Genomic DNA, 115,343 nt, shown 5'->3' on the forward strand with positions numbered 1-115,343 from the left:
CCGTCGCGGTGCAGTCGTTGATGACCTGCAAGGCTTCCCTGGCGGTGACCTATGACCCGAACTGGCTGGCGCTGTGGACTGAGCGATTTGGTGATCCTTTGCTCGATGCCGAAACCTTTCGCCTGACGGATGCCGGCACCCTGGCGGAAATCGGCAATAAACCCACATCAGTCGATGATATCCAGGGCCAATACATGGGGCTCTTGCGGTTCACGCCTGAAGGCTGGGCAGACGTCGTTCGGTTGCGCTCGGCGTTGACCCCCGAACAGTGCGACAAAGTGCACATGACCCACACGCTGCAGCAAGTGATTGAGGCGGGGCGGGTGGCAATACAAGGCGTTGCATACTCGGGCGAGTGGGGCGAGGTGGACTCCGCTGAAGATCTGTTTGTGTATCAATAATCGAGATGACCGGGGCAGGCGAATGGCGGTTCGCCTGTTATAACAGCCGAACCTTCGAACGGAATCGACGTTCAGGGCTTCCCCCCGCATCGTCTCGGCAATTCCCGCGCCCAGCGACTGAATGGGCTTTTTTTAGCCCTCCATTTACCTGACGCCCACGTGTGTCTCGATGAAGAAGAAACCCCATGATCACCACCACTACCCACACCATCGAAGGCCGGCAAATCACCGCCTACCTGGACATCGTCAGCGCCGAGTCGGTGCAGGGCGTCAACGTGATCCGCGACATGTTCGCCGGGATGCGCGATTTTTTCGGTGGGCGTTCGCAGACGTTGGAGCGGGCTTTGAAGGAAGCGCGCATTCAAGCGACTGACGAGATCAAGGAGCGCGCGCAGGCGTTGCAGGCGGATGCGGTGGTGGGGCTCGATTTCGAGATCAGCATGCCGGCCGGCAAGGGCGGGATGGTGGTGGTGTTTGTGACGGGCACGGCGGTGAAGCTGAGGTAAGCGTTTTGACGGGCCCGTGCGCTTGATGAACGGGCCGGTTTCTGCTGTCGCTTGGTTTTTTACGTAGAACTTTTTACGTAGGAATAAGGGCATCGGCCTGCGGTGGGACAAGTGGGTATTTCTGTTTATAGCTGGACGTGTTTTGTAGGACGTCGGCACCGTCCATTCGTCGGGCACAGGGCAATCTGAATCACAAGTCCAGTAATGACCGGCTAGTCTCAGAAGCCTTGGTGGTCGATATTTTTCAGGCAAATAGGGCTTGCCGGTATCGACCCTGTTTTGAAAGGGGCGAAGAGATGGCGGATCCGTATATCGAAGACGACGGGGCTGAGTTTCCAATCAACAACTGTGTGCAGTGTGGCCAGACGGAATATGTGGCTGGTTTTGGCGAGGATCAGGTCAAGACAGGCAAGATCAAATCGACGGCGCCTCGAGCGACGAGGTCGAAGTTTCTGCCCAAGGTGGCAGCGCCTTCCAGGAAGTAAGCGTGACTCACAGAGCAGACCCCGCCATTGAGCGGGGTTTTTCATTTCTCGCGGGTGGAGTTTCGAAATTTCCTACAGACGTCGTGGATTTTTCTTTCACAAAGTTTTCACAAGAACCTACGTAGTCTCAACTCATCCGTTAGAAAGCAATATTCCAGCCCGTTACCCCAGCGGGCTTTTTTTTGCCCGTCATAAAACCTTTTCCATAAATGCTGTCCAACCGTCGCCCATAGCGCGGTTGCGCCGGATTGTGTCTGGACTTTGCCTTCGCTAAAGCATTCAATCTCCGCCTTTTCGTTTCCCCCTATTTTTGAGGTTTTCGTCATGCGTTTAACACTGCCCGCTCTGGTTCTGGGGCTTTTGGTTGCTCAAGGTGCGATGGCTGCCGGTCAAGGTACTGCCGCGCTCGGCGGTGGTCTGGGTGGCGCGCTGGGTAATGTGATCGGCCAAAACATGGGCGGCAGCACTGGCGCGGCGATTGGTGCTGGCGTAGCGGGCGCGGCAGGCAGTGCCATTGCCGCTCCGAAGGGTAGCCGTACCAAAGCAGCCATCGGCGGTGGCGTCGGCGCGGCAGGTGGTTCGGTCATCGGCCACAGCCTGGGCGGCAAGACCGGTGCAACTATCGGCGCCGGCCTGGGTGGCGCCGCGGGTGGCGCGGTAGGTACCAATCTATCGAAAGGCCACAAGCGCCACTGATCCCGAGGATCAGTAAACGAAGCCCGGTGTGATGCCGGGCTTTTTCGTTTCTGAACGTTTTTTTTGGATACGCCTCCAATCTCCTACAAGCCCCATCCGTTAACAGGGTACTGTGGGAGCAAGTTGAGACCATTGTGCTCTCCAATACGGAAATTCTGAGGTTCATATCATGCGTTTGACATTGTCCACGTTGGTTTTGGGTCTTCTTGTCGCTCAGGGCGCCATGGCGGCCGGTGATGGCACCTCGGCAGTCGGTGGTGGCCTCGGTGGCGCGCTGGGTAACGTCGTAGGCCAGCAAATGGGCGGCAGCACCGGAGCTGCCATTGGCGCCGGTGTCGGCGGCGCCGCAGGCAGCGCGGTCGGCGCACCCAAGGGTAGCCGCACGGCAGCAGCGGTTGGCGGCGGCGTTGGCGCGGCGGGCGGTTCGGTGGTCGGCCATAGCCTGGGCGGCTCCACTGGCTCGACCATTGGCGCAGGCCTTGGCGGTGCGGCGGGTGGTGCGGTAGGCAACAACCTGGGCAGCGACAGCGGCAGCTCCCATTCCGGTGGCGGGCATAAACACAAGAATAAACACAGAAACAAACATCGCTAAGTCAGTCTCGACTGACAGCAGAAACCCGGCCCCGCGCCGGGTTTTTCGTTGCTGTGGGTAGGACTCTGGAACGTTTGGTTGCAGGACGCCTCGAACTTCATACACTCCCGACACTTTGTGAGGCGCGCCATGACGCTTGAAGCCGAAGATGATGCTGACGAACTCAACGATCCTGGCAACGAAGACCCGGGTTCTTTGATGGACGATGCGACAGTGCCGCTCAACGACTCCGATGATGCGGGGGATGTGGGCAACACCGAGTATGAAGAGGAAGACTCAGACGAAGACTCAGACGAAGACTGACCGATCGTCCCTTGGGTCGAACGCTTGCATAGCCCCTGCCTCGAACGAACGAGGGCCTGCTTTTCAGGCCCTTCGAGAGGTGTTTTATGAATACTGATCCGAAAGTCGCTGATGTTGATGAAACGCCGGAATATCCGCTGCCTTCTCCTACTGATTCCCTGAGCCGCGATCAGCGTCCGCCTGATGATGAGGATGAGGCGGGGGTTGAGCAGGTTGTGGACAATGATGTGGAGGCGAGCCCTGATGATCCGGATATTGCGGGGGAGGATGGGTCGGGGGAGCCGAGTTGAGGTATACATACTTGGCGAAAAAAAGCTCAAAGCCCAGCAGTTTTGCTGGGTTTTTCAGTTTGCATAGGTTTTTAATTTGTTAAAAAATAAGTTATATGGGCGTTTCGGTAAGATATACAGACGGATCGCAAAGAGTTGGAAATTTCGTCGAGAATTTTATTAGAGAGTTCTCTGATTTTGCACATATTTCAAATACATCGCCATCTCTATCTATTGAGATTTTCAGTAATTCATTGGTTGGGATGTTTTTTATAATCAGATCGCTTATTTCGCTGCAATTGAGGCCAATGCGGCACGCATTAAATCCCATGTTTACCCATTTTTTTGGTGGCTGGTCCGGAATTTGTTTTATATCAAAGCCTATGATTATTGATGGTCGGTTATTGTCGATATGTATTGTGAATAGTTTAATGTCTTCAATCTCAATCGGGTGTCTGAATACCATGTTAAAGAAGGTGCTGCCATCAAGTTCGTTCCAGTATTTCATATTTTATCTCTTGAAAGAGTAGTGTTCTTTAGTGTTGTTGATCTTGCCGTTTCTAGGGTCATCAAACGGCCTGACATTGAAGTGCTGTCCTTGGTCACCCTTGTTATCTGCTGATCCGAATTTATGGCCAGCAGTGTGATCTTGAAGGAGAAGTATAAACCCGTCCTCTCGTGTGAACTGGTATTGCCTGGTTCTGATTGGCATTCCATGGTCGTTTAGAATGTTTTTTCCATTCATGTCAGTCATGTTGACGTAGGTGAATTGGCTCGCCCGTCCGCTCACTTTGTCAGTCTGCATATCAGGTTGTTGGTTTTTGGGGATTCCTGCATCGTTTTTCGCTTGTCGGAAAGCCCCTCGTCGTGAAACATCTGGAACTTCCGGTTCACCAAGGTTTGAACAACCATTTGCCTGCTGAACTTTCGGCGGGCAGTTGGCGTTTAGTCCCAACGGATCAACCCACCCCGTCGGATTCGGCGTGTACTGATACTGGTTCAGTCCGCCCGCCAGCTTGATTGGATCTGGCGTCAGATACCGCCCCACATCCGGGTTGTAGTACCGATGCCGGTTGTAGTGCAGCCCGGTCTCCGCATCGAAATACTGCCCTTGAAATCGCAGCGGCTGGTCCAGCACCTGGTGGGTATCGCGATTCAAACGAGTCAGGCGGCCATAGGCGGTGTATTGCGCGGCCCAGACGATTTCGCCGCTGTAGTCGGTCAGTTCATGTGGGGTGCCGAGGTGGTCGAGTTGGTAGTAGAACGGGCAAGCCTGGCGCGGGCCTTTGCCGTCGAGCATGGCCAAGGGGCGGAAGGTGCCGGGTTCGTAAACGTAGCTGCGGTAATGCTCGCGACTGCTTTCGGCGACGACCCGGTCGCCTTGCCAGAAGAACTCGGTGGTTTTGCCGTCGACGGTTTTGCTGATACGGCGCCCGAAGGCGTCGTAGCGATAACGCGAGCAACGTCCGTCCGGGGTCGTTACGCCCACCAACCGATGCTGGCAGTCATAGCGATAGTCGGTGACGAGTTTTTGCGCGGTGCCACGCCGTTCACGGATCAGATTGCCGAAAGCGTCATAGTCGTAATGCCGATCGCCCTGCATCAGCAGGCGATTGCCCTTGACGGTCGCCGCGCCGGGACGGTCCTGCATCAGCAGGTTGCCCGCCGGGTCGTGGGCGAAGCTTTCTGGCAGATGGTCGCGGGAGTGGCGAACGCGAATCAGACGGTCGAGCGGGTCGTAGTGGTAGCTGCGTTGGCCATGACGGGTGTCGGCGATGTGGTCGAGAGTGCCGTTGGCGCTGTAGGCAAATTCGCGGCGATACAGCGTTTGCCGCTGTTGGCTGACAGCGTGGGCCTTCAGGCGACCCTGCTCGTCATATTGGTAATCGCTGAGCAGCAGACCCTGTTGGCGGTGCTGTTCGCGACCGGCCGCGAAGGTATGCGACGTCAGCCGTGCGCCATTGAGGTCGATGGCTGTCAGCGCGCCGCCCTTGGCGTGGTGGTACTTGAGTTTGCTGCTGTCGGGCAGACGCAGGTAGTTGAGCTGGCCGCAGGCGTCATAGCCATAACGCAACGTGCCCCAGCCCTGGTGCTCGGTAATCAGCCGGTCTTGCCGGTCGTATTCGAACTCCAGCGGATGGTCATGGCTGTCATCAACGCTGACCAGTCGGCCGAGACTGTCGTAGCGATACTCGATCGTCGTCCCATCAGGCAGCGCTTTGACCAGTAACCGGCCTGTCGCATCCCTTAGGTAACCGGTGAACAGCTGTGAGCCGTCATCGCCGAACTCGGTTTTCTCCAGCAGATGGCCATTGAGGTCATAGGCGTAAGCCGTGCGGCGGCCATCAAACCCGGTTTCTTGTCGGATCAATCCGCTGGGCGTGTAGTCCAGCTGATATTTTTCGCCGGATTCGTTCTCGATTTCCGTCAGCAGCAGTCGCACGTTGTCGTAGCGATACTTCAGTTGGGTGCCGTCTGGATTGATCCGGCGGCTGACCAGGTGCAGGTCGTCGGCGTATTCGTAATGGGTGATGCGGCCGAGTTCGTCCCGTTCGGCGGTGATTTTTCCGTAGGCGTTGTAGCTGAACGCGCGGGTGGCACCTGTAGGAAGTGTCGCCTGGATCAGCCGGCCGACGGCGTCCCACTGGTAGCGGGTCACGGCATCATGTTCGTCCTGGCGGGTAATCTGTCGGCCCAGTGCATCGTAGGAAAACTGTCGCCGGCCACCCTGCGGCAACGTTTCTTCGACCAATTGGCCCAGACCGTTCCAGACAAACACATGCCGACTGGTGTCTGGATAACGGATCGACAGCAACCGCCCCTGAGCATCGTGGTGGTAATGGGTGACCTGTCCGTCCGGGTCGACCGCCTCGGTGACATCGCCCTGGGCATTACGCTGATACCTCCAAACCGCCTTGCCGCGACACCGCGCATGCAGGAAGCCGTTGCGATACTCGTAGGACGTCGGCTCGCCTTCGGGAGGAATCAGCGCCACAAGGCGGCCGACTTCGTCGTAGCGATAGTGGGTAATCGCCCCCAACGGATCCTGTTCGGCAATCAACCGACCCTTATCGTCGTAAGACTTGAGGTGTTCACCGCCGCTCGGTTCGACCCGCCGCACCAGCCGCGCCTTGTCGTCATGGACGTAAGCTTCTTCACTGCCGTCGGCGTTTTTAACCACGACGCCGCTCTGGTCGTCCCAGATGTAAGTGGTGTCCATCTGCGAAAAGCTTGCCCGGTGCCGGACACATCGCGCCGCCTTGCCAGACCGTTCCCACTCCCAGAAAAAACTCGCCCCGCCGGCTAATTGCCGCTGCAGGATCACGTGCTCGTCGTCGTAGTCATACCGTTCGCTTTCGCCAGCGGCATTGGTGGCTTCGATCAGGTGATGACGAGCGTCGTAGCGGTAGGCAATCAGCGTCTGTTCTGTACGCCAGGCATCACCCAGCGCTGCGGCAGGGTGAAACGTCTGATACTCGACGGCAACAAGGTGCCGGCGCTCGTAACGCAACAGCAGTGAGCGCCCGGCACCGTTTTCAAGGCGTTGGATGCGATCCTGGCGATCACGGGTGATGTGCAGCCGGTTGCCATAGGCATCGCTGATCGCGGTCAGCCGCCCGTTATGAAAGTGGTAAAACCTGGGTGTTTCGGCCGCCAGCGCAACGATCAGTTCCTGTGGCTCATCGCCCCGATAAATTGCCGCTCGCGACAGGCTGTTATGAATCGTCGGTCGCTCGTCACTCGGCAACGGAAAGGTCGTACGGCGGTTTTCATGGTCGATCCAGATGACGCAATCGCCATCGATTTCCAGCCGATGGGCGAGGGAATGACTCCAGCCCCAGCCCAGCCCGCAGTCCAGTTCCACTGCACTGGTGCGGTACATCCGGGTGAAATCAAATGCCAGCAACCCATCGAGAGAACCATCGGTCAGGGTCAGCAGTTCTTCGCCGGTGACCATCGATACCGGGCAACCGTTGGTGCAGGTCAATGGCCCGCAATCGGCGCTGTCACCGTTGGGGTTTTTCGCCTGGTCCGGCGCATCGTCATGGGGTTCGTGCCGGACCATTCGGGTTTGTGCGTCGGTTTTGTCGCGAGCGATCGGGGCCGGGTTCTTCACCACCAGAACCGGCGACTCTCCGTTGCGAATCTCCAGCGGCAACGTCGGCGTCGGATTCAACGGCGCCGGGCGTGCATTGACCGCCAACGGTTTGAACACGCCCGCATGGGTGGCAAGCCTGGATTCGGTGGTCAGCTCCGCCAGGCGCAAGGTGGCGCCCGCCAGCCATTGCCGCGCCCGTGGCGATTTGATTTTATCCAGCACTTTGGTGCTCAAACCCAGTGTCACGCCTAAGGTGCCGGTCACTCTGGCCAGTAGGAAAGCGATCAGCAGGTCTGTGCGAATTTCCGCCACCACCTCAGCAACAAATTGCGGCGGCAGCATCCTCAGCCAACTGGTCAATGCCGCAAGGTGAATGAACAGCAGCGGTTCATCGCTCAGCACCAGCAGGCCATTGGCGATGGCGTCCGAGGAGGCTTCAAGCAATGCGTCCAGTTCGGCCTGGGTCAGGTACTCCAGCAGCTTTTCGCTGTTGGCTTGCAGATCGGCGAGCAGGGCGTAAACCTGTTTCACGTCATCCCAGACGCCCTGCAGCGAATTCCCGACGCCCAGCCAGTCCGCCTCTTGCAACAGGCTGTAACGATCGAGGAAGCCAGCGCTGGCGAACTCGATCCATAAAGGTTCGAACTCACGGGTCCACTCGGCACGCAGCCAGCCTTCGAGCTCGTCGATCAAGCCTTGATAAGAGGCGTAGAGCACCTTGATGTGCTCGGCTGAAACATCGGGAAAGAAGGTGATGCGATAACGCTGGCCCCGGGAGCAATCGGAAACTTCGAGAATGCCGCCCGGGCCGATGGTCTTGCGCACCGGCTCGCCAAACGTCAGTTCACCGTTGCGGTCCGCGATCACCGGTTCGAGCATCACCGGCGTATTGCCGATGGGCACGAAACGCGCCGCCTCGAACATATGCACCAGGGTCAATGGGCCTTCGGCGGGGCACTGGGTTACGACGGCGCTGACCGGTTTGCTGGAATCAAGTGGCGCGCGGAGTTGAACGTCGTTGCCGACCTTGAAGACCTGCTCGACATCCAGCGCCCAGCCAGTCCAGAAGTTTTCCGCCCAGCGTTCGTAGTCGTTCAGGCAGAGGCGAAACTCGCCAAGCAACGTTTCGACGTCGGGTCGTTCCGGGTTCATGGCCGCGACCACCAGCAGTCCAATGGTGTTGTTCAGGGCCAGGAGTCCATTGGGGTCGAACATTCGCAGTCACTCGCGCGCTTCAATTTGGAACGGGAGACTTTGCGCAGGATCAGCGAGGAAAGAAGTCAGGAAAGGAGGTGTTTGCTGTAGGGATAATCGCTAAATCACCAGCAACCCCGGGCGTGCAGGTTTTTTCATCCTTCGGGCATTGCCCGTTGCCCTATGCCGGCCGGGCTCGTTATGCTGCTGAACCCTTTAATCGATCCGAGTACTGGCCGTACCTGAGCCGCCTGGGATGTCATTAAAAACGGATCAGATGCGATGAATGCACCACTTAAAGCGTTGGGCCCGATCAAGGCTGTGATTTTCGACATGGATGGCTTGCTGCTGGACACCGAGGGCATCTACACCGAAGTCACGTCGATGATTGCCGAGCGTTATGGCCGGACCTTCGACTGGAGCGTCAAACAGAACATCATCGGGCGTGGCGCGGGCGACCTGGCGCGCTATGTGGTCGAGGCGCTGGACTTGCCGATCACCGCCGAAGAGTTCCTGGTGATCCGTGAGCCCCTGATGCGCGAGCGTTTCCCCAAGGCACTGGCGATGCCGGGGGCCGAGGAGCTGGTTCGGCACTTGAAGGCCAACAACATTCCGATTGCGGTGGGCACCAGTTCTTCCCGTCAATCGTTCGGGCAGAAAACCACGTTGCACCGCGACTGGTTCGCGCTGTTCGACTTCATTGTCACCGCCGATGATCCAGAGGTCGGCGCGGCCAAACCGGCGCCGGATATCTTCCTCACGGCCGCGCGGCGCCTGGGTGTGGCGCCCGAGGACTGCCTGGTGTTCGAGGATTCGCCGTTTGGCGTCACCGCAGCAAAAGCGGCGGGGATGACCGCGATTGCGATCCCGGATGCAGCCATGGCGGACGAAAAGTACGCCCACGCCGATGGCATTCTTCGTACGTTGAAGGCGTTCACGCCGAGTGCTTGTGGCTTGCCGGCGCTTGAATGGGCCTGAAAACCAGGCATGAAAAAACGCCGGCAATGATTTGCCGGCGTTTTTGTTTCAGCGTTTCAGGCTATCAAGCACCGAAACCGCCATCGATGGTCAGGCTGGCCCCGGTGATGTAGCCCGCTTCCGGACCGACCAGGTAGGCGACGAAACTGGCGATCTCTTCCGCTTTGCCATAACGGCCCACGGCCATCAGCGGGATCAGGCTCTCGGCGAAGTCACCGCTGGCCGGGTTCATGTCGGTGTCGACCGGGCCCGGTTGCACGTTGTTGATGGTGATGCCGCGCGGGCCGAGGTCGCGGGACAGGCCTTTGGTCAGGCCGACCAGCGCTGCTTTGCTCATGGCGTACGGGCCGCCACCGGCGAAGGGCATGCGGTCGGCGTTGGTGCTGCCGATGTTGATGATGCGACCGCCGTCGGTCATGTGTTTGGCGGCGGCCTGGCTGGCGATGAACACGCTGCGTACGTTAATGGCCAGGGTCTGGTCGAAGTCTTCGAGGGTGAAGTCTTCCAGCGGTGCGACGGCCAGTACACCGGCGTTATTGACCAGGATGTCCAGGCGTCCGAAGGCTTCGACGGTGGCGGTTACGGCGTTGCGAATGGCTTCGGCGTCGGCGCTGTCGGCCTTGATCGCGAGGGCCTTGCCGCCGTTGCCGGTGATGCTGTTTTGCAGTTCTTCGGCCTTGGCGGTGGAGCTGACGTAGGTGAAGGCCACCGCGGCGCCTTCAGCGGCCAGGCGTTTGACGATGGCTGCGCCGATACCGCGGGATCCACCTTGGATTAAAGCCACTTTGCCGCTGAGGTTCTGAGTAGTCATAACGATCTCCAAAGTCCCGAAGCGAGATTGTCTCGGTTGATGGAGGCTAGTATCGATTGCGCATTACGGTCTGTGTAGACGGTAATTGCGATAGTCTGTGTAAACCAAAAGTTTATAGTGGCGATCATGGAAACCTTCAGCAGTATCGAATGCTTCGTGCGTAGCGCCGAGGTCGGCAGCTTCGCCGAAGCCGCACGGCGCCTGAGCCTGACCCCGGCCGCCGTGGGCAAAAGCGTCGCGAAACTGGAAGCCAGGCTGGGTGTTCGGCTGTTCCAGCGCAGTACCCGCAGCCTGACCTTGACCGAGGCTGGTCAATTGTTTCTGGGCGAAGTCAGCGCCAGCCTGCACACCATTCAAAACGCCGTGGCTAACCTCGCCAGCGCCGAAGGGCGCCCGGCCGGTACGCTGAAGGTCAGCATGGGCACGGTGTTCGGGCGTCTGTATGTGGTGCCGTTGCTGGGGGAGTTCTTGCGGCGCTTTCCGGCGATCAGCCCGGACTGGCACTTCGATAATCGCCAGGTCGACTTGATTGCCCAAGGCTTCGATGCGGCGATTGGTGGCGGCTTCGAGCTGCCCCAGGGCGTGGTGGCGCGCAAGTTGACGCCAGCTCACCGGGTGCTGGTGGCGTCAGCCGAGTATCTGGCCGGGCGCGATGCCATCGTCGAACCTGACGACCTCAAGCAGTGCGACGGCATCTTGATCCGCTCCCCGCAAACCGGCCGCGTGCGTTCCTGGCAGTTGACCAGTCGCACCCAGCAACACAGCCCGCTGGTGCTCGAGGCGCGGATGACCATGAGCGACTCGGAAGCGGCCTGCGCCACTGCGGTGCAGGGGCTGGGCATCGCGCTGGTGAGCTTGCCGTTTGCCGTGGGTTATCTGGAGGCGGGGACGTTGCAGCGGGTATTGCCGGACTGGTATGTCGACGATGGCAACATTTCGATCTATTACGCGGAGCACAAATTGTTGCCGGGCAAGACCCGGGCGTTTGTGGATTTCATTATTGAGCAGTTTGCGCAGCGGGGGTTGGGGGAGCGGTTTAGTGCGGTTTGAGCCAGGTTCCAGACCGAGGTGTGGCCTTCGCGGGCAAGCCTCGCTCCTACAGGGTTCACGCAATCCCGTGTAGGAGCGAGGCTTGCCCGCGAACAACGATAACGCGGTCTACCGCCCGAACCGCCCCGGCCACCCAATAATCGCCTTCGGCCGCGGCGTCGCGTACGTCCGCACCTTGGACGTCGACAACCCCAGCCGCACCAACGATTCGGCAATGGTCACCGCCGCCGTCACGCCATCCACCACCGGCACGCCGGTGCGCTGGCGAATCTGCTCGTCCAGCCCGGCCATGCCGCCGCAGCCCAGGCAAATCACCTCGGCCTTGTCCTCCAGCACCGCCAATTCCGCCTGGCGAACAATCGCTTCCAGCGCCCGTTGCGGATCGGATTCCAGCTCCAACACCGCCAGGCCACTGGCCCGCACCGAGGCGCAACGGTCCCACAGCCCGGACAACTTCAGGCGATCCTCGATCAGCGGCACGGTGCGATCCAGCGTCGTGACCACCGAATACGCATGGCCAAGGAACATTGCCGTGCTGGCGCCGGCATCGGTGATGTCCACCACCGGCACATTGAGCAGTTCCTGCAAACCTTCGCGCCCGTGTTCGCCGTAGCCGGCCTGGATGACCGCGTCGAACGGCTGGTCGTAGGACATGACCCGGTCCATCACCGCGATAGCCGCCAGGTAGCTTTCGAAATTGCCTTCGATGGAATCGGCACCGAAATACGGCGTCAAGCCGATGATTTCGGTGCCGGGCGCGGCCACGGACTGGGCCTGGCGAGCGATGGCCTGGGTGATGGATTCGGTGGTGTTGACGTTGACCACGAGAATTCGCATGGGAAGTCCTTATAGCGGGGTAGTTCGGCGGCCCGACATCGCCGGGCCGCGAGGGGGATTAATGGCTGACGTTATCCACAGCAATGCTCTCACCGCTGACATCGGCGTAATGCGGCTGCCGCTTGGCGATGATCAGGTAGAGCATCCCGGCAATCCCGGCACCAATCAGCCAGGAGAACGGCGACACGAGGTGAAAGCCCGGCATCAGCGCCAGGACGATGGCGATCAAGGCTGCAGGAATAAACGCCGCCACCGCGCGGAGATTGACCCCACGGCTGTAGTAATAAGCGCCATCGGGGTCTTCGCTGTACAACTGCGGCACGTTGACCTGACCTTTTCGTACCAGCCAGTAGTCGACCATGATCACCCCGTACAGCGGGCCGAGCAGGGCGCCGAGGCCGGACAGGAAATACACGATCACCAGCGGGCTGTTGTAGAGGTTCCACGGCAGGATCAGCACGGCGATGGTCGCGCTGATCAACCCGGCGCGGCGGAAGGTCAGGTATTTCGGCGCCAGGTTGCTGAGCACGAAAGCCGGGGCGACGAAGTTGGCCATGATGTTCACCGCCACGGTGACGATCAGGAACGCCAGACAGCCGAGGACCAGGAAGAAGGTGTTCGGGATCGAGGCGATGATTTCCGTCGGACTTTCGATGATCCGGCCGTTGATCTGGAATTGCGCGCCACAGAGCAGGACGGTGATGCTGGCGAACACCAGAATATTCACCGGCAGGCCCCAGAAATTTCCCACCTTGATGGTCTTGCGGCACGGCGAGGAACGGGCGAAGTCGCAGAAGTTGAGGATCAGCGTGCCGTAGATCGACAGCCACAGCGCGCCGCCGGCAAAGATGTTGCGCCACATCTCGCCACCGCTCAGGGGTTCGCGGATCGACCAGGCGATGGTCGCGTCGGCCTGGAAGTACATCCACCCGGCGAGGGAGGCGACGGTCAGCAGGATCACCGGCCCGGCAAACGCTTCGTAGCGCCGCACCATCTCCATGCCATACGCCAGGATCGCCAGTTGCACGAACCAGATCGCCACGAAACAGATCCAGCCCAAGGTCGAGAGGCCGAGGATCGAGTTGTGGTCGTAGTCGGCGAAACCGGGGTGAACCGCCGTCAGCAGGACACGAAACACCACCGAGGCCAGGTACGTCTGAATCCCGAACCAGGCGATGGCGATAACGGCGCGGATCAGTGCAGGAATTTGCGCCCCGTGAATGCCGAAACTGATCCGGCTGATCACCGGAAACGGCACCCCGGTTTTCTGCCCCATGTAGCCGGACAGGTTCATGAAGCAATACACCAGTGCCGCGCCGATCCCCAGGGACAACAGGATCTGCCAGCCGCCCAGGCCCAGCGCATACAGGCCGATGGCAAACGAGTAGTTGGCGATGTTGTGAACGTCATTGGTCCACAGGGCGAAGATGCTGTAGCGACCCCAGCGCCGGCCTTCGGCCTTGGTCGGCGCCAGGTCCTTGTTGTGCAGGCGCGGGCTGAGGATCACTGGGGCTTGCAGCGTTTGATCGTGATCGTTGAGGGCAGGTTGAGAGGAGGGCAGATCCAGCGCGATGTTGTTATTGGAGAGGCTAGTACGCATTCCGGCAGGCTCCTGAGGCTTGGCGTCGCGGTGACTGTGCATGAGCGTGGGCTCGACAAATCTTCGTCGCGGGCAATAAGCATCATTGGTTACGGGGCATCTGCAGCCTGTACGGGATAGGGCGCTTCAGGCTTGCGGATCGAAAGTGTGTGTATGTTTTGATTGTGATTGTATACAAAACATGTATGCACTTAAGCCAGATCTGTGCCAGTTCAGGAGCTATGAATTTAAGGGTTAATTTCGTTTTGTTATTAGCTGGCGCTAAGTGGCTGAAATCAAGGCGATATAAATTGACCGATTGAACAGGTATTTATTTTTCAGCAAGGTTTGTGGAAATCGGCGACTGGGGGCGTCAGGAAAGGAGGGTGTAACTTTTTGGGGCGTAGAAATTAAAAGTGCACACATAAATGGCACCTATGGTGACATTCGTGTGTACACATTTGCTCCTGCGGGGGATGGCGCGAGGCCTGGTTCAGGCTTTGGATTTGCTGATGATATTGCCCGCGTGCAGCCCGCATTCTTTCTGCGTCGCTTCTTCCCACCACCAGCGACCTTCACGCTCATGCTGGTTCGGCAGCACAGGTCGGGTGCACGGTTCGCAGCCGATGCTGATGAAGCCGCGCTCATGCAGGCTGTTGTACGGCAGCTCGAGCATGCGGATGTAACCCCAGATCTCTTCGCTGGTCATCTGTGCCAGTGGGTTGAACTTGTACAGGGTGCGCTCGGGCGTGGAGAACGCGGTGTCGATTTCCAGTACGGCAACGGCGCTGCGCGTGCCCGGGCTCTGGTCCCGGCGCTGGCCGGTGGCCCAGGCGGTGACCCCGGACAACTTGCGACGCAGCGGCTCGATCTTGCGGATGCCGCAGCATTCGCCATGGCCGTCCTTGTAGAAACTGAACAGGCCTTTTTCCTTCACGAACGGTTCCAGTTTCGTGTAGTCCGGCGACACCAGTTCGATGTCGATCTTGTAGTGCTCGCGCACCTGATCGATGAAGCGGTAGGTCTCGGGGTGCAAGCGGCCGGTGTCGAGGCTGAACACTTTGACGTTCTTGTTCAGCTTCCAGGCCATGTCCACCAGCACCACATCCTCGGCACCGCTGAAAGATATCCACAGGTCATCGCCAAACTCGGCGAACGCGAGTTTCAGGATGTCCTGGGCGGATTTGTTGGCATAGGTCGTGGCGAGTTCCACGACATCGAACGATGGGCTCATCAGGGCGGCTTCCTACAGGTCGGTGGCGCTGGGCGCTCTATATGGCGTCGATGGTAACAAAATCCCACAGCCCTTGGCGCGCCCTCTGCGTTGCGCGGGCTGGCCCGAGTCGCTAGAGTTCGGCAGTCCTTTTGCTCGCTCGACTCAATAATCAATACAAATGGGAGTGTCTTGTGGAAATTGCCTGTCTGGATCTTGAAGGTGTGCTGGTCCCGGAAATCTGGATCGCCTTCGCCGAAAAAACCGGGATCGAATCCCTTCGGGCCACCACCCGGGACATTCCCGACTACGACGTGCTGATGAAGCAGCGCCTGCGCATTCTCGACGAGCATGGCCTGAAGCTCTCGGACATCCAGGAAGTGATCGCCACGCTGCAACCGCTGGACGGCGCCATTGAGTTCGTCAACTGGCTGCGCGAGCGCTTCCAGGTGGTGATCCTGTCGGACACGTTCTACGAGTTTTCCCAGCCGCTGATGCGCCAACTGGGCTTCCCGACCTTGCTCTGCCATCGCCTGATTACCGACGATGCCGGGCGGGTGACGAGCTATCAGTTACGTCAGAAAGATCCCAAGCGTCAGTCGGTACTGGCCTTCAAGAGCCTTTATTACCGGGTGATTGCGGCGGGGGATTCGTATAACGACACGACGATGCTGGGCGAGGCCGATGCCGGGATTCTGTTCCATGCGCCGGACAATGTGATTCGCGAGTTTCCGCAGTTCCCGGCGGTGCACAGTTTTGCGGATTTGAAGCAGGAATTTATCAAAGCCTCGAACCGGGCCCTGACCTTGTAAACCCAATCCTGTTAGTGATCGTTCCCACGCTCTGCGTGGGAATGCAGCCCGGGACGCTCTGCGTCCCAAAGCGGACGCGGAGTGTCCATTGAGGCATTCCCACGCGGAGCGTGGGAACGATCAAAGGCCCTGAAGGGTATCGAGCAACACCTTCACCTTGGTGATCGATTCCTGATACTCGGCCTGCCACTCTGAATCCGCAACAATCCCGCCCCCACCCCAGCAACACACCTGCCCATCCTTGACCAACAAACTGCGAATGGCGATGGAACTGTCCATCTCACCGCGCACGTCCAGGTACACCAACGATCCGCAGTACAACCCACGACGGGTCGGCTCCAGTTCATCAATGATCTGCATCGCGCGAATTTTCGGCGCGCCGGTAATCGAACCGCCGGGGAAACTGCCGGCGATCAGGTCCAGGGCGTCCTTGTCGTCCGCCAGTTCGCCGGTGACGCTGCTCACCAGGTGATGCACGTTTGGATAGCTTTCCAGGCTGAACAACTCCGGCACCCGCACCGAGCCGATACGGCAGGTGCGACCGAGGTCGTTGCGCAGCAGGTCGACGATCATCAGGTTTTCCGCGCGGTCCTTGGGGCTGGCCAGCAGTTCGGCGGCGTTCGCCGTGTCTTCGGCTGGGGTCAGGCCGCGGGGGCGGGTGCCCTTGATCGGACGGGTTTCCACCTGGCGCTCGCTGACTTTGACGAAGCGCTCCGGCGACAGGCTCAGGACTGCGCCGCCATCGGGCAGGCTCTGGAACCCGGAAAACGGCGTCGGGCAGGCGGCTCGCAGGGCGCAATAGGCGGCCCATGGGTCGCCTTCGCATTGCGCGCGAAAGCGCTGGGCGAAGTTGACCTGATAGCAGTCGCCGGCCTGGATGTACTCCTGAATTCGCTCAAGGGCCTGGCGATACTGGTCGGCGCTGAGATCGGCGCTCATCGGCGCTTTCAGCTTGAACGGCTCGACGGGTGCAGCCGCAGGTTGAGTAAACAGTGCGATCAAGCGTTGCCGCTCACTGTCCGCCAGCGTCGGGTGAAACACCAGCTGACTGGTCAAGCGCTGGTGATCGCTGATCAACGCCCAGTCATACACACCGAAACGCGCATCAGGCAAATGCAGATCGTCTTGGGCCTGGTGCGGCAGGTGCTCCAGATGACGGCCGAAGTCGTAGCTCAGGTAACCGATCAAACCGCCGGCGAAGGGCAGTTCATTCGGGACGGACGCTTCGCCCAGTTGTGTCAGATTGTCCCGCAGACGTTGCAGGAAATCGGCACCGCTTTCCTGTGGCAGCACGGCCAGTTGCTCCAGCGGCCAGGCGCTGAGCACATCAAAGCGCCCGCGATCGGCCGTCGGTCGGCCACTGTCGAGCAGCACGGCACCGGGGGCATGACGGATCGCCGCGAAGTACTCGGCGGGGTTGGCGCGATAGGGGAGCGGGTGTACGGAACAGGTCAACATGGGCGGTGCGGATCAGCCATCGTGGCGGGGTGGCGATTGTAGTCCTCTGCAGGACTTGCTCCTAGAGGGGATGTCGGGGATTGGCAGTTGGGTGGCCGCTGGCAAGAGACCTGTGGCGAGGGGGCTTGCCCCCGTTCGGCTGCGCAGCAGTCGTAAAATCGGCTGATGCGGTCTGCCTGACACTATCGAGATAAATGTTTTTGGGGCCGCTTCGCAGCCCAACGGGGGCAAGCCCCCTCGCCACAGCGGCTAGCCCTCAACTGGCGGAATATGCCCAAACATCTGCTGCACAAACTCCACCCGCTGCTGCACGGTTTCGACAATCCCACGGGCCTTCAATTCTTCCAGCCGCGCCTCGACCGCATGGGTGCGCAACGTCAGCCCACAATCATTGGCAATCTGGATGTTCAACCCCGGCCGGGCGTTGAGCTCAAGAATCAGCGGCCCTTTCTCCTGGTCGAGCACCATGTCCACGCCGATGTAACCCAGCCCGCACAACTCATAGCAGCCGGCGGCGAGTTTCATGAAACCGTCCCAGTAGGGCAGTTGCACGCCATCCACGGCGTTGGTGGTGTCCGGGTGTTTGGTGATGATGTTGTTCAGCCAGGTGCCGCGCAGGGTCAGGCCGGTGGCCAGGTCGACGCCGACCCCGATGGCGCCCTGGTGCAGGTTGGCCTTGCCGCCGGACTGACGGGTCGGCAAGCGCAGCATGGCCATCACCGGGTAGCCCATCAACACGATGATGCGGATGTCCGGCACGCCTTCGTAGCTGATGCTCTTGAAGATCTGGTCCGGGGTCACGCGGTATTCGATCAGCGCCCGGTCGCGGTGGCCGCCGAGGGAATACAGGCCGGTGAGGATGCTGGAGATATGGTGCTCAAGTTCCTCATGGCTGAGGATCTTGCCGGACACCGTGCGATAGCGACCCTCGAAACGGTCGGCCACCACAATAATGCCGTCACCGCCCGCGCCCTGGGCCGGCTTGATTACGAAGTCGCTGCGCCCGCCAATGATCTTGTCGAGGTTGTCGATTTCTTTCTCGGTGGAGATGATCCCGTACAGCTCCGGCACGTTGATGCCGGCGGCCAGCGCGCGCTCCTTGGTGATGATCTTGTCATCGACAATCGGGTACAGGCTGCGCTTGTTGTACTTGAGCACGTAGTCCGCGTTACGCCGATTGATCCCCATGATGCCCCGGGCTTCCAGGGCCTTCCAGGTCTTCCAGAAACCGAACATTACGAGTCAGCCTTGAGGAACGCTTTGAAGCGGATCAGCTCGGTCAAACGGTAGCCGCGATAGCGACCCATGGCCAGCATGAAGCCCACCAGGATCAACAGGATCGCCGGGAAGGTGAACACGAAGTACACCAACTCCGGCACGCTCATGATCAGGTGCGCCAGGGACGCGGCGAACAGCGTGCCGATCGCCACCTTCATGGCATGCCCGGCACCGCGTTCTTCCCAGGTGATCGACAGGCGTTCGATGGTCATGGTCAGAATCACCATCGGGAACAGCGCCACCGACAACCCGCGCTCCAGGCCGAGTTTGTGGCTGAACAGGCTGATCGCCGCGATCAGTACCACGACAAAGGTCAGCACCACCGACAGCCTCGGCAGCATTTGCAGCTTCAAGTGCTCCAGATAGGAACGCAGCGACAGCCCCAGCGCCGTGATGATCGTAAACAGCACAATCCCGAAGCCCAGCTGCGTCTCGCGGAAGGCCAGGGCGATCAGCACTGGCGTGAAGGTGCCGAGGGTCTGCAGGCCGATCAGGTTGCGCAGGATCAGGATCACCAGCACGCCAATCGGGATCATCACCATGATCATGAAGGTCTGCTGGGTTTGCAGCGGCAGGCCGTACAGCGAGTATTCGAGGAAGTTGGCGTCGGTGTTTTCGTCGGTCAGCTTGGCCAGGCGAATGGCGTTCATTTCGCTGTTGTTCAGGCTGAACGTCACGTTGGCTTTCTTGCCGCCATCGACGGTGATCAGGTTTTCATCGCCGGTCCACCACAGCAGGCGGTCGGTCGGCATGCCTTGTTCACCGGTTTCCGGGTTGAAGTACAGCCAGTCGGTGCCGTTGAAACTGCGCAGCCAGAGTTCAGGGACTTGCGGTTGGTCGGCCACCAGACGGACGGTGTGGACCTTCTCCACCGGCACGTGGGCAATGGACAGCACCAGTTCGACGATCCGGGCTTTGTTCGCAGTCGACGGATCGCCGCCGAGCAACAGCTTCACGTTGTCGTCGTTGAGATTGTTGACGCGCTTGATCGCTTCGCCGACGAAGGTTTCGACGTCGGCCGAGTGTTGGCGGATCGGGGCGAGCAGGGCTTCGGCGGCGACTTTCTCCGCGCCTTCGACGGCGATGCTGTCGCGGAAGGTCGGGCCTTTGATCTTGGATTTTTCGCCGCTGTAGCGCTTGGTCAGCACCAGACGGTAATACAGGGTCTGGTTGCCCTTGGCGCGACGGGCCGACCAGGTGACCTTGCGGTTGCCGTCGACGCGGTTCACCGCCACGCCGTAGTTATTGGAAATGAAGCTTTCGTTCAGGCTCACATAGTCGCGGCTCAGGGGCGGCACGAACATCTGGATCTTGACCGGGTCCTTGGCACTGGCGACGAACTCGACCTTGGCGTCGATGTTCCACAAGTCGTCCGTGGCGTCCTCGGTCACGGGGATGCCGAGCACGAAGATCTGGTAGGCCGTAACTGAAATGCCCAGCACCACCAGGATGGCGATGAGGATTTTCAGGTGGAGGTTAAGAGAGCGCATTCGGAATTACTCTGCGGTATGAGCGTCGGTGGCGCAGGCGGGTTTGCCAGCAGCGTATTTAAGACTGGGGTCGACCAGCGCATCGAAGCGTTTGAGCGCCTCGGAGCCGATCAGGAGCGGGTATTGGAAGGCGCTGCGGTCGGTGAGGTTCACTTCGATGCTGCGCAACGCCGTGCCCATGCAGATATCCAGCTCGATCACCGGGCGGGCCGTGTATTTCTTGCCTTCTTCCGGGTCGTAGTCACCGGCCCGGCGCTTGATCTTGCTGACCCGGGCCAGCGGTCGTTCGATCGGGTGCGAATGCGCGGCGTCGATCGCCAGGTAGAAGCGCACCCAGGATTCACCATTGCGTTTGAAGCGCTTGATGTCCCGTGCACTTAAGGAAGCGGTTTTCGCCCCGGTGTCGAGTTTGGCGGCGACTTCCAGGTCAATGCCATTCAGCGAGGCGTACTCGTTGAGGCCGTACACGGTCTTTTCCCCCGCGGCGGCGACGCCGGGCAGGAACAGGAAATAAAGGAATGTGGAAAAGGGCTTGAGTCTCATAAATCCTGGGTGCGCAGCGGTCCGTACTTCGGTTCAAGGCCCTGGCATCACTGCGCAAGCTCCCTCGTATGCCTATCAGCTATTTATGACAAGCCATGCAGATGCAGATGACAAGCAAATGCGGGCGGCATTCTAGCACGGTGGTTTTATGGCGCCACCGCTGGCAGGAGGCTATAAACCATGGGACTGCTTCGTTATGGCGCAAGCGGTTATTAGACGATTGTCGACAATACCTATTTATCCTTTGACTATACGGCCTGTATTCGCTAGTTTTTGCCGCATTGGCTCACAAGGTGTCGACAATATGCTGGATCAACTCGATCCCCCGGTGATCACGCAGGACGATTCGGAAACGCTTTCCGAGAATGTCTTCCGGCGCATCCAGGCGGCCATCGTCAAAGGCGAGATCGCCCCGGGCAGCAAGATTTCCGAGCCGGAGCTGGCACGCACCTACGGCATCAGCCGCGGGCCGTTGCGCGAAGCGATCCATCGCCTGGAAGGCCAGCGCCTGCTGGTGCGCATACCGCACGTCGGTGCGCGGGTGGTTTCCCTGAGCCACGCCGAGTTGCTGGAACTCTACGAAATCCGCGAATCCCTGGAAGGCATGGCCTGTCGCCTGGCCGCCGAGCGCATGACCGTCGAAGAAATCGACGAGCTGCGCCGGGTTCTCGAAACCCACGAACGGGACGCGGCGTTCCAGGCCGGTGTCGGCTACTACCAGCAGGAAGGCGATTTCGACTTTCATTACCGGATCATCCAGGGCAGCGGCAACCGCACCCTGACCCAGATGCTCTGCGGCGAGCTGTATCAATTGGTGCGCATGTACCGCATCCAGTTTTCCACCACACCCAATCGCCCGCGCCAGGCCTTTGCCGAGCACCACCGGATTCTCGACGCCATCGCCGACCGTGACGGTGAACTGGCCGAGTTGTTGATGCGCCGCCACATCGGCGCCTCCAAACGCAATATCGCCCGTCACTACCAGGACGGCGCCAATAAGACAGCCACTGAACGAGGTGAGTCATGAGTTCGAACAAGAGCACTCCAGGCCAGCGTTTCCGCGATGCGGTCGCCAGCGAACATCCGCTGCAAGTGGTCGGCGCGATCAACGCCAACCACGCGCTGCTGGCCAAGCGCGCCGGTTTCAAGGCGATTTACCTGTCGGGTGGCGGGGTGGCTGCCGGCTCCCTCGGTGTGCCGGATCTGGGCATCACCGGTCTGGATGACGTGCTGACCGACGTGCGCCGCATCACTGACGTTTGCGACCTGCCGCTGCTGGTGGACGTGGACACCGGTTTCGGTTCCTCGGCGTTCAACGTGGCGCGCACCGTCAAGTCGATGATCAAGTTCGGCGCGGCGGCGATTCACATCGAAGACCAGGTCGGCGCCAAGCGCTGCGGTCACCGCCCGAATAAAGAAATCGTGTCGCTGCAGGAAATGGTCGACCGCATCAAAGCCGCCGTCGATGCCCGCACCGACGACAGCTTCGTGATCATGGCCCGCACCGACGCCCTGGCCGTGGAAGGCCTGGAGTCCGCGCTGGATCGCGCCGCCGCGTGCATCGAGGCTGGCGCCGACATGATCTTCCCGGAAGCCATCACCGAACTGGACATGTACAAGCTGTTCGCCAGTCGCGTGAAAGCGCCGATCCTGGCCAATATCACCGAATTCGGCGCGACGCCGCTGTACACCACCGAGCAACTCGCCGCTGCCGACGTGTCGCTGGTGCTATACCCATTGTCGGCGTTCCGCGCGATGAACAAGGCAGCGGAAAACGTCTACACCGCGATCCGCCGCGACGGCACGCAACAGAACGTGATCGACACCATGCAAACCCGCATGGAGCTTTACGATCGCATCGACTACCACACCTTCGAGCAGAAGCTCGATGCGTTGTTTGCCGCCAAAAAGTAACGATGACCCCCGCAGGAGCAAAGCTGGCTCGCGAAAACTGACTGACCTTCAACATTGATGTCGTCTGACACACCGCTTTCGCGAGCAAGCTTCGCTCCTACAAGTTTCCCTAAAAATTTCAAGATTGGAGACAGCAATGGCCGAAGCAAAAGTACTCAGTGGCGCCGGGCTCCGTGGCCAGGTTGCCGGGCAAACCGCACTGTCCACCGTGGGCCAGTCGGGCGCCGGCCTGACTTATCGTGGCTACGACGTTCGCGAACTGGCGGCTGACGCACAATTCGAAGAAGTCGCCTACCTGCTGCTGTACGGCGAACTGCCGACCAAAACCCAACTCACCGCTTACATCAGCAAACTGAGCAAGCTGCGCGACCTGCCGCAAGCCCTGAAGGAAGTGCTGGAACGCATCCCCGCCGACGCCCACCCGATGGACGTGATGCGCACCGGTTGCTCGTTCCTGGGCAACATCGAGCCGGAGAGAGACTTCTCCGAGCAACACGACGTGACTGACCGTTTGCTCGCCGCGTTCCCGGCGATCATGTGCTACTGGTATCGCTTCAGCCACGACGGCAAACGCATCCATTGCGTGAGCGACGAACAGACAATTGGCGGCCACTTCCTGCACTTGCTGCACGACAAGAAGCCGAGCGAGCTGCACGTCAAAGTGATGAACGTGTCGCTGATCCTCTATGCGGAACACGAGTTCAATGCTTCGACCTTCACCGCCCGAGTTTGCGCGTCGACCCTGTCGGACATGTTCTCTTGCATCACCGCTGCCATCGGCTCCCTGCGCGGTCCGCTGCACGGCGGCGCCAACGAAGCGGCGATGGAAATGATCGAGCGCTTCAAGTCGCCGCAAGAGGCGATCGAAGGCACCCTCGGTATGCTCGCGCGCAAGGACAAGATCATGGGCTTCGGCCACGCGATCTATAAGGACAACGACCCGCGCAACGAGGTGATCAAGGCCTGGTCGAAAAAGCTTGCGGACGAAGTGGGCGACACCGTGTTGTTCCCGGTCTCCGAAGCCATCGACAAGACCATGTGGGAGCAGAAGAAACTGTTCCCTAACGCCGATTTCTACCACGCGTCGACGTACCACTTCATGGGCATCCCGACCAAATTGTTCACGCCGATTTTCGTCTGCTCGCGCCTGACCGGCTGGGCGGCGCATGTGTTTGAACAACGTGCCAACAACCGCATCATCCGCCCGAGCGCCGAGTACGTCGGCGTCGAACAGCGCAAGTTCGTGCCAATCGAACAACGCTGATGGGGGGAGGGCCGACGTGAACGCCGATACCCCTGTAGGAGCGAAGCTTGCTTGCGAAGACGGACCGACATTCAACATTGATGTCGACAGATAGACCGCTTTCGCGAGCAAGCTTCGCTCCTACAGGGCGCACGGATTCAGATCGGCCCCACCCTTTTGCACTTACCGTGACCGAGTCCCGACCTGATGAACACAGAATTCCGCAAACCGCTGCCCGGCAGCCATCTGGATTACTTCGACGTCCGTGCGGCGGTCGAAGCGATCCAGCCTGGCGCCTATGACACCCTGCCGTACACCTCCCGCGTACTGGCGGAAAACCTGGTGCGTCGCTGTGACCCGGCCACGCTCACCGATTCCCTGAAGCAATTCATCGAACGCAAGCGCGACCTCGACTTCCCGTGGTTCCCGGCGCGTGTCGTGTGCCATGACATTCTCGGCCAGACCGCTTTGGTCGACCTCGCCGGCCTGCGCGATGCGATCGCCCTGCAAGGTGGCGACCCGGCGCAAGTCAACCCGGTGGTGCCGACGCAATTGATCGTTGACCACTCCTTGGCCGTCGAGCGTGGTGGTTTCGATCCGGAGGCGTTCGAGAAGAACCGCGCCATCGAAGACCGTCGCAATGAAGACCGTTTTCACTTCATCAACTGGACCAAGAAGGCGTTCAAAAACGTCGACGTGATCCCGCCAGGCAACGGGATCATGCACCAGATCAACCTGGAGAAAATGTCCCCGGTGATCCAGGTGCGTGACGGCGTGGCCTTCCCGGACACCTGCGTCGGCACCGACAGCCACACCCCGCACGTTGATGCGCTGGGCGTGATCGCCATCGGCGTTGGCGGTCTCGAAGCTGAGAGCGTGATGCTCGGCCGCGCCTCGTGGATGCGCCTGCCGGAAAGCGTCGGTGTCGAACTGACCGGCAAGCTGCAACCGGGCATCACCGCCACCGACATGGTGCTGGCGCTGACCGAGTTCCTGCGTAAACAGAAAGTTGTCGGCGCATGGCTGGAGTTCTTCGGCGAAGGCGCCTCGGCGCTGACCCTCGGCGACCGCGCGACCATTTCCAACATGGCCCCGGAATACGGCGCCACCGCCGCGATGTTCTACATCGACCAGCAGACCATCGACTACCTCAAACTCACCGGTCGCGAAGACGAGCAGGTGCAGTTGGTCGAGAACTACGCCAAGACCACTGGCCTGTGGGCTGACAGCCTGAAAAATGCGCAATACGAGCGTGGCTTGAGCTTCGACCTGTCCACGGTAGTGCGCAACATGGCCGGCCCGAGCAATCCGCACGCGCGCGTTGCGACCTCGGATTTGGCTGCCCAAGGCATCTCCGGCCAATGGACCGAAGTGCCTGGCCAGATGCCGGACGGCGCAGTGATCATCGCCGCCATCACCAGTTGCACCAACACCAGCAACCCGCGCAACGTCATCGCCGCCGGCCTGCTGGCGCGCAATGCCAACAAGCTCGGGCTGACCCGCAAGCCGTGGGTCAAATCGTCCTTGGCCCCGGGTTCGAAAACCGTGGCGCTGTACCTGGACGAAGCCGGGCTGACCACTGAGCTGGAACAACTCGGTTTTGGCATCGTTGCGTTTGCCTGCACCACCTGCAACGGCATGTCCGGCGCGCTCGATCCGGTGATCCAGCAAGAGATCATCGACCGCGACCTGTACGCCACTGCCGTGCTCTCGGGCAACCGCAACTTCGACGGGCGGATTCACCCGTACGCCAAGAATGCGTTCCTGGCTTCGCCGCCCTTGGTGGTGGCTTATGCCATCGCCGGCACCATCCGTTTCGACATCGAAAAAGATGTGCTGGGCGTGGTCGATGGCAAGGAAATTCGCCTCAAAGACATCTGGCCGAGCGACGAAGAAATCGACGCCGTGGTGAAAGCCTCGGTCAAGCCCGAGCAGTTCCGCCAGGTCTACATCCCGATGTTCGCCATCCACGAAGACACCGGCCCGAAAGTCACGCCGCTGTACGACTGGCGCGAGATGAGCACCTACATCCGCCGTCCGCCGTACTGGGAAGGCGCGCTGGCCGGCGCACGACCGCTCAAGGGCATGCGCCCGCTGGCGGTGCTGCCGGACAACATCACCACCGATCACCTGTCGCCGTCGAACGCGATCATGCTCGACAGCGCCGCCGGCGAATACCTGGCGAAAATGGGCTTGCCGGAAGAGGACTTCAACTCCTACGCGACCCACCGTGGCGACCACTTGACCGCCCAGCGCGCGACCTTCGCCAACCCGAAACTGTTCAATGAAATGGTTACGGAAAACGGCAAGGTCAAGCAGGGCTCTTTGGCGCGGGTCGAGCCGGAAGGCCAGGTCATGCGCATGTGGGAAGCCATCGAAACCTACATGGAACGCAAGCAGCCGTTGATCATCATTGCCGGCGCCGACTACGGTCAGGGTTCGTCCCGTGACTGGGCGGCGAAGGGCGTGCGCCTGGCCGGTGTGGAGGCGATTGCCGCTGAAGGTTTCGAGCGCATTCACCGCACCAACCTGGTGGGCATGGGCGTGTTGCCGCTGGAATTCTTGCCGGGCACCGACCGTCACACCTTGGGCATCGACGGCAGCGAAACCTACGACGTGATTGGCGACCGCACGCCGCGTGCGCAGCTGACGTTGGTGATCAATCGTCTGAATGGCGAGCGCGTTGAAGTGCCGGTGACTTGCCGACTCGACACCGCTGAAGAAGTCTCGATTTATGAGGCGGGCGGCGTGTTGCAGCGTTTTGCCCAGGACTTCCTTGAATCGGCGGTCGCCGTTTAAAAATGCAAAGTCACGGGGGACTTCAGGTCCCCCGTTGGCCAATAGAGGAATGACATGGCTCACGTACCTCAGATCAAAATCCCCGCCACCTACATGCGCGGCGGCACCAGCAAAGGCGTGTTCTTCAGCCTCAAGGACCTGCCCGAAGCGGCCCAGATTCCCGGCCCCGCTCGCGACGCCTTGTTGCTGCGGGTAATCGGCAGCCCCGACCCCTACGACAAACAAATCGACGGCATGGGCGGCGCTACGTCCAGCACCAGCAAAACCGTGATCCTGTCGAAAAGCATCAAGGCTGATCACGACGTTGATTACCTGTTCGGCCAGGTCTCCATCGACAAGCCGTTCGTGGACTGGAGCGGCAACTGCGGCAACCTGTCGGCGGCGGTCGGTTCGTTCGCCATCAGCAACGGTCTGGTCGACGCCAGCCGCATCCCGCACAACGGCGTGGCCATCGTTCGGGTGTGGCAGGCCAACATCGGCAAGACCATCATCGCCCACGTGCCGATCACCAACGGCGAAGTGCAGGAAACCGGTGATTTCGAACTCGACGGCGTGACCTTTCCGGCCGCCGAAGTGCAGGTCGAATTCATGGACCCGGCGGCGGAAGAAGAGGGCGGCGGCGGGTCGATGTTTCCCACGGGCAACCTGGTGGACGACCTCGAAGTGCCCGGTATCGGCACCTTCAAGGCGACCATGATCAACGCCGGCATCCCGACGATTTTTATCAACGCCGAAGACCTCGGTTACAAAGGCACCGAGCTGCAAGGCGCGATCAACGGCGACCCCAAAGCCCTGGCGATGTTCGAAACCATCCGTGCCTACGGCGCGCTGCGCATGGGCCTGATCAAGGACCTGGACGAAGCCGCCAAGCGCCAGCACACGCCGAAAGTGGCGTTCGTGGCCAAGCCTGCGGACTATGTTGCATCGAGCGGCAAGGCGATTGCGGCGGGGGATGTCGACCTGCTGGTGCGGGCGCTGTCCATGGGCAAATTGCACCACGCGATGATGGGCACGGCGGCCGTAGCCATCGGCACCGCGGCGGCGATTTCCGGGACGCTGGTGAACCTCGCAGCGGGTGGTGTCGAGCGTAACGCGGTGCGTTTCGGGCATCCGTCCGGGACGTTGCGGGTCGGCGCTGAAGCCAGCCTGGAACACGGCGAATGGGTCGTGAAAAAAGCCATCATGAGCCGCAGTGCGCGGGTGTTGATGGAAGGCTTCGTCCGCGTGCCGGGTGATTCCTTCTGACTGACACCTACCCCCTGTAGGAGCCAGGCTTGCCGGCGAAGGCGATCTTGAGGACGCCTTCGCCGGCAAGCCTGGCTCCTACAGGACGGCATTTCAACAATAAGAATCTTGTAACCGACTGAGATTTGCCCTGAACCGAGGTCCCATCAACGAACCACTGCAAGAGTGAATCGAACATGAGCACCAACGTCGACCAGAACAACCGCCCCGACTACGACACGGTCCTGCAGGACATTGCCGACTACGTCCTCACCTTCAAAATCGAGTCCACCGAAGCACTCGACACCGCCCGCAACTGCCTGATGGACACCCTCGGCTGTGGCCTGCTGGCCCTGCGCTTTCCCGAATGCACCAAACACTTGGGCCCGATCGTCGAAGGCACCGTCGTGCCGTTCGGTGCCCGTGTCCCCGGCACGCCTTTTCGTCTCGATCCGGTCAAAGCCGCATGGGACATCGGCTGCATCGTGCGCTGGCTCGACTACAACGACACCTGGCTCGCCGCCGAGTGGGGTCATCCGTCGGATAACCTCGGCGGGATTCTCGCGGTGGCCGACCACCTCTCGCAAAAACGCCTGGCCAATGGCGACGCGCCGCTGACCATTCGCGCGGTGCTGGAAGCGATGATCATGGCCCACGAGATTCAAGGCGTCATCGCGCTGGAAAACTCCTTCAACCGCGTAGGACTCGATCACGTGTTGCTGGTGAAAGTCGCCTCGACCGCCGTTACCGCCAAACTCATGGGCGCCAATCGTGAGCAGTTGTTGTCGGCGCTGTCCCACGCGTTTGCCGATGGCCAGGCGCTGCGTACCTATCGGCATGCGCCGAACGCCGGCTCGCGCAAATCCTGGGCGGCAGGTGATGCCTCCAGCCGGGGCGTGCGTCTGGCGGACATCGCGATGCGTGGCGAGATGGGCATCCCCGGTGTGCTGACGGCCAAGCAGTGGGGCTTCTACGACGTGTTGTTCAGCCACACCAACAACGATCTGGCGCTCAAACCCGACGACAAACGCGCGTTCAGTTTCTCGCGCACATACGGCAGCTACGTGATGGAAAACGTGCTGTTCAAGATCAGTTTCCCCGCCGAATTCCACGCGCAGACTGCCTGCGAAGCGGCCGTCACCCTGCATCCGCAGGTGCGCAATCGCCTGCACGAAATCGACAAGATCGTCATCACCACCCACGAATCGGCGATCCGCATCATTTCCAAGGTCGGCCCGCTGGCCAATGCCGCCGACCGCGACCATTGCATTCAGTACATGACCGCCGTGCCGCTGGCGTTCGGCAATCTGGTGGCCGAGCAATACGAAGACGACTTCCACGCCGCGCACCCGATCATCGACGTGCTGCGCGAGAAAATGATCATCGTTGAAGAGCCGCGTTTTACCCGTGAATACCTGGAAGCCGACAAGCGCTCCATCGCCAACGCGATCCAGGTGTTTTTCAAGGATGGCTCCAGCACTGAGAACGTGGTGGTCGAATACCCGATCGGCCATCGTCGTCGCCGTGCCGATGGCATTCCGTTGTTGGAGGACAAGTTCAAGGCCAACCTGGCGACGCGGTTCACCGCGCAGCGCAGTAATGAGATCTTTGCGTTGTGCAAGGATCAGGCTGCACTGGAAGCCACCCCGGTCAATCGCTTCGTCGACCAGTTCGTGATCTGACACACCCTCGTTCTGTAGGAGCAAGGCTTGCCCGCGATGGCGTCCTCGAGATCGCCATCGCGGGCAAGCCATGCTCCTACAGAAGAGGGGGTGATGTGCTCAGCGATTGAGCCATTTCTCGACCGGCAATTTGGTAATGGCAAACCCCGCCAGCAGCACCGCCGAATACCCCATCAATTCCCGCGACAGGCTCTGCCCCTCGTACCACGCGCCAATCACCACCGCGAACACCGGAAAAATAATAAACACGAACGACAAAATGATCGGGCTCAGGCGCTTGAGCAGCAAAAAGTAAACGATAAACCCGCCCACCGATGCCACCAGCCCCAGGTAGAGCAGGGCACCCCACGAGCGTGCGGTGATGTCGCCGAACACCGGCGTCTCAACGCCCAGCCCCGCCACAAACAGCATCAGACCCGCGAGGCCGATGGGTAGCGTGTTGTAAGTGATCACGCTGATCGCCGCGCCGTATTTCTTGGTAATCACGTAACACAGCGCATGCATCACCGCTGCCGCCAGAATCGCCAGCACCCCGAAGAACTCGGCATGGTCCAGGTGCAGGCCTTGGCTGCGGATGATCATGAACAAGCTGCCAAAGCCAATCGCGATGCCCACCACCTGCGAAGGGTAGATTTTCTCTCGCAGGAACACCGCGGAAAAAATCAGGATGAACACCGGCATGCAACTGAACAGCAGCGCCGTCAGCCCCGACGAGACATGCAGTTCGCCGTAGTTGAGCAAGTAATACGGCAGGCTGAAATACGACAGCGTGACGAACACGAAAAACCAGCGACTCTGCCGTGGAAACAGCAGCGGCTCGCGACGCAGTAAGGCGAAACTCAAAAACAGCGGGAACGCGATCAGAAAGCGCAGGCCGGCGGCGGTCAGGGGCGGCACGCTTTCGACGGCGATCTTGATCCCCAGCCACGTGGTGCCCCAACTCAAGCACACGATCAGGAACAAAGTGCTGGTGATTAACCCCGCCAACCAGGGTTTTCCCGCGATGGACGGCGTGCTGATGGCAATCGACATGGTCGTGCTCCTCTGGTCGTCGCAATTGACCTGATAACGGAAAAGGTCTATCCCTGATTGAACCTGTTTTAAACACGCTATTCGGGATGGAAATGACTGTCAAAGTAAGTATTGCCACGGTGTCAATCCTGCGGGTCGGCTTGGCTGAAGGGCGCGGCGTGAAGTACAAGCGCCTGGCCGAAGCCCTGGAAAAAAGCATTGGCGAAGGCTTGATCGAGCCCGGCAGCAAACTGCCGCCCCACCGTTTGTTGGCGGACAGTCTGGGCGTGACCATCGGCACCATCAGCCGCGCATATGGCGAGCTGGAACGGGTAGGGCTGGTGGTGGCCCGTGTAGGAGATGGCACTTATGTGCGTCAGAGGGGGATGGAACGGCCGCGGGATGCTGGCTTTCGCAATGTCAGCGAAGAGCCGCAGCCATTCTTCGATATGAGTCGGAATCAGCCGATCCCGGGGCAGGAAGCTGACTTTATGAGTCAGAGCCTGCAGGCCATGGCCAGTGATCCGAACACCTTGCAGTTGCTCAGCGGCTATACGGCCGATTGCGGATTGCCTCGCCACCGTGCGGCGGGTGCTCACTGGTTACGGCACCAGGAATTCGTTCCGAACGCCGAGCAGGTCATTTGCGTCAATGGTGGTCAGCACGGCTTGCTCTGTGTGTTGATGGCGCTGCTCAAGCCTGGCGACACCTTGGTGACCGAGCATTTGACCTACCCCGGACTGATCAGCGTCGCACGCATGCTCGGCATCAAGCTGATCGGGGTCGGCATGGATGACGAAGGACTGTTGCCCGAGGCGCTGTCGGACGTTTGCCAGCATCATCGGATATCGGCGTTGTACTGCACGCCGACGATCCAGAATCCTACGGCGGCGGTCATGTCGGTGCCACGGCGCGAGGCGATTGCCGAGATCTGTCGCCAGCACAACCTGCTGATCATCGAAGACGAAGCCCATGCGGTTCTGGCGCAACAACGACCGTTGCCGCTGAGCCATTTCGCGCCGGAGCGTTCGGTGCTGATCGGCAGTTTGAGCAAGGGGGTTTCGGCGGGTTTGCGGGTCGGTTATCTGCACGCGCCGCTGCCGTTGATCGGAAGATTGAGTGCCGCGCTGCGCGGGACGTGCTGGATGGCCAATCCGCTGTCGATGGAAGTGGCGACGGCGTGGATTGAAAACGGTATCGCCGAACAGTTGCTGGGGCAGCAGATTGCCGAAATCAATCGGCGCAAGCGCTGGGTCAGCGGGGTGTTAAAAGAGGTCAGTTACAAGACCCACCCCGATAGCCCACACTTCTGGCTCGAAGTGCCAGAGCCATGGCGGGCGTCGCAGATTGCGGCGGAGCTCAGGGAGAAGAATTATCTGGTGGCGACTGCCGAGGCGTTTGCGGTGGGGCATGGCGCGGTGCCGCAGTTTATTCGGGCGAGTGTGTGTAATTCGGTGGGGGATGATCGGTTGTTGCTGCAGGGGTTTGAAGCGTTGGCGGGGGCATTAACAGAAACCGTGTAATCGTTCATCGCGGGCAAGCCGTGCTCCTGTAGGAGCGAGGCTTGCCCGCGAAGGCGCCCTCACAGGCGCTGAAGGGCTACTTGAACCGCCGCTCAACCCCTTTCTCCACGAGGATCTTCGCCGAAATCTCTTCCACCGAAAAATGCGTGGAATTGATGTGGGGAATGTTCTCCCGGCGAAACAGATTCTCCACTTCACGCACTTCGAACTCGCACTGGGCATAGCTCGAATAGCGGCTATTGGGCTTGCGCTCGTTGCGGATCGCGGTGAGGCGGTCCGGGTCGATGGTCAAGCCGAACAGCTTGTGCTGGTGGGCGCGCAGGGCGGCGGGCAGGGTCAGGCGTTCCATATCGTCTTCGGTCAGCGGGTAGTTGGCCGCGCGGATGCCGAATTGCATGGCCATGTACAGGCACGTCGGCGTCTTGCCACACCGCGACACGCCCACCAGGATCAGGTCGGCCTTGTCGTAATAATGCGTGCGCGCACCGTCGTCGTTGTCGAGGGCGAAGTTCACCGCCTCGATCCGTTCCATGTAATTGGTGCTGCTGCCAATGGAGTGGGACTTGCCGACGGTGTAGGAAGAATGCTCGGTCAGTTCCTGTTCAAGGGGCGCCAGGAAGGTCGAGAAAATGTCGATCATGAAACCATTGGACGTTGCGAGGATCTCACGGATGTCTTGATTGACGATGGTGTCGAAGATGATCGGCCGAAAACCGTCGGTTTCGGCGGCCTTGTTGATTTGTTGTACCATGGCCCGCGCTTTATCGACGTTGTCGATGTACGGCCGCGTGAATTTGCTGAAGGTAATGTTTTCGAACTGCGCCAAGAGGCTTTGACCCAGGGTTTCGGCTGTAATGCCGGTGCCATCGGAGATGAAGAAAGCAGATCGTTTCATTTGCACCTTGGGCCTTAAGCTAATAACGAATCTTGGATATGATAGGCGCGATTTGTCGGCCGCCAGTGGCCCGCATTCTCACTTATTTTCCAGGTCCAGGCCATATAGCCGGTCAATGCTCCCCCGAGCCGCCGGCTTCTGAGCTTTTCCAACACAGTTAGTGGAGAGATCACCTTGGTAGAGTACGTAGTTTCCCTCGATAAGCTCGGCGTCCATGATGTAGAGCACGTAGGGGGCAAGAACGCATCCCTGGGCGAGATGATCAGTAACCTTGCAGGTGCCGGTGTATCGGTGCCCGGTGGCTTCGCCACGACAGCTCAGGCTTATCGTGATTTTCTGGAACTGAGCGGCCTGAACGATCAGATCCATGCCGCGCTCGACGCCCTGGACGTCGACGATGTCAACGCCCTGGCCAAGACCGGCGCCCAGATCCGCAAATGGATCATGGAAGCCGAATTCCCCGAGAAACTCAACGCCGAGATCCGCACCGCGTTCGCCACGCTGTCGGCCGGCAACCCTGACATGGCCGTGGCCGTGCGTTCTTCCGCTACCGCCGAAGACCTGCCGGACGCTTCCTTCGCCGGTCAGCAGGAAACCTTCCTGAACATCCGTGGTGTCGAAAACGTCATTCGCGCCGCCAAAGAGGTGTTTGCCTCCCTCTTCAACGACCGCGCCATTTCCTACCGCGTCCACCAGGGCTTCGATCACAAGCTGGTGGCCCTGTCGGCCGGTGTGCAGCGCATGGTCCGCTCCGAAACCGGCACCGCCGGCGTTATGTTCACCCTCGATACCGAATCGGGCTTCCGTGACGTGGTGTTCATCACCGGCGCCTACGGCCTGGGCGAAACCGTCGTACAAGGCGCGGTGAACCCGGACGAATTCTACGTCCACAAGCAAACCCTTGAAGCCGGTCGTCCGGCGATCCTGCGCCGCAACCTGGGCAGCAAAGCCATCAAGATGATCTACGGCGAAGTGGCCACGGCCGGCAAGTCGGTCAAGACCATCGACGTGGACAAGGCTGATCGCGCGCGTTTCTGCCTGACCGATGCCGAAGTCAGCGAACTGGCCAAGCAGGCGATGATCATCGAGAAGCACTACAAGTGCCCGATGGACATCGAATGGGCCAAGGACGGCGACGACGGCAAGCTCTACATCGTTCAGGCCCGTCCTGAAACCGTGAAGAGCCGTACCCAGGCCAACGTCATGGAACGTTACCTGTTGAAAGAAACCGGCACCGTGCTGGTGGAAGGTCGCGCCATTGGCCAGCGCATCGGCGCCGGCAAGGTCCGCATCATCAAGGACGTGTCCGAGATGGACAAAGTCCAGCCAGGCGACGTTCTTGTATCCGACATGACCGACCCGGACTGGGAACCGGTCATGAAGCGCGCCAGTGCCATCGTCACCAACCGTGGCGGTCGTACCTGCCACGCGGCGATCATCGCCCGTGAGCTGGGCATTCCGGCCGTGGTCGGTTGCGGCAACGCCACCCAGCTGTTGAAAGACGGCCAGGGCGTGACCGTTTCCTGCGCCGAAGGCGACACCGGTTACATCTTCGAAGGCGAACTGGGCTTCGACATCAAGAAAAACTCCGTGGACGCCATGCCTGATCTGCCGTTCAAGATCATGATGAACGTCGGCAACCCGGATCGTGCATTCGACTTCGCGCAACTGCCGAACGCCGGTGTGGGCCTGGCCCGCCTGGAGTTCATCATCAACCGCATGATCGGTGTTCACCCCAAAGCGCTGTTGAACTACGACGGCCTGCCGCAGGACATCAAGGACAGCGTCGACAAGCGCATCGCCGGTTACGACGATCCGGTTGGCTTCTATGTCGACAAACTGGTCGAAGGCATCAGCACCCTGGCTGCGGCGTTTACCCCGAAAAAGGTCATCGTGCGTCTGTCGGACTTCAAGTCCAACGAATACGCGAACCTGATTGGCGGCAAACTCTACGAGCCGGAAGAAGAAAACCCGATGCTGGGCTTCCGTGGTGCCTCGCGTTACATCAGCGAAGCATTCCGCGATTGCTTCGAACTCGAATGCCGTGCGCTGAAACGCGTGCGCAACGAGATGGGCCTGACCAACGTTGAAATCATGGTGCCGTTCGTCCGTACCCTGGGCGAAGCGAGCCAGGTTATCGACTTGTTGGCAGAGAATGGTCTGAAGCGCGGCGAAAACGGCCTGCGCATCATCATGATGTGCGAACTGCCGTCCAACGCGATCCTGGCTGAAGAGTTCCTCGAATTCTTCGACGGCTTCTCCATCGGCTCCAACGACCTGACCCAGCTGACCTTGGGCCTGGACCGTGACTCCGGGATCATCGCTCACCTGTTCGACGAGCGTAATCCGGCGGTCAAGAAGCTGCTGGCCAATGCTATCCAGGCCTGTAACAAGGCGGGCAAGTACATCGGCATCTGCGGTCAGGGTCCTTCGGATCACCCGGACCTGGCCAAATGGCTGATGGAACAGGGCATCGAAAGCGTTTCGCTGAACCCCGATTCCGTACTGGAAACCTGGTTCTTCCTGGCAGAAGGTCAAGCTTCGGCCTGATGGTGTGTGAACGACCGCTCCCTGTAGGAGCGTGGCTTGCCCGCGATGGCATCTTCAAAATCGCCATCGCCAGCAAGCTGTGCGCCTACAAGGGGTAGCCGTTTTTTGAGATTGAAGTAGGGCGGGCTCCTCTGGATGCCGCCCTTTTTTGTGCAAGAGCATTATGCAAAGCAGCAGCAACCTATTTCCTGTCGCCCTGATCAGCGCCGAGCGGCGCGGCGATCTGAGCGAAGACGTGTATCGATTGAAACCCGGCAACAGCCCCGACGGCACCGTCGAGCTGGCAGTGACACGCCTGGGCATGGCGGACGGCCCGGACACGCGCGGCGTTCCGGTGATTTTGCTGCACGGCAGCTTTTCCAATCGCCGGTTCTGGTTTTCCCCCAAAGGCCTGGGTCTGGGCGCCTATCTGACGCGCCTGGGATTCGATGTGTGGATCCCGGAGATGCGCGGTCACGGCTTGTCCCAGCGCAACCAGAACTACCGCAAGAACCGCGTCTCGGACTACGCCCGTTACGATCTGCCGGCCATTGGTGCATTCGTGCGCGAGCAAAGTGGCCAAGTCCCGCACTGGATCGGTCATTCCCTTGGCGGAATTACCCTGGCCGCCGCGTTGGGCGGTCAGTACATCGGCGAGCCGGTGGTGGCCTCGGCGGCGTTTTTTGGCACGCAGGTCAGCCGTACCTACTGGCCGTTGAAGATTCCGCCGGTGGAGTGGAGCGGGCGCTTTATTCTCAAGCGCTTTGCCCAGTTGTCCGGTTCACGGCTCAAGCGCGGCCCGGAGGACGAGCCGATCGGCCTGGCCCTGGAAAGCATGCGCTGGTATGGCCTGTTCGGACGCTTTGGCGATGCCGACAAGGATTGGTGGGCGGGTCTGGCCGAAGTTGAGCTGCCGGTATTGGCCGTGAGCGCGGCCGGCGACCATCAAGACCCGGCCTGGGCTTGCCGCAAGCTGTTTGATCAGCTCGGTTCCGAGCACAAGCAGTTCCTCAACCTGGGGCGCGAGCAGGGTTTCAGTGACAATTTCGGTCACGTTGAAATGCTGATCAGCAAAGCCGCCCAAGCCGAAGTCTGGCCATTGGTCGCGCGCTGGCTGGCCGATCAACAGACGCCGTTGTTGGGCGAAAAGCCGGATTTGGCCACGGCGGTCTGAGCCCAGTGCTCTAACAAGGGCATTTCGCTCCGGTCGGCTTGCGGCTAAGATATGACGCATTGAGCTTTTTTGGTCACTTTGCGACATCCTCGATTGTCTTCCTCTTTACAGGAGTTTCTCGATGAACCATTACGTTACGCCTGACCTGTGCGACGCCTATCCAGAACTGGTACAGGTGCTGGAACCGATGTTCAGCAATTTCGGCGGCCGTGATTCCTTCGGCGGCGAAATCGTGACCATCAAGTGCTTCGAAGACAACTCGCGGGTTAAAGAGCAAGTCGAACTCCAGGGTGACGGCAAGGTGTTGGTGGTCGACGGTGGCGGTTCCCTGCGTCATGCGTTGCTGGGTGACATGCTGGCCGAGAAAGCCTCGAAAAACGGTTGGGCAGGGCTGGTGATCTACGGGTGCATCCGCGACGTCGATATCCTTGCGCAGACCGATCTGGGTGTGCAGGCCCTCGCGAGTCATCCGAGAAAGTCCGACAGGCGCGGGCTTGGTGACATTAACGTTCCGGTGACCTTCGCCGGCGTGACCTTCCATCCAGGCCATTACATTTATGCGGACAACAACGGCGTGATCATCTCGCCAAGCCCGCTGAAGATGCCTGAATAACGCGTCGATGCACATTTTCGTGGCAAGCATGGAGTGAGGATGTTCGAGGAAGAAAACGCGCAGTGGGGGCTGGTGCATGCCCTGGTGCTGGATGGAAAAGGTGGTGCGCGTTCGATAGCCCGGACTGAACTCGACGAATTGCAGCTGCAGGCCCATGAGAGCCTGTGGCTGCATTGGGATCGCAGTCACCCCCAAACCCAGACCTGGCTGCGTAAATCCAGCGGTCTGAGTGAATTCACCTGCGATCTGCTGCTTGAAGAAAACACCCGTCCGCGTCTTCTACAGCTTTCCGACAGCGAGCTGCTGCTATTTTTGCGCGGTGTGAACCTCAATCCTGACGCCGAGCCTGAGGATATGGTTTCGGTGCGCATCTTCGCTTCGGCCCAGCGGGTGATTTCTCTGCGTTTGCGTCCGTTGCGCGCCACCGATGAGTTGCTGGTGCAGCTCGCGGAAGGAAAGGGGCCGAAAACCGCCTCCGAACTCATCCTTTATATGGCTCAGAACCTCACCAACAAGGTGCAGGATCTGGTCGCTTGCCTCTCGGAAGTGGTCGATGAGGAAGAAGAAAAACTGGATGCCGACGAACGGTATACACCCGAGCATGGTTCCATTTTGCAGATCCGTCGCAGGGCGGCCGGGCTGAAACGTTTTCTGGCCCCGCAGCGGGATATTTTCGGACAACTGACGCGGATAAAACTGCCCTGGTTTGTCGAAGATGACGGCGATTACTGGAACGAATTGAACAACAGTCTGACCCGCTATCTCGAGGAGCTGGAATTGACCCGGGAGCGGGTGGGGCTGGTCCTGGAGGCCGAAGACCGGCGTTTGAGCGTGCGCATGAACCGCACGATGTACCGCTTCGGGATCATCACCGGGATCTTTTTGCCGATGAGTTTTCTGACCGGTCTTTTGGGGATAAACGTCGGTGGCATTCCGTTCTCCGCCAGCCCTTATGGGTTCCTGATTGCGTGCCTGATGATGGTGTCGGTGGCGCTCGGGCAGTGGTGGTTATTCCGACGTTTGCGCTGGGTGTGATGATGAGCCATGTGACCCGGGCAAAATTGATCGCGTCTTTCACAGACATCACGAGAGGTGCGTATGCACGATCCGTTTGAACAGTCTTTGCGTGACATGCTCAAGGCATCTCCGTCCACTCGGGACGACGATGCGTGCCTTGGCCGTGTCCTGAAAACCGCCAACCGGCAGGTCGGCGCCGGCGATCTGTTCAGCCTGCTGGGCCGCTGGCTGCCCGCGCTGATGATTGCCTTGAACAATGGATCGGCCCACGTCGCGCCGGTCTCCCGCCACCGTAAACCTACCGTTCGCACTGCTGATAAGGCTGATTGAATATGGAACTTGATCTCTGGACTCAGAGCCTCGTCACAGCAATGACTGCGTTGTGGACCAAGATTGCGAATTTTATTCCGAACCTCTTCGGGGCACTGGTTGTCCTACTGCTGGGTTTTGTCGTCGCCAAGCTTCTGGACACCTTGCTCTCCAAATTGCTCGCCAAACTGGGCCTTGACCGCCTGATGGGCGGCACCGGTTTGACCAAGTTACTGTCCCGTGCCGGGCTTCAGGTGCCTATTTCAACCCTGATCGGCAAAATCGTTTATTGGTTTGTTTTGCTTATTTTCCTGGTTTCTGCCGCAGAATCCCTTGGGCTTGAGCGAGTTTCAGCTACGCTGGATATGCTTGCGCTGTATTTGCCGAAAGTATTTGGTGCCGCGCTGGTGTTGTTGGTGGGGGTGTTGCTGGCGCAATTGGCCAATGGGCTGGTGCGCGGGGCGGCAGAAGGGGTAGGGCTGGATTACGCGTCGGGCCTGGGGCGGATTGCCCAAGGCCTGGTGATTATCATCAGCCTCTCGGTTGCGATCAGCCAGTTGGAGGTCAAAACTGACCTGCTCAACCATGTGATTGTGATCGTTTTGATTACCGTTGGTCTGGCGGTTGCGCTGGCCATGGGCTTGGGAAGCCGGGAAATTGCCGGTCAGATTCTTGCGGGAATCTATGTGCGTGAGTTGTATCAGGTTGGGCAACAAGTGCGTGTTGGCGAGGTCGAAGGTCAGATCGAAGAGATCGGCACGGTTAAAACCACATTGCTGACCGACGAGGGTGAGCTAGTCTCTCTCTCCAATCGGATCCTCCTGGAGCAGCATGTGAGTAGCCGCTAACCCGGCAAACCCTGCTAATGTATGCCGCCGCAAAGTGCCCTGTAAGGGCTGCGGCGGACATTGACCTGACTGTCGGCCCGACTTGTTTTGAATAAAGCTCAATCGCTCTCCACGCGCTACGACCCCCGCGAGCTCTCTGATGAGGAGTTGGTCGCGCGCTCGCATACCGAGCTGTTTCACGTAACACGCGCCTATGAAGAACTGATGCGGCGTTACCAACGAACATTATTTAACGTCTGTGCGCGGTATCTTGGGAACGATCGCGACGCAGACGATGTCTGTCAGGAAGTGATGTTGAAGGTGTTGTACGGCCTGAAGAACTTCGAGGGTAAATCGAAGTTCAAGACGTGGCTATACAGCATCACGTACAACGAATGCATCACACAGTATCGGAAAGAACGGCGAAAGCGTCGCTTGATGGACGCGTTGAGTCTGGACCCCCTCGAGGAAGCGTCTGAAGAAAAGGCGCCGAAACCCGAGGATAAGGGTGGACTTGATCGCTGGCTGGTGTATGTGAACCCGATTGACCGTGAAATTCTGGTGCTACGATTTGTCGCAGAGCTGGAGTTTCAGGAGATCGCAGACATCATGCATATGGGCTTGAGTGCGACAAAAATGCGTTACAAACGTGCTCTAGATAAATTGCGTGAGAAATTTGCGGGCGTTGCTGAAACTTAGTTCAGCGCAAATATCTCTTACGTGTAGGCAAGTTCTGATAGACTTGCCGCCGAGTTGTCCCCCGGTTTGCGGGACTGCTTCACAATCACCAGATGGGGATTTAACGGATGAAACTGAAAAACACCTTGGGCTTTGCCATTGGTTCTCTTATTGCCGCTACTTCGTTCGGCGCGCTGGCACAAGGCCAAGGCGCAGTTGAAATCGAAGGCTTCGCTAAGAAAGAACAATTCGACAGCGCTCGTAACTTCAAGAACAACGGCAACCTGTTCGGCGGTTCGGTTGGTTACTTCCTGACCGACGACGTTGAACTGCGTCTGGGCTACGACGAAGTGCACAACGTGCGTTCCGACGACGGCCGTAACATCAAGGGCGCCAACACCGCTCTGGACGCTCTGTACCACTTCAACAACCCGGGCGACATGCTGCGTCCGTACGTATCGGCTGGCTTCTCCGATCAGAGCATCGGTCAGAACGGCTCCGGCGGTCGTAACCGTTCCACCTTCGCCAACGTTGGCGGCGGTGCCAAGCTGTACTTCACTGACAACTTCTACGCTCGTGCCGGCGTTGAAGCTCAGTACAACATCGACCAGGGCGACACCGAGTGGGCTCCAAGCGTCGGTATCGGTGTGAACTTCGGTGGCGGCTCCAAGCCTGCTGCTGCTCCAGTTCCAGCACCAGCTGAAGTCTGCTCCGACAGCGACAACGATGGCGTTTGCGACAACGTTGACAAGTGCCCGGACACCCCAGCCAACGTAACTGTTGACGCTGACGGCTGCCCAGCAGTTGCTGAAGTTGTTCGTGTTGAGCTGGACGTGAAATTCGACTTCGACAAGTCGGTAGTCAAGCCTAACAGCTACGGCGACATCAAAAACCTCGCTGATTTCATGAAACAGTACCCATCCACCACCACTACTGTTGAAGGTCACACTGACTCCGTCGGTCCTGACGCTTACAACCAGAAACTGTCCGAGCGTCGTGCAAACGCCGTGAAACAAGTTCTGACCAACCAGTACGGTGTTGAAGCGTCCCGCGTTCAGTCTGTTGGCTACGGCGAATCCCGCCCAGTTGCTGACAACAAAACTGAAGCTGGTCGCGCTGTAAACCGTCGCGTAGAAGCGCAGGTTGAAGCTCAAGCTAAGTAATTAGCCTGCAGCTCTGAAAAGCCCGGCTTAGGCCGGGCTTTTCTTTGCCTGCGATTTGAGTTTCCGCTTGGGTTCGTCGTCGCTTTTAAAAGATCGCAGCCTGCGCCAGCTCCTACAGAGCGGTATGCCGAACCCATGCAGGAGCTGCCAAAGGCTGCGATCTTTTGATCTGATCAGCGGCCGCCACCGCACCAATCACCAGTATCGCTGGGCTCTTGAGCTCGAAGCTGTGGGCATCCTCTTCCATGGCTGTCAGATCGCTCCGACATTCGCGCTGCTGTGGCAGTGAAGCGTTTTCAATCATCGCCACCGGCGTATCCGCTGCCATGCCACCGGCCAGCAGTTGCTCGCGGATCTCACTCAGCTTCGCCACGCCCATGTAAATCACCAGTGTCGTGCCACCCTGGGCCAAGGCTCGCCAGTTCAGGCTGCTGTCGTCCTGAGTGTGGGCGGTGACCAGTGTCACGCCGCGTGCCACGCCGCGCAGGGTCAAGGGGATATCACATTGCGTCGCCCCCGCCAGTCCGGCGGTGATGCCATTGACCAACTCGACCTCCACCCCGCGCTCGCGCAGCCACTGCGCTTCTTCGCCGCCTCGGCCAAAAATACATGGATCACCGCCCTTGAGTCGCACCACGCACTTGCCGTGGCGGGCATAACGCAGCATCAACCGATGAATGAAGGCCTGAGGCGTCGAGCGACAGCCGCCGCGCTTGCCAACCGCAATGATCCGCGCACCCGGGCAGTGCTCCAGCACTGCTTCGTTGACCAGGTCATCGATCAGCACCACATCCGCTTCCCTCAAGGCCCGAACCGCTTTGAGGGTCAGTAATTCAGGGTCGCCGGGACCCGCACCCACCAGCCAGACTTTTGCGCTCATCGTATTTTCCTCACGAGATAACGGCGACTGGCTGCGCAGTGGCAGCCAGCAGACGCTTGATTTCCGGGACGCAGGAACCGCATTGCGTGCCACAGCCCAGTTCTTGTTTCAGGCCCTGCAGATCCAGGCCACGGCTGATGCCGGCGCAGACCGCGCTTTGGCTGACGTTTTTGCAGTTGCACAGGGTTTTGTGGCCGGCGGCCGGCGCGTCGACGTTGCCCGGTGGCGCGCTCAGTGGCGCCAACAGCCAACGCCGCAATTGCTCGTCGGCCCGACCTTCGAGCCACAAGCTTTGCAGCCAGTGCTGGGCGAGGGTTTCACCCGCCAGGCGAATCGCGGTGATCCGGCCGTTCTCGATGCGCACCCGTTTGCCGATGGCGCGCCGAGGATCGTCGTAAGCCAAAACAGGCCCGTCGTTAAGCCCAAGACACTGATCGATATCACGCAGCAATTGCGCATCGGGCGGCGTGGCGCTGGCAGCGCGTATCAGCAGCGCCGGGCGCTCACGGCCGGCCAGACTGAGGCTGACGTAGGAAAACGCCTCACAGAGGGGGCGTAGCGTCTCGAAATGTTGTTGAACATCGCCCTCGATCAAGGCGAAAAGGTGCCAGGGCAGTTGCACCGGTTCCAGGCGCACGCCGCTGTGTTTGAGTTCCGGTTGTTTCGACAAGGGGTCGAACGCCGGCTGAGTGATCCCATTGACGCCACCCTTGAGAAAACGGTCGCCCCAATGCATGGGCAGAAACGCCTGCCCCGGACGCACGCTGTCGTCACTGCCGACGGCCACGATCACCGCGCCACGACGGCTTTTCAGGCTGACCAGATCACCGGGTTGCAGTCGATGCCGGCGCAGTTCATCCGGGTGCAGGCTCAACACGGCTTCGCTGACATGACCGAACAATTGCGCGGCGGTGCCGGTGCGGCTCATGCCGTGCCATTGATCGCGCAGGCGGCCGGTGATCAAGGTCAGCGGGAAACGCGCATCGCGCTGCTCCTTGGCGGCACGGTACGGGTCGGCGATGAACTGCGCACGACCGCTGGCGGTCGGGAAGACCCCGTCCAGGTACAGCCGCGCCGTGCCTTCGCTGGCGCCGGTGGGGAAGGGCCATTGCTGCGGACCGAGCCGATCCAGCAGCGCGTGGCTGATGCCGGACAAGTCCAGATCCCGGCCTTGGGTCAGTTGCTTGTACTCATCGAATACCTGGGCCGCCGTATCAAAGGCAAACAGACCCGGTTGTGCAGGACGCAGACGTTTCTCCAGGCGTTGTGCGAAATCCACTGTGATTGCCCAATCCGACCGCGCTTCACCGGGTGGGCGAATGGCCTGGCGGACGTGGGAAATTCGCCGCTCGGAATTGGTCACCGTGCCGTCCTTCTCCCCCCAGCTCGCGGCGGGCAGTAGCAGGTCGGCGAACGCCGCGGTTTCGGTGGTGCGAAAGGCTTCCTGCAACACCACGAACGGGCAGGCCTCCAACGCTGCGCGTACGGCCGTCTGGTCCGGCAAGGATTGCGCGGGGTTGGTGCAGGCGATCCACAGCGCCTTGATCTGGCCACTGCGCACCTGTTCGAACAACTCGATTGCCGTAAGCCCGGTGTTTTCGGGCAGTTGTTCAACCCCCCAGTACGTCGCCACTTCGGCTCGGTGCTCGGCATTGGCGGCTTCACGATGGCCGGGCAGCAGGTTCGACAAACTGCCGGTTTCCCGCCCGCCCATGGCATTCGGCTGACCGGTCAGGGAGAAAGGTCCTGCGCCGGGACGACCGATTTGCCCGGTGGCCAAGTGCAGATTGATCAGTGCGCTGTTCTTCGCGCTGCCAGCGGTGGATTGATTCAGCCCCATGCACCACAGCGACAGAAAGCTCGGCGAAGTGCCGACCCATTCGGCGCACTGCTGCAGTTGCTCAATGCCAATCCCGCACAGTTGCGAAACCATTTGCGGGGTGTAATCACGTACCAGGTTTTTCAGCTCCGCCAGGCCTTCGGTGTGGGCCTTGATGAAGTCGCGATCGACCCAGTCTTCCCACAACAGCAGGTGCAAAATCCCATGGAACAACGCGACATCGGTGCCCGGCAAAATCGCCAGGTGCAGGTCGGCCAGATCGCAAGTGTCGGTACGACGTGGGTCGATGACGATGACTTTCATCAGCGGGCGACGGGATTTGGCCTCTTCCAGGCGTCGGAACAGGACCGGGTGGGCGTAGGCCATGTTACTGCCGACGATCATCACGCAATCGCTCAGCTCCAGGTCTTCGTAGCTGCACGGCGGCGCATCGGCGCCCAGGCTGCGCTTGTAGCCGACCACTGCCGACGACATGCACAGCCGTGAATTGCTATCGATGTTGTTAGTGCCCACCAGCGCCCGCGCCAGTTTGTTGAAGGCGTAGTAGTCCTCGGTCAGCAACTGCCCGGAGATGTAGAACGCCACGCTGTCCGGGCCGTGTTCGGCGATGGTTTGGGCAAACACATGGGCGGCGTGATCGAGGGCGGTGTCCCAGTCGGTGCGGCCACGGGCCAGGCCTTTGCCCAGGCGCAGTTCCGGGTACAGCGCCCGGGCGGCGAGGTCGCCGGTCAGGTGCAGGGTGGAACCTTTGCTGCACAATTTGCCGAAGTTGGCCGGGTGCGCCGGATCGCCGCTGACGCCAAGGATACGCTCGCCGTCATGCTCGATCAGCACACCGCAACCGACCCCGCAGTAGCAGCAGGTCGAGGCGGTGATTTGGCGGTTCATCAGCCTGCATCCCGCAGCGACAGCAGCACCCGGCCATTTTCCACCCGCGCCGGATGGTGATGGGCGCAGCCAACATCCGGCGCCTGGGCTTCACCGCTTTGCAGGTCGATCTGCCAGTTGTGTAACGGGCAGGCGACGCGTTTGCCGTAGATCAAGCCCTGGGACAACGGCCCGCCCTTGTGCGGGCAGCGGTCATCGAGTGCGAAAACCTCATCGTCGCTGGTACGAAAAATCGCGATGTCACCTTTCGGCCCGGCGATGATCCGCGAGCCGAGGGTATTGATCTCTTCCAGTGCGCAGATATCCAGCCAGTTCATGCCAGCACCTCCAGGTTTTTTACGGGGATGACGTCGAATTCCTTTTTCAGCAGCGGCTGTTCCAGGCGTTCTTTCCACGGGTCCTGTTCGAACGACAGGGAAAATTGCAGGCGATCATTCAGTGCCTTGCGCCGTTCCGGGTCTTCCAGCACGGCTTTCTTGATGTGTTCCATGCCGACCCGTTGCAGGTAGTGCACGGTGCGTTCGAGGTAGAAAGCTTCCTCCCGATACAGCTGTAGGAAAGCGCCGTTGTATTCGCGCACTTCTTCCGCGGTTTTCAGCTTGACGAAGAATTCGGCGACTTCGGTCTTGATCCCGCCGTTACCGCCGATGTACATCTCCCAGCCCGAGTCCACGCCGATAATTCCGACGTCCTTGATCCCCGCTTCCGAACAGTTGCGCGGGCAACCGGAGACGGCCAGTTTCACTTTGTGTGGCGACCACATGTTGAACAGGTCGTGCTCGAGTTCGATGCCCAGTTGCGTCGAATTCTGCGTACCGAAGCGGCAAAACTCACTGCCGACGCAGGTTTTCACGGTGCGGATGGATTTGCCGTAGGCGTGGCCGGACGGCATGTCCAGGTCTTTCCAGACCCCCGGCAGGTCCTGCTTCTTGATCCCCAGCAAGTCGATGCGCTGGCCGCCGGTGACCTTGACCATTGGCACGTTGTACTTGTCGGCGACGTCGGCAATCCGCCGTAACTCCGACGGATTGGTCACACCGCCCCACATCCGCGGGACCACCGAGTAGGTGCCGTCTTTCTGAATGTTGGCGTGGGCCCGTTCGTTGATCAGCCGCGATTGCGGGTCGTCCTTGGCTTCGCCTGGCCAGGTGGAAATCAGGTAATAGTTGAGCGCCGGGCGGCAGGTGGCGCAGCCGTTGGGTGTGCGCCAGTTCAGGTAGCTCATGGTGGTGGCGATGGTCAGCAGATGTTGTTCGCGGATGGCCTGGCGAATCTGCCCGTGATTGAGGTCGCTGCAGCCGCAGATGGCTTTTTCGCTTTTCGGTTTGACGTCCGCTGCGCCGCCGACGGTGTTGATCAGGATCTGCTCGACGAGGCCAGCGCAGGAACCGCAGGAACTGGCAGCCTTGGTGTGTTTTTTTACGTCGTCGACGCTGAACAACCCATGTTCCTGAATCGCCTTGACGATGGTGCCTTTGCACACGCCGTTGCAGCCGCAGACTTCGGCGGTGTCGGCCATGCTCATGGCTTTGTCCTGGCCCTGATGTCCTACGTCGCCGAGTGCGTTTTCGCCAAACATCAGGTGATCGCGGATCTCACCGATGGCGTGATTCTCACGGATTTGTCGGAAATACCAACCGCCATCTGCCGTATCGCCGTACAGACAGGCGCCGACCAGCACGTCATCCTTGATCACCAGTTTTTTGTAGACCCCACCGATCGGGTCGGACAGGGTGATGGTCTCGGTGCCTTCGCCGCCCATGAAGTCGCCGGCGGAGAACAGGTCGATGCCGGTGACTTTCAATTTGGTCGAGGTCACCGAGCCTTTGTAGGTGGCGAAGCCCAGCTGTGCGAGGTGGTTGGCGCAGACCTTGGCCTGTTCGAACAACGGCGCGACCAGGCCGTAGGCGATGCCACGGTGGCTGGCGCATTCACCGATCGCATAGATGCGCGGGTCGTAGGTTTGCAGGGTGTCGTTGACCAGAATGCCGCGGTTGCACGGGATGCCGGATTTTTCCGCGAGTTCGGTGTTGGGGCGAATCCCGGCGGCCATCACCACCAGGTCGGCGGGAATGATGTCGCCGTTCTTGAACTGCACCGAGCCGACCCGGCCATTGCCGGCATCGTGCAGGGCCTGGGTCTGTTCGCAGAGGCGAAAATGCAGGCCACGGGCTTCGAGAGCGGTTTGCAGCAATTGGCCGCTGGTTTTGTCCAGTTGCCGTTCCATCAACCATTCGCCGATGTGCACCACGGTGACGTGCATGCCGCGTAACATCAGGCCATTGGCGGCTTCCAGGCCCAGCAGGCCGCCGCCGATCACCACGGCGTGCTTGTGGGTTTTCGCGGTGTTGATCATTGCCTGGGTGTCGGCGATGTCGCGGTAGCCGATCACGCCGTGCAAGGTGTTGCCGGGGATCGGCAGGATGAACGGGGTCGAACCGGTGGCGATCAGCAGGCGATCGTACTCGGCTTCGGTGCCGTCCTCGGCGATCACCCGGCGCTTGATCCGGTCGATCTCCACCACTTTGCGGTTGAGCAGCAATTTGATGTTGTTGCTCAGGTACCAGTCGAGATCGTTGAGCACGATCTCTTCGAAGGTCTGTTCACCAGCCAGCACCGGCGAGAGCAGGATGCGATTGTAGTTGGTGTGGGGTTCGGCGCCGAAGACTGTGATGTCGTACAGCTCGTTGCTCAGCTTGAGCAGTTCCTCCAGGGTACGAACCCCGGCCATGCCGTTGCCGATCATCACCAGTTTTAGTTTTTTCATCAGGTTCTCCGGGAGCTCAGACTCGCCTCATCAGGGCTTTCAGGTCGTGCTCGACAAATTTCGCGCAAACAAAAAAAGGCGTCCCGCTAGTTGCCTAGCGAGGACGCCTTTGTCCTGGTCCCGTTCTCTCGGGAAGCACAACCTTCGTCGTTGAAGGCTGGGCTATATGTATGGTGGGAAAGGTAATGCAGTGGTTGTGCCAAGTCGTTCAAGGCTTAGTTTGGCCGGGCTCATGATGGGGGGGCAGGATCAAAATCTATATTTGTGCACCGATTCGAGGCGAATCGCCCGGTCCTGGGGCAAATGAAACGTGTGGCGAGGGATCGAGTCAGGATGAGTGCAATGCCAGAACCAGCAACAGCACATTCATCCCCAACGACATCAGCGCCAATGTCCGCCAAACCTTCAACGGCTCACGCTCCAGCAATGGCCGGGGACGCACACTCAAACTCCGCCGCTCCCCCTGTTCCAGCAACAACAACCATTCTTCCGCCGTTTCAAAACGCTGCTGCGGATCAACCGCGACCGACCGCTCCAGACTCAACGCGATCCACTCCGGCAGGTCCGGCCGATAGCGACTGGCACTGACCGGCACACCAAAGCGCGGGCGCTGAAAGGCTTCGATTTCACCATAGGGATAATGCCCGGTCAGCAGGAAATACAGGGTCACGCCGACCGCATACAAATCCTGTTGCGGCGTTGGCGCAACCCCGTGAAACGCTTCCGGCGCGATATGGCTCGGCGTGCCCGGCAGGGCGGAGGGCTGGTCTTCGGAAAGGCCGGGGCAGTAGGCGAGGCCGAAGTCCAGCAAGCGCAGCTCACCGTCGTCCCCCAGCAGCAAGTTCTCCTGCTTGATGTCGCGATGCAGGATCTGTCGTCGATGCAGCATCCCAACCGCCCGCAATAGGCGCTCGGCCACATCCAGCCATTGGGGCAGAGGCAGCGGCCCGGTTCGACCCTGCAAATCAGCCAGGGTCTGCCCCGAATATTCCCGCATCACGTAGTACAAATGCTGACGCTGACTGGCGGCATGGACTTCAGGAAAATGCCGCCCGGCCACCCGTTTGAGAAACCATTCCTCCGACAGCAATGCCTGCCCGGCCAGGTGATCGTCGTGCAAATGCCCGGGCAGGGTTTTCAACAGCCAGGGTTGTTGTTGCCCGTCCCGCACCCGATACAGCAGCGATTGCTGGCTCTGCCCAAGAAGGCATTCCACCTGCCAGCCTTCAAAGGATTGTCCCGGTTTCAGCGCGGGCGGCAGGGGCCATTGCTGCAGATGAATCAACGCATCGCCAATGCTTGTTTCACCGAGGGCATCGACCCGCACCAGCAAGGCGCTGGCGTTGTCCTGGCTGCCGGCCAGGTGCGCGGCGTTGACCAGGGTCTTGGCGGCGCTATCAAGATCGGGTTGGTCGCGCAGAATCGCCGCAATGGCGGTTTCGCCCAGCACCGCCCAGACCCCATCGCTGAGCAGTACGAAACGCTCATCCAGACGAAGTTCGCCATCGAGAAAATCCAGTACCAGATGCTGATCCAGGCCGAGGGCGCGTTTGAGCACATGTTGCATGCCTTGCTGATCCCAGACGTGATCCTCGCTGATCCGCTGCAACTGATCGGCGTGCCAGCGATACACCCGACAATCTCCCACATGAGCCAAGGTAAAACGCCTGCCGCGCATGACCAAAGCACTGACGGTGGTGAGCAGCGGCTGCCCACCGCCGTTAGCCTGTAACCAGCGATTCTGTGCGGATAACAGGCGATCCAGTGCCTGGGCCACGCCCCAGGTTTCCGGGGTGGCGTAGTAGTCCAGCGCCAATGCCTGCAAGGTCGAACGGGCGGCGAGGCCGCCGTCGGGGCATTGGCTGACACCGTCGGCGATGGCAAACAGATAACCCTTGCTCGCCGCCAGCGCCGGGGCCGGAGTGACCAGGCGCAGGGCGTCCTGATTTTCCGCGCGGGGGCCGATGGCGCTGGCTTCGGCGAAGCTCAGTTGCAGGCTCATGGAAGCCTCAGACCCGCGCCGCCGTGACGGCGGCCGAACCCCAGGTGGTTCTCCAGCGGCGTTTCACACCGTACAAACCGAACCAGGCCAGCACGCCAAGGCTGGCGAACAACCACAAGGCCAGTTGATAGCTGCCGGTGCTCTGCTTGATTGCGCCCATGCCCGCCGCGAGGGCGAAGCCGCCGATGCCGCCGGCCATGCCGATCAACCCGGTCATCACGCCGATCTCCCGACGAAAACGCTGTGGCACCAGTTGGAACACCGCGCCGTTACCGGCCCCCAACCCGAGCATGGTGCAGACGAAAAGTGCCAATGCCGCGTAGGAACTCGGCAAATTGAACCCGACGGCCGCAATGCAGATCGCCGCCACCGTGTACATGCCCAGCAAGGTGCGAATGCCGCCAAAACGATCCGCCAAAGCGCCGCCTAATGGCCGCATCAAACTGCCGCCGAACACGCAGGCGGCGGTGTAGTAACCGGCGGTGACCGGGCTCAGGCCATATTGGTCGTTGAAATAGCCGGGCAGGGCGCTGGCCAGGCCAATGAAGCCACCGAAGGTCACGCTGTAGAAAAACATGAACCACCAACTGTCACGGTCGCCAAGGGCCTTGAGGTAGTCGGCCATGGACTTGGCTTTCGGCCGTTCCGGAGCGTTTTTCGCCAGCCAGGCGAACACGATCAGGGTCAGGATCAACGGGATCAGGGCGAAGCCGAACACGTTGCTCCAGCCGAACGCGGCCGCCAGCACCGGGGCGATCAGCGCCGCGAGAACCGTGCCCGAGTTACCGGCCCCGGCGATGCCCATGGCCTTGCCTTGATGCTGCGGCGGATACCATTGCGACGCCAGCGGCAAGGCGACGGCGAAGGACGCCCCGGCCATGCCGAGGAACAGGCCGAGCACCAGCGCCTGTTCGTAGCTGTGGATCCCGAGTTTCCAGGCACCAAACAGTGCACAGATCACGATGACCTGGCCGATGATGCCGGCGGTTTTCGGTGACAGGCGATCCGCCAGCAGGCCCATCACAAAGCGCAACACCGCGCCGGCCAGAATTGGCGTGGCCACCACCATCCCGCGCTGTTGGGTGGTCAGGTGCAGGTCGGCGGCGATCTGCACCGCCAGTGGGCCGAGCAGGTACCAGACCATGAAGCTCAGGTCGAAATAGAGGAAGGCCGCAAACAATGTCGGGGTATGGCCGGATTTCCAGAAGCTTGAATTCATCGCGCACCTCAGCTGTTAAGCGTCTCGAGAAGGAGTCATGAGCTTGCAGGTGGGGCGCCGCCACGGCCGCACCACCGGCCCCAGTCTCTGGGGCCAAAACGAAAAAACGCCGCCACCGGATCCGCCATGGGCGAATGAGGTGAGCGACGTCTTTGTCGTAGGTGGGGCAACCGCCGTTGGTTACCTGTACAGATTACTTAGCGAGATCTGTGCCAACAGCCGGGACCGAGTCGCGGCCATTCGCGGGCAAGCCTCGCTCCTACAGGACTTCGGCGAATTCAAATGCTGTGAACGACACAAACCCTGTAGGAGCGAGGCTTGCCCGCGAAGGCGTCCTTCAGCCGAGCAATTCACTCATGGCAATAATCTGCTCCGCCACCTGAATCAACTTCTGCTGGCGGCTCATGGCCTGGCGCCGCATCAGGGTGTAGGCCTCTTCCTCGCCGCAGTCCTTCATCCTCATCAACAAGCCTTTCGCCAGTTCAATGCGCTTACGCTCGGCCAGTTGCTGATCCCGTGCATGAAGCTGGGCGCGCAGGGCCTGGTCGCTTTCGAAACGGGCCATGGCCACGTCGAGAATCGGCTGCAAGCGTTGTGCGTGAATGCCTTCGACGATGTAGGCACTGACCCCGGACTTGATCGCCTGGCGCATCACACCGGGGTCGTGTTCGTCGGTGAACATCACGATGGGCCGGGGTTGATCACGCGTGACCAATACCACTTGCTCCATCACATCGCGGCTCGGTGACTCGGTATCGATCAGGATCACGTCCGGGCGCACCGTTTCGACGCGCGCGGGCAGGTCGATGGTCAGGCCGGATTCGTCGATCACCTCGAACCCGGCCTCGGTCAGGGCGGCTTTCAGTCGTCCGACTTTCTTGGCCGTGTCGTTGATCAGCAGGATACGCAACATATTCGCAGTCTCCCGTCAGCGGCTGGCGAGCAATGGCGAGCTGTCGCTCATGGCGTGCAGTGTGAAGCCTCGGGCATAGCCGGCCGGGTCTGAGCCGTCCCAGACTTTGCCGTCGATCAACTGACTGCTGCGCATCTCCTGACCCCAGGCCGCAACGCCGACTGCCGTCGCCGCCTCGCGATAGAGATCCAATTGCTGGACCTTGCGCGCGACGCCGAGGTAATCCGGATCTTCACGCAGCAAACCCCAACGGCGGAACTGGGTCATGAACCACATGCCGTCGGACAGGTAAGGCAAATTGACCTCGCCGCCACCATGGAAGCGCAGAGCGTGCGGGTCTTGCCAGCGATGGCCCAGGCCATCGGCGTAATCCCCCAGCAGACGCGGTTCGATGCAATCCAGCGGCGCATCGAGGTACTCGGGCGCGCTCAACAACTGTGCGGTACTGCGGCGGTTTTCGGGGCTTTCCTCAATGAAACGGCTGGCTTCGAGGATCGCCATCACCAGCGCCCGGGCGGTGTTGGGGAATTGCTCGACAAAGGCGCGGGTGCAGCCAAGGACTTTTTCCGGGTGGTCGGGCCAAATGGTCTGGGTCGTCGAAATGGTAAACCCGAGATCCTGTTTAACCGCGCTGGCGCACCACGGCTCGCCGACGCAGAAACCGTCAATCCGCCCGGCTTGCAGGTGCGCGACCATTTGCGGCGGTGGCACCACCACGCTGTCGACATCCTGCAACGGATGAATGCCCTGGCTCGCCAGCCAGTAATACAGCCACATGGCATGGGTGCCGGTCGGGAAGGTCTGGGCGAACGTCAGTTTTGGACGAGTTTGGTGCACGTGCCGGTGCAGTGCTTCAGGACCGGTCACGCCCAGCGCTTGCAAGCCGTGGGACAGGTTGATGCTCTGGCCGTTCTGGTTCAGGCCCATCAGCACGGCCATGTCGGTGGGGGCAACGCCGCCGATGCCCAGGTGCACGGCGTAGATCAGGCCGTAGAGGCTGTGGGCGGCGTCGAGTTCGCCGCTGACCAGTTTGTCCCGCAGGTTGGCCCAGGATGACTGGCGCTTGAGGTTGAGGGTCAGGCCATAGGGTTGGGCGAAACCCTGGGTGGCGGCGACCACCACCGAGGCGCAGTCGCTCAGGGCCATGAATCCTACGTTGATCGCGGATTTTTCCGGGGCATCGCTACCGTTCACCCAGGCCAACGGGCCGACTGTGGTTTCATTCATCGCTAAACACCTTGCAAAAAAAAGCGTCGCCCCAGGCCCCCGCGTGAGCAGAACCGGGTGACGACGCCATCGTCTGTCGACTCATCCCGTCGTTGGCATGAGTGCTGATGCCTTTGTCGGTGCAAGGCATATGCCATCGAGCGTTGATTTGCGTGTGCGCCTCGCTTGCGACCCCGATGCCCGGCTATAATCGCCGCCTCATTTCGCCGCCATTCGAGTCAAACCCGCCCATGTACACCCTGGCCCGTCAGCTGTTGTTCAAACTTTCCCCGGAAACCTCCCACGATCTGTCCCTGGACCTGATCGGCGCGGGCGGGCGTTTGGGCCTCAACGGTTTGCTGTGCAAGGCGCCGGCGAAAGTGCCGGTGAAGGTCATGGGCCTGGAGTTCCCGAACCCGGTGGGTCTGGCGGCCGGTCTGGACAAGAACGGCGCGGCCATCGACGGTTTTGCCCAGTTGGGTTTCGGCTTTGTTGAAATCGGCACCATCACCCCGCGTGCGCAGCCGGGTAACCCGAAACCACGGATTTTCCGCCTGCCGGACGCCGAGGCGATCATCAACCGCATGGGGTTCAACAACCTCGGCGTCGATCACCTGCTGGCCCGTGTTGCCGCCGCCAAATACAAGGGCGTGCTGGGCATCAACATCGGCAAGAACTTCGATACGCCGGTTGAGCGTGCGGTTGACGACTACCTGATCTGCCTGGACAAGGTCTACGTCCACGCCAGCTATGTGACGGTCAACGTCAGCTCGCCGAACACCCCGGGCCTGCGCAGCCTGCAGTTCGGTGATTCGCTCAAGCAATTGCTCGCCGACCTGGCCCAGCGCCGGGCCGAACTGGCCTTGCGCCACGGCAAACATGTACCGCTGGCGATCAAGATCGCCCCGGACATGACCGACGAAGAAACCGCACAGGTGGCGCAAGCGCTGATCGAAACCGGGATGGACGCGGTAATTGCCACCAACACCACCCTGAGCCGGGTTGGCGTCGAAGGCATGGAACATGGCGACGAGGCGGGCGGTTTGTCCGGCGCACCGGTTCGTGACAAGAGCACCAATACCGTTAAGGTCCTGGCGGCAGAGTTGGCCGGCCGTTTGCCGATCATCGCCGTGGGCGGCATCACCGAAGGCAAGCACGCGGCTGAGAAAATCGCGGCGGGTGCGAGCCTGGTGCAGCTGTATTCCGGCTTCATCTATAAAGGCCCGGCGCTGATTCGTGAGTCGGTCGACGCCATTGCCGCTCTGCGCTAAACCCCGGTGGGATCGGGCTTTTGTGGCGAGGGGGCTTGCTTGTGGCGAGGGAGCTTGCTCCCGCTGGGCTGCGCAGCAGCCCCAACCCGGTCAACGCGGTATGTCAGGCAAAACGCGGTGGCAGGGTTTACGACTGCTGCGCAGCCGAGCGGGAGCAAGCTCCCTCGCCACAAAAGCAGTTCGCAGCAATTTTGTGTATCAGGCAGGCATAAAAAAGGGCACCTCGAAGGTGCCCCTGGGCCGAAGCCCGCCGTCCGGATGGGACGTGCGTGGTTAAGGTGTTACGTAATCAGGTGATTGTGTTGCAGTGTCAGGCCCTTTGTTAGCCAACGGCGTGAAGTTCGTTGAGTCTATGGATTCCCGCAGTGCCGGTCATACCGTCCCAGTTGTCGCCGCGTCCTTCGCGCCAGCCGTTAATCCAGGCTTGGCGTACCGACGGTAGAGTAAATGGGCAAAGCTCACGGGATTTGCCACCAACGCCATATTGATATCCGCGCAAAAATGCTCTTTCCAACGGATCACGCTTAAGTCTTCTCATAGGGTGTTGCCCTCACTTGTTGACTGTATTTATCGCGTCGACCTCAATCGAGGTCTGGCAGAAATTCTCTGCCGTTGGCGGCTCGCTGCCGGCGTCGCGAGCCAAGGTGTTGACGCCGTTGCGACGTCAACCTGTGTTGAGTTCTAACCAATAGGTCACATCGAGGGAATGATCGTTTTGTCATAAGAACGTAACCATAAAGATGGTATGGCCATAAGTAACACGATGTTTGTCCCGTGTTTATTGGTCAAACCCCGGTATGATCAGCCCCGCGCTGTATGACGGGGTTAATCCTTTAGTGAGAATGACCCACGTTTGCGCTGGGGTACTATTCGACGAAGGGTCGCTTTATGACATTTTGTTGCTTCAACTATTTTATCTGCCCTGACATCTAAGCTCTTTTAACCCGAGCAGTCTGGGTGGGACGGCACACCTTCGTGCCACGCGGGCGCTCTTTTAGAAAAGCGCCTGATTGAAAACCGGACCGGCAATGCGTTGTCGGTTCACTCAGCCAAAGGCTCTGAAATTCCAATGTCCGATCAATTCGAAATCTTCCTCACTTGCCCCAAAGGCCTTGAAGGCCTGCTCATCGAGGAAGCCGTCGGGCTTGGCCTTGAAGAAGCGCGTGAGCACACCTCGGCCGTGCGCGGCATGGCCACCATGGAAACCGCTTATCGCCTGTGCCTGTGGTCGCGTCTGGCGAACCGGGTGCTGCTGGTGCTCAAGCGGTTCCCGATGAAGGACGCCGAAGACCTGTACCACGGCGTGCTCGACATCGAGTGGCAAGACCACATGCTCAATGACGGCACCCTGGCCGTCGAGTTCAGCGGTCACGGCTCGGGCATCGACAACACCCACTTCGGCGCCTTGAAAGTCAAAGACGCCATCGTCGACAAACTGCGCACCCCGCAGGGCGACCGTCCGTCCATCGACAAGCTCAACCCGGACCTGCGCATTCACCTGCGCCTGGACCGTGGCGAAGCGATCCTGTCCCTCGACCTGTCCGGCCACAGCCTGCACCAGCGCGGCTATCGCTTGCAGCAGGGCGCGGCGCCGCTGAAGGAAAACCTCGCGGCGGCGATCCTGATCCGTTCCGGCTGGCCACGCATTGCGGCCGAAGGCGGCGCGCTGGCTGACCCGATGTGCGGTGTCGGCACGTTCCTGGTAGAAGCCGCCATGATCGCCGCCGATATGGCGCCGAACCTGCGTCGCGAGCAGTGGGGCTTCACCGCCTGGCTGGGCCACGTTCCGGCCTTGTGGAAAAAACTCCACGAAGAAGCCACCGAGCGTTGCGCCGCCGGCCTGGCCAAGCCACCGCTGTGGATTCGCGGCTATGAAGCCGACCCACGCCTGATTCAACCGGGCCGCAACAACGTCGAGCGCGCCGGCCTCAGCGAGTGGATCAAGATCTACCAGGGCGAAGTCGGCACCTTCGAGCCGCGTCCGGACCAGAACCAGAAAGGCCTGGTCATCTGCAACCCGCCGTACGGCGAGCGTCTGGGTGACGAGGCGAGCCTGCTCTACCTCTACCAGAACCTTGGCGAGCGTCTGCGCCAGGCCTGCCTGAACTGGGAAGCCGCCGTGTTCACCGGCGCCCCGGATCTGGGCAAGCGCATGGGCATCCGCAGCCACAAACAGTATTCGTTCTGGAACGGCGCGTTGCCGTGCAAGCTGCTGCTGATCAAGGTCACCCCGGATCAGTTCGTGACTGGCGAACGCCGCACCCCGGAGCAGCGTCAGGTCGAGCGCGAGCAGGCGGAAGTCGAAGTCGCGGACAACGACGTAGCGCCGGGCAAGTACGAGAAGTACAACAAGAACGGCAACCCGATCAAACCGGCCCCGGTGGTGATCGAGCAACCGCGCTTGAGCGAAGGCGGGCAGATGTTTGCCAACCGCCTGCAAAAGAACCTCAAGGCTCTGGGCAAGTGGGTCAAGCGTGAAGGCATCGACTGCTATCGCGTGTATGACGCCGACATGCCGGAATACTCGATGGCCATCGACCTGTACCAGGATTGGGTTCACGTCCAGGAATACGCCGCGCCGAAGTCCATCGACCCGGAAAAAGCCTCGGCCCGGATGTTCGATGCCCTGGCCGCCATTCCTCAGGCCCTGAACATCGACAAGAGCCGCGTGGTGGTCAAGCGACGCGAGCGTCAGAGCGGCACCAAGCAGTACGAACGCCAAGCGGCGCAGGGCAAGTTTGTCGAGGTCAACGAAGGTGGCGTGAAGCTGTTGGTCAACCTCACCGACTACCTCGACACCGGGCTGTTCCTCGACCACCGGCCAATGCGCATGCGTATCCAGAAAGAGGCGGCCGGCAAGCGTTTCCTCAATCTGTACAGCTACACCGCGACCGCCAGTGTGCATGCGGCCAAGGGTGGCGCGCGCAGCACCACCAGCGTCGACCTGTCGAAAACCTATCTGGACTGGGCGCGTCGCAACCTGTCGCTGAACGGTTTCTCCGACAAGAACCGTCTGGAGCAGGGCGACGTGATGGCCTGGCTCGATGCCTGCCGTGACGAGTTCGACCTGATCTTCATCGATCCGCCGACCTTCTCCAACTCCAAGCGCATGGAAGGCATCTTCGACGTGCAGCGTGACCAGGTGCAATTGATCGACCTGGCCATGGCGCGCCTGGCCCCGGGCGGGGTGTTGTACTTCTCCAACAACTTCCGCAAGTTCGTGCTGGAGGAGAACCTCACCACCCGTTATGCGGTCGAGGAAATCACCGACAAGACCATCGATCCGGACTTTGCCCGCAACGGTAAGATCCACCGCGCCTGGAAAATCACGGCCCGCTGACACCTGACCTGATTGGATCCACAGAGCCTTGATTTTTAAAGGCTCTTGGATTCTTTTCAGGGCTGGTCAAATTAGTGGCTAATAGCTATAACTCAACTCATGGCCAATGGGCTTTTCCGGCACCTGGCGTTTTGAGTTGCGTTTTATGTCGTTGCACGCCGTGCGCCCCAAGATCCTGGGCTTTATCAGCGAAGACGTCTCGGCCTGGTTGGTCGCGATGTTGGTATTGCTCGCTGGCGGGATTCTCACGGGGTTGCTGGCCTGGTCCACGTTGAATCTGTTTCATCATCAATTACGGCAACGCTTCCAACTGCTGGCCAGTGAGCGCTACAGCCGTATCGAAGAACGTTTCGAAGATCAGGAGCAGCGCCTCGATGGCCTGCGCCGGTTCTTTGCCAATTCCGAATCGGTGTCTCGCGCCGAATTTGACGGTTACACCCAACCTTTATTGCATCGCACCCAGGCGTACTCGTTTGCAAAACGGGTGTCCGGCGATGAACGTCCGGCGTTCGAGCAAGAGGTGCGCGCCCAGGGGCTGAGCGACTTCTCCATCCGTGAGCTCAATGTGGCGGGCGAACTGCAACTGGCGGCAGAACGCGATGAGTACGTGGTGGTGCTTTACAGCCAGACGCAAAGTCGACTCGGCTCGCCGCTGGGCTACGACTTGCTCGCCCAGCCGTTGCGCCGTGCCACCCTGGAACGGGCGGATGCGAGCGGTGGCATGGCAGTTTCGCAACCGATGCATTTAGTGAATGTTGAACCGGCCTATGCCCGCGGTGTGCTGCTGGTGGCGCCGGTGGTTCCACGTGAAGGCCTGCAAGCGCTGACGACCAAGCCGTTCGGTTACGTCATGGCGGTGATCAGCATGCGCCAGTTGCTGGCCGACGGATTACCGGAGGCCGGTCACGATTACCTGACGGTGCGCATTCTCGACCTGTCCACCAACGATCAACACGAAGTGTTGTACGAATCGGCGAAGCCTCCAGCCGTCAGTGACCTGTCCGCGAGCCGCTTGCTGCGCCTGGCCGACCACGACTATCAAGTGGACATCCAGCCCAGCGAAGCCTTTGTGCAGGCCAACCACTCTTCGGTGAGCAGCCTGGTGGTGCTCGGTGGTTTGCTCAGTCTGTTGCTCAGCGCCTTGCTCTACGTACTGGTCAGCCAGCGCCAACGGGCATTGAAAATGGTCGAGCAGCGCACCGAGGAACTGCGCGCCCGCGAGCAGGAATTGCGCGGCACCCACGGTCAGTTGCGCGGCGTGCTGAATGCCGCGACGCAGGTGGCGATCATTGCTACCGATCTGCGCGGAGTCATCAGCACCTTCAACGCCGGTGCCGAACACATGCTCGGTTACACCGCAACCGAGGTGGTGGGGCACATGACCCTGGAAAACCTGCACTTCCCCCGGGAGCTCGTAGCGCGCTCGGCGGAGCTGAGCGCGCGTTACGGCAAGTTGATCCCGACCTGCCAGGCGATGCTGGTCGAGGGCGGTGAAGAGGGCGGTCACGAAGCCCGGGAATGGACCCTGGTGCGCAAGGATGGCAGCCACCTGACGGTGAACATGCTGGCGACGCCGGTGCTGGATGAGCAAGGGCTGTGGGTTGGGCACCTGGCGATCTGCATCGACATCACCGAACGCAAGCGTGTCCACGAAGCCCTGGCGGCGCGGGACTTGTTGCTGAAGAAACTCAGTGCCCATGTGCCCGGCGGCATCTACCAGTTCAAGATGGAATTCGACGGACGCTTCAGTGTGATCTATGCCAGTGATGGCATCCGCGACATCTATGAGCTGGAACCGGATGTGTTGCTGCTCAACGCCGAAGCGATCTTCACCCGGATTCATCCACAGGATTCGACCCGGGTCCGCGCCTCCATCCGCGCCTCGGCCGATACCCTCAGTCCGTGGCGCGAGGAATACCGCGTGCAACTGCCGGTGGGCGGATTGCGCTGGGTCCGTGGCGAGGCGACCCCGGAGGAACTGCCCGGCGGTGGTGTGCTGTGGCACGGCTACATCTCGGATATCTCCGATCTCAAGCGAGTGGAAGAAGAGCTGCGGGCGCTGTCGGTGACCGACTCTTTGACTGGCATTCACAACCGCCGCTACTTCCAGGAACGCCTGACCATGGAAATGGCCCGGGTCGAACGCGGCGGTGGCGAGTTGTCGGTGATCATGCTCGACATCGACCATTTCAAACGCATCAACGACCAGCACGGCCACGCCGTGGGGGATCGGGTGTTGCAGGCGGTGTGCGAGCGCATTGGCCATCGCCTGCGCCGCACCGACGTGTTCTGTCGCCTGGGCGGCGAGGAGTTCATGGTGCTGTGCCCGGACATCAACGGCGAACACGCCCATGTCCTGGCCTTGCAGTTGTGGCAAGCGTTGCGCAGCTCACCGATCGACGGCGTCGGCACGGTGACCGCCAGTTTCGGGATTGCCAGTTGGCAGGTCGGCGAGGGCGCGGATGCGCTGTTGCTGCGGGCGGACTCGGGGGTGTATGCGGCGAAACAGGCGGGCAGGGATCGGGTTGAGAACCAGCGCTTGTAGGAGCAAGGCTTGCCCGCGATTGCGCACTGCCAGTCACATCAATGCTGGATGTTCCACCGTCATCTCGGGCAAGCCTTGCGCCCCCTGTTGATGATCGTTCCCACGCTCTGCGTGGGAATGCAGCCCGGGACGCTCCGCGTCCCAAAGTGGACGCAGAGCGTCCATTGAGGCATTCCCACGCAGAGCGTGGGAACGATCAGGTAGAGAGTTACAACACCGAAGCGGTCGCCGGGACTTTAGGCTGGCGATACAAATCCAGCAGCACCTGATCCAGCACCGAAGACGCGCCAAACGGTGCCTTGTCGTTGAGAATCGCCACCACCGCCCAGGTGTTGCCATTGATGTCGCGGCTGAAGCCGGAAATCGCCCGTACGGTATTCAGCGTGCCGGTCTTGATGTGGGCTTCGCCGCGCATCGCGGTGGTCTTCAGGCGTTTGCGCATGGTGCCGTCGGTGCCGGCAATCGGCAGCGAACTGATGAACTCGGCGGCGTACGGGCTGCGCCACGCGGCTTGCAGCATACCGGCCATCTCACGGGCACTCACCCGTTCGGCGCGGGACAGGCCGGAGCCGTTCTCCATCACCAGGTGCGGCGCGGTGATGCCTTTCTGGGCCAGCCACTGGCGCACCACCCGTTGGGCGGCTTTGGCATCGTCACCGTCGGCGTCGTTACGAAACCTCTGGCCCAGGCTCAGGAACAGTTGCTGGGCCATGGTGTTGTTGCTGTATTTGTTGATGTCGCGAATGACTTCCGCGAGATCCGGCGAGAAGGCCCGGGCCAGCACCTTGGCATCTTTTGGCGTCGATCCCAGCACATCCTTGCCCTGGATGCTGCCGCCCAGTTCTTTCCAGATGGCCCGCACCGCACCGGCGGTGTAGGTCGCGTGGTCGAGCAGCGACAGGTAAGTCTGCGAGCTGCAACCTTCGCCCAACTGGCCGCCAACGGTCACGGTCACGCTGCCATCGGGCTGGGTCACCGGGTTGTAGCGCACGCCACCGGTGCATTGTTTGGAGTTGATCGCCTTGACCTGATTGTCGATGTTAATCGTCGCAATCGGCGGCTCCACCGACACCAGCACCTTGCCATTGTCGTTGCGCGCCACAAAGCGCAGGGCCTTGAGGTTGACCATCAGCGAGTCAGGCTTGACCAGGAACGGCTTGTTCTCGTCATTGCCATCGTCATTGAACTCGGGCAGTTGCGGTTGCATGAAGAAGCCGCGATCGAGCACCAGATTGCCGGTGACCTGGGTCACGCCATTGGCCCGCAGGTCGCGCATCAGCAGCCAGAGTTTTTCCATGTTCAGCTTCGGATCACCGCCACCCTTGAGGTAGAGGTTGCCGTTGAGGATGCCGCCGCTCAGGGTGCCGTCGGTGTAGAACTCGGTTTTCCACTGGTGGTTGGGGCCGAGCATTTCCAGGGCCGCGTACGTGGTGACCAGTTTCATGGTCGAAGCCGGGTTGACCGAGACGTCGGCGTTGAAAATGGTCGGGGTGCCGGGGCCGTTCAGCGGGAGCATCACCAGGGACAGGGCGTTGTCCTGCAACTTGCTGGCCTTGAGGGCCTTTTCAACGTTGGGTGACAGCGCGGTATTGATCGGAGCGGCAGAAATCGGGAGCGCCAGAGGCAGGAGAAGACCGGCGAGTAGCAGTGGGCGTAAAGATTTGATCATGTGAAATAAAACCCTGCAGTCGAGGGGAAAAAAGGTGAGGGCATGAAGATAAAATCCCCCGGTGGTCATGAAAGTGTCGGCATTATGCCCCAAGGTGTAACGGCTTGTGCCGTGCTCGGACCTTCTAATCCGCTATTTTTTTACCGACGGTAGGTTGGCCACTACCGTGGAACGGGCAATTGGCGCCTTAAACTGCTAAAGTGCCGCCCGTTATTACTTATGAGGATTGTTCCAATGGCGACTAACCGTTCCCAGCGTCTGCGCAAAAAACTGTGCGTCGATGAATTTCAAGAGCTGGGTTTCGAACTGAACCTGGATTTCAAAGAAGATTTGGCTGATGAAGCCATTGATGCTTTCCTCAACGCGTTCCTGAAAGAAGCGATGGAAGCCAACGGTCTGGGTTATGTTGGCGGCGACGACTTCGGTCTGGTTTGCCTGCAGAAGCGCGGCTCGGTGTCCGAAGAGCAGCGCGTTGCAGTTGAAGCCTGGCTCAAAGGCCGCAGCGAACTGACTGAAGTCACCGTCAGCCCGCTGCTGGACGTCTGGTACCCGGAAAAGCCGATCAATCCGGTAGCTTGATGTCATGAAAAACGGCGACCCATGGGTCGCCGTTTTTTTATGCCTGCGATTTGTAGGTGTATGGCTTGGGCTGGGATGTTGATCATGGGAATGCCTTCGCGGGCAAGCCTCGCTCCTACAAGGGATCACGCCGAACCTGTAGGAGCGAGGCTGATCTGGTCAAGTAATCCCGGACACCCATTACGGTGTTTTAGGCCGCCTTTTGCTCCATAGCTACTGGCGATAGGTAGTCGTTGTAGCTGTGGAGCCTTGTGCGGTTGTAGTACAAGAAGAAGCGCCGCATGTCGGTTTTTGCTTCTTCAACTTCACGATAGCCGTCGCGGGGGACCCATTCTGATTTCAGGGTGCTGAAAAACCGCTCGGTTGGAGCATTGTCCCAGCACTGCCCACGATGACTCATGCTTTGCACGATGCCGTGGCGCATCAGTTCTTCTTGAAACTTGCGACTGGTGTACTGACAGCCCTGATCCGAATGAAACATCAGTCCAGGTGCACACTTTCTTATCTCTGTCGCCATGCGCAGCGCCTTGCTGACCAGGTTGGCGTCATTGATCAAAGAAAATGCCCACCCAATCGCTCGGCGCGCAAACAAATCGATCACGATGGCCAGATGAACCCAACGTTTGCCCACCTTCAGGCTGGTAACGTCACCACACCAGACCTGATTGACCGCAGCCGGCTTGAAATTGCGTTTGAGCAGATTGGGCGCGACAAATGCTTCGACTCCTTTGGATCTGAAGGGATGAGGCTGACGTTGTTTGCTGACAATGTTGGCCTCTACCATCAACGCTCTGACGAGGCTTCGTCCTGCCGTTATGTTTTGGATCTTCAGATTCTTGCTGATCATTCTGGACCCCATGGCTTCCCGACTTTCACGGTGCAATTCAACCACTTTCCCTTTGAGCTCTTCGCGTCTGATCCTTGGCTTGGTGCGTCGCTGCATCCACTCATAAAAGCTGCTGCGCTTCACATCGAAAACGCGGCACAGGACTGCGGTCGGAAATGACTCTCTTAGCTCCGCGATCATCGAAAACGATCGGGGTCCGACATCAAGAGAGCGGTAGCCTTTTTTAAGATATCGGCTTCCATTTCCATGCGTTTGATCTTGGCTTTCAGTTCCTGAATCTGGCGCTGCTCTTCCGTAATGGCCTTGGTGCCTTGAACCGGTTGCCCCTTTTGCTCTTTGCGAACCTGATCCACCCAGCGCCGTAACGCCGTGGCACTAATGTCCAGCGAGGCACAGACCTCCTGCACTGAACAGTTGTCATCAATCACCATGCTGGCCGCACGCTGTTTGAACTCGCGGGAAAAGACTCTTCTTTCTTTCATGGAACCTCCAAATTGGGCGAAATCATATCGCCCTTAAGAGGTGTCCGGAATTATTAGACCAGTTCAGGCTTGCCCGCGAAGAGGCCCTCAAGCCTTACGCCAATTCAATATCACCAACGTCAACACCCCCGCGACTATCCCCCAAAATGCTGACCCGATGGAAAACAGCGTCAGCCCCGACGCCGTCACCATAAACGTCACCAACGCCGCTTCCCGCTCCTTCACTTCGCTCATGGCGATGCTCAAGCCATTGATGATCGAGCCGAACAACGCCAGCGCCGCAATCGACAGCACCAGTTCTTTCGGCAACGCGGCAAACAACGCCGCCAGCGTCGCGCCGAACACCCCGGCAATCCCGTAGAAAACCCCGCACCAGACCGCAGCGGTGTAGCGCTTGTTGCGATCTTCATGGGCGTGCGGGCCGGTGCAGATTGCCGCGCTGATCGCCGCCAGGTTGATGCCGTGGGAGCCGAACGGTGCCAGCAGCAACGAAGCGATGCCGGTGGTGGTGATCAGCGGCGAGGCGGGTACGTTATAGCCGTCGGCACGCAACACGGCGATGCCGGGCATGTTCTGCGAGGTCATGGCCACCACGAACAGCGGGATGCCGATGCTGATGGTCGCCGCCAGGGAGAAGTGCGGCGTGGTCCAGACCGGCGTCGCCAATTCCAGATGGAAACCGCTGAAATCCAGCAACCCCATGAACCCGGACAGTGCGGTGCCGATCAACAGCGCGGCAAGCACGGCGTAGCGGGGCGACAGGCGCTTGACCACCAGATACGTGAAGAACATTCCCAGCACGAGGGCAGTGCGGTGCTGGGCCGCGACGAAAATCTCGCTGCCGATCTTGAACAGAATCCCCGCCAACAAGGCTGCCGCCAGCGATGCCGGAATCTTTTTCACCAGCCGTTCGAAGCTGCCGGTCAAACCACAAATCGTCACCAGCACCGCGCAGGTAATGTAGGCACCGATGGCTTCGCCGTAGGTCACACCGCCCAGGCTGGTGATCAGCAACGCCGCGCCGGGGGTCGACCAGGCGATGGTGATCGGCGTGCGGTAGCGCAGGGACAGGCCGATCGAACACACCGCCATGCCGATGGAGATCGCCCAGATCCACGAGGAAATCTGCCCGCTGCTTAGGCCCGCTGCTTGTCCGGCCTGGAACATCAGGACCAGGGAGCTGGTGTAGCCGGTCATCATGGCGATGAAACCGGCGACGATGGCCGAGGGTGACGTGTCGGCCAGGGGGCGCAGTTGCGTTTGCGTGGCGTCGTTCATGACAGCGGTGTTCCTTGTTCTGATAAAAAAGCCCGGAACAACGCGATCCCTGTAGGAGCGAGGCTTGCCCGCGAAGGCGTCGTGTCAGTCGATATCAATGTTGAATGAGACGACGCCTTCGCGGGCAAGCCTCGCTCCTACAAAGGATGGCGTTCAGGCGGATTCTGCGTTCAAGCCTAAACTCAAATGTAACGCACCGTTGCAATACAGCCGAGGCCGCAAACAGCCATACAGTCGTGTTGCCACCATCCATTGTGTACAATCGCGGTGTTTTTTACGCGATACTTGCCAGCGACCCACTGTGCCGTATTACAGTCACGGTCTATTCGCCGCAGTTCTCCCGACTCGAGTGCCCATGAACGAACAGTTGCAGCCCCTAAAGAAACAACCGCGAGCAGGCAAAGCCGGCCGCAGTGGTACCCAGGACGATATTGTCTACGCGCATATCTTCGAGGCCATCCTCGAACAGCGCCTGGCGCCCGGCACCAAGTTGAGCGAAGAAGCGCTGGGGGAGATTTTCGGGGTCAGCCGCACCATCATTCGCCGCGCGCTGTCGCGCCTGGCCCATGAAGGCGTGGTTTTACTGCGACCGAACCGTGGCGCGGTCGTCGCCAGCCCGAGCGTCGAAGAGGCCCGTCAGGTGTTCCTCGCCCGTCGCCTGGTCGAACGAGCGATCACTGAACTGGCCGTGCAGCACGCCACCACCGAGCAAATCGCCGAGTTGCGGCAGATGGTCAACGACGAACGCGACAGCTTCTCCCGTGGCGATCGCGGCGCCGGTATCCGTCTGTCGGGTGAATTCCACCTGAAACTGGCTGAAGCGGCGAAGAATGCGCCGCTGATCAGCTTCCAGCGCAGCCTGGTGTCCCAGACTTCGTTGATCATCGCCCAGTACGAAAGCGGCAACCGCTCGCACTGTTCCTACGATGAACACACCCAGTTGATCGACGCGATCGAAGCGCGCAACGGTGAGTTGGCGGTGGATTTGATGATGCATCACATGGATCACATCGACAGCAAACTCAACCTCGACGAAGAAAGCGCGTCGGATGATTTGCATGCGGTGTTCTCGCATTTGTTGCAGACCAAGAAGCCGGGGCGGTCGACCGCCAAGCTCTGATAGACCGAGGCGCGGCCTTCGCGGGCAAGCCTCGCTCCTACAGATTCAGCGTGATCCGTGTAGGAGCGAGGCTTGCCCGCGAAGGCGTCCTCAAAGACACAAAAAATCCCCCGCAACCATCGATTGCGGGGGATTGATCGTTCCCATGCTCCGCGTGGGAATGCCTCTAGGGACGCTCCGCGTCCAGTGATGCGTAGCGTCACGGGCTGCATTCCCACGCAGAGCGTGGGAACGATCGGTACGAACAAACCTTACCGCTGATGCACCAATTTCCCCGCCGCATACGTCTGCAACACCGTCCGGTCATCCCCCAGCGTCATCAACACAAACAACGTCTCGGCAATGTTATTGGCCTGCTTCAAGCGATAGCTGAGCAACGGCGTGGCGTTGTAGTCCAGCACCAGGAAGTCCGCATCGGTGCCGGCATGCAACGTGCCGATCTTGTCTTCCAGCCGCAGCGCCCGCGCACCGCCCAGGGTCGCCAGGTACAACGACTTGAACGGGCTCAACCGCGCGCCCTGCAACTGCATGACCTTGTACGCTTCGTTCAAGGTTTGCAGCAGCGAGAAACTGGTACCGCCGCCCACATCCGTACCCAAACCGACATTCAACTTGTGCTTCTCAGCCATCGGCAAATTGAACAAACCGCTGCCGAGGAAAAAGTTCGACGTCGGGCAGAAGGCGATCGCCGAGCCGGTTTCCGCCAACCGCGCACACTCGTCGTCGCACAGGTGCACGCCGTGGGCAAACACCGAGCGCTCGCCCAGCAGTTGGTAGTGGTCATAGACATCCAGGTAGCCCTTGCGCTCCGGGAACAGTTCCTTGACCCATTCGACTTCTTTCAGGTTTTCACTGATGTGGGTCTGCATATACAGGTCTGGATATTCGCCGAGCAGCTGGCCGGCGAGGGTCAGTTGTTCCGGAGTGCTGGTCGGGGCGAAGCGTGGGGTGACTGCGTAGTGCAAGCGGCCCTTGCCGTGCCAGCGCTCGATCAACGCCTTGCTTTCGACATAGCTGGATTCGGCGGTGTCGGTCAGGTAGTCCGGCGCGTTGCGGTCCATCATCACCTTGCCGGCAATCATCCGCAGGTCCAGCTGTTCGGCGGCTTCAAAGAACGAGTTCACCGATTGCGGGTGTACGCTGCCAAACACCAGCGCCGTAGTGGTGCCGTTGCGCAGCAGTTCCTTGATGAAAATGTCCGCCACTTCATCGGCGTGGGCCTTGTCGGCGAACTGGCTTTCGCACGGGAAGGTGTAGGTGTTGAGCCAGTCCAGCAGTTGCTCGCCATAAGCGCCGACCATCCCGGTTTGCGGCAAATGGATGTGGGTGTCGATCAGGCCCGGGGTGATCAGCGCGTCCTGGTAATGGGTGATCTCGATGTCCGCCGGCAGGGTCGACAACAATTCGGTGGCATGGCCAATGGCGCTGATCTTGCCGTTTTCGACCACCAGCAAACCGTCTTCGAAATACTCATACGACGCTTCGATCCCCACTTCGGCAGGGTCGGCGATGCTGTGCAGGATGGCGGCGCGGTAGGCTTTGCGAGTCAAAGGCATGTTCGTTCTCAGTTTGTGGCTTGGCTGCGCCGTGAAGCCGGCAGCAGTTTGGCAATCGATGATCCGGCGCTGGCGGTTTGCTGGCCGAAATTCGCGTTATAGGTGGCGATGATTTCGCCGGCGATGGAGATGGCGATTTCCACAGGCAACTTGCCTTTGACTTCGCCGATGCCCATCGGGCAGCGCATGCGTTGCAGCACGCTGCTGTCAAAACCGCGGTCGCGCAGGCGGTGTTCGAACTTCACCCGTTTGGTCTTCGAGCCGATCAGGCCGAAGTAGGCGAAGTCGTTGCGCTTGAGGATCGCGGCGGTGAGTTCGAGGTCGAGCTGGTGGTTGTGGGTCATGACGATGCAGTAGCTGCCGGCGGGCAGGTCATCGATTTCATCCACAGGCTCTTCGGCGACGATTTTACGCACGCCGTGGGGGATCTGTTCCGGGAACTCCGCTTCCCGGGAGTCGATCCAGCGCACCCGACAGGGCAGGCTGGCGAGCAGCGGTACCAGTGCTCGGCCGACATGACCGGCGCCGAACACGGCGATCTGCGCCTGGACCTGGCCCATCGGTTCGAACAGCAACACCGTCGCGCCGCCACAGCACTGGCCGAGGCTGGCGCCGAGGCTGAAGCGCTCCAGGTGCGTGTCCTGCTTGCCGCTGGCGAGCATCTCGCGGCCGATCTGCATGGCCTTGTATTCCAGATGCCCGCCACCGATGGTGTCGAAGGTCTGGGTGGCGCTGATGACCATCTTCGAACCGGCATTGCGCGGTGTCGAGCCGAGCTCTTCGATGATGGTCACCAACACGCAGGGTTCACCCTGGGATTGCAGGTCGGCGAGGGCGTCGATCCAGTTGTACATATTCACCTCGACATCTGTGTTGTCTGTTCGGGCCTCTTCGCGGGCAAGCCTCGCTCCTACGGGAATGGTGATGTTCGCAAGATCACCGTAAACCTGTAGGAGCAAGGCTTGCCCGCGAAGGCCACACCTCGGTCTAGAGCGAAGCCAACTCCGCCGGCTCAGCCTCGACAGCCTTCGCCGCTTTCAACTGTCGCATCTGCTCACACCCCCACAACACCCGCTCCGGGGTCGCCGGCGCATCGATCTTCGGTTGATGCTTGTAGTCGCCCAGACTGGCGACGGCGTCCTTGATCGCACACCACGAGGCGATGCCGAGCATGAACGGCGGCTCGCCCACAGCCTTGGAATGGAACACCGTGTCTTCAGGGTTCTTGCGGTTCTCCACCAGCTTCACCCGCAGGTCCAGCGGCATGTCAGCCACGGCCGGGATCTTGTAGCTCGCCGGGCCGTTGGTCATCAGTTTGCCTTTGTTGTTCCACACCAGTTCTTCCATGGTCAGCCACCCCATGCCCTGGATGAAACCGCCCTCGACCTGGCCGATGTCGATGGCCGGGTTCAGCGAGGCGCCGACGTCGTGCAGGATGTCGGTGCGCAGCATTTTGTATTCGCCGGTCAGGGTGTCGACGATCACCTCGCAGCACGCCGCGCCGAAGGCGTAGTAGTAGAACGGACGCCCCCGGGCCTGGCTGCGGTCGTAGAAGATTTTCGGGGTCTTGTAGAACCCGGTACTCGACAACGACACCTGGGCGAAATACGCCTGCTGGATCAGCGCTTCGAAGGTCAGGATGTGATCGCGAACCCGCACGTGGCCGTTGTGGAATTCCACGTCTTCTTCGCTGACCTTGTACTGGCGGGCAGCGAATTCGACCAGGCGTTTCTTGATGATTTCAGCGGCGTTCTGTGCGGCTTTACCGTTGAGGTCGGCACCGCTGGAGGCGGCGGTCGGCGAGGTGTTCGGCACCTTGTCGGTGTTGGTCGCGGTGATCTGCACGCGGTCCATTTCCACCTGGAACACTTCGGCCACGACCTGCGCGACTTTGGTGTTCAAACCCTGGCCCATTTCGGTGCCACCGTGGTTCAAATGGATGCTGCCGTCGGTGTAGACGTGCACCAGCGCACCGGCCTGGTTGAGGAAACTCGCAGTGAAGGAAATACCGAATTTCACCGGGGTCAGCGCCAGGCCTTTTTTCAGGATCGGGCTGTTGGCGTTGTAGCGACGGATCGCTTCGCGGCGCTCGGCGTACTGGCTGCTTTCTTCCAGTTCGGCGGTCATCTCTTCGAGCATGTTGTGCTCGACGGTCTGGTAGTAATGGGTGACGTTGCGCTCGGTCTTGCCGTAGTAGTTGGCCTTGCGCACCGACAGCGGATCGAGGCCCAGATGCCGGGCAATCGCGTCCATCACTTCTTCGATGGCAACCATGCCTTGCGGGCCGCCGAAGCCACGGTAAGCGGTGTTCGACGCGGTGTTGGTCTTGCAGCGATGACCGTTGATGGTCGCATCGCCCAGGTAATAAGAGTTGTCTGCGTGGAACATCGCACGGTCGACAATCGACGCCGACAAGTCCGGCGAGCAGCCGCAGTTGCCGGCCAGTTCCAGGGCGATGCCGTGCAGGCGACCGGTGCTGTCGAAGCCGACGTCGTACTCGACGTAGAACGGGTGACGCTTGCCGGTCATCAACATGTCTTCGACCCGCGGCAGGCGCATCTTGGTCGGCTGGCCGGTGAGGTGCGCGATCACTGCGCACAGGCACGCCGGGCTCGCGGCCTGGGTTTCCTTGCCGCCAAAACCACCGCCCATGCGGCGCATGTCGACGACGATTTTGTTCATCGACACGTCCAGTACTTCGGCGACCAGTTTCTGCACTTCGGTCGGGTTCTGGGTCGAGCAGTAGACGATCATCCCGCCGTCTTCAGTCGGCATCACCGACGAGATCTGGGTTTCGAGGTAGAAGTGTTCCTGGCCGCCGATGTGCAGCGTGCCCTGGATGCGATGTTCAGCACTGGCCAACGCGCCGGCCGAATCACCGCGTTGGTGAGTGTGGCTGTCGAGCACGAAGTGGCGCTTTCTTAACGCTTCAACCACGTCCAGAACCGGTTCCAGATCTTCGTATTCGATGATCGCGGCCATCGCGGCTTTGCGTGCGGTTTCCAGGTCTTTGGCCGCGACGGCAATCACCGGTTGGCCAACGAATTCCACCGTGTCGATGGCCAGCAATGGATCTCCCGGCAGCAACGGCCCGATGTCTTTCAGGCCCGGCACATCTTCGTGGGTGATGGCGATGCGCACGCCTTCAAAGGCGTAGCAGGGCTTCGTATCAATGCTGATGATTTTCGCGTGGGCGCGGTCCGACAGGCGTGCATACACGTGCAGCTGATTCGGAAATTCCAGGCGGTCATCGATGTACTGCGCTTCACCGGACACATGCTTGGCGGCGCTGTCGTGCTTGACGCTGCGGCCGACACCGGTGGTCAGGTCCTTGGCGAACAGTTCAGCCAGTTCGGTTTGGGTCTTCTCTACAGCGTGATGATTAGACATAAGCGGTCACCCGAGTCTCGATGTGCGGTGTTTGCAGTTCTATGAAGTATTTGCGCAGCAGGTTTTGCGCGCTGAGCAGGCGGTATTCCTTGCTGGCGCGGAAGTCCGAGAGCGGCGTGAAATCTTCGGCCAGGGCGGCGCAGGCACGTTCGACCGTGGCAGGGTTGAACGGCGCACCGAGCAGGACGGTTTCGCAGTTTTTTGCGCGTTTCGGGATGGCCGCCATGCCGCCGAACGCGACGCGGGCGTCGGCGATAACACCGTTGTCGATGCGCAGATTGAACGCGGCGCAGACAGCGGAAATGTCATCGTCCAGGCGCTTGGAGACCTTATAGGCGCGGAACAGTTGTTCGGCACTGGCCCGGGGCACAATGATCTTCTCGATGAACTCGCTTTCCTGACGCGCAGTGACCCGGTAATCAATGAAGTAATCTTCCAGCGCCATCGTGCGGCGGGTCTCGCCTTTGCACAAAACGATCTGCGCGCCCAGGGCAATCAGCAGCGGTGGCGAGTCACCGATCGGCGAGGCGTTGCCGATGTTGCCGCCCAGGGTGCCCTGGTTGCGGATCTGCAACGAGGCGAAGCGTTGCAGCAATTCGCCGAAGTCCGGGTATTCGCTTTTCAGCGCGTCGTAGCAATCGGAGAGGGCAGTCGCGGCGCCGATTTCCAGGCGATCGTCGAAGCGTTCGATGCGCTTCATCTCGGCGACGTTGCCGACGTAGATCATCACCGGCAGGGTGCGGTGGAACTGCGTGACTTCCAGCGCCAGATCCGTACCGCCGGCCAGCAGCCGGGCCTGTGGATAAGCGTCGTAGAGGTCGGCCAGATCGGCGACGGTCAGCGGCACCAGACAGCGTTTGTCGCCACTGTTGAGTTCGCCGATGTCGGTGGGGGCGATGGCTTTGAGGCGGGCGATGGTGTCGGCCTCGCGCGCGTCGAACTGGTCCGGTTGCTTGCCGCAGCAGGATTGTTCGGCGGCTTGCAGGATTGGCCGATAGCCGGTGCAACGGCAAAGGTTGCCGGCCAGCGCTTCGTGGGCTTTATGGGCGTTCGGCTCGTCGCTGTTCTTTTGCAGGGCGAACAACGACATCACGAAGCCGGGGGTGCAGAAGCCGCATTGCGAGCCGTGGCACTCGACCATGGCTTTTTGCACGCTGTGCAATTCGCCCTGGTGCTTGAGGTCTTCGACGCTGATCAGTTGTTTGCCGTGCAGTGACGAAACAAACGTCAGGCATGAGTTGAGGCTGCGATAGCGAATGTGTTCGCGGCCGTCGTCATCCGTCTGCAATTCGCCGACCACCACGGTGCATGCGCCGCAGTCACCGCTGGCGCAGCCTTCTTTGGTGCCGGGTTTGCCCACATGGTCGCGCAAGTAATTGAGCACGGTCAGGTTCGGGTCCAGGGCGTGCTCGCTACGGAGTTCCTGGTTTAGTAAAAACTGGATCACGGAAGGCCTCGCAGACTCATTATTGTTGTTAACCGATTTGAACCGAATTTATCAGGTCTGACTTTTCGGTCAATGATTTTCTGACTTAAAGGTCAGGAAAAACCGTTTTGTCGATCAACAGCGCGTTTCAACAGTATTGACCCTCACGCGCCAGCCTGCTTTTTGCTTAATTCGTGCCAAAAACCGCCGGGTGGGCACTCCGCCATGACGTACCAATTGCGCTACACTGCGCCGCTTGTGCAGATCGAAGAGTTTGAAGGACAACCATGACGTTCAAGGCGCCGGACAGCCTCGCCGAGCAAATTGCTCACCACCTCGCCGAACGCATCATTCGCGGCGAAATGAAGCCGGGAGAGCGCATCCAGGAACAGAAGGTCACGCTGGCCCTCAATGTCAGCCGCGGTTCAGTCCGTGAAGCCTTGCTGATCCTCGAGCGTCGCCACCTGATCGCGATCCTGCCGCGACGGGGCGCCCATGTCACCGAACTCACCGCGCACAAGGTCCAGAGCCTGTGCACGCTGATGAGCGAACTCTATATCTTGCTCGGCAACGCCGTGGCCAACGGCTGGCAAGTCCAGGCCGACCTCGCGCCGTTCGTGCAGATCCAGCAGCGCCTGGCCGCCAGTTACGAGCGCCAGGACATCCGCACCTTTGTCGACGACAGCTTCAGCGTGATGCGCGCTGCATACCCGTTCGCCAACAACCCGTACTTGCAGGAAACCGTCGAGAATCTGCAGCCGGCCATGAGCCGCGCGTATTTCCTCGCCCTGGAACAGCGCAAGGCCGAGATGAGCGAATTCCTGGAGCTGTTCGAGCGCCTGCTCGCCGCCGTGATCGCCCGTGACTATCCGCAGATTCGCGAAGTGCTGACGGCGTATGCCCAGCGTAGCTGCGATCTGGTGGTTTCCGCCCTGACGGTCGCTTAAGCGTGCGGCTCAAGTGCATCAAACTGGCGGGGTTCAAATCCTTCGTCGACCCGACCACGGTGAACTTCCCCAGTAACATGGCGGCGGTGGTCGGGCCCAATGGTTGCGGCAAGTCGAACATCATCGATGCCGTGCGTTGGGTGATGGGCGAGAGCTCGGCCAAGAACTTGCGCGGCGAGTCGATGACCGACGTCATCTTCAACGGCTCCACCAGCCGCAAACCGGTGAGCCAGGCGAGCATCGAACTGGTCTTCGACAACTCCGACGGCACCCTGGTCGGCGAATACGCCGCCTATGCGGAAATCTCGATTCGCCGCAAAGTGACCCGCGACAGCCAGAACAGTTACTTCCTCAACGGCACCAAATGCCGTCGTCGTGACATCACCGACATCTTCCTCGGCACCGGCCTGGGCCCGCGCAGCTACTCGATCATCGAGCAGGGCATGATCTCCAAGCTGATCGAAGCCAAGCCCGAAGACCTGCGTAACTTTATTGAAGAAGCAGCGGGGATCTCCAAGTACAAGGAGCGCCGGCGCGAGACTGAAAACCGCATCCGCCGTACCCACGAAAACCTCGCCCGCCTGACCGACCTGCGCGACGAGCTTGAGCGTCAACTTGAGCGCCTGCATCGCCAGGCCGAGTCGGCGAAGAAGTATCAGGAATATAAAGGCGAAGAACGTCAGCTCAAGGCGCAACTGTCGGCCCTGCGCTGGCAGGCGTTGAACGAGCAGGTGGGTCAGCGCGAAGCGATCATCGGCACCCAGGAAATTACTTTCGAAGCCTTGGTCGCCGAACAGCGCAACGCCGATGCGGCGATTGAACGCCTGCGCGATGGTCACCATGACCTCTCCGAGCGCTTCAATCTGGTGCAGGGGCGCTTCTATTCGGTCGGCGGCGACATCGCCCGGGTCGAGCAGAGCATTCAGCACGGCCAGCAGCGTTTGCGCCAGTTGCAGGATGATCTGAAAGAAGCCGAGCGCGCGCGCCTGGAAACCGAGTCGCACCTGGGCCACGACCGCACCTTGCTGCTGACCCTCGGCGAAGAGCTGGACCAGCTCACGCCGGAACAGGAAGTCACCAGCGCCGCCGCCGAAGAAGCCGCCGCCGCGCTGGAAGAATCCGAAACCACCATGCACGGCTGGCAGGAGCAGTGGGACACCTTCAACCTCACGGCCGCCGAGCCCCGTCGTCAATCCGAAGTGCAGCAGTCGCGGATCCAGCAGCTGGAAACCAGCATGGAGCGTCTGGCCGATCGGCAGAAGCGTCTGGGCGAGGAGCGCGCGTTGCTCTCGGCGGACCCGGAAGATGCGGCGATCATGGAACTCAGCGAGCAGCTCGCTGAATCCGAAGCGACGCTTGAGGATTTGCAGACCAGTGAACAGGCTCAGGTCGAACGGCTTGAACAACTGCGTCAAGAATTGCAGCACGCGCTGACGGCGCAGCAACAGGCCCAGGGTGATTTGCAGCGTCTGAACGGACGTCTGGCGTCCCTTGAAGCCTTGCAGCAAGCCGCGCTCGATCCGGGCACCGGCACCGCCGAATGGCTACGTGAACAGAATCTGGCGGATCGTCCGCGCCTGGCCGAAGGCCTGAAGGTTGAAGCGGGTTGGGAGCTGGCGGTGGAAACCGTGCTCGGCGCCGACCTGCAAGCTGTGCTGGTGGATGACTTCGGCGATTTCGATCTGGCCGGGTTTGCCCAGGGCGATTTGCGTTTGCTCAGCCCCGCCAGTGATGGCGTGCGCGTGGCGGGCAGCTTGCTCGATAAAGTCGAGGCGCAGATTGATCTGTCGCCATGGCTGGGGCAGGTCAAACCGGTCGAAAGTCTCGAACAAGCCTTGGCTTTACGCGGTCAATTGGCGCCCGGCGAAAGCCTGATCAGCCGCGACGGTTACTGGGTCGGCCGGCACTTTCTACGGGTGCGTCGCGCCAGCGAAGCGGAAAGTGGTGTACTCGCCCGTGGCCAGGAAATCCAGCAACTGGGCCTTGAGCGCGAAGAGCGCGAAGCCACGGTCGAAACACTGGAAACCGAACTGCAAAACCTGCGGGCGCAGCAGCGTCAGCAGGAGAACGGTCGCGAACATTTGCGCCGTTTGCTGCAAGACGAAGCCCGTCAGCAAGGCGAATTGAAAGCCCAGTTGTCCGCCGGTAAAGCCAAGGCTGAACAACTGACCCTGCGCCGTACCCGTCTCGATGAAGAACTCACCGAGCTGGGCGAGCAGCGCGCGCTGGAACACGAAAACATCGGCGAAGCGCGCCTGCAATTGCAGGAAGCCCTCGATGCCATGGCGCTGGATACCGAGCAGCGGGAGTTGCTGCTGGCCCAGCGTGACAGCCTGCGCGAACGTCTTGATCGGGTGCGCCAGGAAGCCCGGCAGCATAAGGATCACGCCCATCAATTGGCGGTGCGCCTGGGTTCGCTCAAGGCGCAGCACGATTCCACGCGTCAGGCGTTGGAGCGGTTGGAGATGCAGTCCGAACGCCTGACCGAGAAGCGCGAGCAACTCAGTCTGAATCTGGAGGAGGGCGAGGCACCGCTGGAAGAACTGCGCCTGAAACTCGAAGAGTTGCTCGACAAGCGCATGACCGTCGACGAAGAACTCAAGACCGCGCAAATGGCCATGGAAGATGCCGACCGTGAATTGCGTGACGCCGAGAAGCGTCGTAATCAGGCCGAGCAGCAATCGCAATTGATCCGCGGCCAACTCGAACACCAGCGCATGGAATGGCAAGCCCTGACCGTGCGCCGCAAAACCCTGGAAGATCAGTTGCTGGAGGACGGCTACGACCTCCACGGCGTGATCGCAACCCTGGTGGCCGAGGCCAACGAGAAAGAGGCCGAGGAAGAGCTGGAGCGCATCGCCGCGCGCATTGCGCGTCTGGGCGCGATCAACTTGGCGGCCATCGACGAATACACGCAACAATCCGAGCGTAAACGTTATCTGGATGCGCAGAACGACGATCTGGTGGAGGCGCTGGACACGTTGGAAAACGTGATTCGCAAGATCGACAAGGAAACCCGCAACCGCTTCAAAGATACCTTTGATCAGATCAATGCCGGAATTCAGGCACTTTTCCCAAAAGTTTTCGGTGGAGGCAGCGCGTATTTGGAACTGACGGGCGAAGATCTACTCGATACAGGGGTAACGATCATGGCGCGGCCGCCAGGAAAGAAGAACAGCACCATCCATTTGCTCTCCGGTGGTGAAAAAGCCCTGACCGCATTGGCCCTGGTTTTTGCGATCTTCAAGTTGAACCCGGCGCCGTTCTGCATGCTTGATGAAGTGGACGCGCCACTGGATGACGCTAACGTTGGACGCTACGCACGGCTGGTCAAAGAGATGTCGCAGACGGTGCAGTTCATCTACATCACCCACAACAAGATCGCCATGGAAATGGCCGATCAACTGATGGGGGTGACGATGCACGAACCGGGTTGCTCACGCTTGGTGGCAGTGGATGTCGAGGAGGCGATGGCGATGGTGGAGGCCTAGCGGCCAGCCGCAAGTTGCAAGCTTTAAGCTGCAAGTTGACACGGCTTGCCCCTTGGAGCTTAAAGCTTGTAGCTGCGAAGGCTTTGGTCGTGCTAGTTTAATGTCAATTTTTCGTATACGTGGGCAAAACGCCTGTCAGAACATAGAGTTGGCGCCACGTTTTAAAGCGGTTTGCACAGTGTAAACCCCTTATTTTTCAGCATTTTTTATAGAGGCACGGGATTACATGGAAATCGGTCTGCGCGAGTGGCTGATCGTCATCGGCATTATTGTCATTGCCGGTATTCTTTTCGACGGCTGGCGTCGCATGCGCGGCGGCAAGGGAAAACTTAAATTCCGTCTTGACCGAAGTCTGTCCAACCTGCCGGACGAGGACACCAGCGCCGAGCTGTTGGGCCCGCCTCGGGTGCTGGATACCCATAAAGAGCCGCAACTGGACGAGCACGATCTGCCGTCGGTGAGCATGCCGGCCCGGGAGCCCCGTGAGTCGGGTTCCAAGCGCGGCAAGCGTGGCCATAACGAACCGTCCCAGGGCGACATGAACCTCAGCCTGGACCTGGACGGCGGCCCGAGCTTCAGCAGCCGTGACGACGACTTCCCGGATGACACCAAGTCCTCGCCTTCGGTCAGTGACAAGGAACAACCGCAAGCCGAAGAAGTGCTGGTGATCAGCGTGATCTGCCGCGACGCTGCCGGCTTCAAGGGCCCGGCGCTGTTGCAGAACATCCTGGAAAGCGGCCTGCGTTTCGGCGAGATGGATATTTTCCATCGCCACGAAAGCATGGCCGGCAACGGCGAAGTGCTGTTCTCCATGGCCAATGCGGTCAAGCCGGGCATTTTTGATCTGGACGACATCGACCATTTCAGCACCCCGGCGGTGAGCTTCTTCCTCGGACTGCCAGGCCCACGCCATCCGAAGCAAGCCTTCGACGTGATGGTGGCCGCGGCACGCAAGCTGTCCCAGGAACTGAACGGCGAACTGAAAGATGACCAGCGCAGCGTTTTGACCGCGCAGACCATCGAGCACTACCGTCAGCGCATCGTCGAGTTCGAGCGTCGCGCATTGACCCAAAAACGCTAAACCGGAAGGGTGGAACACATTTTGTGGCGAGGGAGCTTGCTCCCGCTGGGCTGCGAAGCAGCCCCAAAACCATCCGACGCGTTGCAGCGGTGCAGGATTTACGGCTGCTTCGCAGCCGAGCGGGAGCAAGCTCCCTCGCCACAGTGTCCATAGCGTTAAGCTACTGTATTTAGAAGATTGAGCAGCCTCGGCTGCTCTTTTGCTTTATGAGAGAACACCCATGACCGCCGCCAAAAACCGCATTCTAGAGCTGCGCGCTGAGCTGGATCAGCACAACTATCGTTATCACGTGATGGACGAGCCGAGCATTCCGGACGCCGAATACGACCGGTTGTTCCACGAGCTCAAAGCCCTCGAAGCCGCCAATCCCGAGCTGATCACCAGCGACTCGCCGACCCAGCGTGTCGGCAGCGCAGCGCTGTCGGCGTTTACCCAGGTGCGCCACGAGGTGCCGATGCTCAGCCTCGGCAATGCCTTCGAAGAAACCGACATGCGCGAGTTCGATCGCCGGGTGACCGAAGGCCTGGACCTGCCGGCCGGTGACCTGTTCGGTGGCGGCGCGGCGGTGGAATACAGCTGCGAACCCAAGCTCGATGGCCTGGCGGTCAGCCTGTTGTATCAGGACGGCGTGCTGGTGCGCGGCGCCACCCGCGGCGACGGTACTACCGGCGAAGACATCAGCGTCAACGTGCGCACTGTGCGTAACATCCCGCTCAAGCTGCACGGCACTGGCTGGCCGGCGACCCTTGAAGTGCGCGGCGAAGTGTTCATGTCCAAGGCCGGTTTCGAACGGCTTAACGCCACGCAACTGGAGGTCGGCGGCAAGACCTTCGCCAACCCGCGCAACGCCGCCGCCGGCAGCTTGCGTCAGCTGGATTCGAAGATCACCGCCAACCGCCCGCTGGAATTCTGCTGCTACGGCATCGGCCAGATTTCCGCTGATATTGCCGACACCCATATCGGCAATCTCAAGCAGCTGCAGGTCTGGGGCATGCCGATCAGCCATGAAATGAAACTGGCCCATGGCATCGATGAGTGCCTGGATTACTACCGCGATATCGGCGAGCGCCGTAATGCGCTGGGCTATGAAATCGATGGCGTGGTGTTCAAGGTCAACAGCATTGCCTCGCAACGTGAGCTGGGTTTCCGCGCGCGCGAGCCGCGTTGGGCGATTGCTCACAAATTCCCGGCAATGGAAGAACTCACCGAGTTGCTCGACGTGGAATTCCAGGTCGGCCGCACCGGTGCCGTTACGCCAGTGGCGCGCTTGAAACCGGTGAAGGTCGCGGGCGTGACCGTGGCCAATGCCACGTTGCACAACATGGATGAAGTCGCGCGTCTGGGCTTGATGATCGGCGATACGGTGATCATCCGCCGCGCCGGCGATGTGATCCCGCAAGTGGTGCAAGTGGTGCTTGAGCGCCGTCCGGAGAATGCGCGGCCGGTACAGATTCCCGAAAAATGCCCGGTGTGCGGCTCCCATGTCGAGCGCACGCAACTGGTCAAGCGCAGCAAGGGCCGCGAGACCGTCAGCGAAGGCGCGGTATATCGCTGCGTCGGTCGCCTGGCCTGCGGCGCGCAACTCAAGCAAGCGATCATCCACTTCGTGTCCCGTCGCGCCATGGACATCGAAGGCCTGGGCGACAAGAGCGTCGAGCAACTGGTCGACGAAGGCCTGGTGAGTTCACCGGCCGATCTGTATGCCCTGAAGTTCGAAGACATCGTCGACCTGGAAGGCTTCGCCGAGCTGTCGAGCAAGAAACTGCTCGGCGCCATCGAAGACAGCAAGCAGCCGAGCCTGGCCCGCTTCATCTACGCCCTCGGCATCCCTGATGTCGGCGAAGAGACGGCCAAGGTGCTGGCGCGCTCTCTGGGCTCGCTGGAGCGGGTTCAGCAGGCGTTGCCGCAAGTGCTGACGTACTTGCCGGATGTCGGGCTGGAAGTGGCTTATGAGATTCATAGCTTCTTTGAAGATGCGCATAACCAGCAGGTGATCGCCGAACTGCTCAAGCACGGTCTGCAGATTCAGGATCAGGGCGAGTTGGGCGCGGAGTTCTCCGCGAGCACCACCCTCGGCGGGTTCCTCGACAAATTGCACATCCCGTCGGTCGGGCCGGGCGGGGCGCAGAAGCTGGCGGACAAGTTTGGTTCGCTGGAAGGCGTGTTCGAAGCGGATTGGCTGGACATGCGTCAGGCATTACCGGAGAAACAGGCGAATTCGGTTCGCGAGTTTTTCGCAGTCGAAGACAATCGCCAGATCGCTCAAGCCGCCGAGAAGCAGTTGCGTGATTTTGGCATGCATTGGCTGAGCGAGAAGAAAGTCGTCGAAGGCCTGCCGCTGGCCGGACAAACCTGGGTGCTGACCGGATCGCTCGAACTGATGAGCCGCGATGTGGCCAAGGACAAGCTCGAAAGCCTGGGGGCCAAGGTGGCGGGTTCGGTGTCGGCCAAGACCCATTGCGTGGTCGCGGGGCCGGGGGCGGGTTCCAAGTTGGCCAAGGCCAATGAGCTGGGGTTGAAGGTGCTGGATGAAGAGGCGTTTGTCGGGTTCTTGAAGAAGCACGGTATTCCAATCTGACACCGGACCTGTGGCGAGGGAGCTTGCTCCCGCTGGAGCGCGAAGCGGTCCCCTCGATGCTGGCGCCTGCTGCGCAGTCGAACGGGGGCAAGCTCCTTCGCCACAGGTAAGCCTCTGCCCCCACAATTATGGGAACGATCGGCTAGCTGAAATGATCTAGTCTTGGCACCCCTCAGGGAGAGTTCGCCATGTACCGTTTCTTCGAACAGCTCAGTTCCCGCATCGCCGCGCCCTTCATCGGCGAGAGCTCGCGCAACAGCAAGGTCTGGCAGTGTCGCTGCGGGCAGTCGCTGTTCTTTCGCAACAGCCAGTGCCTGGCCTGCTCGGCGGCGCTGGGCTATCAGCCGGAGCAGAGTCGCTTGTCGTCGCTGCAACCCGGCCCGCAAGCGGATACCTGGCTGCTGGACGCCGATCCCGAGGCGGGTGTGTTTCGCCGCTGCGCCAATCTGGATTCCCCGGCCGCCTGCAACTGGCTGCTGTCGGCCAACGATCACGATGCGTTGTGCATCGCGTGCAGCCTGAACCACACCATCCCCGATCTATCGATCCCCGAAAACCCTGAACGCTGGCGAATGGTCGAGACGGCCAAGCGCCGCTTGGTCGCGCAACTGGTCAGCCTCGGTTTGCAGGTGATCCCGAAAACCGTGGACGAAGAAACCGGCCTGGCCTTCGATTTCATCGGCGTCGACCTCGACGGCAAACCGCCAACCACCGGCCACGCCAATGGCCTAATCACTCTGGATATCAAGGAAGCCGACGATGCTCACCGCGAGCAGGTGCGGGTGCAGATGCACGAACCGTATCGCACGCTGCTCGGGCACTTTCGTCACGAAGTCGGGCACTACTATTGGGATCGGTTGATCGCCAACAGTCATTGGCTGGAACCGTTTCGTGGTTTGTTCGGCGATGAACGCGCCAGCTACGCCGATGCGCTTGAGCGCCACTACCAACAAGGTGCGCCGCTGGACTGGCAGCAACATGCCGTCAGCGCCTACGCGACCATGCACCCCTGGGAAGACTGGGCTGAAACCTGGGCGCACTACCTGCACATGATGGACGCCGTGGACACCGCCCTGGGTTTTGGCATGAGCGCCCGGGAGATGGACTTCGATTACCAGCCATTCCCCTCCAGCACCCTCTACGACCCGCAGCATCCCGGTGGCGCGGCGTTCCTGTCGTTCGTCAATGCGTGGATAGAACTGGCCGGCATGCTTAACGAGTTATCGCGCAGCATGGGGCAGCCGGATTTTTATCCGTTCGTCCTGCCGCCAGCGGTGATCGCCAAACTGCACTTTATCCACCTGGTGATCCAGGAGGAGGGCGGCAAGGCGGATGAGGTGTTGGTGCAATAAGATCAAAAGATCGCAGCCTGCGGCAGCGCCTGCATGGATCCGTGTAGGTCCGCAGGCTGCGATCTTTTCGGGCGCACCGCATGTCCTTGAACCGACTCATATTTTTTAATCCATGTGAACGGTTGTAACTTCGTCTCAGATAGGTACAATGGCGCCGTTCGCCGTCAAGGTGAATGTCGTTATGGTGACTCCATCGGTCCCCCCGCAACGATTACCCGTGAACCTGGTCAGATCCGGAAGGAAGCAGCCACAGCGGGAACATTGTGTGCCGGGGTGTGGCTGGTGGGGTTGCCTCCATAACGCCAAGTCCTCCGATTCGAGGCTGGCGCGCGCAATACCCTTCGATACACCTCTTGTTCAAATCCTTTTATTGCTGATCGTCTGCTGCGCTGTCCTGTAGCGGTTTTGTCACGCCTGCCGTTTGTGCATCCCGCGCTGCCGGCGTCACCCGGCAGCCCAGAAGGACAATCGCTTTAAGCTTTGTTGCGGCTGAACAGCTTGCGCACAAAGCCAGCGATCACCACCAAACCTACGATCACAAACTTTTTCGCCGCCAGCAGGAAGATGCCGATCTTGGCAAACAACCCGGCCTTGGCCGCCAGGCCGCCACCCACCAGTGCCGCCAGGCCATAAGAGGCCAGTTTGTCGGTGCCAGGGCTGTAGTCGGTGTAGAGGTTGCCATCGGTGAAGTTGGTGAAAGCGATGACTTTCGGCAATTCCTGCTTGATCATCGGCAGGTCCGCCATGGCAGCGACCGCGTTCAATTCCAGGACGCCTTTGCGGCCCAGCACCCGAATGCTGTAGTTCAGCGTGCTGTCCTCGGCGTCGTCAGCTTTCAGTTCCCGGGCCCAGTACATTTTGTGGCTGGCTTCGTCGTAATGCGGTTGCTCGGCCCAGCCCAACAGGTGCAGACCGGCATAGCCTTGTTTCTGGCGCTCCTTGTTGTCTTCCTCGTCTTCTTCCTGCATTTGCTTGAGCAGGTCGGCGTAGTCGATTTTGGCCGCGTCTTCGTCGGAAATATGCCCGTCGTCCTTGTAGCTGACGATCACGCCCCAGCCGCTGGCGGTCAGTGGGTTAACGGCTTTTGGAATGATCATGCCCAACGTCTTGTGGCCGGGCGGGTTGCCCCAGCCTTCGGTCAGCAAGCGCTCGGTGTCTTTCGGATCGAGGTAGTAAAACTCGTCGTTGAGTTTCATCGTGGCGATGCCGGAGGGCAGGGTGATGGTGCCGTGCTGCTGCTTCAGGGTGGCGAGAAACTGTGCGGGGGTTTGCTCGACCTGTGCCGCTTCGACGGGGGCTGGCTGGGCAGCTTTGGCCGCTTGTGCGGGGTTGTGCAGTGCGCACAGCAGTGCAGCCATCAGGAATGGGCGGAGGTGTTTCATCGTAGTCCCTTACATTTTGAATTAATTTCGCGCAAGGATATCGGATGGCCATTATTGGCGCACGCTATTCGAGACGAATCCTGATGTCTGGATAAGTAAAAGGCAGGTCTGTCGTTATCGACATACCTGCCTTTTCTATTACTGGCACTAAGGCTTGGACAAGGCCTGGTCAACCGCTGCGATCAGCTTTCCCAGATCCTTCGGGGTGGCTTTATGTATGACGCTGAACAGGTACGCCCGCTGTTCGTCTTCATCGCCTAAATCTGCGAAAAACGCTTTCAGCTTCACGCCCAGCACATCGGCAAGCAGGAACAATGCTTCCACGCTGGGGGTATAGGTGCCGGTTTCGAAGCGGCTGATGGTTTTGGGGTCAAAACCGGTTTTTTCGCCGAGTTCAGCCTGAGTAAGCCCCGCGACCTTGCGATAGCGTCGGATGGCTGGACCCAAACTTGAAATTTGCATCGCTCAATTCCCATTTAGAATCAAGAACTTAACGATAGATTTTTGCATTAGACAACTGCATGATCCATCACCTTGCTTTGCAAAATGTGATGTATTTCGTAGAATCGCCGCTCAAAGGGGGCATTTGGTGACCTGCTTTCAGAAGTTGAGGCGATAGGGAACAGCCTGCATTGCGTTCCAATGTCGGCTGTGCGCAGAAGCCAAGCGTGGCTCGGATGCCCTGCAAAACGTTACCTGGGTCGCTGTTTCCAGCTTGTCCGAGGTCTTTTAGCCTAGTTGATCTTCTGCTGTCCCGGGGCCATCAACTGCTGTCCATGGAGTGATTACGTGTCTCTGCGCAGTCCGTCTCAAAACATCTCTTCCGGGCATTGTGCGCTGGTCGAGCGGTACCACCGCTAGCGACAACGAGCACCCCTCATGGACGAGAAATACCGCAGGGCCGTGGATGCCGCCGCCATCTTTTCCGAGACGGATCTGAGCGGCCGTATCACGTACGTCAATGACCAGTTCTGCACCATCTCCGGCTATAGCCGCGAGGAGCTGATCGGGCAGAACCATCGGCTGCTGAATTCCGGCCTGCACTCCGCCGAATTCTTCGCCGGCCTGTGGCGCACCATCGCCCTGGGCAGCGTCTGGAAAGGCGAGATCTGCAATCGGGCCAAGGATGGCAGCCTGTACTGGGTCGAGAGCACCATGGTGCCGGTGCTCAATGACGATACCGGGCGAGTTGACCGCTACTTGTCGATCCGCTTCGACATCAGCGAAAAACGCCAACTGCTGCATTCCCTGCAATGGCGAGTCGGGCATGACGTGCTCACGGGCCTGCCCAATCGCGCATTCCTCTCGGACCTGCTGGATCAGGCGCTGGAGTTCTCGCGCCAGGAAAACATCCCGCTGGCGGTGTGCATGCTCGACCTTGATGGCTTCAAGGCGGTCAACGATGGCTACGGTCACGCCAGCGGCGATCTGCTGTTGGTGGAAGTGGCCAAGCGATTGCGCACGATCGTGCGCGGTGAGGACGTGGTAGCGCGGCTGGCCGGTGATGAGTTCGTGCTGGTGCTGCGTTACGTGCGCGATCTACCGGAGTTGCGCGCGGCGTTGAATCGGGTGCTGGGTGCGATTTCCGCGCCGTACTCGTTGCATGGCAAGGACATCAACGTGTTCGCCAGCATCGGCGTCACCCTGTTTCCTTACGACAACGAAGATGCCGAAACCCTGTTGCGCCATGCCGATCAGGCCATGTACGTGGCCAAGCAGCGCGGGCGCAACCGTTTTCATCTGTTTGATGTCTCCCGCGATCAGGAAGTCAAAGCCACGCACCAGACGGTCGAGCGGGTTCGGCAGGCGCTGGCCGCCGGCGAGTTGCGCCTGCATTTTCAGCCCAAGGTGAACATGCGTCGTGGCGAGGTCGTCGGTTTCGAGGCGCTGTTGCGCTGGGAGCATCCGCAAAACGGCCTGGTGCTGCCGCGGGATTTCCTGCCGCTGGTGGAGGAGACGGACCTGATCATCGACATTGGTGAATGGGTGATGGATCAGGTCCTGGCGCAACTGCACCGTTGGCAGCAAGCGGGGCAGGGCTGGCCGATCAGCATTAATATTGCGGCAAGGCATTTCCAGCGGGCGGATTTCGTCGAGCGGCTCAGGCAGGTGCTCGCCCGGCATGCCCAGGTCGCCCCGCAATTGCTGGATCTGGAAATCGTCGAGTCGGTGGCCGTCGAGAATATCCAGCATGTCAGCGCCTGTTTGCAGGCTTGCCAAGCGCTCGGGGTGCAGTTTTCGCTGGGGGATTTCGGCACCGGTTATTCGTCCCTGAGCTACCTCAAGCGCTTGCGTACGCAAACCATCAAGATTGATAAATCCTTTGTCCGCGACATTCTTCACGACCGTGACGACCTGGCCCTGACCACCGCAGTGATCGGCCTGGCCCGGGCATTTGGCCGACAGGTGATTGCCGAGGGCCTGGAGAGTATCGAGCATGGTCTACTGTTGTTGCAGCTCGGCTGTGAAGTGGCCCAGGGCTATTTCATTGCCCGGCCGATGCCGCCTGCCGAGGTGCCGGATTGGGTCGCGGGGTTTGTTGCGCCGACGCAGTGGCAGACGCTGGATCAGGTGGGCTGACGCTCAAGGCGTTGCGGGCTCGTTGCCGATGTAGAGCCCGATAATGTCATCGATCTCCCCGGACATTTTCATTCGCAGCAGCGTGCGCAAAATCCGCTGCACCGGCACTTTCGGGTCGTTACGCACATAGCAGCCGACATTCTGTTCCTGCAGCACCGCCACGGCTTGCAGTTGCCGACCGGGCATCAGGCGCTGGTTGAACCAGTCCAGGGTCCATTGGTTGCTGACGGCGTAGCGCGAGCGTCCAGCCAGGAGTTTATTCAGCACCTGTTCCTGGTTACGCGCGTCTTCGCGTTGCAACTGGCCGGAGTCGAACAGCGGTTGCAGCGTCGGGTAAATGTAGCCCAGCACGGTGCCGATGGTTTCGTGTCGCAGATCCGCGGGGTTGATCAACGTGGGCGAGCCATTGCGACTGACCAGCAGGTCCCGTTGCAGAAACAGCGGAATGCTCCAGATATAGTCCCCGGACTGGTTCGGCAGCCACGTTTGCGCGGCATAACAGCGCACATCGACCTCGCCGTGCTCCATGGCGTTCTGCACCCGAGCCCGCGGCAACACATGAAACTCCGCCGGCACACCGACCTGGGTCGAGAGGCTGAGCATGACGTCATAAAGGATGCCCTGGGTTGGTCGACCCCGTTCCAGTTGCACCATCGGCATCGCCCAACTGTCGGCCATCACGTAGCGCACAGGCGCGTCAGCGGCTGTGACGTTCAGGCTGATTAACAACAATGCCCCCAAGGCCAACCGCATAAACGCTCCGGTACTGATCAATCCTGAACCGATAAATAGCCCCCCAAAATGCAGCTTAGCCAGATTAGACGAGCGCACCGGATGCAATTTCGGGCCTGCTCCGCTAGCATTAGCCGCTTCTGCTTCCCAGTGGCGATGGTTTTCGATGAGTTATCAGGTTCTTGCACGTAAATGGCGTCCGCGCTCGTTCCGCGAAATGGTCGGCCAGACCCATGTGCTCAAGGCTCTGATCAATGCCTTGGACAGCCAGCGACTGCACCACGCCTACCTGTTTACCGGGACGCGCGGTGTCGGCAAGACCACCATCGCACGAATCATTGCCAAATGCCTGAACTGTGAAACAGGTATCACTTCAACGCCCTGCGGCGAGTGCTCGGTGTGCCGCGAGATCGATGAAGGGCGCTTTGTCGACCTGATCGAGATCGATGCCGCGAGCCGGACCAAGGTCGAGGACACTCGCGAGCTGCTCGACAACGTGCAGTACGCTCCGAGCCGTGGGCGCTTCAAGGTCTACCTGATCGACGAAGTGCACATGCTCTCCAGCCATTCCTTCAATGCGCTGCTCAAAACCCTCGAAGAGCCGCCGCCCTACGTCAAGTTCATCCTGGCGACCACCGATCCGCAGAAACTTCCGGCAACGATTCTTTCGCGGTGCCTGCAATTTTCGCTGAAGAACATGACCCCGGAACGGGTGGTCGAGCATTTGACCCACGTCCTGGGCGTCGAGCAGGTGCCGTTCGAAGACGACGCGCTGTGGCTGCTGGGCCGCGCCGCCGACGGATCGATGCGTGACGCCATGAGCCTGACCGACCAGGCCATCGCCTTCGGTGAAGGCAAGGTCATGGCCGCTGACGTGCGGGCGATGCTGGGCACGCTGGATCACGGTCAGGTATTCGATGTCCTGCATTCGTTGATCGAAGGCGACGCCAAGGCGTTGCTCGAAGCCGTTCGTCACCTGGCCGAACAAGGCCCGGACTGGAACGGCGTGCTCTCGGAAATTCTCAACGTGCTGCACCGTGTCGCCATCGCCCAGGCCTTGCCCGAAGGCGTCGACAACGGCCACGGCGATCGTGATCGGGTGCTGGCGCTGGCCCAGGCGTTGCCGGCCGAAGACGTACAGTTTTACTACCAGATGGGCCTGATCGGCCGTCGCGACTTGCCGCTGGCGCCCGACCCACGCGGTGGCTTCGAAATGGTCCTGCTGCGCATGTTGGCGTTCAGGCCGGCGGATACGGCGGACGCCCCGAGGCAACCGCTAAAGCCAGTGGGGATCAGCCAGGCCACAGTTGATTCCGCCAATTCAGTGGCTGCCGCGCCTAAAGCTGCGCCGGTAGTCCCTGCGGCAGTTGCCCAGGTTGTGCCTGCGCCGGTCGCAGCGGTCGTTGCACCGGTCCCGGCGCCTGAACCGGTTGCGCCAGTTATCGTGCCCGATCCTGTGGTTGAGGCGGTCGCCCCCGTAGTCGATCTGCCATGGAACGACCCGGTCGAGCCCGAAGTGGTCCAGCAACCCGACATCGAGCCGGTACTGGAAACCGCCAGCGAGCAACCCGAATTGCCGCCGATGCCCATGCCCACGCCGGACAGCGTGGTGCCGGACGCACCGGAATGGGCCGCTGCGCCGATCCCGGAACCGTCCGTGGCTGAGGTCGATGCCGCTACTCCGGGCGCCGATCAGGATGACGAGCCGCCGCTGGACGAGGATTACATTGAGCCGGACATCGATTCGGCTTACAGCTATCTCGATGAACTGGCCAGCGAGCACACCGCCGAGCCGGCGCCGGAACCCGAGCCAGAGCCCGCCGCGGCACCGGCCACCGGTCTGGCGCTGCAATGGCTGGAGCTGTTCCCGAAACTGCCGATCTCCGGCATGACCGGCAGCATCGCCGCCAACTGCACGCTGATCGCCGTTGATGGCGACAACTGGCTGTTGCACCTGGACCCGGCCCACAGCGCCTTGTTCAACGCGACCCAGCAACGCCGTCTCAACGATGCGCTGAACCAGTTCCACGGGCGTACGCTGAGCCTGAGCATGGAACTGATCAAGCCCGAGCAGGAAACCCCGGCCCAGGCCGCGTCCCGCCGGCGGGTGAACCGTCAGCGCGAGGCCGAGGAGTCGATTCACGGCGATCCGTTCATCCAGCAAATGATGCAGCAGTTCGGTGCGGTGATCCGTAACGATACTATTGAACCTGTCGAAGCCCTGGTCAGTCAGGGCTAATAACTGAAGGCGTTTGGCCGCATGGGCCGGGCGCTGTTTTTATCCAAGTACTTTGAGGTGATTACCATGATGAAAGGTGGCATGGCCGGCCTGATGAAGCAGGCACAGCAGATGCAGGAAAAAATGGCCAAGATGCAGGAAGAACTGGCCAACGCCGAAGTCACCGGTAAGGCCGGCGGCGATATGGTCACCGTGGTGATGACCGGTCGTCACGACGTCAAGCGCGTGACCATCGACCCAAGCCTGGTGGAAGGCCTGAGCGAAGACGACAAAGAGATGCTGGAGGCCGTGTTCGCCGCCGCCGTCAACGATGCCGTGCGCAAGATCGAAGCCAACAGCCAGGACAAAATGTCCGGCGTGACCGCTGGCATGCAACTGCCACCGGGTATGAAACTGCCATTCTGATTCGCCAACGCGCCTCGGATGAGCTACAAAAAAAATGCCAGGCAATTGCGCCTGGCATTTTTGTTTCCGGCGCACACAGATCGTTCCCACGCTTTTGTGGCGAGGGGGCTTGCCCCCGTTGGACTGCGAAGCAGTCGCTTAACTGACAACTAGGATTTACCTGATACACCGCGTTGGCAGTTTTGGGAGCGCTCCGCACTCCAACGGGGGCAAGCCCCCTCGCCACAGAGGCAAAACATCGAACGCCACACGGCCATAACGGTCTGCACCCTATACCGCAAAATTCATCGATCAAAGGAGACGCTCACATGCCACAAGCATTGACCCTCAACCAACGTATCGTCCTGGTGTCCCGCCCGGTAGGCGCGCCGACCCCGGAGAATTTTCGCCTGGAGCGCGTCGCGCTGCCGGATCTGGCCGACGGTCAGGTGTTGCTCAAGACCCTTTACCTGTCCCTCGATCCCTACATGCGCGGACGCATGAGTGACGCGCCGTCTTACGCCGCGCCGGTAGAAATCGACGAAGTGATGACCGGTGGCGCTGTCAGCCGTGTCGAGCGTTCGCTCAATCCCAAGTTCCACGAAGGTGACCTGGTAGTCGGCTCTACCGGCTGGCAGAGCCACAGCATCAGTGATGGGCGCAACATCATTCCGATCCCGTCCGGGCTGCCGAGCCCGTCGATGGCACTGGGTGTGCTGGGCATGCCGGGCATGACGGCCTATATGGGCCTGATGGACATCGGCCAGCCCAAGGCCGGCGAAACCCTGGTGGTCGCCGCCGCGTCCGGCGCGGTGGGTTCAGTGGTTGGCCAGGTGGCGAAGATCAAAGGCCTGCGCGTGGTCGGTGTGGCCGGCGGTGCGGATAAGTGCCGCTACGTGGTCGAGGAACTGGGCTTCGACGCCTGCATCGACCACAAGAGCCCGGACTTTGCCCAGGAGCTGGCGCTGGCATGTCCCAAAGGCGTCGATATCTATTACGAGAACGTTGGCGGCAAAGTCTTCGATGCGATCGTGCCGTTGCTCAACGCCAAAGCGCGGATTCCGCTGTGTGGCCTGATCGCCGGTTACAACGCCCATGAGGCGCCGAGCGGGCCGGATCGCCTGCCGCAATTGCAGCGCACCTTGCTGACCAAGCGCGTGCGTATCCAGGGCTTTATCGTTTTTGATGACTACGGTGATCGCCAGCCGGAGTTTGTCAGTGCCATGGCGCCGTGGGTGCGCGACGGCAAGGTCAAGTTCCGCGAGGACATCGTCGATGGCCTGGAGCAGGCGCCCGAGGCGTTCATCGGTCTGCTGGAGGGACGCAACTTCGGCAAACTGGTCGTGCGGGTCGCCCAGGACTGAGTATTTGACGCTGGCCGGAGGCGCGGGTATAAACCGCGTCTCGTTGTTTTGTCGGACTTTTCCCCATGAGCTTCAGCCCTCTGATTCGCCAACTGATCGATGCCCTGCGAACGTTGCCGGGCGTGGGCCAGAAAACCGCCCAGCGCATGGCGTTGCAACTGCTCGAGCGTGATCGTAGCGGCGGCTCGCGCCTGGCGCTGGCGTTGAGCCAGGCCATGGAAGGGGTCGGTCACTGCCGCTTGTGCCGCACGCTGACCGAAGACGACTTGTGCCCGCAATGCGCCGACAACCGCCGCGACGACACCTTGCTGTGCGTGGTGGAAGGGCCGATGGATGTCTACGCCGTGGAGCAGACCGGTTTCCGTGGTCGTTACTTCGTGCTCAAGGGCCATTTGTCGCCACTCGACGGTCTCGGGCCGGAAGCCATCGGCATTCCGCAATTGCTGGCGCGGATTGAGGAGGCGGGCACCTTTACCGAAGTCATCCTCGCCACCAACCCGACGGTGGAAGGCGAAGCCACGGCGCATTACATTGCCCAGTTGCTCAGCAACAAAGGCCTGATCGCCTCGCGCATCGCCCATGGGGTGCCGTTGGGTGGCGAGCTGGAATTGGTGGATGGCGGGACGTTGGCGCATTCGTTTGCGGGGCGCAAGCCGATCGCGTTGTAGTGTCTGGGCGGGCCTCATCGCGGGCAAGCCTCGCTCCTACAGGTAGCGCGGCGCCTTTGCTTTTGTAGGAGCAAGGCTTGCCCGCGAAGGACGCACCTCGGTCCCTCTGATTCACACAATCCTGTTGAAAACCAAGCAAGCGCTCGGTTAACTTCGCTGAACCCTTCAGCGGAGCTCGCCGATGCCTGCCTTTCAGGAATACTTCGACCCCAGCCACCAATTGGTCCGCGACAGCGTCAGGCGTTTCGTCGAGCGCGAGATCCTGCCGGACATCGATCAGTGGGAGGAAGCCGAAAGCTTTCCCCGGGAGCTGTACCTCAAGGCCGGTGCCGCGGGGATTCTCGGCATCGGATACCCCGAATCCCTGGGTGGCAGCCATGAAGGTGATCTGTTTGCCAAGGTCGCCGCCAGCGAAGAGCTGATGCGTTGCGGCTCCGGCGGTTTGGTCGCCGGCCTCGGTTCGCTGGACATCGGTCTGCCGCCGATCCTCAAGTGGGCCCGCCCCGAGGTTCGTGATCGAGTGGTGCCGCAAGTGTTGTCCGGCGAGAAAATCAGCGCCTTGGCCATCACCGAACCCAGTGGCGGCTCCGATGTGGCCAACCTGCAAACCCGCGCCGTGCGAGACGGCGACTGCTACCGGGTCAGCGGCAGCAAGACCTTTATTACGAGCGGTGTGCGTGCCGATTTCTACACGGTGGCGGTGCGCACCGGCGCGCCGGGTTTCGGCGGGATCAGCCTGTTGTTGATCGAGAAGGGTACGCCCGGGTTCACCGTCGGTCGGCAGCTGAAGAAAATGGGTTGGTGGGCGTCGGACACGGCCGAATTGTTCTTCGACAATTGCCAGGTGCCTGTAGGAAACCTGATCGGCGCCGAAAATATGGGCTTCGCCTGCATCATGGGTAATTTCCAGAGCGAACGCCTGGCCCTGGCGCTGATGGCCAACATGACCGCGCAACTGGCGCTGGAGGAGAGCCTGAAATGGGCGCGTCAGCGTGAGGCCTTTGGTAAGCCGATCGGCAAGTTCCAGGTGCTCAAGCACCGCCTCGCCGAAATGGCCACGGCCCTGGAAGTGTCACGGGAATTCACCTACCGCCAGGCGGCGAAAATGGCGGCGGGGCAGAGCGTGATCAAGGAAATTTCCATGGCCAAGAATTTCGCCACCGACACGGCGGATCGCATCACCACGGATGCCGTGCAGATTCTGGGAGGGCTGGGGTATATGCGGGACAGTCTGGTGGAACGGCTGTATCGCGACAATCGGATTCTGTCGATTGGCGGTGGGACGCGGGAAGTGATGAACGAGATCATCAGTAAGCAGATGGGGCTTTAACGTCCGATCGTTCCCACGCTCTGCGTGGGAATGCCTCAACGGACGCTCCGCGTTCGGCTTTGGAGGGACGCGGAGCGTCCCGGCTGCATTCCCACGCGAAGCGTGGGAACGATCGAGCGGTGGCCGCTTACTGTTCGCTCAACGCAAACTGCGTCAGGCAAAACGTAGGAATACCCATGTCTTCCAGGCGCTGCGACCCACCCAACTCTGGCAAATCAATAATCGCCGCCGCTTCATGCACCCGCGCACCCATGCGCCGAATCAGGTTCGCCGCCGCGATCAAGGTGCCGCCGGTCGCAATCAGGTCATCGAACATCACCACCGAATCACCCTCGCACAGGCTGTCGGCGTGCACTTCTAGTAAGGCTTCGCCGTATTCGGTCGCGTAACCCTCGGCCAGCACGTCCGCCGGCAATTTGCCTTGCTTGCGGAACAGCACCAGCGGCTTGTTCAACTGATACGCCAGCACCGAGCCGATCAGGAAGCCACGCGCATCCATCGCGCCGATATGGGTGAAGTCGGCCTCGACGTAACGGTGGGCGAAAGTGTCCATCACCAGGCGCAGGGCCGTGGGCGATTGGAACAGCGGGGTGATGTCGCGAAAGATCACGCCCGGCTTGGGAAAGTCGATCACGGGGCGGATCAGGGATTTGATGTCGAAGGAGTCGAAGACCATCGTCGAGTTGTCCTGGCAGGCTGCAAACGACGCAGTATAACGGCGGCTGAACCGTTTCGCTCAGCCGCAATTGCACTAGTCAGTCGAGCGAGCCGCCGGCCAGGGCGCAGAGCTGGATCGGGTCGAGGATATGGATTTCCTTGCCCTCGGCGGCGATCAGTTCGTTTTGCTGGAAGCGGGTGAATACCCGGGACACGGTTTCCACCGCCAGGCCCAGGTAGTTGCCGATTTCGTTGCGCGACATGCTCAGGCGGAACTGGTTGGCCGAGAAGCCGCGAGCGCGGAAGCGCGCGGAGAGGTTGACCAGGAACGTGGCGATGCGCTCGTCGGCGGTTTTCTTCGACAGCAGCAACATCATTTGCTGGTCGTCGCGAATCTCCCGGCTCATTACCCGCATCAACTGACGACGCAGTTGCGGCAGTTGAATGGACAGTTCGTCGAGGCGTTCGAAAGGGATTTCGCAGACTGAGGTGGTTTCCAGTGCCTGGGCCGACACCGGGTGTTTTTCCGTGTCCATGCCCGACAGGCCGACCAGTTCGCTCGGCAAGTGGAAACCGGTGAGCTGTTCTTCGCCGCCATCGCTGAGGCTGAAGGTCTTCAGGGCGCCGGAGCGAACTGCATAAACGGAATCGAACGTGTCGCCCTGGCGGAACAGGAACTCGCCTTTCTTCAGCGGGCGACCACGTTTAACGATTTCGTCCAGCGCATCCATGTCTTCCAGATTCAAAGAAAGTGGCAAGCAGAGGGGAGCCAGGCTGCAATCCTTGCAATGGGCCTGGCTGTGAGCGCGCAGTTTAACTGGCTCAGACATTTCTTTAATCCTTGTGGGAAAACACACATAAGCCGTAAGGGTAACTCACGGGAGGACATTCAGGCCAGCGCACGGCGAATTTGCCGCAGGCGCGTAAAGCCTGCGGACGGACGGCCGATAACCTGTCTACTGATCGCTTTCGAGGAACTGTATTCATGTCCGCCATTGGCACGTTGAATCCCGGTAACGGCGGTGTCTCGTCGTTGCTCGATACCTCGAAAATCCCGTCGGTCAATGAATCGGACGTCACCGTGACGCCCGTCGAAACCCCCGCCAAAGTCGAAGGCATCAAAGTCTCGCTGTCCGGTGCCGGAATTGAAAAAGCCGCCGGGGCCCAAGGTGATGTCAGCGACATCGAAGAAAGCGGCTTGCCGGAAAACATTCAGCAGATCCTGAAGATGATTCGCAAATTGCAGCAGCAGATCGCCGAAAAACTGGCCGAAATGCAGGCGGTCATGAGGGATAAACGTCTGAGTCCGGAAGAAATCAAAGCCAAGCTCGGTGCCTTGCAAGCGTTTATCAACAACCTCAACGGTGGCCTGATCACCGCCAACACCGCGCTCGGTAAAGCCATGAAGCAGGCAGGCCTGACGCCGGAGCAAATCCTCAAGGCGGCGTCGCTGCTCATGAAGTCCTAAATCACTCGGGAAAAACGCTGCCGATTCTGCTGCTCCAGATACGCATCGAAGACCATGCACACCGAGCGCACCAGCAGTCGCCCGGCGGGCAGTACGCTGATTCGTTCGCTGTCCAGCTCGATCAAGCCGTCCCTGGCCATCTCTTCCAGCTGCGGCCAAAGTTCGCTGAAGTAACCACGAAAGTCGATGTTGAAAGTCTTCTCGATAGCGGCGAATTCCAGGCTGAAACTGCAGATCAATTGCTGAATCACCGCTCGTCGCACACGGTCGTCGGCGTTGCACAGCAGGCCGCGATTGGTAGCCAATTGCGCCGAGGCCAGGGTGTTTTGGTACAGATTCAGGTCGCTGGTGTTCTGGCAATACAGGTCGCCGATCTGGCTGATGGCCGAGACGCCGAGGCCGATCAAGTCGCAATGTCCGTGGGTGGTGTAGCCCTGGAAGTTGCGTTGCAGGGTTGATTCTTCCTGGGCAATCGCCAGTTCATCGTCGGGCAGGGCGAAGTGGTCCATGCCGATGTAGCGATAGCCGGCCTTGGTCAGCTGTTCGATGGTGCCCTGGAGCATTTCCAGTTTTTGTGCCGGCGTCGGCAGTTCGTTGCTGTTGATCCGCCGTTGCGGCAAGAAGCGTTCCGGCAGGTGGGCGTAGTTGAACACCGAGAGCCGGTCTGGTTGCAGGGCGATGACTTCATCGACCGTGCGGGCGAAATTTTCGGGAGTCTGGCGCGGCAGGCCGTAGATCAGGTCAATGTTGATCGAGCGAAACTGCAAGGTCCGCGCGGCATCGATCACGGCGCGGGTTTCTTCCAGGCTTTGCAGGCGATTGACCGCGCGTTGCACCGCCGGATCAAGGTCCTGCAAGCCGATGCTTACGCGGTTGAAGCCTAGCTCCCGCAGCAGGCCCATGGTTGACCAGTCGGCTTCCCGGGGATCGATCTCGATGCCGTAGTCGCCGGAGTCATCGTCCAGCAAATTGAAAGACTTGCGCAGCTGCGCCATCAACTGGCGCAGTTCGTCGTGGCTGAGAAAGGTCGGGGTGCCGCCGCCGAAATGCAGTTGCTCGACTTTCTGGGCCGGGTCCAGGTGACAGGCGATCAGCTGGATCTCCTGCTCCAGACGCTGCAAATAGGGCAGTGCGCGGCCGCGGTCCTTGGTGATGACTTTGTTGCAGGCGCAGTAGTAGCAAATGTTCGCGCAGAATGGCACATGCACATACAACGACAGCGGGCGCAGCGCTTTGCGGCTGTCGCGCAGGGCATGGAACAGGTCGAACGTGCCAACCTGGCTGTTGAATTGGACGGCGGTCGGGTACGAGGTGTAGCGCGGCCCCGACAGGTCGTAACGGCGAATCAGATCGGTGTCCCAACGAATGGCGTCGAGCATGCGGGCGTTCCCCCGGATAGGCTTGCAGTGTCAGCGAGTCTATGGGGGGCGGCGTTGGGGCATCTTGATTTGCGTCAACGGCGATGGGTGGCCATGGTCGGCTTTTGTGGCGAGGGGGCAAGCCCCCTCGCCACAGGGTCAGTGGCCCATCAACCAATGCTGATGCGGCCCCGGTAATGTCCAGATCCCGAACAACATCACCAGCACCCCGCCACTCATCCGCACACTGCGTTTGCGCAGCAACGCCGTCACGCGCTCGGCTGCCAGGCCTGTAGCCAATAAAACCGGCCATGTCCCCAGCCCGAACGCCAACATCAACAAAGCACTATCCAGCGCATTGCCCTGACTCGCCGCCCACAACAACGTGCTGTAAACCAGCCCGCACGGCAGCCAGCCCCAGAGCGCGCCCAGCAGCAGGGCGCGGGGCAGGCTCGACACCGGCAGCAATTTGTTGGCAACCGGCTGGATATGCCGCCACAGGCCGCGACCGAGGCTTTCGATGCGGGTCAGGCCGCTCCACCAGCCAGCCAGGTACAGGCCCATGGCAATCAGCAGCAGGCCGGCGATGATGCGCATGAACATCGCCGCCGGGCTGTTGGCCACTGCCCAGCCGGCGAGCCCGATCAACAGGCCCGCCGTGGCGTAGCTGAGAATTCGGCCCAGGTTGTAGGCCAGCAACAATCTGAAGCGGCGGCTGCGTTGTTCCTTGGGAATCGCCAGGGTCAGCGCGCCCATCAAGCCGCCGCACATGCCCAGGCAATGACCGCCGCCGAGCAGGCCGAGGATCACCGCAGACACCAGCAGGGGTGCCAACTCAAGCATGGGGTGGCGCCTTGTCGTGGGGTTTGGCCGGATGACCGCTGGCCTCATCGACCGCAGCGGTGTGGTTCGGGTCCTGGTCGTCGAACAGAATGCTGTGGGCCGGGCCGTCGAGGTCATCGTACTGACCGCTGTCCACCGCCCAGAAGAAGATATAGACGGCGATGGCCACGATCAGCAGCGCGGCCGGGATCATCACGTAAAGAGCTGGCATGGGTCACTCCATGCCCGCGCGGCTCAGGCCGGCAGCGGGCGGGTTTCTGGCGTGGCGCTGGCCTTGGGCGTGCTCGGCATCCGAGTCAGGCGCAGGGCGTTGAGCACCACGGTCAACGAACTGATCGACATGCCGACCGCGGCCCACACTGGAGTGATCCAGCCGAGGGCGGCGAACGGCAACATGAGGCCATTGTACAGCCCGGCCCACAGCAGGTTTTCGATGATTATCCGGCGGGTGCGCCGCGCCAGGCTGAAGGCTTGCACCAGGGCGTCGAGGCGGTTGGACAGCAGCACCGCGTCGGCGCTGGTTTTCGCCAGGTCGGTGGCCGAGCCCATGGCCACGCTGATATCGGCGGCGGCCAGCACCGGCACATCATTGACCCCGTCGCCGAGCATCAATACCTTGCGCCCTTCCTTGTGCAGCTGTTGCAGCACTTGCAACTTGTCATCGGGACGCAGGCCGCCACGGGCCTCGTCGATACCCAATTCGGCTGCGACGCTGGCGACCATCGGCGAACTGTCGCCGGACAGCAACAGTGTGCGCCAGCCGCGAGCCTTGCAGGCCGCGAGCAGGGCGGGCGCATCGGTGCGCAAACGGTCGTCGAGGACAAACCACGCCAGCGGCCCGAAGCTGTCGCCCAGCAGCAGCCATTGGCCCGCTTCTTCCGGCATCAGCGGCACGCTGGCGCCACTGAGTTCGCAGACAAACCCCGCTTGGCCAATGCGCAGGCGCTGTTCGCCGACCAATCCTTCAAGCCCCAGCCCTGGCGTACTGAGGACTTCTTCGGCGGCCAGTGGCGCACGGCCAAAGGCGCGGGCAATCGGGTGTTCGGAGCGGTTTTCCAGGGCGGCTGCGAGCCCCAGGCACTCATCGCTGCCGAGTGAGCCGAGGGGGCGAATCGAGCGCAGGGCCAGGCGACCTTCGGTCAGCGTACCGGTCTTGTCGAAAATCACCGTGTCGATCTGGTTCAGGCCTTCCAGTACATGGCCTCGGGTCAGCAGCAAGCCGAGTTTATGCAGCGTACCGGTGGCGGCGGTCAGCGCGGTCGGCGTCGCGAGGGACAGGGCGCATGGGCAGGTCGCCACGAGCATGGCGAGCACGATCCAGAACGCCCGCGACGAATCCAGTTCCCACCACAGCAAGCCAATAGCGGCGACGGCAATCAGCGACAGCAACAGGAACCACTGGGCGGCGCGGTCGGCGATTTCCGCCAGGCGCGGTTTCTCGGCCTGGGCGCGGTCGAGCAGGCGGACGATGGCGGACAGCCGCGTGTCTTGCCCCAGCGCCAGCACTTCAACGGTCAATGCGCCTTCAACGTTCAACGTGCCGGCGGTGACCGCATCGCCGAGTGTGCGCGGTTGTGGCAGGTACTCGCCGGTGAGCAGGGATTCGTCGATGCTCGACTGGCCGTCGAGGATTTTGCCGTCAGCCGGCAGGATCGCGCCGGGGTGCACCAGCACCTGATCACCGACGCGCAATTCGCTGAGCAGGATGCGCTCGCTCTGGCCATCGGGACCCAGGCGCAAACATGAGGCAGGCAATAGATTCACCAGCTGTGCGGTGGCGGCGGCGGTGCGTTCCCGGGCGCGGCGTTCCAGGTAGCGCCCGGCCAGCAGGAACAGCGCGAACATGCCGACGGCATCGAAATACAACTCGCCAACGCCGGTGATCGACGTCCAGATCCCGGCCAGATAAGCGCTGCCGATCGCCAGCGAAACCGACACATCCATGGTCAGGTGCCGGGTGCGCAAGTCGCGCATGGCGCCCTTGAAGAACGGCGCGCAGCTGTAGAACACAATCGGCGTGGTCAGGAACAGCGCGACCCAGCGCAGGATCGTGTGCAGCTCCGGGCTTAAGTCGATGTTGAATTCCGGCCAGGTGGCCATGGTCGCCATCATCGCCTGGAACCACAGCAATCCGGCGACGCCGAGTTGGCGCAGGGCCAGACGATTTTCGCTGGCCAGTTGTTCGCTGGCGCGGTCGGCTTGATAGGGGTGGGCGGCGTAACCGATGTGGCGCAGCTCACTGAGTATCTGACTCAGCGGCAGTTGCGCGTCGGCCCAGCGTACGTGCAGGCGATGGTTGGACAGGTTCAGCCGTGCCTCGGCTACCGCCGGCAAGCCGCGCAGATGTTTCTCGATCAGCCAGCCGCAGGCGGCGCAACTGATGCCCTCCATCAGCAGGGTGGTTTCGGCGAGCTCGCCTTCGTGACGGACGAAGGGCTGCTGGACGTCGGCGCGGTCGTACAGCGCCAGTTCATCGACCAATTGCACGGGCAAGGTTTCGGGGTTGGCCGAGGATTCGCTGCGATGCTGGTAATAACTCTCCAGCCCGCCGGCCACGATGGCTTCGGCTACCGCCTGGCAACCCGGGCAGCAAAGCTCGCGGGTTTCACCGAGGACAACGGCGGTGAAGCGGCTGCCGGCCGGGACAGGCAGGGCGCAGTGGTAGCAGGGGGTTGGGGTGGTCATGTCTGTCGCCATGGAAACAATTGTGGCTGATTCAACTCAGACCCTGTGGCGAGGGGGCTTGCCCCCGTTGGACCGCGAAGCGGTCCCAAACCCTGAGACCGCGATCTTCCGGTCGATCGAGTGCACAGGTCTTATGGCTGCTGCGCAGCCAAACGCGGGCAAGCCCGCTCGCCACAAGGGATCGCAGTAATTACTTCTTCAGGTCTTCCGCACCTTGCAACGGCTCATCGCCCAGCAGCAGGTCCTTGTCGTGGCTGACCTGTTCTTCCTCGAACATGCGCCAGGTCTTGTCGTCCTGCACCCCCAGCAATTCGACAAAACGGCGGCCTTCGACCTTGTCGCTCATCTGGCCGATATAGCGGCCCTGTTCGGTTTCGCTGCGGGTCAGGGTGATTTTGCGATCCTTCTCCGGCTGGGTCGGCGAGATCAGGTTCAGCTCAACGGTCTTGGGCTGGCTGTTGCCGCTCAGGCGCAGGTCGACTTCACCGGTCAACTCGTCCAGATGAACGTTGGCGCGCAGTTGCAGGGTCTGGGCCAGCAGTTCACGGTCCAGGGAGCGGTTGATGCCTTTGCCGGCCTCGTAGTAGTTGTCGTTGACCAGGTTGTCCGGGTTGTTCACGGCGATGGTCACCATGGACAGGGTCAGGGTCACCGAGCAGGCGAGAATCCCGATGATGATCCACGGCCAAAGATGCTTGTACCAAGGGCTTGCGGCAGTTGCTGCGGGCATGATCACTTCTCTCAACGAATTTGTGGGCCGATGAATCGGCTCTTGGCTTCAACATGGACGCTGTCATCATCGGCATCCTTGAGGGTGAATTTCACCTCGTTGGTGCTCGATGGCAATTGCTCCGGCGCGCTGGACAGCTCCACCGGCTGGCTGAAAATTTCCCCGGCGGCGACTTTTATCTCGCGCTTGCCTTGCAGCTTGAGGTCCGGCAGGCCGCTGGCTTCCAGCAGGTAGGTGTGGTCGCGCTGGTCCTTGTTCATGATCTTCAGGCTGTAGACGTTTTCGATCCGGCCTTCGGCGTTCTCGCGGTACAGCACGCGGTCCTTGCTGACATCAAAGCCCACCAGCGAACGCATGAAGAACGCGGTCACCAGCAAGCCGATCATGGTCAACAGCACCAGCGCGTAGCCGATCAGGCGCGGGCGCAGTTTATGGGTTTTCTGCCCGGACAGGTTGTGCTCGGTGGTGTAGCTGATCAAGCCGCGGGGGTAATCCATCTTGTCCATGATGCTGTCGCAGGCATCGATGCACGCGGCGCAACCGATGCACTCGATTTGCAGGCCGTCGCGGATGTCGATGCCGGTCGGGCAGACCTGCACGCACATGGTGCAGTCGATGCAGTCGCCCAGGCCCTGGGCCTTGTAATCCACGCCTTTCTTGCGCGGGCCACGGGACTCGCCACGACGCGGGTCGTAGGAAACGATCAGGGTGTCCTTGTCGAACATCACGCTCTGGAAGCGCGCATACGGGCACATGTAGATGCACACCTGCTCGCGCAACCAGCCGGCGTTGCCGTAAGTGGCGAGGGTGAAAAAGCCGACCCAGAAGTACGACCAGCCATCGGCCTCGCCGGTGAAGAAGTCGATGGTCAGCTCGCGGATAGGCGAGAAGTAACCGACAAAAGTCATGCCGGTGACGAAGCCGATCAACAGCCACAGGCTGTGTTTGCTGAACTTGCGCAGGAATTTGTGGGCGCTCATCGGCGTCTTGTCGAGTTTGATGCGCTGGTTACGGTCGCCTTCGGTGACCTTCTCGCACCACATGAAGATCCAGGTCCAGACGCTCTGCGGGCAGGTATAGCCGCACCAGACGCGCCCGGCGTACACGGTGATGAAGAACAGGCCGAAGGCGCTGATGATCAGCAGGCCCGAGAGCAGGATGAAATCCTGGGGCCAGAAGGTTGCGCCGAAGATGAAGAACTTGCGTTCCGGCAGGTTCCACCAGACCGCCTGGTGGCCGCCCCAGTTCAGCCACACCGTACCGAAATACAGCAGGAACAACGCAGCGCCGCCCATCATCCGCAGGTTGCGGAACAGGCCGGTGAAGGCGCGGGTGTAGATCTTTTCTCGAGAGGCGTAGAGGTCGACGCTGTTGTTCGCGTTCTTGGCAGGCGGGGTAACGTCGTGTACCGGAATCTGATTGCTCATCATTGCATCCCACGGCAGTGGAAAAATGCCTCGGTCAGTACATGCCGACCGCGGTCAAAGAGGTGTTGCAGTGGCGCAATGATACGCCTGTCGCTCTAGCTCAAGGGTGCGACCTTTGGTCGCGTTGGGAGAAAAGCGCAGATGGTGTAGCGGATGTAACAAAGCATGATCCAGATCAATTGACTATAGACGATCCGCGATTTGCCTTGAGAGCAGCGCGTTGGCGCTGCCCTGTGTCAGGTGGCGCCTTCAGGGTCTGGGAAGGCGACCGCCCCCCAGGCCGTCCAGCCCGCCCGAGCCGTTTCCAGGCTCCAGCGCCGAGATGATTTCAGCGGAATGAAGATTGTTTGCAGAATGGGACATGTCATTTCTTCCTTGGTGATGACCTGTGAATGCAACTTTCTGTTCTCGACCGTTTCACGTTGGGAGGTGGGCGTTCAAGTGGTGGAAAAGCTACAGGGTCGCAAGGCAGTCGGTCGATTAAAAGTCCGTCTCAAATTATGTCGGCCACGCTGATGTTCCGGCACGGCGAATTTCATTTATGCCATGGCTTGATCAAAGCGCTGCTGGGAGAGAGTGAAAAGTCTTAAATGTTTAGTTTTTTAAATAATTGAAAAGCGGATGAAATATATTTATTTAATTGCTTTGATTTTGTTGTTTGTCGTTGGTTTTTTCTTGCGTTAAGTTATGTCGAGTGCATTAAGAACAGCAGTGCACCTATTAACTAATAACGGAAACGGATTTCTATGAATATCAAAAAAGGCGCAAGCGTATTAGCGTGCCTGTGGTTGTTGTCACTGGCGCCTGTTGTGCATTCGATTGAAAACATGCCTCGTCATATGGTGTTTGCGTCGGATCCGCAATACCCCTGGACTGACAAGACCGACAGTCGTGAACCAGAAACGGATGCAGAGTTTAAGGTGCGTGCGAAATGGCTGGTGGAAACCCAGTTCGCCAGTATTGCCGACTTTCGTCATCAATCCGGTGGTCAGGCGAATGTGCCGTTGATGATCAATGGTGATATGACGGCGTTTGGTCATGGTTGGCAACGTTCGTACATTAGTTCGACGCTGGAAAAGTTCTTCAAGAAAGATTTTCTGTACGGTTTGGGAAATCACGATTATGCGAACAACGTAGATGATTGCTTCAGTAATAGTTGCGCGGCGGGCAGTATCGTTGAATATAAGGAATATCATGAGGGTCAAGTCGACGACTTTGACTTGAAAGTGGATGGTGGATTTTTAAATAAGCGGTACTCCGGCAGTTTGGCATATTCGAAGAACATTGGAGAGGTTCATTTGGTTCAACTCAACTATGAGCCAACGTATGAAGTCAATATTTCGCACCCCCTGAATCCAACGACATTCAACATCACCCATGCGCTGGATTGGCTTGAGAATGATCTTAGGGTGGCCCGGACTCAGGGTTACGCCATCATCATCAACATGCATGCGCCCGATCAGTGGAAGGGCACTTGGGAGCAGCAACGGCGTTTCGCGGCGATGGTTGAAAAGTACGAAGTAACGGCCATTTTTGCCGGTCATTACCATGACGAGGGCGGCTCGACGCAGTACATAGGCGGCGTGCCAACGTTCCTCAGTGGCAGCGCTTCCCAAGAAACCTATTTGATTGCCAGTTTTTCCGAGGATCGCAAGCAGTTGCACGTCAATCTGGTGGAAAAAAACCAGTGGCAAACACGGAAGCTGGTGCGCACGGTGAAGGTGAAATCGATTTTCGCCAGTCGTCCATGAAAAAGGCCCCGCCAATTCACATTGGCGGGGCCGTTTTTTATTGCATCAAGCTTAAGCCTTACTGAGCGTCCGCCGCTGGAGCCTTCTCACCATGAGACAGGCTGTAGACGTAAGCGGCCAGCAGGTGAACCTTGTCGTTGCCTTGCAGCTGCTCTTGCGCAGGCATTTGGCCCTGACGGCCGTAACGGATGGTCTGCTGCAGTTGAGCGAAGCTCGAACCGTAGATGAATGCGGCCGGGTGGGTCAGGTTCGGTGCGCCCATGGCCGGGGTACCTTTGCCTTCCGGACCGTGGCACACCGCGCAGTTGGCCGCGAACAGTTTCTGCCCGGCAACCGGGTCGGACTTGGTGCCTTCCGGCAGCTTGCGACCGTCGAGGTTGGTCAGTACGAAGCCGGCAACATCGGCAACGCCTTGTTCGCCGATCACTTCAGCCCACGCAGGCATCACCGCGTGACGGCCGCCCATGATGGTGGTCTTGATGGTTTCCGGTTCGCCGCCCCAGCGCCAGTCGGCGTCGGTCAGGTTCGGGAAGCCATAGGCGCCCTTGGCGTCGGAACCGTGGCAGACCGAGCAGTTGGAGGCGAACAGGCGGCCACCCATCTTCAGGGCTTGCGGGTCCTTGGCCACTTCTTCGATCGGCATGGAAGCGAACTTGGCGAAGATCGGACCGAACTTGGCGTCCGACTTGGCCATTTCCTTTTCCCACTCGTGAACGCCGGTCCAGCCGGTCTGGCCGTTGGCGAACGCAGTCTGCTTGTCGGTATCGAGGTAGTTGTAGCCTGGCAGCAGGCCTTTCCAGTTGCCCAGGCCCGGGTACAGCACCAGGTAGCCCAGGGCGAAGATGATGGTGCCCACGAACAGCATGAACCACCATTTCGGCAGTGGGTTGTCGTACTCCTCGATCCCGTCGAAGGAGTGGCCAACTGTTTCTTCGGTGGCTTCGCTGCGCTGGCCCTTGCGGGTGGACAGCAGCAGCCAGGTCAGGGCGAAGATGGTACCCAGGCTCAGGACTGTGACGTACAGACTCCAGAACGTAGTCATTCTTTGTTACTCCTAGAAGCTTGCTCGACGTGCTTGATGGCTTCGGGATCATCCGCGAAAGGCAGCAAGGTCGCGTCTTCAAACTCCGACTTGCGCTTGGGGCTGAACACCCACAACGCCAGACCGATAAAGGCCACCATCACGACAACGGTGCCCAGGCCACGAATCATCCCGATATCCATCTAGATCACCGTTTGCTTTTGATGATGGTGCCCAGGCCTTGCAGATAGGCCACCAGCGCGTCCATTTCGGTCTTGCCCTTCACCGCATCCTTGGCACCGGCGATGTCTTCGTCGGTGTAAGGGACGCCGAGCGTGCGCAGGACTTCCAGTTTCTTGGCGGTGTCCTTGCCGTCGAGCTTGTTTTCCACGAGGAACGGATAGGCCGGCATTTTCGACTCAGGCACCACGTTGCGCGGGTTGTACAAGTGCGCACGCTGCCAGTCATCGGAGTAACGACCGCCGACACGGGCCAGGTCCGGACCGGTACGCTTGGAACCCCACAGGAACGGGTGGTCCCACACGCTTTCACCGGCGACCGAGTAGTGGCCGTAACGTTCGGTTTCAGCACGGAACGGGCGGATCATCTGCGAGTGGCAGCCGACACAACCGTTGGCGATGAAGACGTCGCGTCCTTCGACTTCAAGCGCAGGGCGAGGCTTCATGCCTTCGACCGGCTTGTTGGTGACGTCCTGGAAAAACAGCGGAACGATCTGGGTCAGGCCGCCGATGCTGACGGCGATAACCATGAAGAAGGCCAGCAGGCCAATGTTCTTCTCGACTGCTTCATGCTTCATCAGTGAGCTCCAACTACAGCAATCTGAGCGGCGGCTTCGGCTTCAACCGGGTTCGAGGCGCGTACGGTACGGAATACGTTGTAGGCCATGAACAGCATGCCGCTGGCAAAGAACGCACCGCCCAGGGCGCGAACGATGTAGCCAGGGTGGCTGGCTTGCAGTGCTTCAACGAACGAGTAGGTGAGGGTGCCGTCGTCGTTGATTGCACGCCACATCAGGCCCTGGGTGATGCCGTTGACCCACATCGAAGCGATGTACAGCACGGTACCGATGGTCGCGAGCCAGAAGTGCGTGTTGATCAGGCCGATGCTGTGCATCTGCACGCGACCGAACAGTTTCGGGATCATGTGGTAGATCGCGCCGATCGAAATCATCGCTACCCAGCCGAGCGCGCCGGCGTGTACGTGGCCGATGGTCCAGTCGGTGTAGTGCGAGAGCGAGTTGACGGTCTTGATCGCCATCATCGGGCCTTCGAAGGTCGACATGCCGTAGAACGCCAGCGAGACCACGAGGAAGCGCAGGATCGGGTCGGTGCGCAGCTTATGCCAGGCGCCCGACAGGGTCATCATGCCGTTGATCATGCCGCCCCAGCTTGGCGCGAGCAGGATGATCGACATCGCCATGCCCAGGGACTGCGCCCAATCCGGCAGCGCGGTGTAGTGCAAGTGGTGCGGACCGGCCCAGATGTACAGGGTGATCAGTGCCCAGAAGTGCACGATGGACAGGCGATAGGAGTAGATCGGACGTTCGGCCTGTTTCGGCACGAAGTAGTACATCATCCCCAGGAAACCGGTGGTCAGGAAGAAGCCCACCGCGTTGTGGCCGTACCACCACTGGATCATCGCATCCGTCGCACCCGAGTAGGCCGAGTAGGACTTGAACAGGCTGACCGGCAGCGACATGTGGTTGACGATGTGCAGCATCGCGGTCACGACGATGAACGCGCCGTAGAACCAGTTGCCGACATAGATGTGCTTGGTCTTGCGCTTGACGATGGTGCCAAAGAACACCAGACCGTAAACCACCCAGACGATGGCCAGCAGAATAGCCAGTGGCCATTCCAGTTCGGCGTATTCCTTGGTGGTGGTGTAACCCAGCGGCAAGGTGACGATGGCGCCGATGATCACCGCTTGCCAACCCCAGAAGTGGAAGGCCGCGAGGCTGTCGGAAATCAGTCGCGTTTGGCAGGTTCGCTGCACGACGTAATAAGAAGTGGCAAACAGTGCACAACCACCGAAGGCGAAAATCACCAGGTTGGTGTGCAACGGGCGTAAGCGTCCAAAAGTCGTCCACGGCAGACCGAAGTTCAATTCCGGCCATACGAGCTGTGAGGCGATGAAGACACCAAGCCCCATGCCAAGGATCCCCCAGACCACCGTCATGATGGCGAACTGGCGGACTACCTTATAGTTATAAGCAGTCGGACTGATTGCTGTGCTCATTCTAAGGTTCCACGGTTTGGGTGTTTTATTAGGATAAAAATCGGCCGCAAGTATGTAGAAAGCAGGGGGGCATTGCAACGCACCATGACCTGGGTCAATGCTTTCAGAAGCTGATTCTGCGGCCTTTCCATGCGCCGCGTAAGGACAAAATCGGCCCCGGACAAAATGTCGCAGCGGACGAAAAAGGCGAGGGGTTCAGGTCAGTTGTAACGAGGTGTGTTCAAACGCAAGGTTCGGGTGACAGAAGGCAATTTGCACGACAGCCGGTATCTACCAGCCTTTGCGGCCTGTCATCGAGCAGATTTGTCGAACACATCGGCTAATTTCGACCTGGAACCGGTACTTTGCCAGTCCGCATCGAGCAAGCGTAGACCCGAATCAGGGGAACCGAAAGGGAGGCGGGGAGGGGGTGTGACAAAAAGAAGCAGCCATAAGCGTCAAGCTGCAAGCTTCAAGAGGGATCTCGTTGCTTGCAGCTTTTGCTTTTGCCTGTACTTGCCGCTTGTAGCTTGAAACTTGTCGCTGATTTTTATGCCTTTACTTGCCGCTTGTAGCTTGCAACTTGCCGCTCAACTGCTCCTCACCCTTCGAAAGGCTGAAAACGTAGGCGGCGAGCAGTTGCACCTTATCGTTGCCGAGCAACTCGTTCTGCGCCGGCATATGGCCCTGGCGACCATGGCGAATGGTTTGTTGCAGTTGCGCCAGGCTTGAACCATAAATGAAACCGGCCGGGTGCGTCAGGTTCGGCGCGCCCATGGCTTCAGTGCCGTGGCCATTTGCCCCATGACAGGCTACGCACGTCGTGCTGAACAACTGCTGACCGGCTTGCACATCGGCGTTGCTGTCGGCGGGCAACGGCAGGCCGGCCAGTTCGTGACGCACATACGCGGCGACGTTTTTAACGCCCGCTTCACCGAGGATTTCACCCCAGGCCGGCATCGCCGCCATCCGGCCACCCATGATCGTGGTCTTGATCATGTCGGCATCGCCGCCCCAGCGCCAATCACGGTCCACCAGGTTGGGGAAGCCGAAGGCGCCCTTGGCGTCCGAGCCGTGGCACACCGCGCAATTGGAGGCAAACAGGCGACCGCCCATTTTCAGCGCTTGCGGGTCTTTCGCCACTTCTTCCACCGGCATGGCGGCGAATTTGGCGAAGATCGGTCCGAACTTGGCATCTGCCTTGTCCATTTCCTTTTCCCACTCGTGGACACCGGTCCAGCCGTCCTCGTAACCCGGCAGCACGCCTTTCCAGTTGCCCAGGCCCGGATACAGGACCAGATAACCCACGGCAAACACCAGCGTGGCGGCGAACAGCATGAACCACCACTGCGGCAGCGGGTTGTCGTACTCCTCAATGCCGTCGAAGCTGTGGCCCATGGTCTGGTCGACGCTGCCCTTGGTTTCGCCCTTGCGGGTTCCGATCAGCAGCCAGGTCAGGCCGATCAGGCTGCCGATGGTCAGTACGCAGATCCACGTACTCCAGAAGGTGGTCATGGCCGGGTACTCCTTGGTTCAGGTTCTTGGGTGGCGTCATCGGGGGTCAACTCGTCGGCGAACGGCAGCATTCGCGCTTCGGCGAATTCCGGGCTGCGCTTGCCGTTGAACACCCACAACGCCAGGCCGACGAAGGCCACAAACACCACGACCGTGCCCAGGCCGCGGATCATTCCACTGCTCATCACGCTGGCTATTTCAAAGGGAATGGCCATGGCTCACCTCTTGCTCTTAATGGCAGTGCCGAGCACTTGCAGGTAGGCGACAAGTGCGTCCATTTCGGTCTTGCCCTTGAGCGAGGCGACGGCACCGGTGATGTCGTCGTCGCTGTATGGCACGCCGAGGGTGCGCATGGCCTTGATCTTGGTTTCGGTGTGGCTGCTGTCGAGCTGATTGGCCACCAGCCATGGGTAGCCAGGCATCTTCGATTCCGGGACGACGTTGCGCGGGTTGTACAAATGCGCGCGGTGCCAGTCTTCGGAGTAGCGGCCGCCGACCCGTGCCAGGTCCGGCCCGGTACGCTTGGAGCCCCACAGGAACGGGTGATCCCAGACGCTTTCCCCGGCGACCGAGTAGTGGCCGTAGCGTTCGGTCTCGGCGCGAAATGGCCGGATCATCTGCGAGTGGCAGCCGACGCAGCCTTCGCGGATGTAAATGTCGCGACCTTCCAGTTGCAGCGCGGTGTAGGGCTTCATGCCTTCCACCGGTTTATTGGTCACGTCCTGGAAGAACAGCGGGACGATCTGGGTCAGACCGCCGATGCTCACGGCCAGGATCATCAGCAACAGCAGCAGGCCGACGTTTTTCTCGATGGTTTCGTGTTTCATGGCGGACTCCTCAGGCCATCTGCGCGGCAGCGGCGGCTTCGGCAGGCTGTGAGGCCCGCACGGTGCGCCAGGTGTTGTAGGCCATCAGCAACATGCCGCTGAAGAAGATCGCACCGCCCACCAATCGCACGACGAAGCCTGGGTGGCTGGCCACCAGGGTTTCGACGAAGGAGTAGGTCAGCGTGCCGTCTTCGTTGACAGCGCGCCACATAAGGCCCTGGGCGATGCCGTTGACCCACATCGAGGCGATGTAGAGCACGGTGCCGATAGTCGCGAGCCAGAAGTGAGCGTTGATCAGGCCGATGCTGTGCATCTGTGGCCGGCCGAAGATTTTCGGGATCATGTGGTACAGCGCGCCGATGGAAATCATCGCCACCCAGCCGAGCGCGCCGGCGTGAACGTGGCCGATGGTCCAGTCGGTGTAGTGGGAGAGGGCGTTCACAGTCTTGATCGCCATCATCGGCCCTTCGAAGGTCGACATGCCGTAGAACGCCAGGGAAACCACGAGGAAGCGCAGGATCGGGTCGCTGCGCAACTTATGCCAGGCGCCTGAGAGCGTCATCATCCCGTTGATCATCCCGCCCCAGCTTGGCGCCAGCAGGATCAGCGACATCACCATGCCCAGGGACTGTGCCCAATCCGGCAATGCGGTGTAGTGCAAGTGGTGCGGACCGGCCCAGATGTACAGGGTGATCAGCGCCCAGAAGTGCACGATGGACAGGCGATAGGAGTAAACCGGACGCTCGGCCTGTTTCGGCACGAAGTAGTACATCATCCCGAGGAAGCCTGCGGTGAGGAAAAAGCCTACCGCGTTGTGGCCGTACCACCACTGCACCATGGCGTCGGTCGCGCCGCCGTACAGCGAGTAGGACTTGGTCCAGCTGACCGGGATTTCCATGTTGTTGACGATGTGCAGGATCGCCACGGTGACGATGAACGCGCCGAAGAACCAGTTACCGACGTAGATGTGCTTGGTCTTGCGCTTGGCCAGCGTGCCGAAGAACACGATGGCGTAGGCGACCCAGACGATGGTGATCAGGATGTCGATCGGCCATTCCAGCTCGGCGTATTCCTTGGAACTGGTGTAGCCCAGCGGCAGGCTGACGGCCGCCAGCACGATTACCAGTTGCCAGCCCCAGAAGCAGAACTGGGCGACTTTCGGTGCAAACAGTTGGGTCTGGCAGGTGCGTTGCACCGAATAGAACGAACTGGCGAACAGGGCGCAACCGCCGAAAGCGAAGATCACCGCGTTGGTGTGCAACGGACGCAAACGGCCGAAGCTGGTCCACGGCAAATTGAAGTTGAGTTCGGGCCAGACCAATTGAGCGGCGAGAAAAACCCCGAGCCCCATGCCGACGATGCCCCATACCACCGTCATAATGGCGAATTGGCGGACCACCTTGTAGTTGTAGGCGGTACTGATAGAAGTGTTCATGGTTCCCCATCCACGGTTCAGCCGAAGTGAATGCGCGCGCACGAGGCAAGCGCTTCCTTCGCCTGGAGTTATAGGCAGACTAAAAGCGAGGCAAGCATGGACAAAGAGCACAAAGCCAGTATTGACGGGGATCAATGGGCGCGGTGCCTGGAGGATCATGGATGGCTGTGGAATGCCGCCTCGATGCCGTCATCGACCACGCTGATCCTCGCCCACGGCGCCGGTGCACCGATGGACAGCGCCTGGATGAACGACATGGCCGCGCGCCTTGCCGCACAAGGCGTCAACGTGGTGCGCTTCGAGTTTCCCTACATGGCGCAACGACGCCTCGACGGCGGCAAACGCCCACCGAACCCGGCGCCGAAACTGCTGGAATGCTGGCGTGAGGTGTATGCCCAGGTGCGACGCCATGTCACTGGGACGCTGGCCATTGGCGGCAAGTCCATGGGTGGCCGCATGGCCAGTTTGCTGGCGGATGAATTGGGCGCGGATGCGCTGGTGTGCCTGGGCTATCCGTTTTATGCCGTGGGCAAACCGGAGAAACCCAGGGTCGAGCACCTGGCCGGGCTCAAGACCCGGACTTTGATTGTGCAGGGCGAGCGGGATGCGCTGGGCAATCGGGAGGCGGTCGAGGCGTATGCGTTGTCGCCGAGTATCGAGGTGTTCTGGCTGGTGGCCGGGGATCATGATTTGAAGCCGCTGAAAGCTTCGGGGTTTAGTCATGAGCAGCATTTGGCGGCTGCGGCGCAGAAGGTGGCCGGGTTTCTTCAGTGAAGTCTTGATCGTTCCCACGCTCCGCGTGGGAATGCCTCAATGGACGCTCTGCGTCCGCTGTTGGGACGCGGAGCGTCCCGGGCTGCATTCCCACGCGGAGCGTGGGAACGATCATCACGCCCTGACAACGAAGATCAGCGGTTAAACCGCTCCACCAACGAATACTGGGTACTGGCCGTCTTCGTCAGTTCTTCACTCAGTAGCGCCGAGTGTTGCGCCTGATTTCTCCCGCTATGGTGCAGTGCTTTTTAGTGGTTAATGTCTAAACAATTCAAATGCACCTTCCGGAGCCAGGACTTTATTGTCGAAGTTGAACCTGCCCTTGAAGTCGCCTTTGACCTTGCCCTTGGGTTTAAGCCGGATAGCGAGTTCTGCATAGATGGCAGGGAATGATCTGAGCTCGATATAGTCAGGGTAGGTCACCGAATAGACATGATAAAACTCCAGTCCATCTTCAAGCGTATAAGTACGCTCCAGAAGTTCCTCTCCCATGTTAGGCACCGTCAGGTTGAAACTGAAGTAATTACCGTGCTCTTCAAGAGTTCCGGTAGTGCCAATGAAGTGCCAGTATTCATCGTGAGGCGGTTCGGTGAGATGCAAAAAGCAGTCATGTGCCTTGGTCAGATGACCATCGAGCGTCCAATGGAATGAATGGCGGAGCTTTTTGTTATTGCTCTTCCTGGGGAGGATGATATCGAAGTGTCTCATCTTGATGTCCTCTTCTTGGTTAATGAGGTTTTCCGCCATTCGGAATCGTATTGCCAGGCCTACATCTTCACATTGAAGCGTCCTTTGGCGCTTACGTGCTGGGAATGGAGGGGGATTTCAATGCTGAAGCCTCCCGCAACGGTCTTTGTTCCAGCATCCAGATATACCGCCAGGCTTCCGTTATTGATTGAAGTCGATTCGTTTCCGTTACCGTATACCAAGATGAATTCATCGTTGATGAGTTCAACGCCGGTAACCAGTGGTGGATCAATTATGTTGTAGGTGGTCGCTATTAGGAATTTATGGTCGTCCTCTTCTGCCATCCATATGTAAAGGTCTCCGCCAGAAGTCGGATCATATTCCCTGAAAAAAAATATATTTTTAGCGATTATTTCCTGGTCGCCGTTAATGACCCACGCAAACATGTTGGTCGGATCATCGTTTTTAGGTATGGGCTGAAGCCAATACTTGTCAATATTCATGTTGCATTCCTCTTGACAGGTGTGAGCAAACTGCCCAGGAATATTGCGAATTTTGTTTATGCTCGTCTACTGTCAGACCTGACAGCTTGTGGGGGAGAGTTGTTTGGGGTAGGGCATTGCTGCGGGCAATAAAAAACCCGGAGGCTTTCGCTGTCCGGGTTTTTGTCTTTCAAACATCAATCAGCGGTTAAACCGCTCCACCAACGAATACTGGGTACTGGCCGTCTTCGTCAGTTCTTCACTCAGTAGCGCCGAGTGTTGCGCCTGTTCCGATGTCTGGTCCGCCAGTTGCGAGATGTTGCTGATGTTGCGGCTGATTTCTTCGGCCACCGAGCTTTGTTCTTCAGTCGCCGCTGCAATCTGTGTGGTCATGTCGGTGATGTGCGCCACCGCTTCGCTGATGCCGATCAGTGCCTGGTCCGCTTCCAAGACCCGCGCCACGCCTTCTTCGGCCTGTCGGTGCCCGGCGTCCATGGTTTGTACGGCGGTGTTGGCGGTCTGTTGCAGCTTGGCGATCAGGGCGTGGATCTGCCCGGTGGATTCGCTGGTGCGTTGCGCCAGTTGGCGCACTTCGTCCGCGACCACCGCGAAACCACGGCCCATTTCACCGGCGCGAGCCGCTTCGATGGCGGCGTTGAGTGCCAGCAGGTTGGTCTGGTCGGCGATGCCTTTGATCACATCGACCACGCCACCGATTTCGTCGCTGTCCTTGGCCAGTTGGGTCACGGTCAGGCCGGTTTCGCCCACCACTACCGACAGACGTTGAATGGCTTCGCGGGTTTCCCCGGCGATGTCACGGCCGCGACTGGTCAGGCGATTGGCTTCCTGGGTGGCATCCGCCGTGCGTTGCACATGGCTGGCGACTTCCTGGGTGGTGGCGGCCATCTGGTTGACGGCGGTGGCCACTTGCTCGGTTTCGACGCGCTGGCGTTCCAGGCCATTGGAGCTGTTGTGCGCCAGGGTGTCGGACTGCTTGGCTTGCTCGGTCAGGTGCTCGGCGGTGTCCTGCAGACGGGTCAGGCAAGTCTTCAGACGCGCTTCCTGGCTGAGGATCGACATCTCCAGGCGCGCCTGGGCGCCACGGCTGTCGGTGTACATCTGGGCGATCAGCGGGTCGGACGTGGTTTGCCCGGCCAGGACCAGCAGGCGCTTGAGGCCGCGCTGTTGCCAGCTCAAACCCATCAGGCCCAGCGGCACCGATAAACCGGCGGCCAAGGCAAAACCCCATTGGGAGTTGAGTGAGGCGCCGATCATGAAGCTGATCTGGCTGATCAGAATAAACGGCACCCAATCCTGCAGGATCGGCAGCCATTTATCGGTCGAAGGAATCGCCGACTTGCCCTGATTGATGCGTTGGTAGAGCGCTTCGGCACGGCGGATCTGTTCGGCGGTGGGTTTGATCCGCACCGACTCGTAACCGACCACCTGATTGCCTTCGAACACCGGCGTGACATAGGCGTTAACCCAGTAGTGATCACCGGTCTTGCAGCGATTCTTGACAATGCCCATCCATGGCAAGCCTTGTTTCAATGTGCCCCACATATGCGCGAACACCGCTGCCGGCACGTCGGGGTGACGGACCAGGTTGTGCGGCGCACGGATCAGCTCTTCACGGGAAAACCCACTGATTTCGACAAAGGCGTCGTTGCAGTAAGTGATCACGCCTTTGGCGTCGGTAGTGGAGATCAACCGTTGCTGAGCCGGAAAGGTCCGTTCGCGTTGTGTAGTGGGTTGGTTGTTACGCATGGCTATTTCAATCCGTGAGGCTTTGAGAGGTTGTCGGCGAGGTCAGGGATTTATTGAAATTAAATTTCAATAATCAGTGGTTCGTCGCAAAACGGCCGTTGCGTCAGCCGGCGAGCATCGGGTAGGTGAACAGGCCGAAATGCAGCAGGTTCAAGCCGAAATGGGTGGCGATGGCCGCACCCAACCCGCCAAATCGGTAGGCCAGACCATAGCCGACCCCTGCCAGCCCCGCCAGTAACACCCATTGCCAGCCCGCGCCCAAGTGAGCGAGGCCAAATAGCAGCGAGGCGAGCAGCAGCGCGAGGTTTTCGCCGTAGGGCAGGTGTTTGAAATGCCGGCTCAAACCGCCCTGGATGTAGCCGCGAAACAGCGCTTCTTCCACCAGGGTGACCAGCAGCAGGTTGTTCAAGACCCACAGCCAGGCTTGGTCCGGCCATTTTGGCGCCCAACTGATCACACCCAACAAAAAGGCGCCGCCGAGGGCGAGCACGACACTCAAGGTCAGGGCGAGGGCGGTGGCGTAAATCGACAGCCGCAGTGAGCGCCGACCGACAATCCACGGGCAGACCAGCAACAACCAGAAACCTATTAGCGGCTTGTCCTGGTTCAAATACATGGAAAACGGCACGGCATTGTCGGTGAACCGTTGCGGGTCGATGCCGCGACCATTGTAGAAACCCGGCAGCCAATGCATCGCCAGCGCCAGGGCCAGGATGATGAACAAACCATGGCCGATGTAGCGCCCGGCCTGGATCTTTTGCTGGCGTACGGCGAAACCGGCTAACAACAGCAATGCGACGGAAATCGCGGCGAGCCAGCCGAGATGGCCGTAGGTCAGCGCGATTGCATAGCCGATGGAGAGGAGTGCCAGGTGGAGCCATGGCAGAGCGAGCATAAAGAGTCCTTAAGGCTGAAAGCTTCTGTGGCGAGGGCGCTTGCCTGTGGCGAGGGGGCTTGCCCCCGCTTTTCCTCAATACACCCTCGTCCGAATTACGACTGCTGCGCAGCCGAACGGGGGCAAGCCCCCCCCGCCACAGGGTTGCAGGTGCTTTGAAGGGCGCGATTATAAGGATGTAAACCGCACAAACAAAAACACCGCCCGAAGGCGGTGTCTCTGTCAGCAACGATGCCTATGAG

The 115,343-nt window shown here is 60.2% G+C and carries 97 protein-coding genes and 1 other RNA gene (2 of these 98 cut by a window edge); 45 read left to right on the forward strand and 53 right to left on the reverse strand.

The features are described from left to right. The 7 genes from ACY4LX_RS10625 to ACY4LX_RS10655 all read left to right on the forward strand — a co-directional run. Positions 1 to 401: the 3' portion of a phosphocholine cytidylyltransferase family protein gene (locus ACY4LX_RS10625; RefSeq protein ID WP_463259850.1), read on the forward strand. It extends 313 nt beyond the left edge of the window; 401 of the gene's 714 nt are visible here — the last part of the coding sequence; its start codon lies beyond the left edge, outside the window; it ends in the stop codon at positions 399 to 401. 185 nt (positions 402 to 586) lie between these two features. Further along, a complete protein-coding gene (locus tag ACY4LX_RS10630; RefSeq protein WP_149656865.1) occupies positions 587 to 907 on the forward strand; it encodes a YbjQ family protein in 321 nt (106 codons plus the stop codon). A gap of 296 nt (positions 908 to 1,203) precedes the next feature. Continuing rightward, positions 1,204 to 1,392, forward strand: a complete 189-nt coding sequence (locus ACY4LX_RS10635) for a hypothetical protein (protein ID WP_123403202.1) — start codon at positions 1,204 to 1,206, stop codon at positions 1,390 to 1,392. Positions 1,393 to 1,716: 324 nt separating this feature from the next. Further along, on the forward strand, positions 1,717 to 2,088 hold the full coding sequence (locus ACY4LX_RS10640) for a bacteriocin (RefSeq protein WP_463259851.1): 372 nt from the start codon (positions 1,717 to 1,719) through the stop codon (positions 2,086 to 2,088). Between the two features lie 169 nt (positions 2,089 to 2,257). Next, the gene (locus ACY4LX_RS10645) at positions 2,258 to 2,680 is read left to right on the forward strand and encodes a hypothetical protein (protein WP_133836673.1); all 423 of its coding nucleotides are present in this window, start codon (positions 2,258 to 2,260) and stop codon (positions 2,678 to 2,680) included. 129 nt (positions 2,681 to 2,809) lie between these two features. Next, positions 2,810 to 2,983 carry a hypothetical protein gene (locus ACY4LX_RS10650; protein WP_463259852.1) on the forward strand — a complete coding sequence of 58 codons (174 nt, stop codon included), beginning with the start codon at positions 2,810 to 2,812 and terminating at the stop codon, positions 2,981 to 2,983. An 86-nt stretch (positions 2,984 to 3,069) separates the two neighbouring features. Further along, complete coding sequence (locus ACY4LX_RS10655; protein ID WP_463259853.1) at positions 3,070 to 3,273, forward strand: hypothetical protein; 204 nt, start codon at positions 3,070 to 3,072, stop codon at positions 3,271 to 3,273. A 91-nt stretch (positions 3,274 to 3,364) separates the two neighbouring features. On the opposite strand, the gene ACY4LX_RS10660 is transcribed toward ACY4LX_RS10655, so the two are convergent. Both ACY4LX_RS10660 and ACY4LX_RS10665 read right to left on the reverse strand, forming a co-directional pair. After that, entirely contained in the window at positions 3,365 to 3,760 is a 396-nt protein-coding gene (locus tag ACY4LX_RS10660; RefSeq protein ID WP_463259854.1) for an Imm50 family immunity protein, read from the reverse strand. A 3-nt stretch (positions 3,761 to 3,763) separates the two neighbouring features. Further along, positions 3,764 to 8,566 carry an RHS repeat-associated core domain-containing protein gene (locus ACY4LX_RS10665; protein ID WP_463259855.1) on the reverse strand — a complete coding sequence of 1,601 codons (4,803 nt, stop codon included), beginning with the start codon at positions 8,564 to 8,566 and terminating at the stop codon, positions 3,764 to 3,766. Between the two features lie 261 nt (positions 8,567 to 8,827). On the opposite strand from ACY4LX_RS10665, the gene ACY4LX_RS10670 reads away from it, so the two are divergent. Further along, positions 8,828 to 9,523, forward strand: a complete 696-nt coding sequence (locus ACY4LX_RS10670; RefSeq protein WP_149656861.1) for an HAD-IA family hydrolase — start codon at positions 8,828 to 8,830, stop codon at positions 9,521 to 9,523. 64 nt (positions 9,524 to 9,587) lie between these two features. Here ACY4LX_RS10670 and ACY4LX_RS10675 read toward each other — a convergent pair whose 3' ends face one another. Continuing rightward, positions 9,588 to 10,334: a 3-oxoacyl-ACP reductase family protein gene (locus tag ACY4LX_RS10675; RefSeq protein WP_149656860.1), complete on the reverse strand. Its 747-nt coding sequence runs from the start codon at positions 10,332 to 10,334 to the stop codon at positions 9,588 to 9,590. A 126-nt stretch (positions 10,335 to 10,460) separates the two neighbouring features. On the opposite strand from ACY4LX_RS10675, the gene ACY4LX_RS10680 reads away from it, so the two are divergent. After that, positions 10,461 to 11,384, forward strand: coding sequence for a LysR family transcriptional regulator (locus tag ACY4LX_RS10680; protein ID WP_149656859.1), 924 nt, complete (start codon positions 10,461 to 10,463; stop codon positions 11,382 to 11,384). Positions 11,385 to 11,492: 108 nt separating this feature from the next. On the opposite strand, the gene ACY4LX_RS10685 is transcribed toward ACY4LX_RS10680, so the two are convergent. The 3 genes from ACY4LX_RS10685 to ACY4LX_RS10695 all read right to left on the reverse strand — a co-directional run bounded on the left by ACY4LX_RS10685 (position 11,493) and on the right by ACY4LX_RS10695 (position 15,034). Next, on the reverse strand, positions 11,493 to 12,221 hold the full coding sequence (locus ACY4LX_RS10685) for an aspartate/glutamate racemase family protein (RefSeq protein WP_463259856.1): 729 nt from the start codon (positions 12,219 to 12,221) through the stop codon (positions 11,493 to 11,495). A gap of 58 nt (positions 12,222 to 12,279) precedes the next feature. After that, on the reverse strand, positions 12,280 to 13,821 hold the full coding sequence (locus ACY4LX_RS10690; protein WP_149656858.1) for an NCS1 family nucleobase:cation symporter-1: 1,542 nt from the start codon (positions 13,819 to 13,821) through the stop codon (positions 12,280 to 12,282). A gap of 472 nt (positions 13,822 to 14,293) precedes the next feature. Next, positions 14,294 to 15,034, reverse strand: coding sequence for a phosphoadenylyl-sulfate reductase (locus tag ACY4LX_RS10695; protein ID WP_008042297.1), 741 nt, complete (start codon positions 15,032 to 15,034; stop codon positions 14,294 to 14,296). Positions 15,035 to 15,207: 173 nt separating this feature from the next. Here ACY4LX_RS10695 and thrH point away from each other — a divergent pair, with 173 nt between their 5' ends. Continuing rightward, positions 15,208 to 15,825 (forward strand): bifunctional phosphoserine phosphatase/homoserine phosphotransferase ThrH, encoded by a 618-nt coding sequence (gene thrH, locus ACY4LX_RS10700; protein ID WP_123512105.1) that lies wholly within the window; start codon positions 15,208 to 15,210, stop codon positions 15,823 to 15,825. Positions 15,826 to 15,945: 120 nt separating this feature from the next. On the opposite strand, the gene pabB is transcribed toward thrH, so the two are convergent. The 4 genes from pabB to rloA form a co-directional block, all read right to left on the reverse strand. Beyond that, positions 15,946 to 17,283: an aminodeoxychorismate synthase component I gene (gene pabB / locus ACY4LX_RS10705; RefSeq protein WP_463259857.1), complete on the reverse strand. Its 1,338-nt coding sequence runs from the start codon at positions 17,281 to 17,283 to the stop codon at positions 15,946 to 15,948. Positions 17,284 to 17,532: 249 nt separating this feature from the next. Next, positions 17,533 to 18,519, reverse strand: a complete 987-nt coding sequence (locus tag ACY4LX_RS10710) for an alpha-L-glutamate ligase-like protein (RefSeq protein ID WP_463259858.1) — start codon at positions 18,517 to 18,519, stop codon at positions 17,533 to 17,535. Next, a complete protein-coding gene (gene rloB, locus ACY4LX_RS10715; RefSeq protein ID WP_149656855.1) occupies positions 18,519 to 20,051 on the reverse strand; it encodes an osmotic stress tolerance membrane protein RloB in 1,533 nt (510 codons plus the stop codon). Before rloB ends, ACY4LX_RS10710 begins: the two co-directional genes overlap by 1 nt. 6 nt (positions 20,052 to 20,057) lie before the next feature. Further along, positions 20,058 to 20,594 (reverse strand): retropepsin-like aspartic peptidase RloA, encoded by a 537-nt coding sequence (gene rloA, locus ACY4LX_RS10720; protein WP_149656854.1) that lies wholly within the window; start codon positions 20,592 to 20,594, stop codon positions 20,058 to 20,060. 307 nt (positions 20,595 to 20,901) lie between these two features. On the opposite strand from rloA, the gene ACY4LX_RS10725 reads away from it, so the two are divergent. The 6 genes from ACY4LX_RS10725 (at position 20,902) to prpD (ending at position 29,456) form a co-directional block, all read left to right on the forward strand. Next, positions 20,902 to 21,621 (forward strand): GntR family transcriptional regulator, encoded by a 720-nt coding sequence (locus ACY4LX_RS10725; RefSeq protein WP_178117484.1) that lies wholly within the window; start codon positions 20,902 to 20,904, stop codon positions 21,619 to 21,621. Continuing rightward, positions 21,618 to 22,508, forward strand: a complete 891-nt coding sequence (gene prpB, locus ACY4LX_RS10730) for a methylisocitrate lyase (RefSeq protein ID WP_008146328.1) — start codon at positions 21,618 to 21,620, stop codon at positions 22,506 to 22,508. The genes ACY4LX_RS10725 and prpB overlap by 4 nt, the downstream gene beginning before the upstream one ends. A 136-nt stretch (positions 22,509 to 22,644) precedes the next feature. Further along, positions 22,645 to 23,772 (forward strand): bifunctional 2-methylcitrate synthase/citrate synthase, encoded by a 1,128-nt coding sequence (gene prpC / locus ACY4LX_RS10735; RefSeq protein WP_463259859.1) that lies wholly within the window; start codon positions 22,645 to 22,647, stop codon positions 23,770 to 23,772. A gap of 186 nt (positions 23,773 to 23,958) precedes the next feature. After that, on the forward strand, positions 23,959 to 26,550 hold the full coding sequence (gene acnD / locus ACY4LX_RS10740; protein ID WP_463259860.1) for a Fe/S-dependent 2-methylisocitrate dehydratase AcnD: 2,592 nt from the start codon (positions 23,959 to 23,961) through the stop codon (positions 26,548 to 26,550). Positions 26,551 to 26,604: 54 nt separating this feature from the next. Beyond that, entirely contained in the window at positions 26,605 to 27,795 is a 1,191-nt protein-coding gene (gene prpF, locus ACY4LX_RS10745; protein WP_149656850.1) for a 2-methylaconitate cis-trans isomerase PrpF, read from the forward strand. 176 nt (positions 27,796 to 27,971) lie between these two features. Further along, on the forward strand, positions 27,972 to 29,456 hold the full coding sequence (prpD, locus tag ACY4LX_RS10750) for a 2-methylcitrate dehydratase (RefSeq protein ID WP_463259861.1): 1,485 nt from the start codon (positions 27,972 to 27,974) through the stop codon (positions 29,454 to 29,456). Between the two features lie 99 nt (positions 29,457 to 29,555). On the opposite strand, the gene ACY4LX_RS10755 is transcribed toward prpD, so the two are convergent. Then, positions 29,556 to 30,443, reverse strand: a complete 888-nt coding sequence (locus tag ACY4LX_RS10755) for a DMT family transporter (protein ID WP_463260579.1) — start codon at positions 30,441 to 30,443, stop codon at positions 29,556 to 29,558. 137 nt (positions 30,444 to 30,580) lie between these two features. Between ACY4LX_RS10755 and ACY4LX_RS10760 the strand changes: the two genes are divergently transcribed. Next, positions 30,581 to 31,990, forward strand: a complete 1,410-nt coding sequence (locus tag ACY4LX_RS10760; protein ID WP_463259862.1) for an aminotransferase-like domain-containing protein — start codon at positions 30,581 to 30,583, stop codon at positions 31,988 to 31,990. A 76-nt stretch (positions 31,991 to 32,066) separates the two neighbouring features. Here ACY4LX_RS10760 and ppsR read toward each other — a convergent pair whose 3' ends face one another. Beyond that, entirely contained in the window at positions 32,067 to 32,885 is an 819-nt protein-coding gene (gene ppsR, locus ACY4LX_RS10765) for a posphoenolpyruvate synthetase regulatory kinase/phosphorylase PpsR (protein WP_133836694.1), read from the reverse strand. Positions 32,886 to 33,059: 174 nt separating this feature from the next. Between ppsR and ppsA the strand changes: the two genes are divergently transcribed. From ppsA to ACY4LX_RS10805, 8 genes are all read left to right on the forward strand, one after another. Continuing rightward, complete coding sequence (ppsA, locus tag ACY4LX_RS10770; RefSeq protein WP_463259863.1) at positions 33,060 to 35,435, forward strand: phosphoenolpyruvate synthase; 2,376 nt, start codon at positions 33,060 to 33,062, stop codon at positions 35,433 to 35,435. A 163-nt stretch (positions 35,436 to 35,598) separates the two neighbouring features. Continuing rightward, the gene (locus ACY4LX_RS10775; RefSeq protein ID WP_463259864.1) at positions 35,599 to 36,588 is read left to right on the forward strand and encodes an alpha/beta fold hydrolase; all 990 of its coding nucleotides are present in this window, start codon (positions 35,599 to 35,601) and stop codon (positions 36,586 to 36,588) included. A 121-nt stretch (positions 36,589 to 36,709) separates the two neighbouring features. Continuing rightward, positions 36,710 to 37,201 (forward strand): ribonuclease E activity regulator RraA, encoded by a 492-nt coding sequence (gene rraA, locus ACY4LX_RS10780; protein ID WP_123512128.1) that lies wholly within the window; start codon positions 36,710 to 36,712, stop codon positions 37,199 to 37,201. 39 nt (positions 37,202 to 37,240) lie between these two features. Continuing rightward, positions 37,241 to 38,236 carry a zinc transporter ZntB gene (locus tag ACY4LX_RS10785; RefSeq protein WP_463259865.1) on the forward strand — a complete coding sequence of 332 codons (996 nt, stop codon included), beginning with the start codon at positions 37,241 to 37,243 and terminating at the stop codon, positions 38,234 to 38,236. Between the two features lie 63 nt (positions 38,237 to 38,299). Then, a complete protein-coding gene (locus tag ACY4LX_RS10790; protein ID WP_008146303.1) occupies positions 38,300 to 38,548 on the forward strand; it encodes a hypothetical protein in 249 nt (82 codons plus the stop codon). Between the two features lie 2 nt (positions 38,549 to 38,550). Further along, positions 38,551 to 39,375 carry a mechanosensitive ion channel family protein gene (locus ACY4LX_RS10795; RefSeq protein ID WP_149660582.1) on the forward strand — a complete coding sequence of 275 codons (825 nt, stop codon included), beginning with the start codon at positions 38,551 to 38,553 and terminating at the stop codon, positions 39,373 to 39,375. An 87-nt stretch (positions 39,376 to 39,462) separates the two neighbouring features. Continuing rightward, a complete protein-coding gene (gene sigX, locus ACY4LX_RS10800) occupies positions 39,463 to 40,053 on the forward strand; it encodes an RNA polymerase sigma factor SigX (protein WP_054054007.1) in 591 nt (196 codons plus the stop codon). Between the two features lie 107 nt (positions 40,054 to 40,160). After that, positions 40,161 to 41,195 carry an OmpA family protein gene (locus tag ACY4LX_RS10805; protein ID WP_463259866.1) on the forward strand — a complete coding sequence of 345 codons (1,035 nt, stop codon included), beginning with the start codon at positions 40,161 to 40,163 and terminating at the stop codon, positions 41,193 to 41,195. 112 nt (positions 41,196 to 41,307) lie between these two features. On the opposite strand, the gene cobA is transcribed toward ACY4LX_RS10805, so the two are convergent. The 8 genes from cobA to ACY4LX_RS10845 all read right to left on the reverse strand — a co-directional run bounded on the left by cobA (position 41,308) and on the right by ACY4LX_RS10845 (position 52,931). Then, positions 41,308 to 42,075, reverse strand: coding sequence for a uroporphyrinogen-III C-methyltransferase (gene cobA / locus ACY4LX_RS10810; RefSeq protein ID WP_463259867.1), 768 nt, complete (start codon positions 42,073 to 42,075; stop codon positions 41,308 to 41,310). A 10-nt stretch (positions 42,076 to 42,085) separates the two neighbouring features. Next, positions 42,086 to 44,803: a nitrate reductase gene (locus ACY4LX_RS10815; RefSeq protein WP_463259868.1), complete on the reverse strand. Its 2,718-nt coding sequence runs from the start codon at positions 44,801 to 44,803 to the stop codon at positions 42,086 to 42,088. After that, the gene (nirD, locus tag ACY4LX_RS10820) at positions 44,803 to 45,120 is read right to left on the reverse strand and encodes a nitrite reductase small subunit NirD (protein WP_149660578.1); all 318 of its coding nucleotides are present in this window, start codon (positions 45,118 to 45,120) and stop codon (positions 44,803 to 44,805) included. The genes ACY4LX_RS10815 and nirD overlap by 1 nt, the downstream gene beginning before the upstream one ends. Continuing rightward, positions 45,117 to 47,570 (reverse strand): nitrite reductase large subunit NirB, encoded by a 2,454-nt coding sequence (gene nirB / locus ACY4LX_RS10825; RefSeq protein WP_463259869.1) that lies wholly within the window; start codon positions 47,568 to 47,570, stop codon positions 45,117 to 45,119. Before nirB ends, nirD begins: the two co-directional genes overlap by 4 nt. A gap of 328 nt (positions 47,571 to 47,898) precedes the next feature. Then, complete coding sequence (locus ACY4LX_RS10830) at positions 47,899 to 49,572, reverse strand: protein kinase domain-containing protein (protein ID WP_463259870.1); 1,674 nt, start codon at positions 49,570 to 49,572, stop codon at positions 47,899 to 47,901. A gap of 7 nt (positions 49,573 to 49,579) precedes the next feature. Beyond that, entirely contained in the window at positions 49,580 to 50,791 is a 1,212-nt protein-coding gene (locus ACY4LX_RS10835) for a nitrate/nitrite transporter (protein ID WP_149660575.1), read from the reverse strand. A 337-nt stretch (positions 50,792 to 51,128) separates the two neighbouring features. Then, positions 51,129 to 51,704: an ANTAR domain-containing response regulator gene (locus ACY4LX_RS10840; protein WP_463259871.1), complete on the reverse strand. Its 576-nt coding sequence runs from the start codon at positions 51,702 to 51,704 to the stop codon at positions 51,129 to 51,131. Between the two features lie 15 nt (positions 51,705 to 51,719). After that, positions 51,720 to 52,931 (reverse strand): CmpA/NrtA family ABC transporter substrate-binding protein, encoded by a 1,212-nt coding sequence (locus ACY4LX_RS10845; protein ID WP_463259872.1) that lies wholly within the window; start codon positions 52,929 to 52,931, stop codon positions 51,720 to 51,722. Positions 52,932 to 53,161: 230 nt separating this feature from the next. On the opposite strand from ACY4LX_RS10845, the gene ACY4LX_RS10850 reads away from it, so the two are divergent. Then, positions 53,162 to 54,181 carry a quinone-dependent dihydroorotate dehydrogenase gene (locus tag ACY4LX_RS10850; protein WP_463259873.1) on the forward strand — a complete coding sequence of 340 codons (1,020 nt, stop codon included), beginning with the start codon at positions 53,162 to 53,164 and terminating at the stop codon, positions 54,179 to 54,181. A 322-nt stretch (positions 54,182 to 54,503) separates the two neighbouring features. On the opposite strand, the gene rmf is transcribed toward ACY4LX_RS10850, so the two are convergent. After that, positions 54,504 to 54,719, reverse strand: a complete 216-nt coding sequence (gene rmf / locus ACY4LX_RS10855) for a ribosome modulation factor (protein ID WP_003223300.1) — start codon at positions 54,717 to 54,719, stop codon at positions 54,504 to 54,506. 531 nt (positions 54,720 to 55,250) lie between these two features. On the opposite strand from rmf, the gene rlmKL reads away from it, so the two are divergent. Further along, complete coding sequence (gene rlmKL, locus ACY4LX_RS10860) at positions 55,251 to 57,521, forward strand: bifunctional 23S rRNA (guanine(2069)-N(7))-methyltransferase RlmK/23S rRNA (guanine(2445)-N(2))-methyltransferase RlmL (protein WP_133836708.1); 2,271 nt, start codon at positions 55,251 to 55,253, stop codon at positions 57,519 to 57,521. A 145-nt stretch (positions 57,522 to 57,666) separates the two neighbouring features. Then, complete coding sequence (locus tag ACY4LX_RS10865) at positions 57,667 to 60,066, forward strand: sensor domain-containing diguanylate cyclase (RefSeq protein WP_463259874.1); 2,400 nt, start codon at positions 57,667 to 57,669, stop codon at positions 60,064 to 60,066. 208 nt (positions 60,067 to 60,274) lie between these two features. Here ACY4LX_RS10865 and dacB read toward each other — a convergent pair whose 3' ends face one another. Further along, on the reverse strand, positions 60,275 to 61,735 hold the full coding sequence (gene dacB, locus ACY4LX_RS10870) for a D-alanyl-D-alanine carboxypeptidase/D-alanyl-D-alanine endopeptidase (protein ID WP_149660568.1): 1,461 nt from the start codon (positions 61,733 to 61,735) through the stop codon (positions 60,275 to 60,277). 234 nt (positions 61,736 to 61,969) lie between these two features. Between dacB and ACY4LX_RS10875 the strand changes: the two genes are divergently transcribed. Beyond that, entirely contained in the window at positions 61,970 to 62,314 is a 345-nt protein-coding gene (locus tag ACY4LX_RS10875) for a YggL family protein (RefSeq protein ID WP_133836711.1), read from the forward strand. Positions 62,315 to 62,504: 190 nt separating this feature from the next. On the opposite strand, the gene ACY4LX_RS10880 is transcribed toward ACY4LX_RS10875, so the two are convergent. The 3 genes from ACY4LX_RS10880 to ACY4LX_RS10890 all read right to left on the reverse strand — a co-directional run bounded on the left by ACY4LX_RS10880 (position 62,505) and on the right by ACY4LX_RS10890 (position 64,921). Beyond that, complete coding sequence (locus ACY4LX_RS10880; protein ID WP_463257045.1) at positions 62,505 to 63,341, reverse strand: IS3 family transposase; 837 nt, start codon at positions 63,339 to 63,341, stop codon at positions 62,505 to 62,507. Then, positions 63,338 to 63,643: a transposase gene (locus ACY4LX_RS10885; protein ID WP_463257046.1), complete on the reverse strand. Its 306-nt coding sequence runs from the start codon at positions 63,641 to 63,643 to the stop codon at positions 63,338 to 63,340. Before ACY4LX_RS10885 ends, ACY4LX_RS10880 begins: the two co-directional genes overlap by 4 nt. 87 nt (positions 63,644 to 63,730) lie before the next feature. Further along, positions 63,731 to 64,921, reverse strand: a complete 1,191-nt coding sequence (locus ACY4LX_RS10890; RefSeq protein ID WP_463259875.1) for a benzoate/H(+) symporter BenE family transporter — start codon at positions 64,919 to 64,921, stop codon at positions 63,731 to 63,733. Positions 64,922 to 65,276: 355 nt separating this feature from the next. On the opposite strand from ACY4LX_RS10890, the gene ACY4LX_RS10895 reads away from it, so the two are divergent. Further along, entirely contained in the window at positions 65,277 to 66,041 is a 765-nt protein-coding gene (locus ACY4LX_RS10895; protein ID WP_149660566.1) for a GntR family transcriptional regulator, read from the forward strand. Positions 66,042 to 66,292: 251 nt separating this feature from the next. On the opposite strand, the gene guaD is transcribed toward ACY4LX_RS10895, so the two are convergent. The 4 genes from guaD to xdhA form a co-directional block, all read right to left on the reverse strand. Then, complete coding sequence (guaD, locus tag ACY4LX_RS10900) at positions 66,293 to 67,597, reverse strand: guanine deaminase (protein WP_463259876.1); 1,305 nt, start codon at positions 67,595 to 67,597, stop codon at positions 66,293 to 66,295. A gap of 8 nt (positions 67,598 to 67,605) precedes the next feature. Beyond that, positions 67,606 to 68,451: a xanthine dehydrogenase accessory protein XdhC gene (gene xdhC / locus ACY4LX_RS10905; RefSeq protein WP_463259877.1), complete on the reverse strand. Its 846-nt coding sequence runs from the start codon at positions 68,449 to 68,451 to the stop codon at positions 67,606 to 67,608. Positions 68,452 to 68,584: 133 nt separating this feature from the next. Continuing rightward, positions 68,585 to 70,987 (reverse strand): xanthine dehydrogenase molybdopterin binding subunit, encoded by a 2,403-nt coding sequence (gene xdhB, locus ACY4LX_RS10910; protein WP_463259878.1) that lies wholly within the window; start codon positions 70,985 to 70,987, stop codon positions 68,585 to 68,587. Next, complete coding sequence (xdhA, locus tag ACY4LX_RS10915) at positions 70,980 to 72,434, reverse strand: xanthine dehydrogenase small subunit (protein ID WP_463259879.1); 1,455 nt, start codon at positions 72,432 to 72,434, stop codon at positions 70,980 to 70,982. Before xdhA ends, xdhB begins: the two co-directional genes overlap by 8 nt. A 266-nt stretch (positions 72,435 to 72,700) precedes the next feature. Here xdhA and ACY4LX_RS10920 point away from each other — a divergent pair, with 266 nt between their 5' ends. The 6 genes from ACY4LX_RS10920 to ffs all read left to right on the forward strand — a co-directional run bounded on the left by ACY4LX_RS10920 (position 72,701) and on the right by ffs (position 82,150). Then, positions 72,701 to 73,360: a GntR family transcriptional regulator gene (locus ACY4LX_RS10920; protein WP_149660560.1), complete on the forward strand. Its 660-nt coding sequence runs from the start codon at positions 72,701 to 72,703 to the stop codon at positions 73,358 to 73,360. A gap of 2 nt (positions 73,361 to 73,362) precedes the next feature. Further along, positions 73,363 to 76,851 carry a chromosome segregation protein SMC gene (gene smc / locus ACY4LX_RS10925; protein WP_463259880.1) on the forward strand — a complete coding sequence of 1,163 codons (3,489 nt, stop codon included), beginning with the start codon at positions 73,363 to 73,365 and terminating at the stop codon, positions 76,849 to 76,851. A gap of 226 nt (positions 76,852 to 77,077) precedes the next feature. Continuing rightward, a complete protein-coding gene (gene zipA, locus ACY4LX_RS10930) occupies positions 77,078 to 77,932 on the forward strand; it encodes a cell division protein ZipA (protein WP_149660558.1) in 855 nt (284 codons plus the stop codon). A gap of 220 nt (positions 77,933 to 78,152) precedes the next feature. Further along, positions 78,153 to 80,510, forward strand: coding sequence for an NAD-dependent DNA ligase LigA (ligA, locus tag ACY4LX_RS10935; protein ID WP_463259881.1), 2,358 nt, complete (start codon positions 78,153 to 78,155; stop codon positions 80,508 to 80,510). Positions 80,511 to 80,698: 188 nt separating this feature from the next. Further along, positions 80,699 to 81,862: a zinc-binding metallopeptidase family protein gene (locus ACY4LX_RS10940; RefSeq protein WP_463259882.1), complete on the forward strand. Its 1,164-nt coding sequence runs from the start codon at positions 80,699 to 80,701 to the stop codon at positions 81,860 to 81,862. 191 nt (positions 81,863 to 82,053) lie between these two features. Next, positions 82,054 to 82,150: signal recognition particle sRNA small type (gene ffs, locus ACY4LX_RS10945), an RNA gene on the forward strand. Positions 82,151 to 82,335: 185 nt separating this feature from the next. Here the strand turns inward: ffs and ACY4LX_RS10950 are convergent. Continuing rightward, positions 82,336 to 83,244: a DUF2167 domain-containing protein gene (locus tag ACY4LX_RS10950; protein WP_463259883.1), complete on the reverse strand. Its 909-nt coding sequence runs from the start codon at positions 83,242 to 83,244 to the stop codon at positions 82,336 to 82,338. Between the two features lie 147 nt (positions 83,245 to 83,391). Beyond that, a complete protein-coding gene (locus ACY4LX_RS10955; RefSeq protein WP_007933342.1) occupies positions 83,392 to 83,706 on the reverse strand; it encodes a helix-turn-helix domain-containing protein in 315 nt (104 codons plus the stop codon). 417 nt (positions 83,707 to 84,123) lie between these two features. Here ACY4LX_RS10955 and ACY4LX_RS10960 point away from each other — a divergent pair, with 417 nt between their 5' ends. Beyond that, positions 84,124 to 85,824 carry a putative bifunctional diguanylate cyclase/phosphodiesterase gene (locus ACY4LX_RS10960; RefSeq protein ID WP_149660554.1) on the forward strand — a complete coding sequence of 567 codons (1,701 nt, stop codon included), beginning with the start codon at positions 84,124 to 84,126 and terminating at the stop codon, positions 85,822 to 85,824. Positions 85,825 to 85,827: 3 nt separating this feature from the next. On the opposite strand, the gene ACY4LX_RS10965 is transcribed toward ACY4LX_RS10960, so the two are convergent. Continuing rightward, positions 85,828 to 86,577 carry a substrate-binding periplasmic protein gene (locus tag ACY4LX_RS10965; protein ID WP_463259884.1) on the reverse strand — a complete coding sequence of 250 codons (750 nt, stop codon included), beginning with the start codon at positions 86,575 to 86,577 and terminating at the stop codon, positions 85,828 to 85,830. A 145-nt stretch (positions 86,578 to 86,722) separates the two neighbouring features. On the opposite strand from ACY4LX_RS10965, the gene dnaX reads away from it, so the two are divergent. The 5 genes from dnaX to ACY4LX_RS10990 all read left to right on the forward strand — a co-directional run bounded on the left by dnaX (position 86,723) and on the right by ACY4LX_RS10990 (position 92,541). Next, positions 86,723 to 88,795, forward strand: a complete 2,073-nt coding sequence (gene dnaX, locus ACY4LX_RS10970; RefSeq protein ID WP_463259885.1) for a DNA polymerase III subunit gamma/tau — start codon at positions 86,723 to 86,725, stop codon at positions 88,793 to 88,795. 66 nt (positions 88,796 to 88,861) lie between these two features. Continuing rightward, positions 88,862 to 89,200: a YbaB/EbfC family nucleoid-associated protein gene (locus tag ACY4LX_RS10975; protein WP_007905413.1), complete on the forward strand. Its 339-nt coding sequence runs from the start codon at positions 88,862 to 88,864 to the stop codon at positions 89,198 to 89,200. Positions 89,201 to 89,508: 308 nt separating this feature from the next. After that, on the forward strand, positions 89,509 to 90,543 hold the full coding sequence (locus ACY4LX_RS10980) for an NADP-dependent oxidoreductase (protein ID WP_463259886.1): 1,035 nt from the start codon (positions 89,509 to 89,511) through the stop codon (positions 90,541 to 90,543). 65 nt (positions 90,544 to 90,608) lie between these two features. Further along, on the forward strand, positions 90,609 to 91,211 hold the full coding sequence (recR, locus tag ACY4LX_RS10985; RefSeq protein WP_133836727.1) for a recombination mediator RecR: 603 nt from the start codon (positions 90,609 to 90,611) through the stop codon (positions 91,209 to 91,211). 181 nt (positions 91,212 to 91,392) lie between these two features. Beyond that, positions 91,393 to 92,541, forward strand: coding sequence for an acyl-CoA dehydrogenase family protein (locus ACY4LX_RS10990; protein ID WP_463259887.1), 1,149 nt, complete (start codon positions 91,393 to 91,395; stop codon positions 92,539 to 92,541). 127 nt (positions 92,542 to 92,668) lie between these two features. Here ACY4LX_RS10990 and ACY4LX_RS10995 read toward each other — a convergent pair whose 3' ends face one another. Beyond that, a complete protein-coding gene (locus ACY4LX_RS10995; RefSeq protein ID WP_123599371.1) occupies positions 92,669 to 93,217 on the reverse strand; it encodes an adenine phosphoribosyltransferase in 549 nt (182 codons plus the stop codon). A 79-nt stretch (positions 93,218 to 93,296) separates the two neighbouring features. Continuing rightward, positions 93,297 to 94,028, reverse strand: coding sequence for a fumarate/nitrate reduction transcriptional regulator Fnr (gene fnr, locus ACY4LX_RS11000; RefSeq protein WP_054615628.1), 732 nt, complete (start codon positions 94,026 to 94,028; stop codon positions 93,297 to 93,299). Positions 94,029 to 94,183: 155 nt separating this feature from the next. On the opposite strand from fnr, the gene ACY4LX_RS11005 reads away from it, so the two are divergent. Further along, the gene (locus ACY4LX_RS11005; RefSeq protein ID WP_463259888.1) at positions 94,184 to 94,666 is read left to right on the forward strand and encodes a hypothetical protein; all 483 of its coding nucleotides are present in this window, start codon (positions 94,184 to 94,186) and stop codon (positions 94,664 to 94,666) included. Here ACY4LX_RS11005 and hemN read toward each other — a convergent pair. The 6 genes from hemN to ccoG form a co-directional block, all read right to left on the reverse strand. After that, a complete protein-coding gene (hemN, locus tag ACY4LX_RS11010) occupies positions 94,663 to 96,045 on the reverse strand; it encodes an oxygen-independent coproporphyrinogen III oxidase (RefSeq protein WP_149660548.1) in 1,383 nt (460 codons plus the stop codon). The two genes, ACY4LX_RS11005 and hemN, sit on opposite strands and share 4 nt — an antisense overlap. A gap of 138 nt (positions 96,046 to 96,183) precedes the next feature. After that, positions 96,184 to 96,867 carry a sulfite exporter TauE/SafE family protein gene (locus tag ACY4LX_RS11015; RefSeq protein ID WP_149660547.1) on the reverse strand — a complete coding sequence of 228 codons (684 nt, stop codon included), beginning with the start codon at positions 96,865 to 96,867 and terminating at the stop codon, positions 96,184 to 96,186. Continuing rightward, a complete protein-coding gene (gene ccoS / locus ACY4LX_RS11020) occupies positions 96,860 to 97,078 on the reverse strand; it encodes a cbb3-type cytochrome oxidase assembly protein CcoS (protein ID WP_149660546.1) in 219 nt (72 codons plus the stop codon). The genes ACY4LX_RS11015 and ccoS overlap by 8 nt, the downstream gene beginning before the upstream one ends. Before the next feature lie 23 nt (positions 97,079 to 97,101). Beyond that, positions 97,102 to 99,552 (reverse strand): heavy metal translocating P-type ATPase, encoded by a 2,451-nt coding sequence (locus ACY4LX_RS11025; RefSeq protein WP_463259889.1) that lies wholly within the window; start codon positions 99,550 to 99,552, stop codon positions 97,102 to 97,104. A 190-nt stretch (positions 99,553 to 99,742) separates the two neighbouring features. Beyond that, positions 99,743 to 100,282 carry a FixH family protein gene (locus ACY4LX_RS11030; RefSeq protein WP_123403332.1) on the reverse strand — a complete coding sequence of 180 codons (540 nt, stop codon included), beginning with the start codon at positions 100,280 to 100,282 and terminating at the stop codon, positions 99,743 to 99,745. 11 nt (positions 100,283 to 100,293) lie between these two features. After that, complete coding sequence (gene ccoG / locus ACY4LX_RS11035; RefSeq protein ID WP_149660544.1) at positions 100,294 to 101,709, reverse strand: cytochrome c oxidase accessory protein CcoG; 1,416 nt, start codon at positions 101,707 to 101,709, stop codon at positions 100,294 to 100,296. A gap of 746 nt (positions 101,710 to 102,455) precedes the next feature. Between ccoG and ACY4LX_RS11040 the strand changes: the two genes are divergently transcribed. Then, the gene (locus ACY4LX_RS11040) at positions 102,456 to 103,460 is read left to right on the forward strand and encodes a metallophosphoesterase family protein (RefSeq protein WP_463259890.1); all 1,005 of its coding nucleotides are present in this window, start codon (positions 102,456 to 102,458) and stop codon (positions 103,458 to 103,460) included. Between the two features lie 58 nt (positions 103,461 to 103,518). On the opposite strand, the gene ccoP (ACY4LX_RS11045) is transcribed toward ACY4LX_RS11040, so the two are convergent. The 8 genes from ccoP (ACY4LX_RS11045) to ccoN (ACY4LX_RS11080) form a co-directional block, all read right to left on the reverse strand. Next, positions 103,519 to 104,502, reverse strand: a complete 984-nt coding sequence (gene ccoP / locus ACY4LX_RS11045) for a cytochrome-c oxidase, cbb3-type subunit III (RefSeq protein WP_149660542.1) — start codon at positions 104,500 to 104,502, stop codon at positions 103,519 to 103,521. Continuing rightward, positions 104,499 to 104,684, reverse strand: coding sequence for a CcoQ/FixQ family Cbb3-type cytochrome c oxidase assembly chaperone (locus tag ACY4LX_RS11050; protein WP_003175465.1), 186 nt, complete (start codon positions 104,682 to 104,684; stop codon positions 104,499 to 104,501). Before ACY4LX_RS11050 ends, ccoP (ACY4LX_RS11045) begins: the two co-directional genes overlap by 4 nt. A 5-nt stretch (positions 104,685 to 104,689) precedes the next feature. After that, positions 104,690 to 105,298 (reverse strand): cytochrome-c oxidase, cbb3-type subunit II, encoded by a 609-nt coding sequence (ccoO, locus tag ACY4LX_RS11055; RefSeq protein ID WP_054054085.1) that lies wholly within the window; start codon positions 105,296 to 105,298, stop codon positions 104,690 to 104,692. After that, positions 105,298 to 106,740, reverse strand: coding sequence for a cytochrome-c oxidase, cbb3-type subunit I (ccoN, locus tag ACY4LX_RS11060; protein ID WP_149660541.1), 1,443 nt, complete (start codon positions 106,738 to 106,740; stop codon positions 105,298 to 105,300). The genes ccoO (ACY4LX_RS11055) and ccoN (ACY4LX_RS11060) overlap by 1 nt, the downstream gene beginning before the upstream one ends. Positions 106,741 to 107,277: 537 nt before the next feature. Further along, on the reverse strand, positions 107,278 to 108,234 hold the full coding sequence (gene ccoP, locus ACY4LX_RS11065) for a cytochrome-c oxidase, cbb3-type subunit III (RefSeq protein WP_463259891.1): 957 nt from the start codon (positions 108,232 to 108,234) through the stop codon (positions 107,278 to 107,280). Further along, entirely contained in the window at positions 108,231 to 108,449 is a 219-nt protein-coding gene (locus ACY4LX_RS11070) for a cbb3-type cytochrome oxidase subunit 3 (protein ID WP_463259892.1), read from the reverse strand. The genes ccoP (ACY4LX_RS11065) and ACY4LX_RS11070 overlap by 4 nt, the downstream gene beginning before the upstream one ends. A gap of 3 nt (positions 108,450 to 108,452) precedes the next feature. Next, a complete protein-coding gene (ccoO, locus tag ACY4LX_RS11075; RefSeq protein WP_123403351.1) occupies positions 108,453 to 109,061 on the reverse strand; it encodes a cytochrome-c oxidase, cbb3-type subunit II in 609 nt (202 codons plus the stop codon). Positions 109,062 to 109,071: 10 nt separating this feature from the next. Then, positions 109,072 to 110,496, reverse strand: coding sequence for a cytochrome-c oxidase, cbb3-type subunit I (gene ccoN / locus ACY4LX_RS11080; protein WP_149660537.1), 1,425 nt, complete (start codon positions 110,494 to 110,496; stop codon positions 109,072 to 109,074). 96 nt (positions 110,497 to 110,592) lie between these two features. On the opposite strand from ccoN (ACY4LX_RS11080), the gene ACY4LX_RS11085 reads away from it, so the two are divergent. Further along, on the forward strand, positions 110,593 to 111,270 hold the full coding sequence (locus ACY4LX_RS11085) for an alpha/beta family hydrolase (protein ID WP_149660536.1): 678 nt from the start codon (positions 110,593 to 110,595) through the stop codon (positions 111,268 to 111,270). 255 nt (positions 111,271 to 111,525) lie between these two features. Here ACY4LX_RS11085 and ACY4LX_RS11090 read toward each other — a convergent pair whose 3' ends face one another. The 5 genes from ACY4LX_RS11090 to acnA form a co-directional block, all read right to left on the reverse strand. After that, positions 111,526 to 112,017 carry a hypothetical protein gene (locus ACY4LX_RS11090; RefSeq protein ID WP_463259893.1) on the reverse strand — a complete coding sequence of 164 codons (492 nt, stop codon included), beginning with the start codon at positions 112,015 to 112,017 and terminating at the stop codon, positions 111,526 to 111,528. A 20-nt stretch (positions 112,018 to 112,037) separates the two neighbouring features. Beyond that, positions 112,038 to 112,460: a hypothetical protein gene (locus tag ACY4LX_RS11095; RefSeq protein WP_463259894.1), complete on the reverse strand. Its 423-nt coding sequence runs from the start codon at positions 112,458 to 112,460 to the stop codon at positions 112,038 to 112,040. 180 nt (positions 112,461 to 112,640) lie between these two features. Then, positions 112,641 to 114,206, reverse strand: coding sequence for a methyl-accepting chemotaxis protein (locus ACY4LX_RS11100; protein ID WP_133836747.1), 1,566 nt, complete (start codon positions 114,204 to 114,206; stop codon positions 112,641 to 112,643). Between the two features lie 103 nt (positions 114,207 to 114,309). Continuing rightward, positions 114,310 to 115,101 (reverse strand): CPBP family intramembrane glutamic endopeptidase, encoded by a 792-nt coding sequence (locus ACY4LX_RS11105; protein WP_463259895.1) that lies wholly within the window; start codon positions 115,099 to 115,101, stop codon positions 114,310 to 114,312. Positions 115,102 to 115,336: 235 nt separating this feature from the next. Next, on the reverse strand, positions 115,337 to 115,343 hold the end of the coding sequence (gene acnA, locus ACY4LX_RS11110) for an aconitate hydratase AcnA (protein ID WP_149660512.1). The gene runs 2,735 nt beyond the window's last position; the window shows 7 of its 2,742 coding nt (coding positions 2,736-2,742); its start codon lies off the right edge, out of view; it ends in the stop codon at positions 115,337 to 115,339.

This window comes from Pseudomonas sp. Emmai (assembly GCF_055179735.1).

Coding starts and splice junctions, on each gene's coding strand:
- ACY4LX_RS10630 (WP_149656865.1), top strand. CDS start 587: ATGATCACCACCACTACCCACACCATCGAAGGCCGGCAAATCACCGCC.
- ACY4LX_RS10635 (WP_123403202.1), top strand. CDS start 1,204: ATGGCGGATCCGTATATCGAAGACGACGGGGCTGAGTTTCCAATCAAC.
- ACY4LX_RS10640 (WP_463259851.1), top strand. CDS start 1,717: ATGCGTTTAACACTGCCCGCTCTGGTTCTGGGGCTTTTGGTTGCTCAA.
- ACY4LX_RS10645 (WP_133836673.1), top strand. CDS start 2,258: ATGCGTTTGACATTGTCCACGTTGGTTTTGGGTCTTCTTGTCGCTCAG.
- ACY4LX_RS10650 (WP_463259852.1), top strand. CDS start 2,810: ATGACGCTTGAAGCCGAAGATGATGCTGACGAACTCAACGATCCTGGC.
- ACY4LX_RS10655 (WP_463259853.1), top strand. CDS start 3,070: ATGAATACTGATCCGAAAGTCGCTGATGTTGATGAAACGCCGGAATAT.
- ACY4LX_RS10660 (WP_463259854.1), bottom strand. CDS start 3,760: ATGAAATACTGGAACGAACTTGATGGCAGCACCTTCTTTAACATGGTA.
- ACY4LX_RS10665 (WP_463259855.1), bottom strand. CDS start 8,566: ATGTTCGACCCCAATGGACTCCTGGCCCTGAACAACACCATTGGACTG.
- ACY4LX_RS10670 (WP_149656861.1), top strand. CDS start 8,828: ATGAATGCACCACTTAAAGCGTTGGGCCCGATCAAGGCTGTGATTTTC.
- ACY4LX_RS10675 (WP_149656860.1), bottom strand. CDS start 10,334: ATGACTACTCAGAACCTCAGCGGCAAAGTGGCTTTAATCCAAGGTGGA.
- ACY4LX_RS10680 (WP_149656859.1), top strand. CDS start 10,461: ATGGAAACCTTCAGCAGTATCGAATGCTTCGTGCGTAGCGCCGAGGTC.
- ACY4LX_RS10685 (WP_463259856.1), bottom strand. CDS start 12,221: ATGCGAATTCTCGTGGTCAACGTCAACACCACCGAATCCATCACCCAG.
- ACY4LX_RS10690 (WP_149656858.1), bottom strand. CDS start 13,821: ATGCGTACTAGCCTCTCCAATAACAACATCGCGCTGGATCTGCCCTCC.
- ACY4LX_RS10695 (WP_008042297.1), bottom strand. CDS start 15,034: ATGAGCCCATCGTTCGATGTCGTGGAACTCGCCACGACCTATGCCAAC.
- pabB (WP_463259857.1), bottom strand. CDS start 17,283: ATGTTGACCTGTTCCGTACACCCGCTCCCCTATCGCGCCAACCCCGCC.
- ACY4LX_RS10710 (WP_463259858.1), bottom strand. CDS start 18,519: ATGTTCGGTTTCTGGAAGACCTGGAAGGCCCTGGAAGCCCGGGGCATC.
- rloB (WP_149656855.1), bottom strand. CDS start 20,051: ATGCGCTCTCTTAACCTCCACCTGAAAATCCTCATCGCCATCCTGGTG.
- rloA (WP_149656854.1), bottom strand. CDS start 20,594: ATGAGACTCAAGCCCTTTTCCACATTCCTTTATTTCCTGTTCCTGCCC.
- prpB (WP_008146328.1), top strand. CDS start 21,618: ATGAGTTCGAACAAGAGCACTCCAGGCCAGCGTTTCCGCGATGCGGTC.
- prpC (WP_463259859.1), top strand. CDS start 22,645: ATGGCCGAAGCAAAAGTACTCAGTGGCGCCGGGCTCCGTGGCCAGGTT.
- acnD (WP_463259860.1), top strand. CDS start 23,959: ATGAACACAGAATTCCGCAAACCGCTGCCCGGCAGCCATCTGGATTAC.
- prpF (WP_149656850.1), top strand. CDS start 26,605: ATGGCTCACGTACCTCAGATCAAAATCCCCGCCACCTACATGCGCGGC.
- prpD (WP_463259861.1), top strand. CDS start 27,972: ATGAGCACCAACGTCGACCAGAACAACCGCCCCGACTACGACACGGTC.
- ACY4LX_RS10760 (WP_463259862.1), top strand. CDS start 30,581: ATGACTGTCAAAGTAAGTATTGCCACGGTGTCAATCCTGCGGGTCGGC.
- ppsR (WP_133836694.1), bottom strand. CDS start 32,885: ATGAAACGATCTGCTTTCTTCATCTCCGATGGCACCGGCATTACAGCC.
- ACY4LX_RS10775 (WP_463259864.1), top strand. CDS start 35,599: ATGCAAAGCAGCAGCAACCTATTTCCTGTCGCCCTGATCAGCGCCGAG.
- rraA (WP_123512128.1), top strand. CDS start 36,710: ATGAACCATTACGTTACGCCTGACCTGTGCGACGCCTATCCAGAACTG.
- ACY4LX_RS10785 (WP_463259865.1), top strand. CDS start 37,241: ATGTTCGAGGAAGAAAACGCGCAGTGGGGGCTGGTGCATGCCCTGGTG.
- ACY4LX_RS10790 (WP_008146303.1), top strand. CDS start 38,300: ATGCACGATCCGTTTGAACAGTCTTTGCGTGACATGCTCAAGGCATCT.
- ACY4LX_RS10795 (WP_149660582.1), top strand. CDS start 38,551: ATGGAACTTGATCTCTGGACTCAGAGCCTCGTCACAGCAATGACTGCG.
- ACY4LX_RS10805 (WP_463259866.1), top strand. CDS start 40,161: ATGAAACTGAAAAACACCTTGGGCTTTGCCATTGGTTCTCTTATTGCC.
- cobA (WP_463259867.1), bottom strand. CDS start 42,075: ATGAGCGCAAAAGTCTGGCTGGTGGGTGCGGGTCCCGGCGACCCTGAA.
- ACY4LX_RS10815 (WP_463259868.1), bottom strand. CDS start 44,803: ATGAACCGCCAAATCACCGCCTCGACCTGCTGCTACTGCGGGGTCGGT.
- nirD (WP_149660578.1), bottom strand. CDS start 45,120: ATGAACTGGCTGGATATCTGCGCACTGGAAGAGATCAATACCCTCGGC.
- nirB (WP_463259869.1), bottom strand. CDS start 47,570: ATGAAAAAACTAAAACTGGTGATGATCGGCAACGGCATGGCCGGGGTT.
- ACY4LX_RS10830 (WP_463259870.1), bottom strand. CDS start 49,572: ATGAGCCTGCAACTGAGCTTCGCCGAAGCCAGCGCCATCGGCCCCCGC.
- ACY4LX_RS10835 (WP_149660575.1), bottom strand. CDS start 50,791: ATGAATTCAAGCTTCTGGAAATCCGGCCATACCCCGACATTGTTTGCG.
- ACY4LX_RS10840 (WP_463259871.1), bottom strand. CDS start 51,704: ATGTTGCGTATCCTGCTGATCAACGACACGGCCAAGAAAGTCGGACGA.
- ACY4LX_RS10845 (WP_463259872.1), bottom strand. CDS start 52,931: ATGAATGAAACCACAGTCGGCCCGTTGGCCTGGGTGAACGGTAGCGAT.
- ACY4LX_RS10850 (WP_463259873.1), top strand. CDS start 53,162: ATGTACACCCTGGCCCGTCAGCTGTTGTTCAAACTTTCCCCGGAAACC.
- rmf (WP_003223300.1), bottom strand. CDS start 54,719: ATGAGAAGACTTAAGCGTGATCCGTTGGAAAGAGCATTTTTGCGCGGA.
- rlmKL (WP_133836708.1), top strand. CDS start 55,251: ATGTCCGATCAATTCGAAATCTTCCTCACTTGCCCCAAAGGCCTTGAA.
- ACY4LX_RS10865 (WP_463259874.1), top strand. CDS start 57,667: ATGTCGTTGCACGCCGTGCGCCCCAAGATCCTGGGCTTTATCAGCGAA.
- dacB (WP_149660568.1), bottom strand. CDS start 61,735: ATGATCAAATCTTTACGCCCACTGCTACTCGCCGGTCTTCTCCTGCCT.
- ACY4LX_RS10875 (WP_133836711.1), top strand. CDS start 61,970: ATGGCGACTAACCGTTCCCAGCGTCTGCGCAAAAAACTGTGCGTCGAT.
- ACY4LX_RS10880 (WP_463257045.1), bottom strand. CDS start 63,341: ATGATCGCGGAGCTAAGAGAGTCATTTCCGACCGCAGTCCTGTGCCGC.
- ACY4LX_RS10885 (WP_463257046.1), bottom strand. CDS start 63,643: ATGAAAGAAAGAAGAGTCTTTTCCCGCGAGTTCAAACAGCGTGCGGCC.
- ACY4LX_RS10890 (WP_463259875.1), bottom strand. CDS start 64,921: ATGAACGACGCCACGCAAACGCAACTGCGCCCCCTGGCCGACACGTCA.
- ACY4LX_RS10895 (WP_149660566.1), top strand. CDS start 65,277: ATGAACGAACAGTTGCAGCCCCTAAAGAAACAACCGCGAGCAGGCAAA.
- guaD (WP_463259876.1), bottom strand. CDS start 67,597: ATGCCTTTGACTCGCAAAGCCTACCGCGCCGCCATCCTGCACAGCATC.
- xdhC (WP_463259877.1), bottom strand. CDS start 68,451: ATGTACAACTGGATCGACGCCCTCGCCGACCTGCAATCCCAGGGTGAA.
- xdhB (WP_463259878.1), bottom strand. CDS start 70,987: ATGTCTAATCATCACGCTGTAGAGAAGACCCAAACCGAACTGGCTGAA.
- ACY4LX_RS10920 (WP_149660560.1), top strand. CDS start 72,701: ATGACGTTCAAGGCGCCGGACAGCCTCGCCGAGCAAATTGCTCACCAC.
- zipA (WP_149660558.1), top strand. CDS start 77,078: ATGGAAATCGGTCTGCGCGAGTGGCTGATCGTCATCGGCATTATTGTC.
- ligA (WP_463259881.1), top strand. CDS start 78,153: ATGACCGCCGCCAAAAACCGCATTCTAGAGCTGCGCGCTGAGCTGGAT.
- ACY4LX_RS10940 (WP_463259882.1), top strand. CDS start 80,699: ATGTACCGTTTCTTCGAACAGCTCAGTTCCCGCATCGCCGCGCCCTTC.
- ACY4LX_RS10950 (WP_463259883.1), bottom strand. CDS start 83,244: ATGAAACACCTCCGCCCATTCCTGATGGCTGCACTGCTGTGCGCACTG.
- ACY4LX_RS10955 (WP_007933342.1), bottom strand. CDS start 83,706: ATGCAAATTTCAAGTTTGGGTCCAGCCATCCGACGCTATCGCAAGGTC.
- ACY4LX_RS10960 (WP_149660554.1), top strand. CDS start 84,124: ATGGACGAGAAATACCGCAGGGCCGTGGATGCCGCCGCCATCTTTTCC.
- ACY4LX_RS10965 (WP_463259884.1), bottom strand. CDS start 86,577: ATGCGGTTGGCCTTGGGGGCATTGTTGTTAATCAGCCTGAACGTCACA.
- dnaX (WP_463259885.1), top strand. CDS start 86,723: ATGAGTTATCAGGTTCTTGCACGTAAATGGCGTCCGCGCTCGTTCCGC.
- ACY4LX_RS10975 (WP_007905413.1), top strand. CDS start 88,862: ATGATGAAAGGTGGCATGGCCGGCCTGATGAAGCAGGCACAGCAGATG.
- ACY4LX_RS10980 (WP_463259886.1), top strand. CDS start 89,509: ATGCCACAAGCATTGACCCTCAACCAACGTATCGTCCTGGTGTCCCGC.
- recR (WP_133836727.1), top strand. CDS start 90,609: ATGAGCTTCAGCCCTCTGATTCGCCAACTGATCGATGCCCTGCGAACG.
- ACY4LX_RS10990 (WP_463259887.1), top strand. CDS start 91,393: ATGCCTGCCTTTCAGGAATACTTCGACCCCAGCCACCAATTGGTCCGC.
- ACY4LX_RS10995 (WP_123599371.1), bottom strand. CDS start 93,217: ATGGTCTTCGACTCCTTCGACATCAAATCCCTGATCCGCCCCGTGATC.
- fnr (WP_054615628.1), bottom strand. CDS start 94,028: ATGTCTGAGCCAGTTAAACTGCGCGCTCACAGCCAGGCCCATTGCAAG.
- ACY4LX_RS11005 (WP_463259888.1), top strand. CDS start 94,184: ATGTCCGCCATTGGCACGTTGAATCCCGGTAACGGCGGTGTCTCGTCG.
- hemN (WP_149660548.1), bottom strand. CDS start 96,045: ATGCTCGACGCCATTCGTTGGGACACCGATCTGATTCGCCGTTACGAC.
- ACY4LX_RS11015 (WP_149660547.1), bottom strand. CDS start 96,867: ATGCTTGAGTTGGCACCCCTGCTGGTGTCTGCGGTGATCCTCGGCCTG.
- ccoS (WP_149660546.1), bottom strand. CDS start 97,078: ATGCCAGCTCTTTACGTGATGATCCCGGCCGCGCTGCTGATCGTGGCC.
- ACY4LX_RS11025 (WP_463259889.1), bottom strand. CDS start 99,552: ATGACCACCCCAACCCCCTGCTACCACTGCGCCCTGCCTGTCCCGGCC.
- ACY4LX_RS11030 (WP_123403332.1), bottom strand. CDS start 100,282: ATGCCCGCAGCAACTGCCGCAAGCCCTTGGTACAAGCATCTTTGGCCG.
- ccoG (WP_149660544.1), bottom strand. CDS start 101,709: ATGAGCAATCAGATTCCGGTACACGACGTTACCCCGCCTGCCAAGAAC.
- ACY4LX_RS11040 (WP_463259890.1), top strand. CDS start 102,456: ATGAATATCAAAAAAGGCGCAAGCGTATTAGCGTGCCTGTGGTTGTTG.
- ccoP (WP_149660542.1), bottom strand. CDS start 104,502: ATGACTACGTTCTGGAGTCTGTACGTCACAGTCCTGAGCCTGGGTACC.
- ACY4LX_RS11050 (WP_003175465.1), bottom strand. CDS start 104,684: ATGGATATCGGGATGATTCGTGGCCTGGGCACCGTTGTCGTGATGGTG.
- ccoO (WP_054054085.1), bottom strand. CDS start 105,298: ATGAAGCATGAAGCAGTCGAGAAGAACATTGGCCTGCTGGCCTTCTTC.
- ccoN (WP_149660541.1), bottom strand. CDS start 106,740: ATGAGCACAGCAATCAGTCCGACTGCTTATAACTATAAGGTAGTCCGC.
- ccoP (WP_463259891.1), bottom strand. CDS start 108,234: ATGACCACCTTCTGGAGTACGTGGATCTGCGTACTGACCATCGGCAGC.
- ACY4LX_RS11070 (WP_463259892.1), bottom strand. CDS start 108,449: ATGGCCATTCCCTTTGAAATAGCCAGCGTGATGAGCAGTGGAATGATC.
- ccoO (WP_123403351.1), bottom strand. CDS start 109,061: ATGAAACACGAAACCATCGAGAAAAACGTCGGCCTGCTGCTGTTGCTG.
- ccoN (WP_149660537.1), bottom strand. CDS start 110,496: ATGAACACTTCTATCAGTACCGCCTACAACTACAAGGTGGTCCGCCAA.
- ACY4LX_RS11085 (WP_149660536.1), top strand. CDS start 110,593: ATGGACAAAGAGCACAAAGCCAGTATTGACGGGGATCAATGGGCGCGG.
- ACY4LX_RS11090 (WP_463259893.1), bottom strand. CDS start 112,017: ATGGCGGAAAACCTCATTAACCAAGAAGAGGACATCAAGATGAGACAC.
- ACY4LX_RS11095 (WP_463259894.1), bottom strand. CDS start 112,460: ATGAATATTGACAAGTATTGGCTTCAGCCCATACCTAAAAACGATGAT.
- ACY4LX_RS11100 (WP_133836747.1), bottom strand. CDS start 114,206: ATGCGTAACAACCAACCCACTACACAACGCGAACGGACCTTTCCGGCT.
- ACY4LX_RS11105 (WP_463259895.1), bottom strand. CDS start 115,101: ATGCTCGCTCTGCCATGGCTCCACCTGGCACTCCTCTCCATCGGCTAT.